Below are 89833 nucleotides of genomic sequence, written 5' to 3'. Positions count from 1 at the left end.
TCTTCGAACTCTCCGATTGGCAGTTGCATGAGATCGTCTGCAGTTGCCACACCGGCGCCACCATGCAGGCTGGCTGGGCCGCCGGACGTGTCCGCAGGGTCCTCAATGGGAGCAAGATATTGGCTTGGCTGAGAAAAGGATTCATGCCGCACTGAGACACAGCGCTTGCGCCTGAAGAAGCATGCAGGCTCCAGCAGAGATTGCGTCGGCTCCGCGAAGGCATGGCTGACCTCAATGGAGTAGGGCGGCCGAGTTGCTTGCGACTTCAGAAATGACGTTCACCATTCCTTAGTGGACCTCGTCAGGGTGATCGGCAATTTCGTGAATAGCGAGTACCAGCGCCAGTTTCGACCAACCGGTCGGCAGCGCCCTCGTGACCAAGCGGGGTTACTTATCCTCGGTGCGTCACATGTGCGCTTCGTCAGCGGTATAGCCTGCCAATCCCTCCACAGCCGTTTTGACGCTGCGAAAAGCTTGAGGCGTGAGGGGGCAATTTAACCCAGGAATCCCGAAAACGGCACTTCCGCTTTCGGCCCCGAAATTGAAATCCGAGGCACCCCGCCATCACCCCGGAAAGATCGTAAACCCGCCATCGACGCGGAGCACCTGCCCATTGATAAATCGTGCGCGGGGGCCGGCTAGAAAGGCCACCGCCTCGGCGATCTCCTCCGGCTCGGCATAGCGGTTCAGCGACTTCTTGCTGGAATCCATGCGCTCCGGATCGACCGTGCGGGTCGCCTGGAAGCGTGCCGTCTTCGTGGCGCCTGGGCTGACCGCGTTGATGCGCACGCCGTCGTCGATCAGTTCCTTGGCGAGACAGCGCGTGTAATGCACGACCGCGGCCTTCAAGGTGGAGTAAACGACCTCGGGCGAGCAGCCGAGATGTGCCGCCGCGGAGGCGATGTTGATGACGGAGCCGCCGCCGCGCTGCTTCATCGGCGGCACGAAGGCCTGGCAGACCAGCATCGTGCCGATCAGATTGTTCTCGGTGAGCACGCGGATGTCGTCCAGTTCGATGTCGAGGGCGTTGTTCGGGTTCGGCTTGCCGCCCTTGGCGCCGATGTCGCCGCCGGCACAATTGACCAGCACATGCACGTCACCGAGATCGGCCTCGATCCTGCGCTTCATCTCGGCCACCGCCTTCTGGTCGCCAATGTTGCCGGTCACCGACGTGACCTTCGTCCCATGCCGCTTCAGGCGCTCGACCACTTCGCCGAGATTGGCGAACTCGCCATATTTGGCCGGCGCTTCCTCGTTCATGTCGTGGATTGCGACATTGGCGCCGAGTTCGGCCAGGCGCTCGGCCATCACGCGGCCGAGGCCGCGGCCGGAGCCGGTGACGAAGGCGGTCAATCCATCGAGTTCACGTGCCGTCATCAGATCTTCTCCATCAAACCAAATTTGCGCATGTTGGCGGCGCTGCGCCGGATCATGTCGAGCTCATAGGAAACCAGTGAGACGTCGGCTTCGCGCTCCCAAGGCGTGCGGTAGTCGGCATCGTCGGGCAGCCGGTTGCGCTGCGCGGCCGCCAGGCAGGCGGCAAATTCGCGTGCCGTCTTCTGCGGATAGCCGCGCCACCAGTCGTCGCTGAGATAGCGGACATGCCGGGCCTCCAAGGCGCCCGGTTCGAGAACGGCGGTCATGCGATCGTGGTGTTGGCCAAGAATGGCGAACAGCTCGGCAAACGGCACCGCACCATCGCCGATGGCACAACGGATCAGCCGATAGCCTTCGGTCGTGAACTGCACGCGGTAATCCTTGAGGTGGACATGGCGGACATAGGGGGCGATCACCTTCGTAAAATCGAGCGGCGCTTCGCCGACCGGGAACGTGTTGCCGGTGTCGAAGGTGACGCCCACACTGTCACCACCGAGGGCGCAGAAATCGACGAGTTCCCGGCTGGTGAAGTCCTGGTGGTTTTCGATCGCAAGGACATACCCTTCGGCATTCGCGCGGGGACCCCATTCCACCAATCGCTCTCGAATGATGCCGACGTACTCGCTCCATTTTTCGCGGGCGGCGTTGCGGTCTCCGCAGAGAATGGGCGTCAGCGCCGTCCGGATGATTTTGGCCTTGAGCAGGCGCGCGGCCCGAAACGTATCGTCGAGCGGTTCGCCCACCAGCAGGCCGCCGCTGACGACCGGCGTGATGCCAAGGCCGGCGAGCCGTTCGCGCAGCGCGATCACCGCGTCGTCGGAAAGCTCGCTCAGCCATGGCACCCAGATCTCCAGCACGCGCGCGCCGAGTTCGGTCGCGAGCGCGATGAAACCTTCGAGCCCCGCTGGCTGCGGATTGGCGCGTGGCGTGCCGCGGCCCTGGAGGCCGAGATGATAGGTCAGGCCGTAGGGGTTCAGGCCGACCTCGAGCATGAAGCGATCCTTTGAGTCAGGTGTGGTCATCGCAGGCCGGCATCCACGGTGATCGACTGCTTGGTGATCATGCGGCTGTCGTCGGCGGCGAGGAACAGCACCGTGCGCGCGATCTCCTCGCCGAGCAGAACCTTGCGGATCACCTGGCGCTGCACGACCTGGTCGACCGAACCTTCGGTCTTGTACCAAAGCTCCCGCTGCCGGTCGGTGATGACGGCGCCCGGCTCGATGGCGTTGACGCGGATGTTGTCGGGGCCAAACGCCCGCGCCAGCGCGAAGGTCAGCCCGACCACCGCAGCCTTGGCCGCCGCATAGGGGGCCATCTCTGACGCGCCGAAACGCCAGGCGATCGAGGAAAAATTGACGATCGAACCAAAGCCCACTTCCTTCATGTGCGGATGCACGGCCTGAGCGGCAAAGAAGTGGTGCCTGAGGTTCACATCCTGGGCATGGTCCCATGTCGCCTGGGTCACGTCGGCGACCGGCTGGCGATTGTCATCGGCGGCGTTGTTGACCAGCACCGCGACAGGCCCTAGGCGGTCGCGCACCGTGCCGATCGCGGCCTGGAGGGCGGGGATATCGGTCACATCGCAGCGCAGGAACAGGGGCGCGTGCGCTGCCGCGGCGGCGAGTTCCCGCGCGAGCGCCTCGCCGGCCTCCTGCTGCAGATCAAGAAACGCCACTCGTGCGCCATTGGCGGCGAAGGCGCGGACCGTGTCGGCGCCGATGCCCGACGCACCGCCGGTGATCAGCACGACACGCTCGGACAGGCTCGGATAGGTGGCGAAGGACAAGGCGGAACTCTTTTCAGATCAAGCTTCGGTCAGATCGGGTCAGATCAGATCAGGCGTTGGGTCGTCGGGTCGAACAGGCAGGCACGCGCCATGTCGATGCCGAGCGTCACCGTCTCGCCCATAAGCGGCGTGCCGTCGGGGTCGAAACGGCCGGTGATCTCCTTGCCGCCCAGGCGCAGGACGGCCATGGTCTCCGCGCCTGTCGGCTCGACCAGTTCGACCACTGCATTGATCTGCGCGATGCCCGGCTTGCGGCGCGCAAGGTCGGGATCGAAGCGGTAGATGTGCTCGGGACGGATGCCGAGCACGAGCTGTCGCGGCGTGTCGGATGGGAGCGCCTGGACGATCGGCAGGCTGGCCGTCTTGCCGTCGGCGGTCTGCAGGACAACAGTGCGGCGACCGCCTTCCTGGCTCAGTTCGGCGGCCAAAAAATTCATCGCCGGCGACCCCATGAAGCCGGCGACGAACATGTTGGCCGGACGATTGTAGATCGTGGCGGGATCGTCGAATTGCTGGACCTCGCCCTGATGCATCACGGCGATGCGCGACGCCAGCGTCATCGCCTCGACCTGGTCGTGGGTGACGTAGACGGTGGTCTTGCCGACGCGGTGATGCAGCTTCTTGATTTCGGTGCGCATGTCGACGCGCAGCTTGGCATCGAGATTGGAGAGCGGCTCGTCGAACAGGAACAGTTTGGGATCGCGCACCAGCGCCCGGCCCATGGCGACGCGCTGGCGCTGGCCGCCCGAAAGCTGTCCGGGCTTGCGCCCTAGCAGCGGTTCGATCTGCAGGAAGGCGGCAACCCGCTTGACGGCCTCGTCCTGCTGCGGCTTCGGGACGCGGCGGCTTTCCATGCCGAAGGTGATGTTCTCGCGCACCGTCATCGTCGGGTACAGGGCATAGGACTGGAACACCATGGCGATGTCGCGGTCCTTCGGCGCCACCGAATTGACCAGCCGCCCGTCGATGCGGATCTCGCCGGAGGTAACGGATTCGAGCCCGGCGATCATCGCCAGCAGAGTGGACTTGCCGCAGCCGGACGGTCCGACCAGCGCGATGAACTCGCCGTTCCGCGCTTCGAGATCGATGCCCTTCAGCACCTCGACCGCGCCGAAGTTCTTGCGCAGCGATCGGATGATCAATGTCGACATGCAGTGCCCTTCACTTGATCGCGCCTCATTTGATGGCACCTTGCGTCAGGCCTCGCACAAAATACTTGCCGCCGAAGAGATAGATCAGCAGCGGCGGCAGCGCGCCGATCAGCACGGCGGCGCTCATGACATCGTAGGCGCGCACATTGGTGCCGCTTGCCGTCAGCGCGACGAGCGCTGCCGTGATCGGCTGTTGCTGCCCGGAGGTGAAGACGACGCCGAACAGATATTCGTTCCAGATGCCGGTGAACTGCCAGATCACCGTGACGATCAGGATCGGTGAGGAGAGCGGCAGAATGATCTTGCGGAAGATGCGCCAGAAGCCGGCGCCGTCGATGCGCGCCGCCTTGATCAGGTCGTCGGGGATGCTGACGTAGTAGTTGCGGCAAAACAAAGTGGTGAACGAAATGCCCTGGATAACGTGGATGAGGACGAGCCCGTAGACCGAATTGCTGAGGCCGAGATTGCCGAGGATGAACGCCCACGGCATCAACGAAATCTGGCCCGGAATGAAGACGCCGAGCAGCATGCAGGTGAACAAAGCTTCCGAACCTCTGAAGCGCCATTTCGACAGGATGTAACCGTTCATCGCGCCGACCGCCGTCGAGATGATCGTGGCCGGGATCGTCATCTTCAGGGAGTTGTAGAAGTTGCGCTGCATGCCCTCGCAGGTGCCGCCGATGCAATAGGTGCTCCAGGCCTGGCCCCAGGCATCGAGGCGGAAGCTGCGCGGCAGCGAGATCAACCCGTTGCGCGCGATCTCCTGCTGGTCGCGGAATGAATTCAGCACCACCACCAGCAACGGGACCAGGTAGATCGCCGCGAAGACGACCAGCAGCCCATAGATGGCGAAGCGGGTGAGAAAATGCCGGCGCGACGCGACTGCGGCAGCGCGACGGTCGAGCGACTGGTCCAGGGAGACGTCAGCCATGGCCGGCTTCCTTGCGCCGGCGCCAGACCACCCAGAATGAATAGGGCACCAGCACCACGGCAACAGCGGCAAGCATCATGATGGCGGCGGCCGCACCTTCGCCGATCTGGCCGCGTTGGAACATCAGGTCATAGACGTAGATGGCGGGGAAGGTGGTCGAGATCCCCGGGCCGCCTTTGGTGAGGGCCGCCACGAGGTCGAAGGTCTTGATGGCGAACTGGATCTGGATGACGGCGACCGCCAGGAAGATCGGCGCAATGGTTGGCAGAAGCACCTTGCGATAGATGCGGAACGTCGATGCGCCGTCGATCTGCGCGGCCTTGACGAGGTCCTGATCCACCGAGCGCAGGCCGGCCAGGAACAGCGCCATGGCAAAGCCCGAGGCCTGCCAGACGCCGGTGATGATCACCGCGTAGATCGCATAGTGCCGGTCGCTGGCCAGTGCGAAACTGAAGCTCGTCCAGCCGAAACCGCGCACCATGGCCTGGATGCCGTCGGTCGGATTGTAGAGCCAGCTCCAGACCGTGCCGGTGACGATGAAGGAGACGGCCAGCGGATAGAGGAAGATCGTGCGCCATGCCGCTTCGCCGCGCACGCGCTGGTCGATCAGGATCGCCAGCAGTAGTCCCACGGCCATCGAGCCGACGATGTAGAAAGCGCTGAAGAAAAACAGGTTGTTGTAGGCGATGTTCCAGCGCCGGTTCGCCCACAGCGACGCGTAGTTGTCCAGGCCGACGAAGCCGTAGGTCGGCAGCAGCGAGGAGTTGGACAGCGAGATATAGAGCGTCCAGCCGGTGAACACGAAGACGTAGACGAAGCTCGCCACAAGTGAGGGGCCGAGCACGAGCAAGGGCATCGCGGAGCCCAGCCGCTCGCGCCAGGGGCGGGCGGGCGTCGGTACCGACAGGATCAGGTCGTGATTTGACATTCAGAGTACAGCATTGGCAGAGCACGGGACTGAAAGGGAGGACGGCCGGGCGGATAGGCATCGCGCCCGGCCATTCCCGTCTATTTCTGTGCTTCCGCCGCGTCGGCCATTGCATTGGCGCCATCCTCGGGCGACATGTCCGGCGTGGCCACGAACTCGGTAATGGAGTCCATGATCGCGCCGCGCATCTTCTGCGGGATGGTCATGTTGTGCGCCATCGAGCGGACCAGCGTGCCCTCCTTGATCGAAGCCTGCAGATCCTTCTGCGAGAGCTGCTGGCACGGATTGAAGCCCTTCGACAGATCGATATCCAGGCGTGCGGGGATCGAGCCCTTGGCCTGGTTGAAGACCGTCTGGAAGTCGGGCGACAGGATCAGGCTGGCCAGCAGCTTCTGGCCGTCGATATAATCCTGGTCCTTCTGCTTGAAGAACACGACCGAGTCCGAGTTGAGGATGAAGCCGGGTTTGCCCCAATCGGTCGGCGCCTGGGCGCAGACATAGTCGGTGCCTTCCTTGAAGCTAGCGGCGGTCAAAAGGCCGATCGTCCAGTCGCCCATGATGTGGAACGCCGCGTCGCCCTTGCCGACGAGCGCCGACATCGAATCCCAGTCGCGGCCGACCATGCCCGGATCCATGTACTTGCTCGTCATTAGGCGCATCTGCGTGAAGGCCTTGACCATCCCCGGGCTGCGCATGGACTCGACATCGCCTTCGACGAAGGCCTTGCGGTAGAGATCGATGTCCTGGCCGTAGAGCACGACCTCGAACACCGTCGAATCCGTCCAGTCGGCGGTCGAATGCGAGATGCAGATCTTGCCTGTGGCGACGATCTTGTCGCAGGCCGCATTGAACTCGGCCCAGGTCTTCGGCATTTCCGCCACGCCGGCCGCCTTCATGACCTTGGGCGAGGCCCAGAGCCAGTTGATGCGGTGGATGTTCATGGGCGCGGCGACCCATTTGCCGGTCGGCTTCATCACCGGAAGCAATTCCGGCGCCACCACTTTCTCCCACCCTTCCGAGGCCGCCAACTCGTCGAGATCGGCGGTCATGCCGGTCTCGTTCCATTCGGCGATCTCAGGGCCTTTGAGCTGCACGGCAGGCGGGGCGTTGCCGGCGATCACGTCGGCGCGCAGCTTGGCCAGCGTATTGGCGGTGTGGCCGGCAATCGAGGTCTGTTCCCATTTGCCGCCCTTGGCCGTGAACATCTCGCCGAGCTTGGCGATCGCCTGGGCGTCCGATCCGGTCGCCCATTGGTGCAAAAGGTTGGTCTTGGGCTCGGCGAAGGCTGTTCCGGCGAAAAATGTGCACGCAGCAGCGGCCGCAAACGCGGTCATGACGGACTTCATCGTTTCACTCCCATATCGTGTTGCACGGTTCGTCTCGACCGCTTATGGCCGCGGTTTGAAGCCGCCGCCGGCGAGATGCGTCAATCTCGAGTTCTTTCCAAGATGACATATTGGAGCTATCAGTCAACGATGTTTATGTTGAGCCATGACAAAACCTTCGCTTAGAACCTGGCTGATCGACAGACCCTCCGCGTCGCCGGAGAGCATGATCGTGCGCTGCCTGAGCGAGCGCGGCGCACTCTCGGCGTTGCAGATCGCACGCGCCACCGGTCTGGCGCGCTCGACGGTGTCAACCGCGCTTAACGGCTTGAAAAAGTCTGGAATGGTGATCGAAGCCCCGACCAGCCGCGACGGCATCAGAGGCATCGGCAGGCCAGCCGCGGCGGTGACGCTCAATCCGACAGCGGGCACCTGCGTCGGCATTCACCTGGCTCTTCAGCAGATACGGCTCATCGTCGCCGATGTCTCGCATTCCGTCATTGCCGAACAAAATATTCCAATGGCGCTGGACTACCAGCCGCAACAGGCGGCCCAGGCGGTCAAATCGGCGATTGCCCAATCCTACAGGGAAAATGGTCTGCCGATGGCGGGGCTCCTGGGGGTTGGTGTCTCCGTCTCCGGCCCTGTCAGCCGCGATGGAGTGGTGCTGCGCGCAAGCATGGTTCCAACATGGGCCGGCGTCAACATACGAGATGTGTTCGGACCCGTCCTGGAACAGCCGATCTTCGCCGACAATGAGAGCAACTGCGCGGCCATTGCCGAGCTGATGTGGGGTGCGGCCGTCGGCCAGGACGATTTCGTGCTGTTCAAGATCGATCTGGGTGTCGGCGGCGCCATTGTCCAGCATGGCCGGCTGGTGACGGGCGTCGCCGGCGGCGCCGGCGAATTCGGGCACATCAGCATCGATCCCGGCGGCGACCTTTGCCGCTGCGGCAATCGCGGATGCCTGGAGCTCTACGCGAGTTTTACCCGGCCGCTGGAACAGATTTCGCGTGTCGTTGGGCGGCAAGTCACCATGGACGATGTCATCGCCATGGCCGAGCAGGGCGACGTCAGGGCGTTGCGGATGATCGAGGATACCGCCGAGATCGCCGGCCGGGGTCTCGGCCTGATCGGCTCGGTGCTCAATCCGCCGCTTATCATCATCGGCGGCCACATGGCTTTGGCAGGGGACATTCTGTTGACGCCGCTGATCGCGTCCTATGAACGCCATACGCTGATCAAGTCCCGCGATATCGCTCCCGCCCTGCGCACGCGCATCATCGTTGGCAAGCACACCGAGAACGATGCCTTGCTGGGCGCGGTCGGCCTCGTTTTGAGACACCAGACGAAGGAACTGTCGCTGGGGTGATCGTCAGGACCTGCCTGTGCTTGTTCAAGTCAATTGCACGTGTCAGCAGCCTTGAGCGCTTCGGCGCGGGACGATTTGGGCAAATCCGCGATCCGCCGGACAGAAGCGTAAAACCTTGGATAGTTGCCCGAACACAGGTCGAACAAGCGAAGAAAGGCCGGAACCTGTTCACCGTAGACAGAAGTTGCCGCGAGCTTGGCGTTGTTTATCGGGGCAGCGAACCAGGCGTCGTATCCCCGGTATCCCGCCCAGTGCCTGTCGCGCATCTGCCGGTAGCGCGCCCGCATCCTCTCGATCGCGGCTTTCTTTGCAGTCGCCATCTTTTCCGGGGTGCGGGGACTACCATAGACCTGCCTTAGCTCGTCGCGCGTCTTCGCCACCAGTCCAAGAAAATCGGCGCTGCGCTTGCGATCGGCTTCGTAGCGGCGCAATCCGGCCCGGTCGCCGGCGGCGCGGAGCCATTTCCTGACGCCGCTGGTTTCGACGGCAACGGCGAACGCCTCGTTGAATGCGGAATCGCCATCCACATAGAGGCGCTGATGCGCCAGCTCATGAAAAACAAGGCTGGCGAGATAGGTGTCGTCCTGACGCAGCATGGTGCTCAGTAGCGGGTCACTCGACCAGCCAAGCGTGGAATAGGCGGTGACGCCCGAGACATAGACGTCCAGCCCCTGTCTTTGAAGTTCGACTGCGTTCTCAGTCGCGGATTTCCGGGAGAAATAACCCCGGTATGGAACGCAGCCGAAGACCGGAAAGCACCATGTTCGTGGCGCAAGCGAGAATTGCGGCGCGGCAAAAACGGCCCAGGTCACGGCATCGCGATGGATGTCGACATAGCTGCGGTAGCTGTTGTTTTCGGGCAGTGCCAGCTCATCTGCCCCAAACCGTCTTATGGCGCTGGCCGACGTCAATTTGGCGCGCAATGCTTCAGGCGTCGAAGGATCACGGATGAGTTTTGCAATATTTTTGCGGGCGGCCATGATCTGCGCGTGACCCTGCAACGACTGCGCGTAGTAGGAAATGCTCGTGCAGCCGGTCGCCCCGGACGCGATGATCGCCGCGGCAAGCATCCGAAGAACGCGCTTCACTGTTTGCCCACCCTTGCCCATCTCCCCATGCAGCAAACGTCCTGGTCACCCTCAAACAGGAGGCACCGGTTTCCGTCAAGAGCTGCAGGGGTAGGGGGCGACACCGACCTGGGCAGGGCGATGCGGCCATTCGCCTACGATTGACGAAAGTCCGCCGCAGGGCGGAGCGAGCGAGATACGGACCGTCCGTCGAGGCGCGGTTCCCCCAAGCTGCCGCGCGCTACTGGTCCGAAAACCTCACGCTCACGCCGCGCTGGCGAAAATAAGCCTGCATCAACTTACGGCCCGAGCGGTTGTTCTGCGCCAATTTTGCCGGATCGAACACCGCCTGTTTTGCGCCCTCTCGTGTCAGCGCTGCCTTGAGCGTCGCGATATGGGCGTCGATGTCGGCATTGTCCGCCCGCAGCGAGGCATAGATACTTTCGGTCGCTTCGGCCACAGTCGGTTCGCTCACAGATGTCGTCCTTTGGTTAGTTGGGCGGCGGCTTTACCACAGATTTGCGGCTCCGACGATATCGACTGAACCGTCGGAGCACAGCGCCCAGGGCGCAAAACCGCAAAACGTATGTATTCGGCCCTGCTAAACATTGCCCGGCAGGCGAATGGGTCTAACTATCGCTAGGAAACGGGGGGAATCACGTGGCTGCCAATCGTCGAAACGACATCTCATCGTCCGAGCGGGGGCTAGGACGGATTCTTGCGGCAGGCAATGCCCATTCGCGCACAGCTCTGCCTACCGTGGCAACCATCGTCACGACAGTAGCTGCGCTGTATTTCGGTCGTGAGGTGTTCCTTCCCATTGCCATCGCGCTGCTTTTGACCTTTGCTCTGGTGCCGATGGTCTCCGCACTGAAGCGTGTCGGCTTGCCTCGGCTGCCCGCAGTGCTTCTGAGCGTGATTGGCGCATTCGCGGCCCTGGGCCTGTTCAGCTTCATTGTTGCGACCCAGGTAAGCGAGCTTGCTCAGAACATTTCCGTCTACCAGACAAACATTCTGACCAAGGTACGTTCCCTCAAGGAGACGGGCGTTGGTGGCGGCATAATTGCCAGGCTGAGCGGGGTGATCGAGCGTGTCGGTCAGGAGATCGACAAGCAGGATGTGGCGCCGCCTGCGGCCGACAAGCCCCGGCGCGAGCCTGTTCCCGTCGAGATCGTCGCCCGCGAGAGACCTCTGGAGGTATTGCAGAACATCATCGGACCGTTGATCAGCCCGCTGGCATCAGCTGGCCTGATCATCATCGTCGTCATCTTCATGTTGCTTGAGCGCGAGGATCTGCGCGACCGGTTTATCCGCCTCGTCGGCTATGGCGACCTCCATCGCACAACGCAGGCATTGCAGGATGCCGGCAAACGGGTTGGCCGTTATCTGATCATGCAATTGGTGGTCAACATCGTCTACGCGATACCAATCGCAATTGGCCTTTGGGTGCTCGGCATTCCCAACGCGCTGCTGTGGGGGTTGCTGGCACTGGCGCTGCGCTTCGTTCCCTATATCGGCCCTGTTATCGGCATGCTGCTGCCCTTGTTTCTGGCCTTGGCGGTTGCGCCCGGCTGGTCGCTGGTGCTGTGGACCGCCGCACTGTTTGTCGTCATGGAATTGGTAACCGGCAACGTCATCGAACCGTGGCTCTACGGCTCGCGCACGGGACTTTCTCCTTTGGCAATCATCGTTGCGGCAATTTTCTGGACATGGTTGTGGGGGCCGCTCGGCCTGGTCCTTTCGACGCCGCTGACAGTTTGCCTCGTCGTCCTCGGGCGACATGTTCCGCAGTTCGAATTTCTCGACGTCCTGTTTGGCAACGAGCCCGTCCTTGAATCTCACGCCCGGCTCTATCAACGGCTCCTGGCCGGCGATCCCGACGAGGCCACTGACCATGCCGAGGAGATCCTCGAGGAGAAGTACCTGATCGATTTCTACGACACTGTCGCCATTCCTGCTCTCCTGTTGGGCGAGCAGGACCGCATGCGTGGCGTGATGGGCGATCAACAGCGAAGGCAGGTGGCGGCGAGCGCCCAAATTCTTGTGGCAAATCTTGCCGACGATGCACAGGAAGAGGCAAGCGAGGAAGATGCGCCGACAACCACCGCGGAAGGGAGCGCGAGCAGGGAAACAGATGGCGTCGAAGAGGAAGAGATCGAGCTGCCCGACGGCAAGGACATGTCGGTGCTTTGTGCCGGCGGTCGCGGCGAACTCGACGATGCCGCTGCCGCCATGCTCGCTCAGGTGCTGGAGGTGCAAGGTGCTACGGTGGCGAAGGCCAGTTTTGCCGATATGGAGCCGGCAGGTATTCGTCGTCTCGAACTAGAGGCGATCGACACCGTCGTGGTCGGTTTCCTGAACCGGGATTCGCTCAAGCATGCCCGCTTTCTGGTCCGGAGACTGAAGCGCGCCAAGGCAGGTTTGAGAATTGGGATTGTGTTCTGGTCAGACGCGGAGCAGGGCGATGTCGGGCAAGAAAGGCAAGCTTTGGCCGCCGACATCAGTGCCGATTTCGTAGCCCACGGCATGGTCAACGCTGTGCTTGGCGCACTTTCTCCAGCGCCGGCCGTTCCCCTCAAAGTCGTTTCGAAACGCCGCGATCGACGCCGTCCGGCCCCTCGAAAACGGATCCCGGCCCAGGCAACGGCCGCAACAGCCTAGCCGCACCGCCATGTCTCAGATTGCCGCGCCGGCGCTGGAATGCCTGGTGAGACGGCAAGATCGTCCCCCACTCGCAAGCCATGGAACAATCTCGCGGCCTTGCGGTTCCTAACGTCGAAGGAGACCCCCCATGCTTAGATTCCTTATCCGCCTTGGCGCGATCTATGCAGCGTTCCAGATCGGCAGAGAGTTCGGCCGCAAGGAGACCGAAATCATGCTCCTGCCGCCGCCCGTTGACTACGAGCGGCAACCGACGTCAAGAAACGAAACCGATTTCGGAGAGGCATAGGACCGGTCAATCTGTCTGGTCGATCTGGCCCATGCTGGCGCCGTCCCTGCGCGGGCGCTTTATCGTACGAACGGACCCGGCCACTTGGCTGTTGCCAGGATCGTTTCTGGCAACGCAATAATTGAGCCGCTATCTCTGTCGCTCAAACGCGGCACAGCGAGGTTGACCGTGCGTCGAAGAATGAGTCTCAGATCCTGGCGTTGAGCCGATGGAGAAGGCATGATCAGCACGGGCAAGGACGAGCACAACCCTAAGAAAGTGGAAGGGAATGAAGCACTGGTGCTGTCAACTGCCAAAGAGACCGGCATCACCGAGGATCAAGCGCGCGACCTTGTTCGCCTGATCGGCACCGGCCGCAATTCGCTGCTCCGTGAGGCACGGCAGCTGCTCCGGCAGCGCCTGGCTAGTTTAGACCGAAGGTGCTCAGAGCACGGCTATCCCGTCGCCTTCTGCTGCCCGGCGGTCATCGCTTTGAGAGCCCGGACCACCTCTGCAGGTCCGGCGGGTTTCATCACTCTTACGCCGGACGAGAACGCTTCGGGGGTTTCCTCGAGCCCCAGGCCGGAATAGACGATGAAAGGAACCGCCCGCCCTGCCAAGGTTTTTGCCGCGTCAACAGCCTCGCCGTCCGACAGCCTTACGTCCAGGATCGCTGCGGCGGGGGTATGGTCCGCAAGAAAACGTTTCGCCTGGGAACATGTCGCCGCCAATGCCACGGCAAAGCCCGCCTCCGAAAGAGTGGACTCCATATCCAGTGCTATCAAGGCTTCGTCGTCGACGACAAGGACCAAGGGTTTGCCCATGCGCGGATGATCGCACGTTTGTAGATGGAAGACGAGTCGAGGCTACGACCCTTTTAGGGTCCGGTTCCCGTACGCAGCGGGTCGAGACCGCGAGCAATGGGAACCAACTGATCCAAGCCGCATTATATTTGGTTGGACTGGACAAGGTGTTTGGGATGCATGAAGCAACACAGGCGAATGTTGTCGCCTTCGAAAACCCGGGGGTGTCCAGCAATGACGGTCTGGATTTCGATTACAAGGATTTCTTCGAAAACGGCGCCGTTGCCCTCCATCTGGTGAACGCAGACGGCGTAATCGTGCATGCCAACCAGGCTGAGCTCGACCTTCTCGGCTATCCCGCAGAGGACTACCTCGGTTGCCACATCGCCGAGTTCTATCCCGACCGGGACGTCATAGAGGACATTTTGGGTCGCCTTGCCAATGGCGAGAAGATCGTAAGATATCCGGCGCGATTGAGGGCCAGCGATGGATCGATCAAGCACGTCGAAGTCACCTCAAGCGGACATTTCCGGGACGGCAAGCTGATCAACACCCGGTGCTTCACGGTCGATGTAACCGACTTGGTGCACACCCGCTCGGAGCTCAGGCAGCATGACAGTACCTATCACCAGATACTCGACGGCCTACCCGTCGCCATCTACACGACCGATCAGGATGGGACGATCACCTACTACAACCGCGCCGCGGCCGATCTGGCAGGCAGGGAGCCTGAGGTCGGCAAGGATAAATGGTGTGTGACGTTCAAGCTGTTCAGTGCCGACGGCAAGGAATTGCCGCACGATGAATGCCCGATGGCCATCGCGCTCAAGGAGAACAGGCCGGTCCGCAATCAGCAAGCTGTTGCGCAGCGTCCCGATGGATCGTTTTTTCCGTTCCTGCCCTACCCGACACCGCTGCGGGACGAGCACGGCGCTCTGATTGGCGCCGTCAACATGCTGCTGGACCTGACGGACCGCCAGCGTGCCGAAGAAACCAGGCAGCACCTGTCAGCGATCGTGGAATCCTCATTTGACGCTATCGTCAGCAAGGATCTCAACACCATCATAAAAAGCTGGAACCACGGCGCCGAACGGCTTTTCGGCTATACCGCCGACGAAGCGATTGGCCGGTCGGTGACCATGCTGATCCCCGAAGACCATCAGGACGAGGAACCCCGCATCCTCCAACGCATTCGCCGCGGCGAGCGCGTCGAACCATTCGAAACGACCCGCCTGCGCAAGGATGGCAGCCTGGTTCCGGTTTCGCTGACGATATCGCCCGTGCGTAACGCAACCGGGCAGATCACCGGCGCATCGAAGATAGCGCGAGACATCACGTCGGCGAAGGAGAATGAATACCGCATCCGCATGCTGATGCGCGAGGTCAACCACCGGGTGAAAAACCAGTATTCGGTCATCCTGTCGATGATCCGGGAGACCAACAAGCGATCGGAGACGCCAAAACACTTTGAAACCCAGGTGCGCGAGCGCATCATGGCGTTGTCGCGATCTCACGACCTGCTTGTTTCGGCGGATTGGAAGGGTGCCACGATCAGCGACCTCTTGGCGGCCCAGGTCGAGCCTTTCCCGCGGGGGGATGTGATCGAAATGTCGGGCCCATCATTGGTGCTCAGTCCCAACGCAGTTCAGTATCTCGGGATTGCCTTCCACGAACTGGCGACCAACTCGGCCAAATACGGCGTGCTCTCAGGGGACAAGGGCCGGATTTCGGTCACATGGGGCATCACCGGTTCCGGTGCTTCGAGGCTCTTTCACCTCACCTGGGCCGAATCCGATGGTCCGCAGGTCCAGACTGTCGGACAAGGTGGCTTTGGAACCGTTGTGCTGAAGCGGGTTGCGCCCGCAGCGGTCAGTGGGCAGGGAATTCTCGAACACGGTCCGCATGGCATAACATGGAGCCTGGAAGCGCCTTTGGTTTCCGTGGCAGCTTCTGCCGACCATGAAGCTTAGAAGCAGGAAGCAGCCCTGCAACGAGCATTCGTCAATTGGAAGCCCTTGATGCGGCCTTTGCCGAGCGAAAACCCCGTTTCCGCTAAAGATCGCCAGAGCCATTGCTAAAGTCGGCAGAGCAAATCACCGGCAGAGGGCGCATTTCGTTGCACGGAACGGGACAGGACCGGCGTAGCCAGAGGCGAGGTAACTATGGACATCGACGAGTTCCGTGCGACCCTTCAGGGTGTAGAGCCCCCGGCGAATCTTGGGATGGCGCTCCACGCTCTATGGTGGGATAGACAGGGCGATTGGGAGCGGGCGCATGAGTGTGTGCAGGCCAGCGAATCTGATCCGGCCTCTGTATGGGTTCATGCCTATCTGCACCGCAAAGAAGGCGACCTTTCTAATGCAGCCTACTGGTACCGCCGCGCCGGGCAGCCTGTGGCAACTGGCAAGCTAGACGCAGAGTGGGAGTCGATTACAGAATCACTTCTTGCAGGATAGTGAGGGTCGCCCAAGGGGCAGCCTAGCGCCTCATCGCCCCGTAGAGGCGAAACTCACCTCCGCCCGATGGGATCGGCTGGGCCCAGGAGGTCCGAACGTTTCCGCATAAATTCATGCAGCGAGATTGTTCTCGCGATTCCGTAAGGTCTCTGTTTAATAAGCTATATCTAATATTGACTATTTTCTGTCGCTCAAAAGTCGCAGACTTCATTTTACTGATCACCGTTAGCTTCTTGGTAGCTCTCACGACTATAAACTTCTTGCGGGCGAATAGCTTTCATGCTGCCTTCGCGCACTCAGGAATCAGGGAGCTTAGGCATGGCGGAGCGGATTGCGCGTGATGGGTTTTGGGTTTTGCATCTCGCGCGCTTGCCGCAAGTCGTGTCGCTTCGCTCCGGCACTTCCGCCTTGACGATCCTAACTGTTGCCCTTGCGCTGAGCGCCGCGCCGGCTCGGGCCGATGGCGGCAATGGTAGCAGCGCAGGCGCTGGACAAGGTGGCGTTGACGGCGCGCTCGCGAGTGCCACGGGTCAGAATGCCGCCAATGGCGCGACCGCTGGTGGCGGTGGTGGCGGCATTGACCTCACGACGGGTGACGGGGCGCCAGGAGGATCGGGAGCGGTAAGTGGGACAGCCAACAACCCAAATGGCGTTGCCGGTGCCACTGGTGCTACGGGTCTGGTCATCTCGACAGACGGGACCATTGCAACCAGCATCAGCGGCGGGGCCGGCGCTTTGGGCTCCCCTGGCACGAATGGCGTCGTCAGGAGCGGCGGCGGTGGCGGTGGCGGTGTGGGCGTCAGTGCCACGGCCGACGTTACAGTCACTGGCACAGGATCGGTGAGTGGTGGCACTGGCGGCCGAGGTGGGACCAATGGCAACAGCGGCAGCGGTGGTGGCGGCGTCGGCATATTCTCGTCCGCAAACGTGTTTGTAGAGGCGGGCGGCAGCGTTACCGGCGGCACGAGTCTTTCCACAATTGGGGTCCAAGCAGGTGGTGGCGGCGGCGCAGCTGCCATCGTCCTGATGGGCGGCGGGACAATCCAGAACAGCGGGAATCTGCTCGGGGGTGCCGGTGGAAGAACAGTTCTCGGCGGCGGTGGGGACGGTGGCGCCGCTGTTCTGCTGCTTTCAGGTGGAACCGTCATCAACAAGCTAGGTGCGACGATCGTTGGCGGCAGTGGCGGTCAGGGCTCCTTGGCAGGCGGCGATGGCGCCGCAGGGATCAAGGGCGCCAACATCGCGGTCATCAATGCGGGTACGATCAGCGGCGGTGCCGTCGGCACCGGTGGCGGAACGCCGGCAGCCGGCAAAGCCATCCAGTTCACCGGCGGCGTCAATTCGCTGGAGATTCAGGCCGGCTCCACCATCACAGGCAATGTGGTCGCTTTCAGCGCCGCGGATACATTCAAGCTGGGTGGCGATATCAGCGCCAGTTTCGGTGTGTCGCAGATCGGCGCTGGCGCCAAATATGACGGGTTTGGGTTCTACGAGAAAACCGGAAACAGCACCTGGACCCTAACGGGGACGACAACTGCCGTCACGCCTTGGACCTTGTCCGGCGGGACCCTGCAAATTTCGAGTGACAACAATCTGGGCGCCCTCTCGGGCGGCTTGACCTTCGACGGCGGCACGTTGCGCACGACCACCAGCTTCGCCACCAATCGCAATGTCCTGATCAATTCGACCGGCGGGTTCGACACGGTGGCAGGCACGCAGTTGGACGTGTCAGGCCAGGTGACCGGCACCGGCACACTGGTCAAGAGCGGCGCCGGCACGCTCAACGTCAGCAATTTGTCCAACAGCTATACGGGTGGCAACATCGTCAATGCAGGAACGCTTGCCGGCAACACCGTGGCGATCCGTGGCGACATCCTGGACAACGGCGCTGTCTCGTTTCTCGACCTCGGCCCCCACACCTTCGGCGGAAATATCTCCGGCTCGGGCAGCGTCGACATCGAAGGCTTCGGCACGCTGACGCTGACCGGTGCCAACACCCACAGCGGCGGCACCAAGGTCGGGACCGGCAAAAGCATCTCGGTCGCGTCGGACCAGAATCTGGGTGCCGCTACGGGCCTGCTGACACTCGACGGCGGCGAACTCGGCACGACAGCAAGCTTCGCCATGAGCCGCGATGTCAAGCTCACTTCCGCCTATGGCTACTTCCGCGCGGCGGCGGGTACGACGCTGACCGCGAATGGCGAGCTGAGCGGCGTGGGCGGCGTCTACAAGGAGGGCGCCGGCACCCTGGTGCTCAACGGCGACAGCACCTATTCCGGCCGCACCACGGTCGACGGGGGCAAGCTCGTCGTCGAAGGTTCGCTTGGGAATACCGAAACGACGGTCAACAGCGGCGGCACGCTGGGCGGCTCCGGCTCGATAGGCGGCGCGGTGATCGTCGCCGATGGCGGCGTGCTGGCCCCCGGCTCCAGTCCGGGTACGCTTACGGTCGGATCGCTCAGCCTGAGCTCCGGTTCTATGCTCGACTACGAGCTCGGCCAGGCAGGAATTGTCGGCGGCGGTGTCAACGACCTGATCGAGGTGACCGGAGCGCTGACGCTGGACGGCAGCCTCAACATCACCGATGTCGGCGGCTTCGGGCCTGGCGTCTACCGGCTAATCAATTATGGCGGCGCACTCACCGACAATGGTCTCGAGCTCGGCAATCTGCCGGCCGGTGTCACGGCCGCCGACCTGACGGTGCAGACCTCCGTCGCCAACCAGGTCAATCTCGTCAGCAGCGTCGGCACCGACTTGCTCTTCTGGGATGGTGACGCGGCCGGCAATGCCAACAATGATCTGGTCGACGGCGGCAACGGCACGTGGACGGCGACAAGCCTGAACTGGACGACGAGCACCGGCCTGGTAACTGGCGCGATGAAGCCGCAGCCCGGCTTCGCCATCTTCCAGACGCTCGGCGGCACCGTCATCGCCGCCGGCAGCGCCGGCGCGCTTGCGATTACGGGCATGCAATTCGCCGCCGATGGCTACCGCATCGAAGGCGAAGCCATCACGCTTGATGGCGCTGGCGGCGAGAGCATCATTCGGGTCGGCGACGGCACGGTGGCCGGAGCAGGTTACACCGCCACCATCGCCTCCGTGCTAACCGGGACCAGCAGCCTGACCAAGACCGATGCGGGCACGCTGGTGCTGTCCGGCGCCAACACCTACACGGGCGGCACCACCGTCCTGGGCGGCGTGCTATCTGTTTCAGCCGACAACAATCTCGGCGTTGCCGCTGGCGGCCTGACGCTCTCCGGCGGGACGCTGCGCAACACAGCGGCGTTCAGCTCGGCGCGCGACGTCACGCTTTCGTCGGCCGGCGGCACCTTCGACACTGTGGCCGACCTGACCTTGTCCGGTGCGATCTCTGGCGCCGGCAGTCTTGCCAAGGCCGGCGCCGGCACGCTGACGCTTACGGGAACGAACAGCTATGGCGGCAACACGTTGGTCAGCGCTGGCACGCTGGTCGGCGATGCAACCTCGATTCGTGGCGACATCGGCAATTCCGGCACTGTCGTGTTCGACCAGGCGGCGGACGCCAGCTTCGCCGGCGATATCTCCGGCACCGGCGCAATGATGAAGGATGGCGCCGGCGTGCTGACGCTGTCAGGCACGTCGCTGCTGGACTGGACCGTCAATCAAGGCGGCCTCGTCTCGGCAGCCGAGCGCTTCGGTGGCGATGTCGCGATCGGCGCCGGCGCCTCCTTCACATTCGACCAAGTCGCCTCCGCCAGCTATGCCGGCGTGCTCTCGGGCGCCGGTACGTTCATCAAGGACGGCCAAGGCACGCTGCTGCTTGCGTTGGACAACTCAGGCTTTACCGGCGCCACTACGGTCAGCGGCGGCACGCTTGCCGCGGGCGCTGCGAACGCGTTCAGTTCCTCCTCGCAGTTTTCCGTCGCCTCGGGCGCCACGCTCGATCTTGCCGGCACGTCCCAGACGATTGCGGGGCTGAGCAACGCCGGAACGGTGCGCATCGCGGGTGGCGTCCCAGGCGACACACTTACCGTAAGCGGCGACTATGTCGGCAATAGCGGCGCCGTCGTTCTCAACGCTGCGCTCGGTGGTGACGGTTCGCCGACAGACATGCTGGTGATCGCCGGCAACACGTCAGGGACGGGTACCCTTCAGGTCGTCAATTTCGGCGGGTCGGGCGCCCAAACGGTCGGAGGCATCAAGATCGTCGACGTCGGCGGCGTCTCGAACGGCAGCTTCTCGCTCGACGGCAATTATACCTTCGAAGGCGATGCAGCGGTCGTCGCGGGCGCCTACGCATACAGGCTCTACAAGAACGGCGTCAGCACGCCGGCCGACGGCGACTGGTATCTGCGTTCGGCCCTGATCAACGGCGATCCCGATCCGCAGCCGCTCTATTCGCCTGGCGTGCCGCTGTACGAGGCCTATGAAGGGGTGCTGCAGGCCTTCAATGAACTGGGCACCATGCAGCAACGCATTGGCAATCGGTCGTGGGGCGAGGGTGCTACGCCGCAAGGTGCGGACCTGCCAGGCCAGGGCTCGGTCGACGGCAAGGCGATATGGGCGCGCATCGAAGCTGCCCATGCCGAGATCAAGCCGGAGACGTCGACCTCCGGCACGAACTATGACGTGACCACCTGGAAGCTGCAGGCCGGCGTCGATGGCCTGCTGCACGAAAGCGACGCCGGTACCCTGATCGGAGGGATTACGGCCCACTACGGAACCGCGTCGTCGGACGTCTCCTCGATCTTCGGGGCAGGGTCGATCGCTGCCACCGGCTACGGCGTCGGCAGCACGCTCACCTGGTTCGGCAGCGGTGGCTTCTACGTCGACGCGCAGGCTGAGGCGACATGGTATGACAGTGACATCCGGTCGGCCACGCTGGGCACCACGCTTGCGGACGGCAACAACGGTTTCGGCTACGGACTGAGCGTGGAGGCCGGACAGAAGATCGCCCTCAACGGCAACTGGTCGCTGACGCCGCAGGCCCAGCTTGCCTATTCCTCGGTCGACTTCGACACGTTCACCGACCCGTTTGGCGCCGTCGTGTCGCCCGGCAGCAGCAACAGCCTCGTCGGTCGCCTCGGCCTCTCCGCGGACTATGAAGACCAGTGGGTGGACGATGCGGGGCAAGTCAGCCGCACGCACATTTACGGGCTCGGCAACCTTTACTACGACTTCCTCGACGGAAATGATGTCGATGTGTCTGGCACGAAACTGGTCAGCGAAAATCAGGCGCTGTGGGGCGGTGTCGGCCTTGGTGGCTCGCTGAGCTGGGCGGACGGTCGCTACGCCGTCTTCGGAGAAGGAACAGCGCGGACAAGCCTCAAGGATTTTGGCGATAGCCACGCCCTGGGCGCCAAGCTCGGGTTCGCTATGAAATGGTAGCGGCGATCGAGATGGACATGTCGACCTTGGCTTGAGCGTCGTGTCCGGCACGGTTATGGATCCGGACTTGCGGGCCACCCGGCTCGTCGGCCCTCGGACGTTTCCTTACCGGCTGCCGGCATCAAGTACCAGGCTCGAATCCGAAGCACCCTGGCGGTCGATCACAGGGATGCCAGCGCGCTGGACATGCGCTCCAGCCCTTGGCGCAACAGGGGACGCGGGCAGCCGACATTCAGGCGAATGAAGCCTTCGCCGCCAGGCCCATAGACGCGGCCGTCATAGAGATTAACCCCGGCCCGATCGACAAAGAATTTCTGAATTCCACCCACTCGGCGATCGAGCGCGCACGCATCCAACCACACCAGAAACGATGCGTCGGGCCGCATGGGCGTGATGCCTGGAAGGTGTTCACCGGCGAACTCGCAAACCAGATCGATGTTGCCGGCGATGTAGTGCGTGAGTTGGTCGAGCCACGGCGCGCCGCTGCTGTAAGCAACCTCCAAAGCCAGGCGGCCGAAAAAGTTCGCATTCACCATGAATGACGCCTGCATTGCGGCAAGAAGCGCCTCGCGGCGCTTTTTGCTGGCTACCGAAATCGTTGCCGAAGGAACCCCGGCAAGATTGAAAGTCTTCGTTGGAGCGGTGCAGATGAACGATTTCTCCGCAGCATCTTCCGAGATGGAGGAGAAGACGATGTGAGGACGATCCGACAACCTTATGTCGCAGTGAATGTCGTCCGATATGACCAGGATCCCATGGCGCTCGCAGACGTCGTTGAGCGCCGCCAATTCTTCGCGTGTCCAGGCCATTCCGGCAGGGTTGTGAGGATTGCACAGCAGGAATGCCTTGGCACCGCCGGCCGCCAGTTTCTCGAAATCCTCCAGATCAAGTTCATATCTGTTGTTCTGCAGCCTCAGCCGGTTCGTAAGCAGAACCCGCCCGTTTCCCTGAACAACTTCGAAATAGGGCGAGTACACGGGCGACTGCACAATGACGCCGTCACCGGGCTTGGTGAAGGTTCGCAGTATCGCAGCCACGGACGGCATGATCGCCGGCGCGGGAAGCAAGGTCTCCAGTTTCGGCGACCAGTTGTGCCGGTGCGCGAACCACGATTGCACGATCTCATAGTGGCGCGGATCGCGGCGTGTGTAGCCGTAAATGCCATGCTCCGCGGCCTCGCGCAGTCGCGCGATGACGGTTTCCGGAGCGCGGAAGTCCATATCCGCCGTCCACAGCGACAGCAGGTCCTGGCCCTCGACCTGGGGAGAGAACTCGTCCCACTGGTTGGCCCATTTGACGGATCCGAACTGCTGACGGTCGTGGATCTGGTCGAAATCTATTCCCGCGATATGTCGCTGCCCATGCGCCGATGCGGGCGTGTCTGCACAAGCCATTTGATAGTCACCTTGCCGCGGGCATTGCTTGTGGCATCATCATCGCCTCCTAGGATTTGTGGCCACGCGCCAATTGGCGCTCCATAGATTGCGAGTAACGCGACATGCCGAAGCAAAAGCTCCAGTAGACTAACCCCGCAAAGAGGTAGCCGGTTGATGAGATCGTCGGGCCTGCCCAGTTCGGATCGACGCGCGCCGTTTCGACGGCCTTCAGGAAATCCGCGATGCCGACGATGGCGACCAGAGTCGTGTCTTTGAACAGACCGATGAAGGTCGAGACGATGCTCGGTATGACGATCGTCAACGCCTGAGGGAGGACGATCAGGCGCATCATGTCGAAGTAGCCGATCCCGAGCGCCTTGGCCGCTTCGTATTGGCCCTTCGGGATCGCCTGAAGGCCGGCTCTCACGACCTCGGCCATATAGGCGGACGAGAACAACGCTATCGCGATGAGCGGGCGCAACAGACGATCAGGCGTCAGATAATCCGGGACGAAGAGCGGCATCATGAAGTTCGCCATGAACAACACTGTGATAAACGGCACGCCGCGGACGACTTCGATGAACGTGACGCAAACCGTCTTGACGAAAGGGAGTTCCGACCTGCGTCCAAGCGCCAGGATAACCCCGATCGGAAGCGAGAAGACGATACCCACGATCGACATCAGCAACGTGATCAAGAGACCGCCCCAGAGCGTCGTATCGATGACAGGCAAATGAAGCCAGGCAACGCCGCGCACGAGAACGAACGCGGCCACGGGGTAGACGAGGAAGAACAGCAACGCCGCCACTTTGCGCCGCGGAGCCTTCGTCCACAGGAGCCAAACGATGAGGATGGCGCCGATCGCCTGCGCAAGGTCCACCCGCCACCGCTCGGAAACCGGATACGCGCCGTATCGCAGGTAGTCGAACTTCTCGGCGATGAAAGGCCAGCAAGCCCCCTGGCTGTTCGCACGGCAAGCTTCGTGGCCGCCGCTCCAGACCGCGTTGAAGATCGCAAAGCTCAGGAAGTGATGCAGCAGCCACGCGGCGAGGAGGACAAAGCATATTGTCAGCGCGCCTGAAGACGGCGTCGAAAACAGGTTCTTTTTCATCCAGCTCACTGGACCCGGTCGAACGTCCGCGGGAGGCGCCATGGCTGGTATGAGCGCGCTGATGACAAGTGGCGAACGCATGGACTGATCGCTCATCCCGTCACCTTTCAACGATTGCAAAATGTCGGTTGCACGCGTTCATGACCAACGACGTGGCAAGGGAGATAACGAGATAGACCGACAGGGTAATCGCCATGACCTGGAGGGCGGCTCCGGTCTGGTTGAGCACCGTGCCCGCAAAGATCTGAACGAGGTCGGGATAGCCGATGAACACGGCAAGCGACGAGTTTTTGATGAGATTCAGATACTGGCTTGTCAAAGGGGGTATGATGATGCGCAGCGCCTGGGGAACGACGACCAGACGAAGCGTCTTGCCCGGCGCCAGCCCCAGCGCATGCGCAGCCTCGGTCTGGCCCTTTGGCACTGCCTGGATTCCACCTCGCACGATCTCGGCGATGTATGAACCGGTGTAGACCGACAGACCGATCAGGAGAGCGGCAAACTCCGGATAGAGCTGATGCCCGCCTTGAAAATTGAAACCCCGCAGCTGCGGGGCGACGAACGAGACCGGCTCGCCAGCCGCCAGGAAAAGGACCAACGGAAATCCTATCAAGGTCGCCAGACTGACCAGAAGCACCGGCAGCTGCCTGCCCGTCCGCCTCTGGACGCTCCTGGCGCGAAACCAGAACGCAACGCAGCAGGAAATGGCCGCAACGAATGCCAGGCCCACCAGACCCGCTCCCGGATGCAAATGAATCTCCGGAACGATGAGGCCGCGATTGTTGAGGTAGATGCCGCCGGGAATGGCGATGGAAGCCTTCGGCGAGGGCAACGGCTTGAGGACGGCGTTGTACCAGAACAGCAGCTGCAGCAATAACGGAACATTGCGCACAAGCTCGACATAGGCGGTCGCCACCTTCGAAACGATCCAGTTCGGCGACAGGCGGGCAACGCCGATGACGAAGCCAAGCAAGGTCGCGAACAGGATTGCGAGGAGACTGACGTAGAGGGTGTTGACCACTCCCACCCAGAACGCCTGACCGTAGCTGGACAATGCATCGTACGGTATCAGGGTTTGATTGATGTCGAAGCCGGCAGACTCATTCCAAAAGTCGAATGAGAGCGGAATCCCCCGGACCCGCATATTCGATGCAGTCTGCATGCCGATGCCCAGGGCCAAGGCCAGCAGGCAGCCGGCGAGCAAGAGCTGGTAGAAGATGCCCCGCACCTTCGTATCGTGCAGCGACAACCTCCTGCGCGACGGCGCGGGAAGCGACAAATGGGACATGGGCTGTTCCTATCGGGTCCGTGCAAGGCGCTGACGGTAACACGCCAGCGCCTTGCAACCATGCCTTTGCCTAAAGCGCGTCGGGTTTGAACGGACTCAGGCGACGCGCTTTAGGGTCTTCGGTATGCATGTCGTTGTCTCAAAACCGGGGCCATTTTTGAGCGACATGCATTAGCGGATCGGCGGAGCGTACTGAACGCCGCCTTTGTTCCAGAGCGCGTTCATGCCGCGCTCCATTTTCAGCGGCGAATCCTTGCCGACATTGCGATCGAACACTTCGCCGTAATTGCCGACCTGTTTGATCGCCTCGACCGGCCAGTTATCGCCGAGCCCGATGTCCTTGCCTATGCTGCCTTCCACGCCAAGCAGGCGGCGGATGCTGGGATTGTCCGACGATTTCATGGCATCGACGTTCTTGGAGGTGACCCCGTATTCCTCCGCGGCCACCATGACGTAGAGCGTCCACTTCGCCACATTGAACCACTGGTCGTCACCCTGCCGCACCGCCGGGCCAAGCGGCTCCTTGGAGATCAGCTCGGGAAGAACAATGCTGTCGTCCGGCTTGGCCATGCGAAGCCTCGACGCGTTCAAGGTGGAGGTGTCTGCGGACAAGACGTCGCAACGCCCCTCCTCATAAGCCTTCACCACAGCTTCCTCGTCCGCGAAACCAACCGTCGTGTACTTGATCGACTGCGAGCGAAAATAGTCGGCAAGGTTCAACTCGGTCGTGGTGCCCTGGGTGACGCATATCGATGCGCCGTCGAGCCCTTTGGCCGACGTGATGTTGTCGGCCTTGCGCACCATGAACCCCTGGCCGTCATAGAAATACGTGCCGGCAAACAGTATGCCTAGCGACGTATCGCGGGACGATGTCCAGGTTGCGTTGTGCGCGAGAATGTCGATCTCTCCCGACTGCAAGGCGGTGAAGCGATCCTTTGGCGTCAATGGGATGAACTTGACCTTTTGCGCATCCCCGAGCACGGCAGCGGCCACGGCGCGACAATAATCGACGACAAATCCGGTCCATTTGCCTTCATTGTCGGGGAGGCTGAAGCCAGCCGTGGCCGAATTCGTGCCACAGGTCAGCACGCCATTTTTCTTGACATTGTCGAGGGTTGCGGACCACGCCGAGGAGGCGGTGCACGCGATGGCGAGGGCAAGTAGGCCCTTGAACGTTGATCTCATTTCGGCATTCCCCTGTTATTGTTGAAAGGGAATGTGCTCTCCAGGTAGACTATTCGTCAAATCGATTGTCCTCATGGTCAAAATGAGCGCCCCTCATAATTGCGCAGCACCCGCTCGCAGGTAAAAAGGCGCTCGAGTGTTGAAACAGACGACAGCGCGCGCGACCTATTTTACGGCCGACCCAGGTCTCCGACGGTCGACCCTTGGTCTCTTGGTCCGCGACTCGTTGTAGATGCCCACGATGATTTCCCGGAGCCACCTGGTTCCCGGGTCATTCGCCATCTGGCGGTGAACAATAAGCCAGGCATTCACATTCGATATCGGAATGGGTGGCGGGACCAACGTCACCTCACTCCTCTCGTCCAGCATTTGCAGGATGGCATCACCGCAATGGGTAATCAGTTCAGTGCCGCGAAGCGCCCAGGGCAGCACCGGATAGTTGGAGATGGTCGCAACGACATTGCGGCGAAGACCCATCTGTTTGAGGGCGGCATCCGCGAGGCCTTCCGCCAGGCCATCTGCGGAAATCTGGAGGTGAGAACTGGCCAAATAGGTTTCCAGCGTCATAGCGCTTCTGGCGATCTTGCTTCCACTCCACACCGCGCAAAACAATCGGTCCTGGCCAAGCTCCACCTTCAAGAGACCTGGGTCGTCGCGTATCGCTGCTCCCGTCAGCGCACAGTCAACTTGTCTCAAATAGACCGATGAACCGATTTCGGGTCCGTTTGCGGGAATGACGTTCAGCGTCGCGCCAGGAGCTTGCCTGGAAAATTCTCGAATGAGGCCCGGGATGAAAACCATGGCATGATAATCTGTAAGCCCAACTCGAAAGTTGCGTCGCGTCGTTGCTGGATTGAAGATCTGATGCCGGTCGATCGATGCGCGGATCGTCGCGAGTGCGGCGGAAATATTCGACAGCAGCTCAACTGCCCGGGGAGTTGGCCGCATCTCGCCGCCATCTCTGGTGAACAATTCATCCTGCAATAGATACCGAAGCTTCGACAGGGAGTGGCTTACAGCTGATTGTGTTCTGCCCAATTCGGTAGCCGCCCGCGTCACGCTCCTTTCCCGCATCATCACGTCAAAGACCCGCAATAGATTGAGGTCGATATCGTTATAATTCATGGAATTACCTCATCTGCGACCTGAGACCGCACCAGGCGGCACTACCGCGTTGGTTGCGACGGTGACAGATGGGGCACGAAGAGTGAAGACAGAGGTTCGGCGCTACGCCTTTGAAACTCTGGCGGACCAGGTGACGACGACCGCCGCATCGCTCCGCGGCATTTCTGCGCCTGGCTTGGCGAGCAAGCCGGCAATCCGCCATGAACCCAGGGCGAGCATGTGAAGTAAAGTCAGCCGCACCCGCTGGGATGGGAAATCGCGGCGGTTTCAATGGTTTGATAGTGGCGGAGAGAGCGACAGCCATATTGCTGTCTCATATCGTCTCAATCAATGCAAATCATAAGGTAATATCAATGGTTTAATCTAAAATGGCTGTCTCGCGCCGTTGCAATCCGCATCATCCAATGCCATTATTTTTGGCGGGTAAGATGATGGGATAGAGAAATGCCGAAGATCGCGAAGGAACTTTCAGCACTAGCCGTCAAGAACTTGAAACACCCCGGATCGACCACACCCGGCAACGCTGTATTTGCTGTCGGTGGTGTTGCCGGGCTCATGCTCCAAATCACGCCGGGCGGCGGCCGATCGTGGCTATTGCGCACAACAAACGTGAATGGCCGGCGTTGCGAAATGGGTCTTGGCGGGCATGACGTATCATTGGGCGAAGCCCGCGAGCGGGCGAGGGCAACCAAAGACAAAATCCGCAGCGGCATAAATCCGCTACAAGAGAAGCGCGACCGTCGCAAAGCCGCGATTGAAGCCGCAAAGCGCCATCTCACATTCCGCGATGCCGTTGACAAATTCCTTGCCGACACACTGGCGGAATTCAGAAACGAAAAGCATCGGAAGCAATGGCAATCCACGCTGGACACGTATGCAATGCCCGTCATCGGCAATCTTGCCGTTTCCGAAGTCACCAAACATCACATGGTCGAAATCCTTAAGCCGATCTGGACGACCAAGACGGAGACGGCCACGCGTTTGCGGCAACGTTGCGAACGCGTGCTTGATTGGGCAAAGGCACACGGACACCGCGAGGGCGACAATCCGGCAGAGTGGAAGGGCAATCTCAATGCCATGTTGTCCAAGCCAAGCAAGGTTGCGACAGTCGATAATCAGCCCGCCGTTCAGTTGAAGGACGCGCCCACGTGGTTCGCAGCATTGCGCAAACGCGAAGGCACGGGTGCACGGGCATTGGAATTCGCGACATTGACCGCTGCGCGATCGGGGGAAGTGCGCGGCATGGAATGGCCTGAAATCGATTGGCACGCCAAATTGTGGACGGTGCCGGCATCGCGAATGAAAATGAGGCGGCCGCACGTTGTGGCGCTATCCGATGCGGCAATGACAATCCTAACTGCGATGAGAGAAGCCGCGGCCGCCGACACAGAATATGTGTTTCCCGCGATCCGTGGCGGCATGCTGTCCGATATGACGTTGAGTGCTACCATGAAGCGCATGCACGAAAGCGAGATCGAGGCGGGCCGCACGGGCTGGCTGGACAAGAACTCAAAGCGCCCAGCCGTGCCCCATGGGCTGCGGTCAACGTTTTCTGATTGGGCAGGGGAGTTGTCCGACTATCCCCGAGACATGCGGGAATTTGCGCTTGCCCACGCCATCAACAGCGACGTTGAGGCCGCATACCGGCGCGAAACCATGATTGAGAAGCGCCGCGCCATGATGAGCGATTGGGCTAAGTTTTTGCGCGGTGGGAACTGACCAAAGCACTAAAACATGAGCCTCGGCAACGCTGGCCGAAGGCGATAAGCTCGCGAGCAAAACGGAACGCTAAGCTGTTCAGCAACATCGATCGCTGATCGCATCGGGCGAACCGGAATTATCAGCGGTGGCGCTGAGATGTTTCCGCTCAGTTCGACTGGCGCTGCATGACGCCACCTCTAATTTCGCCTGGCTAAGCGCACGCCGGGCCCACCACCATTCTCTGGAATGAATTCGATGCCAGCGTTCTCCAGGGCGCCCTGTACCGCCTGCAGTGTGTTGTCGAACAAAACCTCGCCGCGCTCCAATCGCGCGATAGTGTTGGGAGAGACCTTTGCGAGGGCAGCAAGCTCCCGAATGCCTAGATGGAGAGCTGCCCGCGCCATCCGACACTGGGCCGAAGTTATTGCCATCCGTAGTAACCCTGTTACTAAATTGTTGCATTTGCTCGCCATAGATAGTAACACTGATACTACCGTTGATGCCGACAAGCATCTTGAGCGGTTGGACAGGTGCGGTCACACCTGTCCAACCTAACCACAACCCCAGCTTTCATGGAGCTCGGATCATGGATGATTCCGACAATAGCATGAGTTTGTCTTTCGTCACCCGGCGGCGCCTGCTGGCGGGTACGGCCACGGCCGCCGTGGCATGGCCCTTCCAGGTAAAGTCGCGGGCTGCCGAACTGAAGGACGGCCGCAGCGCGGCCGATCCTGCTCTCTGTCTGTGTGGCAACTGGCAAAAGATCCATGATGAGACACTGGCGCTGTGCCGCGAACAGCAGCGGTTGGAGACACACCTCGCGAGGACGGTCGGCTTTCCCTGCGCCAAAGTGCGTCTTGCCGATGGTAGGGACGTGACGCTCCATTCCATCGAGAGCCTCAACGATGTCTACTCTCCGGAAGATGAAATCGAATGGGATAGGGCGTTTGCAGATTTCGCGGCACACCAGGCGCGTTGGGATGCTGCTGATGATGAGATCGGCTATTCGAGAACAGACGAACTGATCAGGCAATCGGAAACAGCCGAAAGCGCACTTCTGGATGATCTACCGCAGACACCGGCCACGTCCATCGAAGGCATTTTGGCCAAGCTCACGGTCATTCTGCGTGACGGTGAGCACTGGGAACATCCTGACGATTTCCCCTGGCCGCATATCCGATCTGTGCTGGATGACCTCGTCCGCCACCATAAACATCGATCCGGCGATGATCGCGATCGATCGGGCAATCGTTAGCCGACGGACCTTATAGGCGGTGAGGATGCAGCCTGCTTAGAAGAAAGCCGGATCGGAGGCAGCCCGTCACGGCCGCTTTGCTCCAAAGTTGCCTTGGCTGAGCAACCCATCTTGTTGGGCGCCAAGCCGACTATCGTTTCTGGTTTGCCGTGTTCGCTCGCCTCGCCGGCGCTCCTAATGGACATGGGCTCAAGCAACAGTTCCGCCGCCGTGACCGCTGCGTCTCGATGAAGGCCAGCTTTCTGCGCAGTGTGCATCACCCTCATCACAACTTGTCGCCCTCGTCTTGCGGACGCCACGAAACGGGATTGGTGATCCAGCGACTGATGTCGGATTCATGCCAGCCTGCACCGTGGATACTGATCTGGATCTGGCGTGGGAAGGTGCCTTCGGCGATCTTGCGATAGATCGTGGACCGAGACAAACCGGTCCGGAAAAGGACGGTTTTCAGGCGGATGATCCGGTCTGCTTCAGGCATGGTCGCGCTGCCTCTCGCTGGCTGGTTCTGACTGCTCCTGATCCAGAGAGGACAGACACTTACGGGCTCGCAAGAGGGTTTTCCGGGTCGTCGTGCCCCGGCGTAGAGACGGCGGCAAATCGGACGGGTCTAGAGTCCAATGCCCCGGCCTCGGCCGAGGTCGATGCCGTGATTGAAGGCGAGTTCCAACCCGAGACGACGGCCTGATTCGAAGGTGATGCCGAGATCCCCCTTGCGGTTGGCGAGGATGGATTCAAGCTGCGGATCGCGTTCGAGGCTTTTGGCCATGTCACCCATCGCCGATCGCGTGGCTTTGTAGCCGGACATGTCGCCCGCCTGATACTGGTGCTGGCTGGTCCGGTCCAGTTTGTGCCAGCGTTGTACGAAGCGGTCGGCACGGCGGCTCCGATCGGTGCGGATTTCGGTTTCAAGCTGCAGGGCGCGGATGGCGCGATTGACCTTGCCACCGCCGGCCTCGCGAGCAAGGCCCGCGTCCTTGATGTAAGCGGCCTCGGCATCGCGCCAGCCATTGGGCCGCACCTCCTGGAAGGCCTTGCGGGCGTCAGCCAGTTCGCGCAACAGCGCCGGGCTGGCCCTGCTACGGGCATCCGCGGCGCTGAATATGGCGTCCACAGCGCGGGCATGACGCACGAGCGCATCGGTTCGGGTTTTCCGCAACGCCGCTTGCCCGTCCTCGGCGATCTCTCTGGCGGGCGCGGCGGGTTCGAGGCGCACTTCCTCTCTTTCCGGCCTGCGCATGGCGTCGAAGTCGGGCGCGCCATCTGCCGAAGGGCGCCGGCCGTCGAACATGTTGCGTAGCCTTTCAGGCACGACCTTGCGTACGATCTCTGCGACACGCTCGCGAAAGCTAATCCCGCGCCGCTCGGCATAGCTCTGCGCCGGGTCGATCTGGTCGTAATCCGACGCCATATCCTTGGCGCGGTCGCGTGACAGCGTCCGGACGAGCCGTTCGCGCGTCGCGAAGTCATCACGACCGTAATGCAGGTCCATCCTGTCGCGATGCCGCGACAGGGCAACGTAGCTGCCATGGGCATCCATTCCTGGCGTCGCCAGCACATGCGTGCGGTCGACGGTCATGCCCTGGGCCTTGTGAATGGTCGCAGCATAGCCGTGGTCGATGTGGGCGTAGTCCTTGAAGTCAAAGCGCACAGACCTGCCATCGTCGGTTTGAACCGTCATGGTTTGCGCGCTGACCTCTTCGATCACGCCGAGCGTGCCGTTCTTGACGCCAAGCCCGCGCTCGTTGCGCAGAAACATGACCCGGTCACCGCTGGCGAAGTTCCTTGCACCGCGTTCGACATCCACCTGAACTTCGTCGCCTAGATCGCCGGCAGCACGCATGCGGTCGCGCGCTGCCTGGTTGAGCGCGCGCACCTCGTCGTTTGTGTGAGTGAGAATGATCCGGCTTGTGTCAGGCTCTGCCTGCCTGTCGTGATCCCAGCGCTCGACAAGATCGCTGCGCACCTCATCGCGTGAGGCAGCCTGGTGCACCATGCTTTTTACGTCATAGGCGCCGATCGCGGCGCCGATCCTGCCGGTTGCAAGATCGCGCGTTGCGTCACGCTGCCAATCCTCGCGCTGCCGGCGCACCTGGCCCATCTCGACGCCGCCGTGACGTTCGTGGATGGAACGGAATGCAGCACCCGCTTCGATCGCCTGCAGCTGCTGCGGATCGCCGACCAGCACGACTTTTGCGCCTACGCCCGCCGCATGGGAGAGCACGCGCTCCAACTGGCGAGTGCCGACCATGCCTGCCTCGTCGATCACCAAAACATCACGCGCGGTGAGCAGGTCGCGGCCCTGCCCCCAGCTACGTTCCATGCTGGCGATGGTTCGAGACGAGATGCCGGAACCGCTTTCAAGATTCTCGGCCGCAATGCCGGAGAGTGCAGCGCCTCGAACCTCGTAGCCGGCTGCTGCCCATGCCTGGCGCGCCACGCCAAGCATCGCGCTCTTGCCGGTGCCGGCAAAACCGACAACGACACCAAGATCGCGACCGTCCGTGATGTGATCCAGTGCATCGCTCTGCTCGCCTGACAGAACAAGGCCATGACGATTGGCATCCGCCAAAGCAGTCACACGATCCCGATCACTCACCGCATGACGTTCCTCTCCGGCCATGCGTTCCGCCGCGCGATGCAGCCGCTGTTCGGTCTCGATCATATTCTGGGTGGTGAACCGATCGTCTCCACGGCCGTCCTTGCCCAGTTCGACCAGATCGGGCGCGTTGCCGATCGCGCCCATCACCTGGTTGAACTGTTCGATGCCATCGCTGTGCCGATGCGCGAACTTCGCCATGTCCTTTCGAGTAAAAGTCGATTGCTGATGCGTGATGGCATCCAGCGCCACGGATGGATCGGCAATGATGCGCGCGCCATTGTTGCGCGCGATCTCACGATGCAGTTCGGCGCGATCTGCTTCAATGCCGTCAGCGTCGAGGCCACTGCCCTCAATGCGCTGAGCCGGCGCACCGATCTTGGTTTGCGGCTCCAACGAAATGCCCTGCGCTTCCAGACTGCGATGATCGATGCGGACGTCGATATCGAGTTCAGCTAGGCGTTCATTGGCAAGTTCCGCCCATCGCTCGCGCCAGCGCTCGACCATCTGGGTAGCATTCCAGTCTCGAACCTTCGCCCCGAAACCGTTCTCATCGACTGAGCGCATGGTGAGCATAACATGAGCATGCGGCTTGGGACTGCCATTCTCCGCCCTGTCCCAATGCACATTGAGGTCCGCGACCATGCCCTGGCTGACAAACTCGGCCTGCACGAAGTCGCGCGCCAGCTCGATGCCTTGTGCCTGGCTCAATTCACGCGGGAGGGCGAACTCCACCTCGCGGGCGAGCTGGGCATCCTTGCGTACCTCGAAAGCCTCGACATCGTTCCAGAGCCGTTCGCGGTCGTTCCAGGCTTCCGGCGCATTCTCCGGCAGCATCACCTCGGAATGGACGACACCGCGCTTGGCCGAGAAGTCATGGCTCCTATCAATCCGCTCATCGCGCAGCCGCGCAGCCGAGCGGTAGGCAGCCGATGCCACAGCACTCGAGCCAGCCTTGCGGCCAATGACCTTGACGTGAAGATGATAGATCGCCATCGCGACCAGATCATTTGCACGTCAAACCGCACGTCGGCACGACGTATAAGCGCGCCCTCCCTCGAAAAATTCTCGGGATGGACCAGCCCGTCCCGGGGTGTCTCGGCAACTCTGCAGCCTTCCGGCAGGCCATCCCCTATCATTGCCGCATCGACAATCAATGGAGACGGCCATGCGTAAGCCACGAGACTTCGACGCCGAACTGAAGGCGCTGGAAGACAAAGCGCGAGAGCTAAAAACGCGGAAGGTGCAGCAACTTGGCGAACTGGTGATCGCCACCGGCGCCGACCAGCTCAGTACCGATGAACTGGCCGGTGCATTGGTCGCAATCGCCGAAACGGTAGACACCTCAAATCGTGAGGCATGGGCCAAGCGTGGGGTGATGTTTTTCGAAAGCAGGTCCCGGCGAACTGCTCCGGCATCTCAGCGCAACCCTCGCGGCGCTCCAGCGCAACCGGGCAGCACACAATCGCCGGCAGGCGGCACAGGCTCGCAATGACATGCGCACGTGGCAGGTCGAGCGCCGCAAGCGTACCCGACATCTGATCGAACTCGGTGGCCTTGTCGTCAAGGCAGGCATCGTCGAGCTGACTGCCGATGATCGCGCTACCATCTACGGCGCGCTGATCTGGATTGCCGCCAAGCTGCAAAGCGATGAAGGCGAACATGCGCGAAACCTATGGACTGCGAAGGGTATGAAGGCGTTCGATGGTGAAGGACTTGATAGGCAGATGGGCCGGCGAACGTAGCGATGGTCGCCGAACAGGGCGAGCCGAAGCCGTCCACCTGGTCACAACTGTTCAGTGCGAAATTGGTCTTTCACATTGACGGGGACGTTCGGCACATGTGATCTCGCGCCGACGAGACAGCGCACCCTTCACACGGGTGGGGTTGTCGCAGGTTCAATCCCTGCATCGCCCACCATCCAACCCCTTCGAAAGGTTGGATGAAACGGCCTCAGCCAAAACCTCTGAAAACTACCACTGGGGCGTAACTGGCGCGTAACCCAATAATATCGGCTCCAAGTGCAGAATCTTGGCCGGATGAACTCGACGCTCCCAGGTCCGAGTGGGGGTGCGAAGCACGGGCGCGAATAGTATGTCTTAAGCTTGGCGAGCGCCAAATGAGGGGGACGATCAATGTCAGACATCGACCACGCGGTGGTTGCGGCAGCAGCAAAAAAGCGATTTGACACGGCTTATGACCGCACCAAAAAGCTTTCCGACTTCGTAGGCATGCTCACCCGCTTGGCCTTTCTAGTACTGTTGGGCACTTTCGTGGCGAGCGACCTAGGCACTGGCTTCAGCTTCTCAGTCGTGACCCGATGGTGCGCATTGCTGGCCATCAGCGGAATTTCTATCAAGCTGACGCTGATGGTGGGGGCTGTCATAGGAGCGAAGTTGACCGAGTATACAAACTCGCAGTTTGCGCGGGTCCCTGGTGGCGTGAAGCGTTGGCATCCAGCACGACTCGCCATCGAGTTATTCTGTTTACTGGCAGTTCTCGGGCTTAGCGGTTCTCTGATTTCATATGGGGCTAGGCTGGCTGAGCGGATGTCTGACCACACCCACATCCAGAGCCAGTGACGCGCTCCGAGTCTGTGGAGCTCTCGAACTCCTCCACCGTAAATGGTCAGGCCGCCTCCTTCTCGAAGCGCAACTTATCTGCTGGCGCGTCGTGTCCACTCGTGGTTTAGACGGGCAAGACTACGGCCTTCCCCGCACCTGAGCGACAACCTTCCATCCTGCGGCGGCCAGAGTCCCGCCTGTTTCGGTGGCTAAGGTATAGGTCACGAGCATGTCGGTAAACACCTGCAAGCGTCTAAAGAGGCTCGGATCAAGGAGTTGCGCTTCGGGATCAAGCCGTCACCAGCGGACAAGCCCCGCGTCGGCAACGGGAGGCCAAAGGGAGGCGGGTTGACCTTGCCCCTCTGATCTAATCCGGTTTGAAGTTCGTTCTGGCCCATCGAGAGGACCAGGACATGAAACGTAGCCGCTTCTCTGAAGAGCAGATCATCGGAATTTTGAAGGAACACGAGGCCGGAGTCTCGGTGGCCGATCTGTGCCGCAATCAGCGACGCCAGCATCTACAAATGGAAGGCGAAGTATCGCCCATCGCCTGCCCTTCGACCACGCTCCCTAAATTGGCACTGATATCGACGAGCGCAGTTTCGGCCAGCAAGATCTCGACTAGGCGCGACGCCAGCGTTCGCACGCAGCATGCGGCCGACCCGACGTCGTCGCCGGGACGGGTCAGCAGCAGCGCGTCGCGTAGCGCCGCTTCGTCCTCAACCTTGTCGAACAGCCACAGACTCGATATGGTCTTTCCGCCTCAGCAGAGTTCTCTCAAATGCCCATGACCCGAGAGGAACATATCGCTTGGTGCAAGCAGGACGCACTTGAGGTTCTCGCCGAAGGTGATGCCCTTGCCGCGATCGCGAGAATGATCAGCGACATGCGTCTCCATCCCGAGACGTCTGAACCGATCCCCGATGGACTAGTTCTCTTCGCACTCAAGTCCGCGGCAGTCGGAGACTTCCGATATGTGCGTCAGTTTATAGAAGGGTTCAACTAGGCACAATCGTCGATCGTGGATTATTAATTCGCTAGCGAGTTGGGGAAGATCATCATTCGATACTACTTGTCGATGCAAGCTCGGTATGCTAAAGCACTTTGCGTAGCAAAAGGAGGAGCAGGTGAAAGTCAAACTTGTGCCACTGTCGGTAAAAAAGTCCGGCAACGCCTCTAAAACGTGCATATTGCGGGCTAGCAAGTAACGCTAGGCCGTCAAGGGCTGGAGGCTCTTCGCGCGTCCAGCCCTAACAAAACGACGAAGGCGGGGTGCATAGCGTTAAAGCTTGTGCTGCCGATGACCGGGCAACACGCGATAGCTCCAGACCGTGTTTTGAGGCTGCAGCCAAGGCGGCGGGGGTAAGCTTCGCCTCTTCATGACCATTCCAGGGAGAGGGCTTGGTGCGCCGGACACTGTGTAGGAGTGTTGTTTGCGAACAAGCGGGCGAGTCCGTGCGCCTTCTTGATACCAGAACCCAGTTTCACGTTGAAATAGCGGGCATTGACGAGGTCTTGCAGCAGACCGCGCTTCTGCCGGAGGTTGTGGCCAATTTCGTTGAACCTCTCGGGTTCCTGGATGAAGACATTCCCCTTGGCAGTCTACGGGCCAAGCAGCGCCCTTGGCGCAAGCAGCTTGCGGACCTGCACAGGAACGCGGTTCTGTCAGCCTTTGTTCAGAGACTGCGGGAAAGTGTTCCTTACTATCGCGAGAATAGTCGCGAACTGGAGGCGAAATCAGGCTTCGTTGGACTGCCCCAAGCTCCTCGGCTGTCAAAAGCCGATCTCCGCGAGCATTGGGCTGACATGCTGGATCCCCAAGTCAGCATAGCAGGCGGGCTGACCGATGGATCGCTCGAAATCGCCCAGACGAGCGGCTCATCAGGCGAGCGGCTGCAGGTCATCGCCCAGCTCCGTTCCGACCACTTGCCGCCTTACCCGGAACAGGTCTGGGGTATTGCGCCGCTACCTGACGCCGTGCGGGCAGCAGTGATCACAAGCCCCAACTGCGTAGTCAGATATTGCGGCCTGGCATCGGCGGCGCGCGAGGATCGCCTGATCGAACGAACGACGCTTCATATTGCTGGAAATCATGACATTTTTCACGCGGACGACAGTCTCGTCCGACAGTTTGCAGAGGATCTTGAGAGTTTCCGCCCCGACATTCTGGTTGCGAATCCGGTCTATCTCAACTGGCTTACTGCCCGGGCAAGGGGACTTGGCTTGCATTTACCCTCGGTTTCCCTAGTACTCGTAACTTACCAGTACACTCCTACGCTGCAGCGCCGCGCGATCGAAGCAGCCTGGAAAGCTCCCGTTTATGACATTTATTCGGCCACTGAATGCGGCGGCCTGGAGGTGGCAGTCGGCTGCCGATGTGGGCACTGGCACGTGTTCGAAGACCACAGTTTCGTCGAGATAGAAGCCTGCAAGACTGCTGGCTTGCCGCCTGGGGTCGGCGATGTGCTGATAACCACTCACGCCAGTGAGGTCATGCCTCTCCTCAGATACGAGATCGGCGACCTGGCAGCCTGGTCTGAGGTCGATTGCGAATGCCCGCTCAGCGACTGGCGCACTTTGATCTTCCACGGACGCTCTCAGGAAACACTTCTAGCGGGCCGCCGCCGCGTCACGACGCGGCAGGTCGACAGTGCGGTCGCTGAGGTCGCCGGTATTGCGTTTGCGCAGGTGTATGCCCAAGATGGTGGATTTTGCGCAGACGTCATTCCGTCCGAATCTGGAGGCTTCAAGGCAAGCGAGCTGCGGGAGGCCTTTTTCGATAAGTTTGACATACGCTCCCTCAATGTCAGAGAAGTCCGCGCGCTGCGGCCGCTGCCCTCCTTAAAGTACCCGCTGGTGCGTCCGGCGGCGTAGAGAGGCGTTTCCCATCATGCCATCCGGCCTTCGATCTGACTTCCCGATGCTTGAACGCCGGGTGGCGGAGCGTCAGGTTATTTACCTGGATTCGGCGGCTACTGCGCTCAAGCCCCGCACGGTAATCGAGGCTGAGCGCAGGCACGCGACTGAGGTAACCGCCAATGTCCACAGAGGCAACCATGCTCTTTCGGAAGAAGCCTCGGAATTGCACGAGGCCGCCAGATGGACGATGGGAGAATTCCTCAACGTCGCCCCTGCCGATGTGATTTTCGTCCAGAATGCGACGGGTGCGATCAACGTGGTGGCGTCCGGGTTGGGTCTTGCAAGGTCGGACAGGATCCTGGTATTCAGCTCCGAACATCATTCCAACATCCTCCCCTGGATGCGGGCGGGGCAGGTCGTCTGGCTGGATGTACCACCCGACAAGGCGGTCGGCCTCGACTTGGTGGCAGACGCTTTGGCGAAGTATCGCCCCCGCCTGCTGGCGTTTGCACATGTCTCAAATGTCTTCGGCGTGGTGCAGCCTGCCAGGGAGATCTGCCAGCTTGCACGCGAAGCCGGCGCGCTTAGCTGCGTGGACGCGGCACAGGCGATCTCCCATTTCCCGGTGGACATCCAGGAGATCGGCTGTGATTTCTTGGTTTTCAGCGGCCACAAAATGCTGGGCCCTCCCGGCATTGGCGTCCTAACCGGAAGGCGCGATGCCCTCGAGATGATCGAAGCGACGGCTCTAGGCGGCGGCTGCGTCACCTCGGTGACCCGGCATTGTTACTCGCTGAAGGCTTTGCCCGGCCGCCTAGAGCCGGGCACTCCGAACATCAGCGGTGTACTGGGACTCGCCGCCGCCGCCGACTACATCGTCAAGATTGGCTGGGAACAGATCCAGAACCGCAACCGGACGCTCGCTGCGTGTCTGAAGGACGTGGTGAGCAAATTGCCTGCCTGCCGCGGACTTTATTGCCGGGACGAGTCGACAGTGCCGATCGTCAGCCTGTTTGCGCCCGACGCTGTCGTTCGGATCGAAACAATTGCATCCGCGCTCAGCGATGAGTTCGGGGTGATGGCCCGGGCAGGGTTCCACTGTGCTTATCCGCTCCATGAGGGTTTGGGCCTTTCGGGAGGCACCCTGCGGCTATCTGCACATTTCTATAACGAACCTGCCGAAATCGGCTGCGCTGGTGAGGCATTGAATGTGCTGCTGACGCGTTTCCAGCGGGCAGGGGAAGGATGATGGCCTGATGACAAACGAACTCCAGCTGTCCCCACGAATCTTCTGGTCACGCAACCTGCTTTGCCTGGTGAGCTGCCAGATGGCTTACACGGCCGCTGGCTCGGTTTGCTTAGTGGTGAGTGGCCTCGCAGGCTTTTATCTGGCCGATCACAAGATACTGGCCACATTGCCATTCGCCCTGATCCATGTAGCGACCGCCCTGGTCACCTTCCCCCTTTCGCTGCTGATGCATCGCCTGGGGAGAAAGACGTGCTTTATCTTCGGCTCGCTGGCAGGGGTGGCTGCCGCAATCCTCTGCATGACAGCGATTGTCGTGCAGTCATTTCCGCTCCTGTGCGCTGGAAGCGCCTTGTTTGGAGTGTTTCAAGCAACTTCGGAATACTATCGCTTCGCCGCCGCCGAATCGGTGGCCGAACGTGCAATTCGCCAGGCGGTCGCCTGGACGATCGGACTAAGTCTGGTCGGAGTGCTTGTCGGCCCGCAGCTTGGCGCGGTCCTCGATGCGGTCCTCGCGCCACCGATGTTCCTGGGCAGCTACGCCGCTGTCGCGGCGTTCTCGATCGCATCGGCCATCCTTGCATTCGGCATTGAGGACAGGCGGTCACGTGTTCCGGTGGCGCACGTCGGCCGGAGCCTGGGTGCGGCCCTTAGGCGGCCCGCCGTCGGATTGGCGCTGGTGGCCTCGGCGGTCGCGTTTGGCGTGATGGTAACGGCCATGACGGCATTGCCGGTCGCCGCTGTAGGTTGTGGCCTCAGTGTCGGGGCGACCGGAGGCATCATACAGCTGCATCTGATCGGCATGTTCATCCCGTCGATGTTTGCTTCCCGGCTCGTGACAAAGTTTTCGGCGCGTCAACTCTTGAGCGCTGGCGGCGTCATCATGATCGCCGGATTGGGAAGCCTGTTTGGCGCAAAGGCGTTCATCCCGTTCGCGATGGGACTATTCCTGGTCGGCGCGGGTTGGAACTTCGTGTATGTGAGCGCCACGGAGATTCTCGCCAGCATTCCGGATTCTGAGGAGCGGGCGACGGCGCAGGGGTTCAACGAACTGCTTGAGTTCGCGATCATTGGCGCTTGTGCGCTCGGCGCTGGCGCATTCTACGTGCTCTTCGGCTGGAACACCCTCATCATCACGCTTGCCACGACTTCGTTGTGCCTGCTGGGGGTCATTCTCGCCAGCACCGTAAAACTTCGCTTCGCACCGTGATCTCGGTGGCTGGGACACCAGCGGGCCGATGTCGATCCCGACGAAAAGCTCCCCGAATTTCTTGGAGAAAGGCGAACCGGAGGCGTTCTGGATGGCAGTTGAGTTCAATCTCAAATCAGGCCTCATCCGGATGGTTTTCTTCAGACGAGATCGCAGTGAACTCAGGCGCATCGAGGTCGGGACAAGAACTGTTCCCACCAACACGCTAAGGTCGAATGGAGCATGAACGTCATGCGGCGCCGAGATTTATTCCGAGAGGAACTCTTCGCGTTGGTCTGGGAAAGGCTGTCGCAAAGGAGCTCGGCGTTTCCGATGTGGCACTCGCGCGGTAGGCCCTTTGCCGTTGGCCGAAAGCCGCTCCGGGGAGCGCAGGGGAGCGCCGGCCAAGTTTGGGCCCTCGTGTGATCGGCCGATAACCGTTTAGACCCTAATGCGCGGAACTACGCGCTCTTCTCGAGAGCTCAGAGCATAGGCTGCTCGTTCCGACAGTGGCCTTCCCCATCCCAGGACAAAACGCTCCCACCGGTTTCGACGCCTAGTGCGGCCGATGGATCAAGGGAGCTTGTGCGCGTGCACATCTACTTGGCATAGCCGTGCCAGGTCGCGCCTATCCTCGTCCCGCTTGATCGGGAAAGCGCCTAGAAACCAGTCCAGGATGTCCTTAGGCGTCGGCGCGGCCGGTCCTGCCCAGGCTGCGGCAATGGACGTGTGCAATTGCATCAGCGCCGCACGAGCTTCGTCCGTCCTGCCTAGCTTGCGCAGGGCGGCCGTTTTCCAACCGGCAGTGTCGACGATTGCGTTCTTGGACCGATCGGCCGCCGCGATTGCGGCTTCGAAATCTCCGGCAAAATAGCGGATTACCGCGATGTGTGACCACTGATAGTCCAAAAACATCGATGTCAGATCCATCGCACGCCCCAGCAGACGCGACGCAGAATCGACGCGGCCCATGAACGCCATGCCCAAAGCAGCCGACACCAGTGTCTTGGGACTGTTGGGGTTGAGTTCGGCGGCCAGTTCGTAGTGCACTTCCGACTGTTCGAAGTGTCGGGCCATGGCTGTCGACCAGGCGACGACCAAATGATTGCGTGCATCCAGGGGATCGAGCGCCACGGCGCGTTGGGCGAGCTCGGCAGCCCTCTCCGTTATCGAAGGATCGGCAGCAATTCCCGGCCGGATAAATTGTCGCGAATTGTGGATGCTGGCCAAACTGGCGTAGGCAGGAGCGAAGTTCGGGTCGGCAGCGATCGCGCCTTCGAACAGCCGTTCGGCCTCGTCTTCGGCATCTGGCGTCCAGCGAGTCAGCAAGTCCTCGCCGCGCAACCAGGCATCATAGATATTGAGATTTTGCGGGAGGCCCCTGACCTGGCGCGACAGCCTGTCATGCGAAAGGTAAACCTCCAAAGTGGAAGCAATCCTTCCGACCAGCTGCCTCTGCAAGGCGAGCCAGCTTCCAAGCGAAAATCTAAACGAATCGCTCCAAATGACCTGGTTCGTGCCGGGATCGCTTACCGAGACGATCAACTGCATGTCGTCTTGGTTGTCCACGCAATGGGCCGTCAGCAGATAGTCCGTGCCGGGACTTTCGGTTGCGGCATCTTTCAACTCGATGACTGTGAACTCGCGAAATTTGGATAGATTGGCGATTAATTCGGAGCGGAATCCCCAGACCAAAAGAGAAATTTTCTTTGTTCGAGCCTCAAACTTTGCGACCGCGAGCGTTGGCGCGGGTCCGCTCGGCCGCAGTGATTTCTTTTTGTTGAACAATAGGGGCTCCGGACCCTTAAGCGCCTCGGCCAAAGCCGTCGTTTCCATGCTAGGCAGCAATTGATATCGTTCGCTCAGAAGGTCGCGCAGATTTTCGTAGACGCGCATTGCGGCGGCGACATTCTGCAGTTCCGCATGGTGACGGATGAGACAGCGCGCAGCGCGCTCATGGCTGGGCTCAAGCACCAGGAGGGCATTAGCTGCCCTGCGCATTGCAGGTTCGGATATCTCGAACCGTTCCAGCATGGCCTCCAAGGCCTCCAATGCGTGGTCACGCCAGTTGTGTCTGGTCACGCTCAGCCACGCGCTGAACAGGTCGCTGGTGTCTTCCAGGCCGAATAGGATCGCGTCGGACCAATCCGATCGTCTGAGCAGCAGGTCGTCAATCTTGCCCTCTCCAAGATCCTTCAATATGCGAACGACATCGACGGTGATGCGCGAAGGGCTCAACCCGATAATATTCCCGCGCCTGAGAATTCCTGCCGCCGAGTTGCCCGCAATTGATCTTTCGGCGATCTGCAGGCAGTTCGCCATTGCACGCCGAGCAGCTACCGGGCTTCGTTCTGGCCAGATCAAGGTAGCCACCCGGTCATGCACGTCCTGAAAATTACTGGAAAGTGCGAGATATCCGATCAGGGCCTGCGCTTTCAGGGAACGCAGTGCGATTGCTTCGCCATCTTCCCTGTAAAGGCCAAGCCCATCGATGACCGAAATCAGTTGCTGATGCCCGTTATCCGGGACATCAGCGACATTGGAGGCAACCACGTTGTAGAGCGTCAGCGGCTCAGGCATGTTTTTTAATGCGGGCCGCCCGGCGAACCGAAAACGCCACCGCCCGGTGTTGCGGGCCGCCCAATAGACGTCTTGGGTCACACACACACCGCCTGGCTCAGCCATAGCCTGCACTCGGGCAGCCACGTTTATCGCATGCCCGAATACGTCGCCGTCACGGCGATGAACCTCTCCAATATGCAATCCGATCCGGAACCGACTGAAAAACGCTCTCCTGTCCAGGAGCTCAGCCAGGCTATCCTGCATGAAAATGGCGTAGTCGATGGCGTTCGATACACCCTCGAACAGTATCAGGACCCCGTCGCCTGTCGTCTTGATGAACTCGGCGCCGAATTCCTCGCAATGGGTTTGGAAGAGTTGGAAACACTGCGAAACGAGATCCAGGGTCCCAAGTTCGTCGGCCGCGGTTAGCCGGCTATACTGAGCCAGGTCCGCAAACAGGATCGACTTGAGGGTCGCTCGCTCCAATCTCGCTCCCATGGTCGCCGCCCAATGCCCCGTCGATTATGTTATTGTGCTCCCCAACACAGGTTTAGTCGACGGTACAACGATCTGATGCCAAATGCTTTCATGGACGGTTTTAGCGACCTTATCAGGGTCGGCGAATTGTTCGACGTGATTGACCTGCCGGTGATGGATGTTCCGGCTCATTTCGCTGTCGCAATCCCTAGCGATGCTCTGTTGCGGATGCCGTCAGCGCCGCGCGCAGCAATGCCCGAAACGGGGAGGCTGGCGAGCGGCCGAGGATTGAGCATCAACGATTGCCGAGCGAGTTGCCTTGGCGAGGCAGCCGAGCTCTTCAGTTGCTGCTCGTGGGGTGACGAGCCGTTGGTCACCGCTACGGTCGACGAGATCGGATCGGCGGCAATCTCTCCTGAAAGCTTGAACGGCTTCAGTCCCGATCAACTCGCCGCCCGCGCCGTGTGGAACAAGGAAAACACCGGCTTCGATTGGCGACCGCCGATCAGGGATGAATCAGCCGCGCTGAACTGGCTGAGGGTTGAAGATGCATTTGGAGGGGATGCCGCGTTCATACCGGCAGACTTCGCTTTTATAGGACGTCGAGAGGCTTGCGATGAGGACGCGATCGCCATCGGCGATAGCAGTGGTTGCGCAGCAGGGACTACCGCAGACGCTGCGAAGCTTGCGGCTATCTTGGAACTAGTCGAGAGGGATGCGACCGGCAGGTGGTGGTATGGCAGAAGGCAGCGCCAAACTATTGATTTGTCCTGCCTTTTGGGCATCGAAACGCTTGTGGACTGGCTGTTGGATCGCGAACGTCGAACTTGGCTCTTCAATATTACCTCAGATATCGATATCCCGGTGGTGGCTGCCGCTTCAGCAGAACCGGACGGCAAGGATGTCACGCTAGGCTTTGCCGCGGGCACAAGCCTGCAGTCCGCCGCGACAGCCGCCTTGACCGAGATGCTTCAAATGGAGATTTCGCTCGGGGCTTCCCCAGCGCTTGGAGACAAAGCTGGCACTTGGTCACGATGGCGAGAGAAAGTCTCAATGGAAACCCGGCCGCTGGATATGGCGCCGGTCCAACACGTCGCGCCAAGTCTACCTCATCGCGCGATTGAAAGCGACCTGCCGGACGTGCTCGACGCCTTGGCGCACAGGGGAATCGATTTGTGGTTTGCCGAAATGACCCGCCCGGAAATCGGCATTCCGGTGTTTCGCGCTTTATCGACCCGCCTTTGTCACTACAAACCACGGTTCGCAAGAGCCCGTCTCCTTGCTCCCGATGGCCGCGATTTAAGCTACGACGCCGGTTCGCCAGCGGACCAGCCGCTGCTTTTGATTTAGTGTCTCAGCGGCATGAGCTGATCGTGCTGTTCCCACAGATTTTCATCAACACGCGTGTTGACGAGAGGGCGCTGCCCATGATGGCGATACTAAGTTCCAGGGGCATCCGCCCAAGTCGCCCGCGAAGAGCGGTTCCTGACTGACCAGGGGGACAGATTTACATAGAAGTTCTCGCAGCGGACCAGGGCAGCGGCATACTTATCGAAGGTTAAGTGGTCGACCGCAAAGCCTGTGGTCCTGGCGTCTTGTAAGCGCTGGTGCGGTCTCGGGCGAACGTGGGGGAGCGGCAGCGCTTTTTCGGCGGCGATGGCGCTCCCCGCGTTCAAAAAAACTCTGGGCAGCGTTAGCGCGACTGTCCAGACAGGTTTGCCTCTAAGGCGCTCGCATTGAGCCTGTTTCGGCGATTGGCCGGTACCGGCATGATCGCGCCAGGCGCATGGTGGTCGGCAACCAGGGTTGCGCAGTCATCCGGGGCTGGAGCCCAGCCTGCCAAGGGCGGTCCGGCCGGTCCGGCCCTTTCTTATTTCTAAGTGAGCGGACCAAAGACGTCGAAGGCTGGCAAGCGAGAGGTAGTAGTGGAAAGATTGTCGCGACCCGGATCGGCCGGACCGATCGGTTCATCATGCATCCCGGTGGAGAGCTTGCTTGGTGCAGCGTCGAATGGCGGGGTTTGGGCCGTGAGCGGTCGGTCCGCTATCAGAACGCGTTTAGCGGATAGCTGCCCATCGAGCGTATCGTTTTTTAGGTCCTCGAGGTCCAGCCAAAGGGGTTCACTCCACATCGTCTCACTTGCGAGATCCGTTGATCGGGCGCATAGAATGAGAGGCTAAGCTGGGAGGCACGTTTATGGCACGGCTATACATTAAGGACAACGATGATCCAACGCGCCCGAGCAAAGATGGATATTCCAATTTCGCCCTGAAGGCGATCTTAAACAATGGCAATTTTAAGGCGTTCGTCGGCGCTCAAGACGATGACCGGGCTGATCTGGTGCAACAACATGCGGGCAACGATTCGAAGGGGTTAAAATGCGTTGTTACTCACCTTTTGATTGGTGGAGGCGAGGAACCTATCGACCATGACAATTGTCTGGTTGAGATAGTGGAAGACTTACAGAAGAAGGGTTCAAAGTCCAAGCACAACATCTCGCTGCCTAAGCAATGGACAAGCGGGGTTGAGATCCCAAACATTGCCTATCTGGATAAATACGTCACCGCGATTGTTGAGATCGTCAAGGACGAGAAAGATCCGGTCAAGGCAAGAAACTTCCTCTTCGGGTTAATGCTTCTCACACGTTGCAGATAGCACGTGCGCCAGCGCCGCAAGCGGCACGCTGGTGCAACTTCCGCCGTTGTGGAGCCTTTGACCTGGTCATCGAAGGTGGGGCGATGAGAAGGCGGAGCAGTATTGCCGGCGCATTGGTCGCGCTTTTGGTTGGTAGTCTCTCTTCTGAAACGGTTGCTCGCGCAAGACAATGCCCTGCGAGCTTAGATCAGATCGTCATAACACAATCCTTGATCGTGACATTGCTCGATTGGCCAAACTTATTCTCGAAGACCGATTTTAGTTTCGCCCACACCATCGATTCCATTCTGGCGAGCCTCAAAGTTGACCCAGATGCCAATCGCATCGGCTTCGTGCAAACTCTCCTCGACACTTACGACATTGACCAGCAGAACAACCCCGACAGTATGCTGCCCATGGCGATCGAAAAGCAGCGCAATAACGATATCCCGAGCGCTGATATGCTCTTGGATGCCAGTTCCGGGCTACAACCCGTCGCTCTGGTCAATCGCTTCGACCGCGCCCCGCGCGACGGGGCGAACTGCGGCGAATACCGGATCGTATACGCGATGAAGTACCGGTTGCGGACAGGAGGGTTGGGGCGCTTCTTCCTCAACTTTGAGGCAGTGCTACCCAATCCTGAACGCGAGCGCGGGATTGCCGGCTGCATGCCGGTTGCCGAATTCTGGAGCGGTCTGTCTGGGAAATCCGAAGAGCAAATGGCGGCCGATCTTGAAAAATTTTACTACGAAGGTTTAGGATCCGGCTTTGTCGCGGCGGTGCTGGCCAAGAACTACGGCATACCGGACGGGCAAGTTCGCGGCAATGCTAACCTTAACGGCGCAGAGCACTGGCAGTTGCGTGAATGGAAGATTGTGCCTCCTTCCAAGACCTCCGGCTCGGCCTTCCGAATCGAAACCGTGAAGAACAATGCCTTGGCAGAGTTTTACCGCGATGACAGTAAAGGCGCGATAAACGAGAAAGCGCAGGAGCAGCAACGCATAGACTATCAGCGGGCCTTTGTTGATCAGAACCTGCATCAACTCTTCAGTCCCGAGCTAACATCATCGCCCGCGCCGGGCGACGATCCGGCGATAACGGCCTACATGCTTGGTCTGTTGAACGATTTTGGTGCCGCCATCGACAACCGGTTCAACGAATTTCAAAGCATATCCTCGAACTCCGAGGACGATCCTGAGTTGGAAGCCTCAGGGCTCAAGCCGAGAATTGACGCGGCACTTTCCCAGTTGGGCCTTTCATCGAAAGGCGTCTCATCAGACGAGGCCCTGGCAAGGGCGGGAGCGATTACGTGCGGGGGTTGCCACGCGTTTTCGAATGGCAAGACGGTGGGACACGTCGCCGGTAGGGAGATTAGATGGCCCAACAGCCTCGGTTTCGTTCATATCGACGAAAATGGGAACACCTCTCCGGCGCTCCGGGAATGGAACCTGCCATGGAGGCGGCAAAAGCTATATGAAATGCTTTGCACTGAGCCAAAGTTGCCGGAGCCCGGTTTCGAGGAGGAGCTTGTCTTGCGGAATGAGTTGGCAGAGTTGCTCACCGCGCTGATCGAGAAGAAAACGTCCCTAGACGGCCAAAAAACGGATAACCGATTCCGTTCGTTGGTCGATAGGTTGACAAGTATTGATCTCGAAAAAGGGGGTTACTTCGTCCGTTACCGCCGCACGCACTAGCAGTGGATAAGGTCGGCGCCAACCCCGCTATCACGCGGCTTAGCCAAGATGCCCAGGGCCGCTTCTCTCAAGGCACGGCATGGAATTTATCCGGCGCGATCAGGCAGTCAAGAGCGGTACATACCTAGGCTATGAAGCCGCAACCCTACGGTCACGAAGTCCAGATCGCCGTGTCCTAAGGGATCGTGTCGTAGGTGAAGTTGTAGTCTCGCAACACGTCGGTCGGTTGGTACTCGTCCCCTTTGCCATCTATGCGTCCCCGTTCGGAGATAAGATGGAGGTTCTTGCGAGCGCGCGAACTGACTACATACAGTAGCTTCTTGGCGCTATCCTCACCGTTCGGGTCTGCGAAGTGGGGCACCATGCCCTCAAGCAGCGCATAGGCGATTACTGAATCATACTCAGCGCCCTTCACGCCATGGATCGTTGAAACAGTGATCCCAAACCTGTTCTCGAATACCTTGCGAAACGAGCCTATGTCGCCGATGAATTCGGCTCCCTCCTTCGCAAGCTTGTCGATACGCTCCTTCGAGTGACCTTGCCCGGATCTAATCCGGTTTGAAGTTCGTTCTGGCCCATCGAGAGGACTAGGACATGAAACGTAGCCGCTTCTCTGAAGAGCAGATCATCGGGATTTTGAAGGAACATGAGGCCGGGGTATCGGTTGCCGATCTGTGCCGCAAGCACGGGGTTAGCGACGCCTCGATCTACAACTGGAAGGCCCGCTTCGGCGGGATGGATATCTCCGAGGCTCGGCGACTGAAGGCGCTGGAGGACGAGAACACGCGGCTAAAGCGGCTTTTGGCCGACGCCATGCTCGACAATGCCGCGTTGAAGGATCTTGTGGGAAAGAAATGGTGACGCCCGCGGCCAAGCGGAAAGCTGTCGCTTGCCTGAAGGAAGGCTTCGGGATGAGCGAACGGCGGGCGTGTAAAGCCATCGGCTGTTGCCGCATGACGGTTCGCTACGAGACCAGCAGGCCGGACGACCGCGAGGTTCGCGAGCGGATGAAGGCGATCGCGCAGGAACGTCGTCGGTTCGGCTACCGGCGTCTTCTCGTGATGCTGAGGCGGGAGGGCCTGATCGTGAACCACAAGAAGCTGTTCCGGCTCTATCGGGAGGAGAAGCTCGCCGTTCGCCGCCGTGGCGGCCGCAAACGGGCGATCGGGACAAGGGCGCCGATGCTGGTGCCGCTGAGGCCCGACGAGCGCTGGTCGCTCGACTTCGTATCGGACCAGCTCACCGACGGGCGCCGCTTCCGCATCATGGCCGTCGTCGACGACTGTACGAGAGAGTGCCTGGCACTCATCGTTGATACGTCTCTTTCGGGCATGCGGGTTGCCCGCGAATTGGACCGGCTCATTACCGAGCGCGGCCGGCCGAGGATGATCGTCAGCGACAATGGCAGCGAGTTCACCTCGAACGCCATCCTTTCCTGGGCGGATCAGAGCCGCGTCGAATGGCATTACATTGCGCCCGGCAAGCCGATGCAGAATGGCTTCATCGAGAGCTTCAACGGCCGACTGCGCGATGAACTGCTCAACGAGACGCTGTTTACCTCGCTGGCTCAGGCGCGCGTAGCCATCGCCCTGTGGCGCGCCGACTACAACACCGCGCGGCCGCACTCCCAAATCGCCTGGCAGACACCGGCCGAGTTCGCCGGCACCTTCAATCCGCGACGGTCGCTCGCGCTGCGCTATGCCAAAGGCTCCGCGCCAGCGCCCGTCCCTTCACCCGCCCAGCAGGGCACAACCCACGCCGGAAACGAACTCAAAACTGGATAGAAACTGGGGGCAAGGTCAGGGTCGCTAATTCAGAATGGACGCGCCGCCAGCGGTGGAATTGAAGGTGGCGTCAGGACGCGCGCCAAGCCCGCGGTGAAATACAAGGACGACAAGGGCGACAAGGGCGACACCTGGACGGGTCGGGGCGCTACACCGAAGTGGCTCGCAGCATACGAAGCTGAAGGCAAAAGCCGCGAGCAATTCCTGATTAAATAGGACAAGGCAGTTCAGGTGGCCGGTAGCACCTCGACAGCCGACGCCTTATTGCGTGACTTCCACTCAGTCGCATACATCAAAAAATTCGTGCCCCGCTCTGTCAATTTGTAGCTGGTGATCGATTTAGCCTCGCCGTTTAAGTAGGATCTCGTGCTCAGCAGCCCGTTCTTTACGTATTCATTCATCACGGTTTCCATCTCGTAGTCTTCGAGCTGGTAATTCTCAAAGTCGCGAAAATGCTCAAGGAGGTCTTCCGTGTCGGGATCTCTTACCCAAACCGAGTCCAGATCTAAAAACAGATCCAGGAGAGACCTAACTTCGTTATCGGTCTCGCCCCAGGAAAGGGCGTTTTCGATGCTGTTCTCCTCCAGGCGACGGATGCGCCAGACATAGTCGCTGGGAATATGCAGCTTGTCGTCCGCTGTTAGCTGATCCACCTGCTCCTGCAGCGAGCGCCGCTCCTCGGAAAGCTTGGCCAACTCATCCAGGACGCTGCCGGAGGGTACCTTATCGGCGCGCACCCAGCCTGTCCGGGGTTTGGTGCGAAAAAGCTCATTAAGGGCCAGCTGAACTTTGGCGCCAAGGTCATCGGCACCCCGCCAGTATTTGACCGTCTTTTTCTGACAAAGCCTGCGGAATTTCTCGACCTTGTCCTTTTTCTCGAATTCCACCTTATCGGATGGCCAGGTCTTGCGGGTATTGGTGTCAAGAAGCAGCCCAGCAACCGGCACTTTCTGTTTCACGGCATACTCATATTCCATTTGAGTGTAGCTCTTGCCGCGAAGCTCTGACCCGTACCTCTCGGCAACCACCACCAGGTAGTAATCACTCTCGTCAATCCGGCGCGTGATGTAGTCCCATTGGCTGTCGTCGCTGGCTTGGAACGCTTCCATCCCAACGGGAATATGACCCATGTTTAAAATCGCCTCGATAACTGACCTGCGTTCCTCCTTGAGGTCTTCAAAGGTCGAGCTAACAAAGATCTGATACTTGATGTCCATCGAAGCCTCCGGCGCCGGACTTTAGTGTACCCGATTCGGCCATTTATATAGTTCTCCGGGGCGGCGCATAAAAATTGCCCGCCACCTGGCTGAACCGAGAGGGCTGGAACGATGTGGTGCCCGGCGACGCACCCACGATGTCCGCGGCCGATATGGCGGCGGCGCAGAACGTAGCGACGAAGCCAAGGCGGCGCATGAAGCGCAGATGGCGGCGCTCGCCCGGAAGGGGAGCGACGAGCTGCTGGGGGTGGGCAAGTGACCCGAACCTACCGCCAGAACAGGTACCTAGGCAGAAAGCTCGCCCGTACCTATAGTCGTGCTGGCAAGAGCGCGGGCGGGTGCTTTGAAACGTTATATCTGGAGGAAATCTACGGCAGTTTACCAAAGTTTCCGTGTCCGCGATGCAGTAGCGGCGGCTTAAAGCTGGTCAAGGATAGCATGCAGAGCCGCGAGACGGGCTACTCGGCTACGGAGGTCAGAGAAGCGGTGGCTTACGCGCACTTGGGACGGAGCGTTTCGTCTGTCTGCTGGCCTGCGATTTCGGGTTCTGTGGCGAAGTCGTTTCCGTGGGAGGCGATATCGTCCGCACGGATGAGGCGGCCTACAACTTGGATCTCGAAGAAGAATTCGATATTGAAGTGGTCGCCTACTGGCCACGTGCCATCTTGCCAGCGCCGCCGGTGTTTCCAATCTCGAAGAACCTGTCCCAGGACTGCGCATTGCACCTCAGGAAGGCTTTCGAATTGCTTTGGGTTGACCCTGCTTCCAGCGCCAATCGCATTCGCATCTTTGTGGAATTTCTGCTCGACCAATTCGGCATCTCTCGAACAGGAACCAACAAGAAGGGGGCGAGCTACGACCTTGCTCTTGCCGACCGGATCATTCTCATGGAGACATCTAAACCTGGCCACAAGTCCGTGTTCACCGCCATGCGGAAAGTCGGCAACTATGGAAGCCATGCCGGCAAGGCGAAGTTCGAAACCCTCATCGACTGCTTCGAGCTGCTGGAAGCGGTGTTGATCGACCTGGTGGATGGCCGGCGAGAACGGTTGGACAAACTGACCGCAGGGCTGCTGGATGAAAACGCCAAATTCTAGGCCTTGACCGGCAGAACAAAGAAGGAACATATTCCTACCCTGAAACCTTGATTGGCGGCCATGAGACACCGACGCGGCATTGATCTGGTCGCACCCTTCCCTCCCGTTCGCCACCATGAGTATGAGGCGTCAACGGGCGTCTACAGTACGGTGCGCAGTTTGAGGGAGTGGGAGGTGCTGGGCGCCAAATGTGTCAAATGCGGGCATATTGGCTGGTTGGATACGGCGAAGGTGATGCGCGAGTACGGCAACGAGTACCAGCACAACATGAGTGGGAAGATGGTCTGCCGGTGGCGGAAACAAGACCGGCAACAAGGTGCTGGTCGGCGTCCTCGGGCGCAACTGAGACCCTACCAGAAATCCTTGATACCGGCCTTGCGGGATTCTTTCAGCACGTCCACCTGGTCCACAACCCCTCGGAAGTGCATGATGTTGTACGGCGGACTGGTGAACCGCTCGCAATAAACGATCCGCTCATACGGCTGTTTGTGGATGCCGGCGAAATAGCAATAAATCTGCGGGTAGTTGTAATATTTGTCCCCATCCCAATCTACCTGCTCGATGAACTCGTATGGCACGTATCCGATGCAATCGAGGTATTGGCCACCTTCCTCGCCCTTGGCGCGGTCGAGGAACCGCCATTTGTCGGTCTTCACGTCGTGGAATAGATTCCTTCCCGTCAGTGCGGCCATGAAACCGCGCTCATAGGTATCGACAAGGCCGAACCGGAACCATGGCGAAATCCCCGGAGCTTTGTCATCAATATCGGGATATTCGTCCAGCCTGCGGATATCCCGCATGATGGCATCCAACCGCAGCTTCTCGCGCTGGCTGTTAAAAATGTAGTCCTCGAAAGGCTTTTTCCATCTTTGGCGAAGCTCCAGCTTTTGTTGCGCGGTCAGCTTGCGCTTGTTGCGATTCCAGAACCTCCAGCCAGACTTGAAGCCATCAACGGCGAGGCGGAATCCGGCAATCGATAAGTATTCAAGCATAGGTCAAGCCAGCGCCGCCGCCGTCCTCTCCTCCCACAGGATGAAGGCCACTGCTCGCGACTGAGCGTTCCAGGCACCGCCATATGCGACCAGGAACTTGCCAATGGTAATAAGCCCCCTGCACTCCATCTGCACGTCGATCTCACCCAGCTCGGCGCCCGACCTCAAATCGATGGCGACCACGCGCCCACTGGTTTCGCTCACCGCTATGAGGTTTTCCTGCAGCACAACCACTGCATTGTATGAGGAATGGACCGGCGACGGGATGAGCCTCACGGGCATGCCGTGAATGTCCACTACCGCCACGACGCCGTCGCCAACAACGACGACCTCAGAATTGTTGAGGCGGCACATGGCGTTGATAGCCTGATTGAAGGGAACGTCCCTCTCCCGGTCCAGGTCACCATCCACCAAAACAACGCCATGGTCGCGGGCAACCACGATGCGTTCGCCCATAGTGACCAGGCCCACCACCCGACCATCACGATTGCGAGGCCCTGCTCCTGGCACTGTGGGGCCTTGGTCCCCGAAAATGTCAGGCCGGCCGCCTGGGAACCACCAACGATCAAGGTCGCCATACGCATTAGCTGCCACCACGGTTTCAGTATTCTTGTGGAATTGGTATGTGGCGGCCACAAACTTCGTTCGAAGTCGCGAATGCTCGGTCCCGCCGCCTTGGAACCGGGGGGTCCAAGCCGACATGCCTTCGTTGGTCGCCAGCGCCAACCTGCCATCCTCAAGCTCGGCAACGTCGTTGACGATGCCGGCACGGTCGGCCACGTCGTTTGTGAGCTGGCCAGTCTGGCTTACCATATAGATGACACCGTTCCGGCTACAGAGCACCCCTCCGCCGTTCTTTAACGTGTAGCCAGCAGTGATCGCCCTAGCGTTGTTGGCATTGCGCAGGCTGAGCCTGACCTCTTTTACATCGCTGGCATCGCCCAGCGCATCCTGGATGAGCGTACCAACCAGTCGGACAAACTTGGTGCCGGATTGGATGACCTTTTCCAGCGACTGGACAATGGCCTCGGCCGATCCGAGCGACTCCTTCAGTGAGGCAGCCATGCCCTTCAGATCCTCAAGAACGCGGTCGGCGGTGGACGAAAGGAACTGAACGGTTCCCTCGAACATCACCTTGGCGTCGATCCTCACATTGACCGCGAAAGCGCTTGCGCTGAGGCGGCGGATTTGAACCCGGAGGTTTCGAAGCACGTCGACTTTCAAGCCGCTCAGGATCGAGATGTTGATTTGGTTGTTGGTGACGTGGACGTTGTTGATGACTTCCGTCGACGCTTTGACGATGGTCTGGCCAATCGGGCCTTCTGGGTTAATCGGAATCTGGCGGGTGTGCTGCTGGGCATCCAGGGCTTTTTGGGCGATCTCCTGAATGGCCGTTTTGGCATGCATATAGGCCTGGGCGTTGACGTAAATCCGGTTCAGCGTGTTCAGCATCTGCTCGACGGAATGCTTGCCGTCAGCGTCCAGATCGTTGATTTGCTCGACCAGGGCGTAGAGACGCCCATGCGCCATCAGGATGCGGGTCATGTCGTCGGCGGTGAAGGCTTCGGGATCAATGCCAAAGGTGTCCCGGAGCCCCTCCAGCTCAACCAGGTCCAGGTGGTCCTCGATGGGGTAATTGCTCTTGGCCACCAGCTGGCGGCCGAGATCTTCGGCGCTGTCTTGCAACCGCCTCAGCAGCTTGTCTTCATCAGCCATCGCAAATCCCCGCCCAAGAAAATCCCGCTGAAAACATAGTCAGCTTTGGCCGCAGTAAAAGGACTCGACGCAGTCGTTCCCAATTTTATTGTTGACGGCTGCTCTGGGCTGTCCCCCAATGAGTACATGTACAACAGTCTGCGCGGATAATCGGTCGGCCGTACGTCCTCGGAATCGACCTCGGCACCAAGATGGGTGTAGCTCGACTATATGCCGACGGCACCTTTGAAACCCACACCGTCAAGCATGAAGCGGATCTGTCCGCCCGGGAGCGGGGCGTTGCCGGCGTCATCAAGCGCCATGCCGAACCGGCCTGCCTGGGCGTCTGCATCGAGGATGCCGTTCTCCGGGCAATTCTCCAGCGTGAAGGACCTCCTGCCGATGTTGGGCGCTACTGTGCTCCAGTGCGAAGAGAGCGGCCTGCCCTACTACATCATCCACTCACCAAGCTGAAGGTCCACGCCACCGGCAAGGGGAACGCGAAAAAGCCCGAGATGCAGGCTGCTGCTCGGGCTAGATGGGAAAAGGACTTGTCGGAAGATGAGGCGGACGCAGCTTGGGCGACAGCTTATGCCATGAACAGCAACTTGTTCGTCTAGGAAGCGCCAGGCTCCCTGGAGCGAAAGCCAGTGACGACCCAAGCTCCTATAAACCAAAGCAGGAGGAGGGCCAGCGGGCCGGTGACACCGGCTAGAACCCCGAACCCGATAGAGCGCCACGGATGCGTGTTATCGAAGACCAGGTTCTCGTTGAAGATTTGCTCGTCCGATTTCCCGGAGTCTTCGGGATGTGCCTTCCGATAGCCTGCTAACGAGTAGCTGCACCAATCGGTCTTGGTCCCGGTTTGCTCGCTTAGGACCTGCCCGAACCTGTCGTCTTTAACGTAGTCAACACCGAGCTGCCCAACGGCCTGTGGACAAGGAAGCCCGATAGAGTAGCCAGCCTTCACATCATTTAAGGTGTTGTGCAGCCTCATTTGTCGCTGGAACTCGCCGTAGGTCACGACACCCACGAAAATCAGCCAGCAGATGCTGGCTACAGTCCATATGCGGAACATCCCGCGCCTGAAATTCATCCCCACCCCCGCCTTTAGTGGGCAGATCCCGTCTTGATGGGTGCTGCCGGCGGCGCCAAATTAGCATCCAATTGCTTCAGCGCCAGCCGGACAATATCAACCGAATTGGCCATGCTTGTCTTATGGTGCAGTCGCGCCAGGACAGCCTGGATCTCGGGCGAGCGCGCGAATTCAAGCAGGACCCGCTTCTTTGTAGGGTCGTTCCAGAGCTTTCTGGTTTTCCCTGATTTAGTGTCCATTCTCAGTGTCTTTCATTTTTTCGTTTTCGTAGGCCTTTACAAAGGCTGCTCTTCTCCTGTCGGCCTTCTCGCGCAAAGCCTTTGCCGCCAGGTGCATGTCTAACCATGCCTGCTCGGCGGCAATCCATTCGGCTTTGGCTTGTTCAAAATCCACGTTAGAACGGGATCTCGTCGTCGCACGGCGCCGGTGCTGGAAAACGCCCTGGTGACCGTCGCAGTCAGCCCCGACGAGGCCGATGATGGGGCGCCTCTGAGGACCGCTTCTGATGGGGCTAATCATCCTCGCCGTCTGCGGTGGCCTGACTTATGCCGACTATGCGACCGGCGGCGCCATCTTCGGCCCCATGGGGCCGAGCAAGTAGTGACGCTGGAGGGGGCGGTCTATAGCCTCGCTGCCCTGCTGGCTTTCATCATCGTGGGTGGCGTGCTGTGGCTGACGAGGACTAGACGCACCGATGACCGGCACCTCTAGTTGAAATTATGCTGTTGGAACGCCGAGTTCTGCTCTTGGGGAGGTGGCACGTTGACCAGACAGGTTGTAAAGCCGTTGTAATGTACTGAGCGGCGATAATGGAGGGCTACAAATGGCAGACGCTGTCCTGACGATCTTTTTCGAAAACGAACGACCCCTGCCTGTTGGGGAAATAGGCAAACTTCTTGAAGACATGGCTGGAGACTACCATCGGGCCACCGGAAGCCATCTCGTACTGTCAAATCTTGAAACAGGTTCGACGTGGATAATCCTGAAAGACATACTCAGTGCGGTGGTCGACGGTTCGGGAGCAGTTGCCTCTGCGGTGAGGGCTGCCGACAACCTGTATTCGTTTGCCAAGAAAATAAGGGACGGTCTTAAATCAGCCAAGACACCACCTACCGCTGTCGACGGCTATGCACGGCCATCGCCGGTGTTGAAGACCCTTGAAAGGTTGTCCAAAATCTCGATAGAGCAGGAATCCCCCTTTGGCGCGAAGTACCATCGCAATGAGAAAGGAGCGGAGACTGTCGAATTCACCTACCAGCCCTCAGAATCCGCGGAGATACGCAAAAACCTGAAACTGGAGAGAGAGATCCGCAAGGAAACGATGCAAGCCTCACGCGCAATCATTCATCGCGCACCCGATCTGCTTGAGCCTCCAACATCTGATGACGCACAGACGGCAAGATCCTTCCGGGTGCCGGCGCTAGGTGCTGATCAGAGTGAAAGCGCAGTCTTGGGTTGGATCAACATTCTGAAGGGCCTTGGCTACGAAGGCATCCTCCCGTCGATAGCGGCGGACTTTGAAGGACAGGGAAACTTTGAGGTGGCCAGGATTATCCGTACGCAAATCCGGACAGATGATCGGGGCACGGAACGTGTAACCGAATAATCCGGTCGAGTGCTGTCGCTGCGGGATTCACATCAGGTAGCCAAGGTGTAGAATCACCTCCTTTTAGGAGGCGCCATGACCCGCGACGAAGCCAAGGCAGCACTCATCCGGCAGGCGGAGAGCCCGCCAAACTCGCCATCCTGCGAGACATTTGACCCGCTATTGGCGGCTCTGGAAGAGGAGGCGGAAAGCGACGAGGACTACGTGTCGAACGCTGCCCACAAGCATGCCATCGGCGCGGGTTTTTGCCGCGTTTTTCATGTCATAGGATTTTGGCTTGGCCACCTCGAATTATAGGCGCGACCGGAATCCGCTGTCTCATGCCGTCGCATGCTGCCCAAATCGATAGCATGCTGCATGATGGGCTATTTGGCGGGTAACTTCCGAAACTCACAATAAGTTGTTGATTTTGTTGATGGTTTGGCGGAGAGAGCGGGATTCGAACCCGCGTTACGGTCTCCCGTAAACACACTTTCCAGGCGTGCGCCTTCAACCACTCGGCCACCTCTCCGTCCTTGCATTCGCGCCGGCCGGTTTTGCCACGCGGGTTGGGGAGATGCATCCCTTTGGGATTTGCGGGAAGACCCGCTTGATGGACACCGCCAACCAGCGGATGCCCTTCCCGGCGCCCGTCAATCAAACAGGCGCGGGGCTCATCTAGTCGATCCGGCGCCGAATGCCAAGCCATAACGGCAGTCTATTCGCTTTGCCGTCCACGCATCGTTTCACGGGGCGTTGAACGCCTCCGCTTCTAAGGCGCTTCGGTTCTGAATGGTGTGCACGGGCAAGGCGGCAGGGCCGGCCGTGCTTGACTTCGCCCCTCGCCACCTGTCGAGTGCGGCGGAGGCTTTGCGGGGGCAACGTCCAGACATGACATCGAGCAATGAACAGCCGGCCAGCGGAACGCCGGCCGGAGGCATGCCAGGCGGGCTGACGCCCGCAGGGCGTCCGGACAGCGGGCTGTCCTTCGTGCCCGTGGTCTGGCTCCTCTTCGTCATGGCATGGTCGGTCTACTGGCTGGTCTCGGCGCGGTGGCTGTTCGAGAGTTCCGGCCTGCCGGACAGGGTCTTCTATTTCGTGCTTGGCGGACTGGCCTTCGACATCGTCACCATCGTGTGGGGGCTTTATCTGCTCGGCCTCGCCTTAAGCCGTTCCGCGCGCTTTCCGCGTCATTTCACCATCTGGCAGATCACCACCATCGCCTGGCGGCTGGCCGAGCAGGTCTATGCCCTGACCGTGCCCGATTTCACCGTCTCCGCCAGGGAGCTTGCGATCGCCGCCACCGAAATCGTCATCGGCCTTTTTTGCATTTACTTGCTGCGCCGCCGCGACGAGGCCAAGGCTTTTTATGCAAGGCCGGAAGCGCAGGCACCGTCAGCCTTTAGTTCGATCGTCGCCGCCCTGGCCGGCATCATCCTCGGCGCCGTCGTCGGCACTGTCGCCGGCTTCGCGCTCGGCGCGGGGATCGCCGAAGCCACCGACATCAGCTGTTTCGAAGGCGGCTGCGGCTACTTCGCGGTGTTCATCGGCCTTGCCGGGCTGGTGGTCGGGGCCATTGGCGGCGGCGTCCTCGGCGTCTGGCTCGTCCATCGGCGGAGCCGAAAAGTGGCCATAGGCGGGCGATAGGCTTCAAATTCGCGTATGGCGATTGCACGCCGGGCGTGCGCATTCTATTCCTTGCCTTTGACCGGAAGGTCCTCGGGAGGAACTTGAGGACCGGGGAAGATTTCGATGCTGCGTTTTTTGTTTCGCCTCGCGGCCATGGTCGCACTCTCGGTCGCCGTCATCATGGCCGTGCTCGACGCGACGCGCTCGGTGGCGGCTTCCGCATTGGTCATGACGCCGCTGAATTCGAGCTGGCTGGCGGTTTCGCCCGACACCCGCGCGGGCTTCGAGACCTTCGTGCGCGCCAAGGTCAATCCGATGATATGGGATGGCGGCATCGCCTGGGTGCTTGCCCAGCCCGGGTTTGCCGTGTTCGCGGTGCTTGCCTTCATCCTCTATGCGATCGGCTACCGGCGCCGGCGGCGCGGCGGAGAATTCGCGCCGGGCTGATGGGTTGTCCCAGCGGACTTGAGACGACAATGTGGCAATCGCCCACAGCTGTCACCGTCTTGGGCATGTTTTTCCAACGGGGGGCATGCTTTTCCAAAAGGTCAAAATTCCGCGTGAATTTTGTTTCGGGCCGTGCCAGATTGCCTTGAGCGGGAGGGGAGTACACTCCTGGCTGATGCCGCATGCCTGCCGGAGAACCGGGCAGGCGGACGGCGCGTAACGGAAAAAAATAACCGACAGGGTGTGGATCACATGAAACGTATCGTTCTCGGCCTCCTGGCCGCAACCGCAATGGTTCTTCCGGCTTTCGCCGCGGATGTCCAGCCGGCCATCCTCTACGATCTCGGCGGCAAATTCGACAAATCCTTCAACGAGGCTGCCTATCACGGCGCCGAAAAGTTCAAGACCGAGACCGGCACCGCCTATGTCGAGTTCGAAGTGTCGAACGCCTCGCAACGCGAGCAGGCGCTGCGCCGCTTCGCCGAGGACGGCCGCAACCCGATCGTCATGGCCGGCTTTGCCTGGGAGGATGCGCTGAAGGTGGTCGCGAAGGAATATCCCGATCTCAACTTCGCCATCATCGACGATGCCGTCGATATGCCCAATGTCCGTTCGCTTGTGTTCAAGGAAAACGAAGGCTCCTATCTCGTCGGCATCCTGGCGGCGATGGCCTCGAAGTCCAAGAAGGTCTCCTTCATCGGCGGCATGGACATTCCGCTGATCCGCAAGTTCGAATGCGGCTATGTCGGCGGCGCCAAGGCGGCCGGTGCGACCGATGTCATCCAGAACATGACCGGTGACACGCCCGCGGCGTGGAACGATCCGGCCAAGGGCGGCGAGATCGCCAAGACACAGATCGACCAGGGCTCCGACGTGGTCTATGCCGCGGCCGGCGGCACCGGTGTCGGCGTGCTGCAGGCGGCGGCGGATGCCGGCAAGCTCGGCATCGGCGTCGATTCCAACCAGAACGGCCTGCAGCCCGGCAAGGTGCTGACCTCGATGCTGAAGCGCGTCGACGTGGCCGTCTACACCGCCTTCATGGACGGCAAGAACGGCACCTTCAAAGGCGGCCTGCAAAATCTCGGCCTCAAGGAAGGCGGTGTCGACTACGCCATGGACGACAACAACAAGGCGCTGGTCACCGACGAGATGAAGGCTGCCGTCGAAAAGGCCAAGGCCGACATCATCGCCGGCACGATCCAGGTGCACGACTATACCGCCGACAACGCCTGCCCGTATTGATCTCTATCCATTAGAGTTGAAACCGCCGGGCGAGAGTCCGGCGGTTTTGTTTTTGGGTTTTGACGGGGGCCGCAACTTGAGAGGCGAGAGTGAAGCCGACCATCGGACCGATGACCGAACGCGATGTTGATGCAGTGGCGCGACTGCGCATCGCCGCCTTTTTCGAGGGCAGCGCAAGAACGCTGAATGAGGACGTCGCCGGGCTTCGCGAGTTGCTCAATGGAGATGGCTTCGAGGCGGCGCTTGTGGCGCGGATAGGGGAGGTCCCGGTCGGGACCTGCCTGCTGGTTCGCCACGAAATTGAACCCGCGCATGAGCTGACGCCTTGGCTGGCGGGATTGGTCGTCGATAGCGACCACCGCGGCAAAGGGATCGGCCGCGCGCTGGTTGCAGCCATCGAAGCGCATGCAACCGCGATCGGTGTGGAGAGGACCTACCTCTATACGTGGGTGGCGCGAGACTTCTATGCCGGGCTCGGTTGGGCAGTGGTCGAGTCGTTTGAGCAGGACGGCTACCCGATGCTGCTGATGTCGCGCGAACTCGGCCTATAGCTGTCCGACGAGATAACCCAGCGCAAACACTACCATCAGCGCGATGGCGATGACGGCGCCGCGTCGGCCACCGAGCGAATGCACGCCGACGCCATAGGGCTTCCGCTCCAGTCTGCCGAGCACCGGCTTCGCTTCGTCCTGGCCAATCACACGCATCTGCGGCAGTTCGGCGATGCGTTGCGAGATCAGCCGCCAGCGATCGCTGCCGCCCGATGGCGCACCACGGTCGAGGACATGCATGCGCTCGGCCAGCCGCATCACCGTGTCGCGGAAGGCGGGATCGATCTCCAGGTCGCGCTCGGCACGTTCGCGGTCGCGATCGTTCATCAGGCCAAGCACATAATCGCCCGCCCGCGCAATGCGATCGCTTTCACTGGCCATAGGCTTCTCCTTGCTACCAGTGCGGCGGTTTGGTTATCGGCACGTCGGGTACCGATTGTTCCTCCAGCGCCATGAAGCGCCCGGTCAGCGCATCCAGCTTGCGCTGCATGCGTTCGATCGCCGTCCACTGCTCGACGATCTGGCCCGACAGTTCCTCGATGGTCTTTTCCTGTTCAGCGGCGCGGATTTCCAGCGTCGTCAGCCGGTCGACAGGCATGATCATTCAAAACTCCTCAGGTCTTGGTGCACGCGGTTGCAGCATGATGCGACTGTTGAGCCTTGCATATTAGTGAATGTGAAGGTCTGCGGCCACGTTCGAAATTGACAAGCGCACCGGGATTTGTCGAGAGTGGCCACTGCGCCGCCAATTGGCACGGGTGGGGCATCATGCTAGGCGTTTTGACCAAGCGATAAAAAAATAAGAGTGGGACAGGCTGCATGGCGCAAGCCGCAATCGAACTGATCGGCATCAACAAGAGTTTTGGCGCCGTTCGCGCCAATCGCGACATCAATCTGGAGATCGCACGCGGCACCATCCACGGCATCGTCGGCGAGAACGGCGCCGGCAAGTCGACGCTGATGTCGATCCTCTACGGCTTCTACCAGGCCGACAGCGGCGAGATCCGTGTCGGCGGCAAGCCGGCGTCGATCAAGACTTCCAACGACGCCATCGCGCTCGGCATCGGCATGGTGCACCAGCACTTCATGCTGGTCGACAATTTCACCGTGCTGGAAAACATCATCCTCGGCGCCGAAAGCGATGCGCTGTTGAAAAAGAGCATCGCCAAGGCGCGCTCCGAACTGGAGCGGCTCGAGCGCGAATACGGGCTGGAAGTCGATCCCGACGCCATCATCGAGGAATTGCCGGTCGGCCTGCAGCAGCGTGTCGAAATCCTGAAGGCGCTTTATCGCGGCGCCGAAATCCTGATTCTCGACGAGCCGACGGGCGTGTTGACGCCGGCCGAGGCCGACCATCTGTTCCGCATCCTCAGGCAATTGAAGGACCAGGGCAAAACGGTGGTGCTGATCACCCACAAGCTGCGCGAGATCATGGCCATCACCGACAATGTCTCGGTCATGCGCCAGGGCACGATGGTGGCGACGCGCGAGACCAGCAAGACGACAGTCGGCGAACTGGCCGAACTGATGGTCGGGCGGCGCGTGCTGCTGCGGGTCGAAAAGGGCGAGACGGAGGCCGGCGCGGTCAAGCTCGCGGTCAAGAACCTGACGGTGAAAGACCAGCGCGGCGTCACCATGGTCGACGACATCTCCTTCGATATCCGCGCCGGCGAGATCGTCGGCATTGCCGGTGTCGCCGGCAACGGCCAGTCCGAACTGATCGAGGCGATTTCCGGCATCAGGCGCGCGGTTTCCGGCTCGGTGATGCTCGATGGCAAGCCGATCGACCTGACCGGGGCCGCCGATCCCGGCGAGTTGCGCGACCGTGGGCTCGCCCATGTGCCGGAGGACCGCCATCATGTCGGCCTGGTGCTGGCCTTCGAGGAGAACGAGAATTCGATCCTCGGCTACCATGACGACCCGCGCTACCTCAAAGGGCCGTTCCTCAACATCGACGCCATCATGACCGATGCCAAGGACAAGATCGAGAAGTACGATATCCGTCCCGGCAATCCGCGTCTGAAGACGGCGAATTTCTCCGGCGGCAACCAGCAGAAGATCGTGCTGGCGCGAGAAATGGAGCAGGATCCCGGTGTTCTGATCGTCGGCCAGCCGACGCGCGGCGTCGATGTCGGCGCCATCGAATTCATCCACAAGCGGCTGATCGCAATGCGCGACCAGGGCAAGGCGGTGCTGGTGGTGTCGGTCGAGCTCGACGAGATCCGTTCGCTGTCGGACCGCATCCTGGTGATGTTTGCCGGGCGCATCGTCGGCGAACGTGGCCCCGAGGCGACCGAAGGCGAGCTTGGCCTGCTGATGGCAGGTGTCGATCGCCAGGAGGCGGCAGAGTGAGCACGCCTTACGCCAAACTGCCGGCCTGGGCCGATTATGGGCTGATCCCGCTGATCAATCTGTCAGTGGCTTTCATCGTTGCCGGTTTCGTCGTCATGCTGGTCGGCGAAAACCCGTTTCGTGCCGCCGTCATCCTGGTCGAGGGCGCTTTCGGCAAGGGAACCGGCATTGCCTTCACGCTGTTCTATGCCACCACCTTCATCTTCACCGGCCTGTCGGTGGCGGTGGCCGCGCATTGCGGCCTGTTCAACATCGGGACCGAGGGCCAGGCCTATATTGCCGGCCTTGGCGTGGGCGTGGTCTGCCTCGCCTTCGACACTGTGCTGCCGTGGTGGCTGACCTTTCCGCTGGCGATCGTCGCCGGAGCCGCCGTCGGTGCGCTGTGGGCGCTGATCCCGGCCTATCTGCAGGCCAAGCGCGGGTCGCACATCGTCATCACCACCATCATGTTCAACTTCATCGCGGCCTCGATCATGGTCTACCTCCTGGTCGGGCCGTTGAAGCCGGCGGCGTCGCAGGCGCCGCAGACGCGCAACTTCCTCGCCGGCGCCGAACTGCCCAAACTCAACTGGATCATCGAACTGTTCGGCGCCAAGATCCGCTCGGCGCCGTTCAACATCTGCTTCCTGCTGGCGCTGCTCATGGCATTCCTGGTCTGGCTGCTGATCTGGCGCACCAAGCTCGGCTACGAGATGCGCACCTATGGCCACAGCCCGAAAGCGGCGCGCTATGCCGGCATTTCGGAGACCCGCATCATCATTATCGCGATGATGATTTCGGGCGCGCTGGCCGGCATGATGACGCTGAACCCGGTGATGGGCGACCAGCACAATGTGGCGATCGATTTCGTCTCCGGCGCCGGCTTCGTCGGCATTGCCGTGGCGCTGATGGGCCGTCTGCATCCGGTCGGCATCGTGCTGGCGGCGATCCTGTTTGGCATGCTCTACCAGGGCGGCGCCGAACTTGCCTTCGAAATGCCGGCGATTTCCCGCGACATGATCGTCATCATCCAAGGCCTGGTCATCCTGTTTGCCGGTGCGCTGGAGCACATGTTCCGGCCCTACGTCCAGGCGCTGTTCGCCTCGTTCAGTCCAAGGTCGGTCGGCATCGAAGCGGTCAAAGGGAAGGGCGCCTGAGATGGACGTCTTCATCGCCATCGTGCAGATCCTGGACTCGACCATACGCCTGTCGGTGCCGCTGCTGCTCGCTTGCCTCGCCGGCCTCTATTCGGAACGCGCCGGCGTTTTCGACATCGGGCTGGAAGGCAAGATGCTGGTCGGCGCCTTTGCAGGTGCGGCCGCCGCTTCGGTCTTCCATTCGGCCTTCCTCGGTCTCGGCATGGCGATCGTGATGTCGGTCGCCTTTGCCCTGGTGCACGGCTTCGCCTCGATCACCCATCGCGGCAACCAGATCGTCTCCGGTGTGGCCATCAACTTCGTCGCCGCCGGCTCGACCATCATTCTGGGCCAAGCCTGGTTCCAGCAGGGCGGGCGAACGCCGGCGCTGCAGCCGGGCGAGCGTTTCGAGGCCATCACTCTGCCTGGTGCTGCCGCGATCCACGACGTGCCGATCATAGGGCCGATCTATTCCGAGCTGCTCTCTGGCCATTCGATCCTGGTCTATCTCGCTTTCGCCATGGTGCCGTTCACCTGGTGGGTGTTGTTTCGCACCCGCTTCGGCCTGCGCCTACGCGCCGTCGGCGAGAACCCGGCCGCCGTCGACACCGCCGGCATCTCGGTCGCTTGGCTGCGCTACCGGGCCCTGATCTGCACCGGTGTGCTGACCGGCATTGCCGGCGCCTACCTCTCGATGGTGCAGAATGGCGGCTTCGTGAAGGACATGACCGCGGGCAAGGGCTACATCGCACTGGCGGCGCTGATCTTTGCCAAATGGCGGCCGGTCAACGCTATGTTCGCCTGTCTTCTGTTCGGCTTCCTCGACGCGGCGGCGATCCGCCTGCAGGGTTCGCCGCTGCCGTTGATCGGCAAGGTGCCGGTGCAGTTCATGCAGGCGCTGCCCTATGTGCTGACCGTGATCCTGCTTGCCGGCTTCATCGGCAAGGCGATCCCGCCGCGCGCCGGCGGCGTGCCGTATGTCAAGGAACGTTGATCCGGGCACGCTAGTGTCTGAGACCGTTGAGCCGAACATGCGGCTCGGTGCTCGAAAGGCGCCAGGAAACGCAAATGGCCGGGTTTTGAACACGATCGTCGGAGAGAACGTCTAGATGTCGCATGATCTGTTCGAAGCCGCGCAGGAGGCCATGGCCAAGGCCTACGCGCCCTATTCGAAGTTTCCGGTGGGTGCGGCGTTGCGCACCGAAGACGGCCGTGTCTTCACCGGCGCCAACATCGAGGTCGCGTCCTATCCGGAAGGCTGGTGCGCCGAGACCACGGCGCTCGGCCATTACATCATGGGCGGTGGCGGCAAAATTGTGGAAATCGCCGTCATTGCCTCGCGCATGGCCAAATGCTCGCCCTGTGGCGGCTGCCGGCAAAGGCTGGCGGAATTCTGCCGGCCGGACACAAAGCTCTATCTTTGCGACAACACCGGCGTGGTCGAGACCGTGACCATGGGCGACATGCTGCCCTACGGGTTTCGTGGCGACATTTTGAAGTGAGAGTTGGCTGATATGAAGGAAGCTCTGGACCACCTCGTCGAAAGGCTGGACGGGTTAGCGCCGACAACGGCGATGGTGCTGGGGTCGGGCCTTGGCGGGCTTGTCGACCAGGTCGAGAATGCCGTGCGCATCTCTTATGCCGACCTGCCGGGTTTCCCCCGCAGCGGGGTGACTGGCCATGCCGGCGAGGTGGTCGCGGGGCTTTTCGCCGGCACGCCGGTGCTGATGCTGTCCGGCCGCGCCCATTACTACGAGCACGGCGTTGCTGCTGCAATGCGGCCGGCGCTGGAGGTGCTTGCCGGCATCGGCATCACCAAGCTGATCCTTACCAATGCCGCCGGCTCGGTCGATCCCGACATGCTGCCAGGATCGGTGATGCTGATCACCGATCACATCAATTTCTCCGGCTCCAACCCGCTGATCGGCGAGCCGAGCGACCGCCGCTTCGTCGGCCTGACCGAAGCCTATGATGCCGGCTTGCGCGCGGCGATCGAACGGTCGGCGAAGGCGACAGGGACGGCGCTGCACAAGGGCGTCTATATGTGGTTTTCCGGTCCGTGTTTCGAAACCCCTGCTGAAATCCGCATGGCGCGCATCATGGGCGCCAATGCGGTAGGGATGTCGACCGTGCCGGAGGTCATTCTCGCCCGCTTCCTTGGGCTTCGCGTAGCCGCCTGTTCGGTGATCACCAATCTCGCCGCCGGGATGACCGGGGCGGAACTGTCGCACCAGGAGACCAAGGACATGGCGCCGATCGGCGGCGCACGGTTGGCGACGATCCTTGCGCATGTGTTCCAGGATGGGTTGCCGGAGCCGAAGGGCGACGCCTGATGCTTCCCCAGGAAATCATCCGCCGCAAGCGCGACGGCCAGAAACTGTCGGCGCAGGAGATTTCGGCCTTTGTCGCCGGCGTAACTTCGGGCAGCGTCTCGGACGGTCAGGTCGGCGCCTTTGCCATGGCGGTGTTCTTCAACGGCATGAACCGCGACGAGGCGGTGGCGCTGACGCTCGCCATGCGCGATTCCGGCGATGTGCTCGACTGGTCGGATCTGCCGGGTCCGGTCACCGACAAACATTCGACCGGCGGCGTCGGCGACAATGTCTCGCTGATGCTGGCGCCGATCGTCGCCGCTTGCGGCGCCTATGTGCCGATGATCTCCGGCAGGGGCCTTGGGCATACCGGCGGCACGCTGGACAAGATGGATGCCATCCCAGGCTATATCAGCCAGCCGGATATCGCGCGCTTCCGCAAGACGGTGCTCGAGACCGGCTGTGCCATCATCGGACAGACCGCCGATCTCGCGCCCGCCGACCGTCGCCTCTATGCGATCCGTGATGTGACCGGAACGGTGGAATCGGTGCCGCTGATCACTGCCTCTATCCTGTCGAAGAAACTCGCGGCCGGCCTGCGGTCGCTGGTGCTCGACGTCAAGGTCGGCAATGGCGCCTTCATGGAGAAGTCGCGCGACGCGACAGCACTGGCCAACAGCCTGGTCGAGATCGCCAACGGCGCCGGCCTGAAGGCCTCGGCGCTGGTCACCGGTATGAACGAGCCGCTGGCGTCGGCGGCCGGCAACGCGGTCGAGGTGCGCAACGCCGTCGATTTCCTCACCGGAAGGTTCCGCGACAAGCGACTGGAGGATGTGACGCTGGCGCTGGCCGCCGAGATGCTGCAATCGGCAGGGCTGGCGTCGTCCAATCAGGACGGTCTCAGGCGCGCGGCCGAGACGCTGGCCGGCGGCCGCGCGGCGGCCGCCTTCGCGCGTATGGTCGCAGCCCTTGGCGGTCCCGCCGATTTCGTCGAGAAGCCGGAAAAATACCTGCCGAAAGCGGCGGTGGAGTTTGCGGTCAAGGCGACAGGCAACGGTTTTGCCACCGCTATTGCCACCCGCGATATCGGCCTTGCTGTGGTCGGGCTCGGTGGCGGGCGCACGCGGCCGGACGACAGGATCGACCATGCGGTCGGCATCACCAGGCAGCTGCCGCTCGGCGCCGAGGTGCGGGCCGGCGAGCCGCTGGCGCTGGTCCACGCCCGCACGCAAGTGGAGGCCGAAGCGGCCGCAGCCGCCGTGCTTTCGGCCTATACGATCGGGGCGTCGAAACCAGCCGCCGACAAGACTGTCATCCGGCGCGTGCTGCCGCGCGGGTAGCGGAACGCGCTACTGCACCAGTAACAGTGTGCCGTTTTCGACCTGGTATTTTGCCAGCCGCTGCAAAAAGCTCATGCCAATGAGGTTGGTGCGCAGAGCCTTGTCGTCGAGCACTACCGCCTGGACGTTGTCGACGCTGATCTTGCCGATCTGCAGGCGATCGATGTTGACCACGGCGGCCCTGATCGCGCCATTGGCGGTGTTGACCTGCTGGTTGAAGTCCGACGGGTTGAGCGAGATGCCGATGCGGCGCGCCGTCGAGGTGTTGATGGCGACCAAAGTGGCGCCGGTGTCGATCATGCCGTCGACCTGGCGGCCGTTGAGCTTGAAGGCGGAGGTGAAATGGCCGCGCTCGTCAGCCGCCACCAATACTTTGCGCCCAGTGGGCAGCGGTGCGGCCGGCTTGCCGGGAACCGAGGCCATGTTCAGTTCGGGCTGAGGCTGCGCGGACGGCTTGCCGGCGACGGTCGACTTCAACAGGTTGTCGAGAATCTGCGGATTCGACTGATAGACGATCGGGATCGATGCCGACGTTCCGGCGAACACGCCCAGAATGACAAGCTTGCGCAGCATGAATGGACCTTTGTGAAGGCCCATTCTTGCCCACGTATGGTGTGTGCCGCTTTAACGCCAACCCGAAACCGCGGCTTTGCGTAAACGGGCGGTAAACGACTGGATGTCAGCTGGCCTTGCCAGCCGCCGTCATTTGGTTCCGTACATGCGGTCGCCGGCATCGCCGAGGCCGGGCATGATGTAGCCCTTCTCGTTGAGCTGGCGGTCGATGGAAGCGGTAAAGACCGGGACATCCGGATGCGCCTTGGTGAAGCGCTCGATGCCTTCTGGCGCCGCCAGCAGGCAAAGGAAACGGATGTTGGTGGCTCCGCGCTCCTTCAGCTTGTCGATGGCCGCGATGGCCGAGTTCGCGGTCGCCAGCATCGGATCGACGACGATCACCAGCCGGTCGGCGAGATCGCTCGGCGCCTTGAAGAAATATTCCACCGCCTCCAGCGTTTCGTGATCGCGGTAGAGGCCGACATGCGCGACGCGGGCCGCCGGGACCAGGTCGAGCAGGCCTTCGAGCAGGCCATTGCCGGCGCGCAGCACCGAGGCGAAGACCAGCTTCTTGCCCTCCAGCGTCGGCGCTTCCATGGTTTCCATCGGCGTTTCGATGGTCGTCGTCGTCAGTTCGAGGTTGCGGGTGACCTCGTAGCCGAGCAGGAGCGAGATCTCGCGCAGCAGCCGCCGGAAACCAGCGGTCGACGTCTCCTTCTTGCGCATGATGGTGAGCTTGTGCTGGACAAGCGGGTGGTCGACGACGGTGACGCCCTGCATGGGTTGCTCCAGTGAATGGTGAATAGTGAATAGTGAATAGTGAGCAGGTTTGCGAGTCCCGATGGATCGATCATTGCCGTTGACAGGCCGAAGCGCCGGCAAACCAATCACCAATCACCAATCACCAATCACCAGTCACCTCTTCGCATCGAGCCGGGCAAGCAGCGCGCTTTTCGTCTTCCTGTCGACGAAAGCCGCCTCGATCGCGGTTCGGGTGATGGCGGCCAGCGCCTTTTCGTTCATGGCGAAATGCTCGGCGGCGATGTCGTATTCGCGCTTCAGCGAAGTCCAGAAATAGGGCGGGTCGTCAGAATTCAGCGTCACCTTGCAGCCGGCTGCCTGCAGCGCAGGGAAAGGGTGATCGGCGAAACTGTCGTAGACCTTGAGCGCGATGTTGGAGCCGGGGCAGCATTCCAGCACGATGCCCTCATCGGCGATGCGCCGCACCAGATCGGGGTTTTCGATGGCGCGCACGCCATGGCCGATGCGCGACGGGCGGATATGGTCGAGTGCGGCCTGCACCGTCTCCCATCCGGTCAGCTCGCCGGCATGGATGGTGATGCCGAGGCCGGCTTCGCGGGCGATCTCGAAGGCCCTGACATAATCCTCCATCTCGCCCATGCGCTCGTCGCCGGCGACGCCGAAGCCGGTGACCAGCGGATTTCCGCAGCGCGCCGCAAAGCGCGCCGCCTGCTCGATCGACTCGACGCCGACATGGCGTACGCCGGTGACGATCATGCGGCCCTCGATGCCGGTCTTGGCTTTGGCGCGCAGCATGCCTTCGCCGAGCGCATCGGTATAGGCCTTGGGCGACAGGCCGGCCCTGACGGCATGGTCGGGCGAGGTGAAGACCTCGGAATAGATGGCGCCGTCGCGGGCAAGGCTGGTCAGATAATGGTCGGCGAGGCGGGCATAATCCTCCTCGGTGCGGAACAGGTCGGCGGAAAAATCATAAGCCGCCAGGAACGAGGTGAAATCATGCCAGACGAAGGAGCCGTTCTGGATATAAAGCGAGGTGTCCTTGCCGTATTTCTGCGCCTGACGGATGACGAGTTCGGGCGCCGCTGCCCCCTCGATGTGGCAGTGCAGTTCTGCTTTCAAAGGCATGCAGTTATCCCGTCTCATCAGTCCAGGCCGTAAAGCCCACCACCTGGAAGCGCGGCCGAACACCGCGCCTTAAACAATAGCGCCCGCACCATCGATCGGCTATGGTCCCGCCGGTTTTATGACGGATCAAAATAATGTCAGTTGAGAGAACCACGGCCGCGGGCGGCATGGAAACCTCCTATGGTTTCAAGAAGGTAGGGCCAGGCGACAAGCAGCCTCTGGTCAATGAGGTTTTCCACAAGGTGGCGAACCGCTACGACCTGATGAACGACCTGATGTCGGCCGGGCTGCACCGGCTGTGGAAGGATGCCATGGTGACATGGCTCAATCCGGCGAAACGTCCGGGCTGGAAAGTGCTCGACGTGGCCGGCGGCACCGGCGACATCGCCTTCCGCATTGTAGACGCCAGCCATGGCAACACGCATGCCACGGTGCTCGACATCAACGGCTCGATGCTTAGCGTCGGCCGTGACCGTGCGGAGAAAAAGGGCCTGTCCGGCAACGCCGATTTCGTCGAGGCCAATGCCGAGGAACTGCCTTTCACCGATAGCACCTTTGACGCCTACACCATCGCATTCGGCATCCGAAACGTGCCGCGCATCGATGTCGCGCTGACGGAAGCCTTTCGCGTGCTGAAGCCCGGCGGACGGTTCCTGTGCCTGGAGTTTTCCGAGGTCGAGATGCCGCTGCTGGACAAGGTCTACGAAGCCTGGTCGTTCAACGCCATTCCGCAGATCGGCAAGATGGTGACGGGCGAGGGCGAACCCTATTCCTACCTGGTCGAATCGATCCGCAAATTTCCCAATCAGCAGAACTTTGCTGCCATGATCACCCGCGCGGGCTTCGAGCGCGTGTCGTTCCGCAACTATTCCGGCGGCATTGCCGCCCTGCATTCGGGCTGGAAGCTTTGAGGCACCACAGTTTGCAGCAGCAGGGTAGGCGATGAGCAGCGTCGGCGCCGCCTTTCGGCTCGCACGGGCCGGCTGGGTGCTGGTTCGCGAAGGCGTGATCGCAGCATTGCCGGGCGACGAACTCGGCGGCCTGCCGAAATTCGGCTGGCGCATGGCCCGGCTCTTCACCCGCCGCCGCGCACTCGCTTATGAGCGCAGCGACCGGCTGGCCAAGGCGGTGGTCCGGCTCGGACCCTCCTACGTCAAGCTCGGCCAGTTCCTGGCGACGCGGCCCGATGTCGTCGGCAACGACATGGCGCTCGACCTCGCCATGCTGCAGGACAAGATGCACACTTTTTCGCAGGCGGAAGCGGTGGCGGCGATCGAGGGCTCGCTCGGGCGCAAGATCGGCGAACTCTATACGCAGTTCGGCGGGCCGGTCGCGGCGGCCTCCATCGCCCAGGTCCATCCCGCGCAGGCCATGCATGACGGTGTCGATACCAAGGTGGCGGTGAAGGTGATCCGGCCTGGCGTGCGCCGCCGCTTCTTTCAGGATCTCGAAAGCTATTTCCTCGCCGCCCGGCTGCAGGAGAAATACATCCCGTCGTCGCGCCGGCTGCGGCCCGTCGAGGTGACCGAGACGCTGGCGCAGACCACCAAGATCGAGATGGATCTGAGGCTCGAGGCGGCAGCGCTTTCGGAACTTGGTGAAAACACCAAGGATGACCCGGGCTTTCGCGTGCCGTCGGTCGACTGGGAGCGCACCGGGCGCGATGTGCTGACCATGGAATGGGTCGACGGCGTCAAGATGAACGACATCGCCGGCCTCGCTGCGGCGGGCCACGATCTGAAGGCGATCGCCACCAACCTGATCCAGTCGTTCCTGCGTCACACGCTGCGCGACGGCTTCTTCCATGCCGACATGCATCCAGGCAATCTGTTCGTCGAGGCCAATGGCAATATTGTCGCCGTCGATCTCGGCATTGCCGGACGGCTCGGCAAGAAGGAGCGCCGGTTCCTCGCCGAAATCCTCTACGGCTTCATCACGCGCGACTATCTGCGCGTCGCCGAGGTGCATTTCGAGGCCGGCTACGTGCCGCGCCAGCACAATGTCGCGGCTTTCGCGCAGGCCATTCGCGCCATCGGCGAGCCGATCCATGGCCAGCCGGCTGAAACCATCTCGATGGCGAAGCTTCTCACGCTGCTGTTCGAGGTCACCGAACTGTTCGATATGGCCACGCGGTCGGAACTGATCCTGTTGCAGAAGACCATGGTGGTGGTCGAAGGCGTCGCACGCACGCTCGACCCGGCCTTCAACATGTGGAAGACGGCCGAGCCGGTGGTCGGCCAGTGGATCGCCGGCAATCTCGGGCCGAGCGGCCTGCTGATGGACGCGCGCGACGGCGCCAAGGCGCTGCTGGCGCTGGCCCGCCAGGCGCCCGATCTTGCCGCCCGCACCGAGCGGCTGTCGCGCGAGATCGATTTTATGGCGGAGCACGGCCTCCGCTTCGACGAGGCGACATCGCGCGCCATCGGCAAGGCCGAAGCCCGTTACACCCGCTCGGGCCGGCTGGCGCTGTGGGTGATCGCGCTGACGCTGGTTTACATCGCGTGGAAGCTGCTCTGATCGCTTGCAACGCTAGCAACGGTGGTGCTAGCGTTGCAGTCGCGCTATTGATGTCGCGGAGCAAGTCATGGGCACCATTACTGTCCGCAATCTAGCTGACGACGTGAAGCAGAAATTGCGTGAGCGCGCTGCGGCGCGCGGGGTGTCGATGGAGGAAGAGGCGCGTGATGCGCTTGCCAAAAGCGTGCTGTCGGCGGAAGCCGGCATGCCCGCGAGCGAAACCCTCTATGCAACAATCCGCCGCTTGGTTGAGCCTCATGGAGGTTTTGACATCGATCTGCCCCAGCGAGGTCAATCCACAAAAACGCACAAAACCCTCGACGGCAAGCGCATCCTGCTGATCATCGGCGGCGGCATCGCCGCCTACAAGGCGCTCGACCTGATCCGCCGGCTGCGCGAGCGCGGTGCTGGCGTGCGCGTGGTGATGACATCGGCCGCGCAGGAATTCGTCACCACGCTTTCGGTCGGCGCGCTTTCGGCCGACCATGTCTTCACCGAACTGTTCGACCGCAATGACGAGCACGATGTCGGCCATATCCGCCTGTCGCGCGAGGCCGACCTCTTGGTGGTGGCGCCGGCCACCGCCGACCTGATGGCCAAGCTCGCCAACGGCCATGCCAACGATCTGGCCTCGACGGTGCTGCTCGCCACCGACAAGAAGGTGCTGATGGCGCCGGCGATGAACCCGAAAATGTGGTCGCATGCCGCGACGAGCCGCAACCGGGCGACGCTCGCCAAGGATGGCATCGCCTTCGTCGGCCCGGCCAAGGGCGAGATGGCGGAAAGCAACGAGGCGGGCGAGGGCCGCATGGCCGAGCCGCTGGAGATCGTGGCAGTGATCGAGGCACTGCTCGACAGCAGGCCGAAGCCGCTGGCCGGCCGCAGGATCATCGTCACCTCGGGGCCGACGCATGAGCCGATCGACCCGGTGCGCTACATCGCCAACCGCTCTTCGGGCAAGCAGGGCCATGCGATTGCGGCAGCGCTGGCAAGACTGGGCGCGGATGTACGCCTGATCTCCGGTCCGGTCAGCATTGCCGATCCGGCCGGCGTTGTGACGACACATGTCGAGACCGCGGCCGAGATGAAGGCGGCCGTCGAACAGTTGTTGCCGGCGGACGCCGCGGTCTTCGTAGCTGCCGTCGCCGACTGGCGCACCGCTGGCACGGCCGGCGAGAAGATCAAGAAGGTGGCGGGCCAGGGCCCACCGGCGCTGCAAATGGTCGAAAACCCCGACATTCTCGCCAGTGTCGGTCATCACGGGCAACGGCCGGGGCTGGTTGTCGGCTTCGCCGCCGAGACGCAGGACCTGATTGCGAATGCCGAGGCCAAGCTGAAGAAGAAGGGCGCCGATTTCATTGTCGCCAACGATGTCTCGCATGAAAGCGGCGTCGGCCCCACCGGCGTCATGGGCGGCGACCGCAATAAGGTGCGCATCGTCTCGAAGGACGGTGTCGAGGAATGGCCTGAGATGGGCAAGGGCGAGGTGGCGGCGCGGCTCGCCGCGCTCATCGCCGAGCGTTTGCAAGCCTGAGCGGCCGCCGGTTCCGCAATCGGGCAGGCCATGGTCTTGCAAGCAGCCTTGTGGCCGAGGGCATTTGACGCCGACAGCGCCGGCGGAATGCTGTCGCCAAATTCTCGATCGGCCGTGCCCTCAGCCTGGCGCCAGTTGCGGCCGGCGTGCCGCCAAAGCCATCTTCAACGCCGCCAGGCAACCGACAATGCCGAGTGGCACGAAGGCCAGGTACAGCCAGCCGGCGACGTGCGCTGCTGCCTCGCGGTTCAGTCCGTCCGAAAAGCCGCTGGCATTGGCGATGATGCCGGCCATGGCGGCGCCCACGGCGTAGCCGATGCGCTGCATGGTCGGCACGGCGGCCGAGGCGATCGTCTGCTCGCCGTCGCGGGCCGAGGCGACGATGATGCGGGTCAGGAAGGGCCATGACACGCCGAAGCCACCGCCTTGCAACAAAGCGCAGAGCAGGATCAGCGGGATCGAGCCGGCGGGGATGGCATAGGCGAAACCCGCGAGGCCGGCTGCAATCATCAGCGCGCCGATGACGAGGATCTGCCGTTCGCGCTGCAGCGGCGCATTGGCGACGGCGATCGACAGGATCGACCAGGCGATCGATTCGGCGGCGATGATGTAGCCTGTGGTCAGGATCGGGATGCCGTGCAGCGTGGTAAGCAGAAGCGGCCCGTAGATGGAAAAAGAGACTGTCGCCACCGAGAAGGCGGCAACCATGGTCATGCCGCTGCCGACCGGCGAGCGCCATGAGAACAGGCCCGACGGGAACAGTCGCGATTGCGGCTTCATGGCGTCGACGAAAACGAACAGCGCCAGGCCGGCGAGGCCGAGGGCCAGCAGCAGCGACGAGCGCAGCAAGGCGACGTCGACGCCTGCGGTGGCGATCAGCACGACGGCGATGGCGAGGCAGCCAAGTGCTGCATAGGGGAAGGGCGGCGATGTGCCGGCGGCGGCCTGCGGCTTCGCCGCTTCCGGCGTGTTCAGGACGATGAAGCTTGCCGATGCCATGGCAATGCCACCCAGCACGAAGACGCCGAAGGCCCAGCGCCAGGACAGGAGCTCGACCATGATCGCGCCGAGCATCGGGCCGCTGAATGCGGCGACGCCCCAGATCGCCGACATTATGCCGAACAGCTGTGGCCAGATGCTGCGGTTAAACAGCCGCTCGACCGAGACGAAGGCCAGCGACACCAGCGCACCGCCGCCGAGACCCTCGACCAGACGGCCGCCAAGAAACACCGGCATGGACGGCGCGGTGGCGCAGATCAGTGCGCCCACGGCATAGAGCAGGGCGGCGACCGTGACGTTGGAGCGTAGAGCGACATAGCTGACCAGCCGCCCGGCCGCTGCGCCGGCGACAATGGCGCCGAGCTCGTAGACGGCCAGCGACCAGCCGACGAACTGCACACCGGCGAGGTCCCCGACCATGGCCGGCATGACCGTCGCCACCATCGTCTCGTTGGTGGCGTGCAGCAGGATGCCGAGGCTGATGAAGCAGAAGCGCGCGAGGTCGCCGCTTGCCCACAATGCCCGCCAGTCGACCTTGTTGCTGGTGATTCCAGTCATTCTTTTACCCTGCCTTTGCATATCTCGATGCCGGCGCATGGCGCCAGAAGCCAGTCGGGCTTTCCGGCGGGGCCATGCGCGCTGTTTCAGTCAGGCGAGTTGTAAAACCTCAAGCGCAGTTGAGCTCAAGTGGCTTTTTATCGAAGTGCAAACGGTCGAGATTGGCCGGAAGCCTCTCCGCTTGATGCGCCGGTCAGTTCTCAATGCTGCGCAGCTGAAACTGGCTGACGCCGATCGCAATGTTGATACCGGTCTGCGTCTGCAGGCTGAGCGGCTGCAGGGTGAAGGCCTGCGAGGAGCCGCCGACCAGGAGATTGGCGCCGGCGCCGACCGCCGCGGTCACTTCGGCGCTGGCGCCGATATAGTCGCCGGCCAACGCGCCGGGCGCATAGATGTTCCTCAGCGGCGTCAGCACCAGCCATTGCATGACGGTCTGCTTGGTGGTGCCGATGTCGAGCCCGTATTTGTTGACGGCGCCGAAATAGGCTTCCGGCGAAAAGCTCTTGTCGGCCGGCGTGAAGGTGCAGCTCAGATCCTTGCTGGAGCCGAAGATGAAGCCGGTGCCGCCGCCGATGGCGCAATCGAGCACACCGAGTTCGATACCCTGGCCTTGCGCTTGGGCCTGGGCGGTACAGATGATGGTGATAGCGGCGGCGATGGCTGGTTTCAGCACGGCGGATCCCCCAAAAAGCATGCGGCGCGAAACAGTAACCTGTTCCGCGCCGCGCGTAGAGGGATCAGTCGATCCTTATTTGCCCATGCTTATTTGAACGAGTGGATCAGCTCCAGGGAGGTCACGGCGACCGCTACATTGACGCCGGTCTGCGCCTGGACGCTGAGCGGCTCCAGCACAAAGGCGCCGTCCAGCCCGCCGACCAGCAGATTGGCGCCGCCGCCGGTCACCACGCTCGCCTCGGCGTTGACGCCGTAATAATGGCCGGCAAGGTCGCCCTCGTCATGGCCGCGGGTGGCGGCCAGAACCGCCCACACCAGCTGGCCCTGATGCGTCTGGCCGAGATCGACGCCGAGCTTGGAGATCATCCCCGTGTATTTCTCGGACGGCCCATGGTGATAAGGGCGGAACGTGCAGTCGACGCCCTTGTTCGACGTGATGACGTAACCGACGCCGCCGTCGATGGTGCAATCGAGCGTGCCGAGCTGAAGCTTGCCGGCGCTGGCGGGAACGGCAAGCAGCGTCGTGGCAAGTGCCGCGGCACAGATGATTTTCTTGATCATGGGTCAGTCCTTTCGAAAATGCCTTCAACAACGGTTGAATGGCCCGGAGCGTTCCGCTGAAAACTTGGCGCGATCAAGGCAGGGGTTAACGCTTTGCCCCTGGTGGTTAAGATTGGGTGATAGTGGGGTTTTCTGGATACGCAATCCCTAGGGGAAGGGCTCTGCGCTTTCCCTTGGGAGAAACCGCTCACGCGGCGCACTGCATCAGGAATGGAACGTTGTATAAAAGGCCGCCGATGGCGGCGCGCCGGCCGCATCTCAGCCGGCCGTGGCGCCCGATGTGCGAGACAGGCCGTCCTTGGCCGGCTGGTAGGTCGGGTCGAGATGGACGGCTTCGCGGTAGGCCTTCGAGGCCTTGACCTTGTCGCCGCGGCGCTCGTAGATCAGCGCCTGGTTGGACCAGGCTTCGGCGTTCTTGCCGTCGAGCTTGATGGCCATGTTGAAGTCGGAGAAGGCGTTGTCCTCGTCATTCATGGCGAGATAGGAGAGGCCGCGGCCGTTGTAGGGTTCGGCGGCGTCCGGCGCCAGCGAGATGGCGGTCGAGAAATCCTCGATGGCAAACTTGTGCTGGCCTTGGCTCTGATAGATCAGGCCGCGATTGTGATAGGCGCGGGCATCCGTGGTGTCGAGCTGGATCGCCTTCTGGAAATCGTTGAAGGCCTGCTGGGTCTGGCCGGCCTTGCGATAGAGGTTGCCGCGGCCGATATAGGCGGCGTCATAATTTGCATTGATCTGGATCGAGCGGTTGTAGTCGGCAAGGGCGGCCGCCTGGTTGCCGAGGAAGCGCTGGATCAGTGCCCGGTTCGAATAGGCCTGGTAGAAATTCGGGTTGAGCTGGATGGCGGTGTCGAAATCCTTCAGCGCCGCCTGGTACTGGCCGCCACGGCCATAGGCCGAGCCGCGCACATTGTAGCCTTCCGGATCCTGCGGATTGCGCTGGATCACCGCCGACAGCGAGGAGATGTTCTCGGTTGAGCCTTGCGCCTTGTCGATGTTGTTGAATTCGCCGGTCGGAACGCTCTGGCAACTGGCAAGCACCAGGCCGGACATCAGGGCTGCCGCCAGGGCCAAACCGCGCATTGTGGTTTTGCGCTCTACGCCGATTGCGTTCATGTCTGCCCTGTCCTCACTTCAGCCGCGCGGTCCAGGTCCCCCTCCGGGCCGGGTCACAGATTGTCGTAACAAAATCTAGAACGCCGTTTGCGCGTTCAAGGGAACGGCCTCCAACAGAATGGCGGCGCTCCAAACAAAAAGGTGGCGGCGATTCCGCATCGCGCCACCTCAGAGTATCCTTCGAAAAGGACGAAAAATTGGCGTCAGAACCGCGGCGGACGCGGAGCACCACCAGGACCACCGGCGGCGCCGGCAGCAACCGGGCGCGGCGTCATCGGCAGCAGGCCTTCGCGCTGGGCGCGCTTGCGGGCCAGCTTGCGGGCGCGGCGAACGGCTTCGGCCTTTTCACGGGCGCGCTTCTCGGAAGGCTTCTCGTAATGGCCGCGCATCTTCATTTCGCGGAAAATGCCTTCGCGCTGCATCTTCTTTTTGAGAGCGCGAAGCGCCTGATCAACGTTATTGTCGCGGACGAGTACCTGCACGGGCAATCCTGTCTTTCGGGTTTGATATCAACAGGCAAGTGACCATAGCCACATGCCTCCGCGGCGCTTTACACCACGAATTGTGGCGGCTGATAGCAGAATCAGGCCGCGCTGTCCACACTGGAAATGAAGGACAACCGCCAATTTGCCACGGCAGCCCCGAGATAGGGCGCCAACTAGGCGCTGGCCAGATGGAGCCGTGCGAAATCCTCGAAGAATTCGCCGTAATCGCAGGTAATTTCCTCGCCGGCTGATATATCTCGAGTGGCGGTGGCGCCGCCATATTGCGAAAAATCCGTGTTCGGCCGCTCGGCGTGGTTCATGAAGCGGCCATTATCGACTTCATAGACCATGAAGCCGGGACGGTCGGGGCTCGGATAGGCATAGCGGTCGAGCAATTCCTTGAGGTGCGGCGGCGCCGCCTCGTATTTGTCCGTCGGGATCAGCCGGTCGAAATCCGGATCGAGCCGCCAGATCGAGGCGCCCTTCCTGATCGGCTCGGCGGCGAACACGCCGACGCCTTCGATTGCGCTCTGGGCGACATAGGTCCTGATCAGCAGCATGTCCGTCCTCCTCACCCGAAACCGAATCGCCAAATCGCGAGGAAAAAGCAAGTCCGGTTTCGGGTTCTATGGCTGATCGGCGCGGGCGATGACCCGCGAAATGCTTCACGTCCGGGTGATCGAGACGCCGCCATCGGCAAACAGCGCCGATCCTGTGGTGAAGCTCGACGCATCCGATGCCAGGAAGAGCGCAGCGCGGGCGATCTCTTCAGGCACAGCGACACGTTTCAAGGCATGCAGGTTTTCCACGAAAGCGCGTGATTCCGGCGTCTTGAATGTTGCCGACGGGGTGTCGGTGCCACCCGGCATCAGCGCGTTGACCCGCACGCCCCTGGGGCCGTATTCGGCGGCCAGCACCTGCGTCAGGCCGATCAGTCCGGCCTTGCTGGCGGCATAGCTGGTCATGCCCGGCATGCCGACTGTGTGACCGACGAAGGTCGAGGTGAAGATCAGCGATCCGCCGCCGCGTTCGACCATCGCCGGCACCTGGTATTTCGCGCCGAGAAAGGCGCTGGTCAGATTGGCGTCGAGCGTCTCGCGCCATCCGTCCAGCGACAGTTCCGAAATCGGACCCATCGTTCCGACGGAGCCGACATTGTTGAAGGCGATATCGAGCCCGCCGAATTTTTCGACGGCGAGATCGACGAGGGCTTTTGCATAGGCTTCGTCGCGGACATCGCCGGCAAGCGCGACTGCCGTGCCGTCGGCGTCCTCGATTTCGACGACCAGCGCATCGAGTTCGGCCTGGCGGCGGGCGGCGATGACGACCCTGGCGCCTTCTTCGGCGAAGAGTTTTGCGGTGGCGCGGCCGATGCCGGAACTGGCGCCGGTGACGATCGCTATTTTATTGGTGAGTGCGAACATTTTTTGCATCCTTTCATCGCGCCGGCTGTGCCGGCACCCGGGATGTTGATCGCAGTTCGGGACGGTGCTAGCCACCCGATACGTGCTCGACTTGCTGAATGGCTTCGCAGCGGCACAAGCGCCGCGCGCCGGACTATTGCTTCAGCAGCCAGCCGAGGCGATCGAGCGAAAATGCGTAGCTGATGGCGATGAGCAGCGTGATGACAACGCCCGTGGTTGTGTGACCGGCGGCATAGAATCCGGCTGCACCGCCAAACAGGATGGCCAGTTCAAGCACCAGCCTGACTGCGCCTGGTACAGGAACCGGCGCGCGTCCGGACCGGCTCGGATCGCCGCGCACCGCGAAGGTTCCCCACAGCGCAGCTGCAATGAACGGCAAGGCCAAGGCGAAGAGCCAGCGCCACCATCCGCCGGAGAGGCTCCAGCCGGCAAAGCCGAGGCCAAGCAAGGCGGCAAGTTCCAGCAGGAAACGCAAGGTTAGATTCCACCAGGCGTTGCCCATATCCGTCCTCCAGAGTCTCGCGATCGCCAGTGTGTCCGAACGCAGCCATGCCTGCCAGCCCGGGCAGGTCTTTTCCACCGCGGCGCAAAACGGCAAGCGCCGTCGCAAACAGCGCAAGGGTGGAAGCGCCGTTTCGCTAGTGATACACCTCGCGCGCCGGGGCTGCGTAAAATACCCCATCGCCATTTGCGAGGCTGGAACGTTGAAAAAATATTCGGTATTCGCCATCGCCCGCGAGGCCATGCGCGGCCACAAGGGCTGGGAGGAACAATGGTCCTCGCCGGAGCCGAAGAAGGAATATGACGTCATCATCGTCGGCGCCGGCGGTCATGGCCTGGCCACCGCCTACTATCTCGCCACCGTGCACGGCATCACCAATGTCGCGGTGCTGGAAAAGGGCTGGCTAGGCGGCGGCAACACCGGGCGCAACACCACCATCATCCGCTCCAACTACCTTTACGACGAGAGCGCCGGCATTTACGACCATGCGCTGAAGCTGTGGGATGGGCTCTCCCAGGAACTCAACTACAACGTCATGTATTCGGCGCGCGGCGTCATGATGCTGGCGCACAATGTGCACGACATCCAGGTGCTGAAGCGCCATGTCCATGCCAACCGTCTCAACGGCATCGACAATGAATGGCTGACGCCTGAGCAGGCGAAGGAATTCTGCCCGCCGCTCAACATTTCCAGGCAGGCGCGCTATCCCGTCGTCGGCGCCGCCTTGCAGCGGCGAGGCGGCACGGCGCGTCACGACGCGGTTGCCTGGGGTTATGCGCGCGGCGCTTCGGCGCGCGGCGTGCACATCATCCAGAATTGCGAGGTCACCGGCGTCAAGCGGGCGGCCAATGGCGCGGTCATGGGCGTCGACACGACGCGCGGCTTCATCGGCGCCAAGAAGGTCGGCGTGGTGGCTGCAGGCCACTCCTCGGTGATCATGAACATGGCCGGCGTGCGCATGCCGCTGGAAAGCTATCCGCTGCAGGCGCTGGTGTCGGAGCCGGTCAAGCCGGTGGTGCCTTGCGTGGTGATGTCGAACACGGTGCACGCCTACATCTCGCAGTCCGACAAGGGCGAGCTGGTGATCGGCGCCGGCACCGACCAGTATGTCTCCTATTCGCAGACCGGCGGCCTGCATATCCTGCAGCACACGCTCGACGCCATCTGCGAGATGTTCCCGATCTTCACCCGCATGAAGATGCTGCGCTCGTGGGGCGGCATCGTCGACGTGACGCCCGACCGTTCGCCGATCCTGGCCAAGACGCCGGTATCAGGCCTCTACGTCAATTGCGGCTGGGGCACGGGCGGCTTCAAGGCAACGCCCGGCTCAGGCCATGTCTTTGCCCACACGATTGCCAAGGACGATCCGCATCCTATCAACGCGCCCTTCACCATCGAGCGCTTCCGTACCGGCCGCCTCATCGACGAGGCAGCGGCGGCGGCGGTGGCGCACTGATGATGGTGGAGTTGGCTGTAGCGGTGCCGCTGGTGCTGGCGGGGGAGCAGGACCTGTTCCATTTTCCGTCACCGGACGAGGTGCGGACGCAGCCGATCAGCCGCGCCGGCAACGAAGCCAATTGGCCGTTTTCGATCGACGCCGGCATTCTGGCATGCGTGTGGAGTGGTGGCCAGAAGGTGGTCATCTTCATGGAGAACAGGCCCTCCGATCTCGGCGAGGACGACACATTCGAGCCGCGCAGCGTCATCGTGACGACCGATCCGTTTCAGCTCACGATCGGCAACATGGCGTATCGCGAGCTGTTTCGCCCCGCCGCAAGCGTGGAGGAGCGCATTCGGCTCGTCGCGCCTTTTGCGGCGATGGGCCAGAGGCTTTGCAACCAACCGGCCGGCGCGCATGTCGGCCACGGCGAATTGTAGGAACGAACGATAATGCTTCTCATCCGCTGCCCCTATTGCGAGGAAGAGCGCCCGGAGCTCGAGTTCCGTAACGCCGGCGAGGCGCATATTGCGCGTTCGGCCAACATGGCGGGCGAGAGCGACGACGACTTCGAAAAGTTCTTCTTCATCCGCTCGAACCCCAAGGGCATCATCTATGAGCGCTGGCGCCACATCCATGGCTGCGCACGCTTCTTCAATGCGGTGCGCGACACCGTCACCGACAAGTTCGTCATGACTTACAAAGCCGTCGAGCCGAAACCGTCCAAGCTGCCCAAAAACTCCAACGAAATGGCTTCCAAATGAGCGGCGCGTTCCGCATTCCGAGCGCCGGCCGGCTCAGCCAGGCCAAGACCGCGCGCTTCAGCTTCGACGGCCAGGCCTACACCGGGATCGAAGGCGACACGCTGGCCTCGGCGCTGCTTGCCAATGGCGTGCATCTGGTGGGACGTTCGTTCAAGTATCACCGTCCGCGCGGCTTCCTGTCGGCCGGAGCGGAAGAGCCCAACGCGCTGGTCGAGGTCAAGCGCGACGCGGCACGCAAGGCGCCCAACATCCGCGCCACGGTGCAGGAGCTCTATGACGGGCTGGTCGCGCAGTCGCAGAACCGCTGGCCTTCGCTGGCCTTCGATGTCGGCGCGGTCAACGACATTGCATCGCCGCTGTTTTCGGCCGGCTTCTACTACAAGACCTTCATGTGGCCGAAGGCAGCCTGGAAGAGCCTCTACGAGCCGAAGATCCGCGCCGCGGCGGGTCTCGGCGTTTCGCCCGACAAGCCAGATCCCGACCATTATTCCTCGCGCTATGCGCATTGCGACGTGCTGGTGCTGGGCGGCGGTGCGGCCGGCATCGCGGCAGCGCTTGCCGCTGCCGAAACCGGCGCGCGTGTCATCCTCGCCGATGAACAGGCCAGCTTCGGCGGCAGCCTGCGCTTCGAGAGCGGGGCGAAGATCGACGGCCAGGACGGTTATGCCTGGGCGCAAGGCGCGGTGGCCAAGCTCACCGCCCTGGACAATGTCCGCGTTTTGTCGCGGACGACGGCGTTCGGCTACTACGCGCAGAACTTCGTCGGCCTGGTCGAGCGGGTCAGCGACCATCTGCAAAACCCCGGCCACGATTTGCCGCGCGAGCGCCTATGGCAGGTACGCGCCAAGCGCGTGGTGCTGGCGACCGGCGCCATCGAACGCCATATGGTGTTTGCCGACAATGACCGGCCCGGCATCATGCTGGCCTCGGCGGCGCGGACTTATCTCAACCAGTACGGTGTCGCGGTCGGCAAAAATGTCGGCGTCTACACCGCAAATGACTCGGCCTACTCCGCCGCGATCGACCTGAAGAAGGCCGGCGTCAACGTGGCGGCGATCGTCGACCTGCGCGACCATCCGACCGGACCTGTGATCGACGAGGCGAGGGCGCTCGGGATCGAGGTCAATTTCGGCCGCGCGGTGATCCGCGCCGGCGGCAAGTTGCGCGTGACCTCGATGACGGTGCAGCCGAAGAATGGGGGCGGCGAGCGCACCATTCCGGTCGACGCCATCCTGATGTCGGCCGGCTGGACGCCGTCGGTGCATCTGTTCTCGCAGTCGCGCGGCAAGGTCGCCTTCAATGACGAGACCAAGCGCTTCGTGCCGGGCATCTATGCGCAGGACTGCGTTTCGGTCGGCGCCTGCAACGGTACGGATGGGCTCTCGGCGTCGATCGATGAGGCCTATGCGGCCGGCGCAAAGGCGGCGAAGGATGCGGGCGGCAAAGTGGCCAAGGGCGTAAAGCCGAAGGTCGACGCGTCGGAAAGCTGGTCGCGCGGCATGCTGGGCGCGGCGCCCGGCGCCGGGCCGGACAAGACGGTCAAGGCCTTCGTCGATTTCCAGAACGACGTCACCGCCAAGGACATCCGCCAGGCGGTGCATGAAGGCATGCGCTCGATCGAGCACGTCAAGCGCTTCACCACCAACGGCATGGCGACCGACCAGGGCAAGACCTCCAACATGCACGGCCTGGCGATTGCCGCCGAGACGCTTGGCAAGCCGATCCCCGAGGTCGGGCTGACCACGTTCCGCGCACCCTATACGCCTGTTACTTTCGGCGCGATCGTCAGCCATTCGCGCGGTCCGCTGTTCGACCCGACACGCAAGACCGCGATCCATCCCTGGGCGGAAGCTCAAGGCGCGGTGTTCGAGGATGTCGGGCAGTGGAAGCGCGCCTGGTATTTCCCCAAACCCGGCGAGGACATGCACAAGGCGGTCGACCGCGAATGCGTCGTGGTGCGCAGCAATGCCGGCCTGTTCGACGCCTCGACGCTGGGCAAGATCGAAGTGGTCGGGCCGGATGCGGCCAGGTTCATGGAACTGCTCTACACCAATCCGTGGGAGAAGCTTGAGCCCGGCCGCTGCCGCTATGGCATCATGCTGCGCGAGGATGGTTTCATCTATGATGACGGCGTCGTCGGCAGGCTGGCGCCGGACCGTTTTCATGTGACGACCACGACGGGTGGCGCGCCGCGCGTCATGAACCATATGGAGGACTATCTCCAGACCGAGTTCTCGCATCTGAATGTCTGGCTGACCTCGATAACCGAGCAATGGGCGGTCATCGCCGTGCAGGGGCCGAAGTCGCGAGACATCATTGCACCGCTGGTCGAAGGCATCGACATGTCGGACGAGGCGCTGCCGCATATGTCGGTGCGCGAAGGCAAGATCTGCGGCGTGCCGACCAGGCTGTTTCGCATGTCGTTCACCGGCGAGCGCGGTTTTGAAGTCAACGTGCCGGCTGATCACGGCCAGGCGGTCTGGGAAGCGCTGTGGGCCGAAGGCCAGAAGCATGGCGCTACTGCCTACGGCACCGAGGCCATGCACGTGCTGCGCGCCGAAAAGGGCTACATCATCGTTGGCCAGGACACGGATGGTACGGTGACGCCGAACGATGCCGGGCTCGACTGGGCGGTCGGCAAGAAGAAGACCGATTTCGTCGGCATCCGCGGCCTGACGCGGCCCGACCTTGTCGCCAAGGGCCGCAAGCAGCTGGTCGGCTTGAAGACCAAGGACCCGAAAGTGGTGCTTGAGGAGGGCGCGCAGATCGTCGCTGACCCGAAGCAGGCGATCCCGATGAAGATGATCGGTCACGTCACATCCAGCTACTGGTCGGAAAATTGCGGTCGCTCGATCGCGCTGGCGCTGGTTGCCGGCGGCCGCGACCGGATGGGCGCCACGCTCTATGTGCCGATGCCGAACGGCGTGATCGAAGTGGAGGTTACCGGCATGGTGTTCTTCGACGAGACGGGAGGGCGCCTCAATGGCTAAGGCTGCTGCAAAGAAGACGGCCCCAGCTGCAGCGCCGTCCGTCGAGCGCCGCCCGGCCCTGGCTGGACGCGTCGTTTCCGCAACGGATGTCAAGGTCGAGGTGCTGCCGCCGGCGGAGCGCATGTCGCTGCGCGCGCCGGAGGCTTCCGTCGCGGCGCTGTCGAAGGCGCTCGGCCTGACCTTGCCGAAGCAGCCGAAAACTTCGGCGTCGAAGACAGGGCGCACGGCGCTGTGGCTTGGCCCTGACGAGTGGCTGGTCATCGATGAGGCTGGCAAGGATCCGCTGGCCGATCGTGCTGGGGTTGCCGCATTGCATTCGGCGGTCGGCATCTCGCACCGCAACGTCGCCTTCGCCGTCACCGGCCCGGCGGCTGCCGCCGCGATCAATGCAGGCTGCCCGCAGGATTTGTCGCTCGAGGCTTTTCCGGTGGGCGCGGCGTCGCGCACCATTCTCGGCAAGTGCGAAATCCTGCTGTTGCGCACGGCAGCCGACGCTTTCCGGGTCGAGTGCTGGCGTTCCTTCTCGGACTATGTCTTTACTTTCCTGTCGGAAGCAGCCAGCGACGCGGCGGCGTAGGAACGTTTGACGGGTCAAGCCGTTCTGCTTCCCCCATCAGGGAGAACATACGATGCCGTCGAAAGCGCCGCCGAAGTCAGCTGGCAAGACGTCCGCCGTGCGCTCACTCGAACATGAGCAGCATCACGAGGTGACTGCCGAAGAGGAACTCGAGGAAGGCCTCGAGGACACGTTTCCGGCCAGCGATCCGGTGTCGATCACCTCGACCGCCATCCCAGGCGCGCCGGCAAGACCCGGCAAGGCTAAGACGGTGCCGGGTCGCAAACCGCGCAAGAAATAACCCGTTCGGCTACGCCAGGTTTGAACTCAGGAAAAGCCGGCTTGCGCTGAGGAAAAAACGGGCGGCCGGGATTATCCTGCCGCCCTTAAATTAGTCGTTGTGCTGTGGTCGAGCCCGATCAACTTAGAACGTGCTCGGCACGATCCATGGGTTGATCTCGATGCCGAGACGCGGGCTCTTGGCCTTGACGTCGGACTTTTCGACCGAGCCGGTCACGGCGCAATCGAGCTTGGCATTGGTCGTGGTGTCGACGCAGGTGGCGGCGGGGGCCTGCTTGGTCGAGTGTGTGTTGTTGGCGGCGAAAGCCGAGCCGGAGAGAGCCAGCACGGTGGCGAGGGCGAGAAGGGTCTTGTTCATGTCAGTCTCCATCGGTTAAACTTTTTCGTACATGTACGATACAACGTACACATACGTCCACCGAGATGGGTTTTCAAGTCGAAAAACGTACGCGTACGACAAATTTTTTTTATGCCGAAAATTGCGGCGCACTGACACAGCCGAAGCTGTCAGGCCGGACGTTGATTGGAGGGGCGGGGATGCTCAGCAGTCGACCGGGGTCTCGGTCAGCGGCGGCACATTCTGAGTGCTGAGCGTGGCGAGTGTGAAATCGCACATCCGCGTCACGAAAGCCTGTGGATCGCCGAAGGGGTAGAACGGGAACGTGATCAAAAGCGAGATGGTGCCGTGGCCGACTGCCCAAAGCATGGTGGCGATGGCGCGCGGATCGCCCTGCAGCTTGCCTGCGGCAACGCAGGCCTCGACCCTGGATATCAGCGCTTTCATCGCCGGGTTGGCCTCTTCCATGTCCTCATAGCTTCTGCCTTCCGGCAGCTTGGTCTTTTCGGTCATGAACACGGTGCGGTATTCGTTGGGATTGCCGAGCCCGAAGGCAGCATATTCGGTCATCACCGCACGCAAGGCCTCGATCGGATCGTCGGAAGGATGCTCCTCGATGCGGCGGGCAAGTGTTTCGAAGGCATCCTCGGCCAGCGCAAACAGGATGTCTTGCTTGTCGGCGAAGTAGGAATAGACCGACATCGGAGCATAGCCGACCCGCTTGGCCAACTTGCGGATGGTCAGGCCTTCATAGCCCTCTTCCTTGACGAGCTTGTGGGCTGCGTCGAGCAGTTCGGAACGCAGTTCGGCCTTTTGTTTCTCGCGGCGTTTCTGGACGCTCAGTGGCAAGATCCGGTGCCTTTGGTTGGTTGTGCATGACTAAATATATACGCTGTACGGAAACGGGCAAGGGCGCTTCAGGGACATCAAAAAGCGACCTCAAGCTTTCTCTCGAATAGTCGTGCCCGTTCTGGTCCATTTCGCCAGCATCTATGTCACAGCATGTGTAACCTGGGCGCACGCAGGCAACATCGGACTGTTACAAACAAAGCCTATTTGGCGGCTCTGCAAGAAATTTCGGTTTTGGGGGCCTCTATGGCTGCGATAGAGCTTTCGTCCGGGCTGCCGGGCGCACATCCACTTTCTCATGGCGCAAGGCTGGCGCTCAGGCGAGTCGTGATAGTCGCATGGCTGGCGATCGCAATCGGCTTCGCCATGGAAGCGCTTATTCTGACTGCCGGATTTGCGGCAGGTTCGCACCCGGCCCCGACCCAGGTTCTGATAGACTTGGCGCAAGGCGTGACCTGGTCATTCTTCGTCTGCGCCGGTGTCAGCCTCGGCACGGCGATCACCAAGGTGCGAGCCTCGCTTGGCGGCCTTATCGCCATGATCTCGGGGCCGCTGGCCATGGGCATCGCCAAAGGTACGCAAAAGGTGATGGTGAGCGCGCTTGATGTATCGGCAAAGCCCGTGATCCTGTCGCTCACCACGCTCGGTATGTTGCGGGCGATCGAGTATGGCTTGCTGGGCTGGATGCTGGCTTCGCTGGCATCCAAGGAAGAACCTCGCTCGCTGCATTTCATGCTGGCGGGTGCCTTGGCCGGCGCGGTGTTCGGCGGCGGGATCACGGCGCTGACGATCGAGACCGCCGCAGCCAAGGACATCGCGCTGGCATTGCCGCAGGCTGTCGCCACCGGCCTCATTGAGATCGTGTTTCCGATCGGATGCTCGCTGGTCGTCTACATCGCCCTGCAAGTCAGCCGGCACATGAAGTTCATTTCCAGCGATGCGCGCTAGAGCAGGATGATTTCAGGTCGAATTGACCTGAAATCT

The 89833-nt window shown here is 61.4% G+C and carries 84 protein-coding genes, 1 tRNA gene and 1 pseudogene; 44 read left to right on the top strand and 42 right to left on the bottom strand.

Annotated elements, in window-relative coordinates; all coding sequences use genetic code 11:
• Positions 1-564 precede the first annotated feature (564 nt).
• From NKJ64_RS18370 to NKJ64_RS18340, 7 genes are all read right to left on the bottom strand, one after another.
• Positions 565-1377 (bottom strand): SDR family NAD(P)-dependent oxidoreductase, encoded by an 813-nt coding sequence (locus tag NKJ64_RS18370; protein ID WP_023828266.1) that lies wholly within the window; start codon positions 1375-1377, stop codon positions 565-567.
• Entirely contained in the window at positions 1377-2369 is a 993-nt protein-coding gene (locus NKJ64_RS18365; protein ID WP_352463102.1) for a sugar phosphate isomerase/epimerase family protein, read from the bottom strand. Before NKJ64_RS18365 ends, NKJ64_RS18370 begins: the two co-directional genes overlap by 1 nt.
• Before the next feature lie 26 nt (positions 2370-2395).
• Positions 2396-3163, bottom strand: a complete 768-nt coding sequence (locus tag NKJ64_RS18360) for an SDR family NAD(P)-dependent oxidoreductase (RefSeq protein ID WP_023710876.1) — start codon at positions 3161-3163, stop codon at positions 2396-2398.
• Positions 3164-3207: 44 nt separating this feature from the next.
• Positions 3208-4314: an ABC transporter ATP-binding protein gene (locus tag NKJ64_RS18355; protein ID WP_352463101.1), complete on the bottom strand. Its 1107-nt coding sequence runs from the start codon at positions 4312-4314 to the stop codon at positions 3208-3210.
• A 25-nt stretch (positions 4315-4339) separates the two neighbouring features.
• Positions 4340-5245: a carbohydrate ABC transporter permease gene (locus NKJ64_RS18350; protein WP_023671100.1), complete on the bottom strand. Its 906-nt coding sequence runs from the start codon at positions 5243-5245 to the stop codon at positions 4340-4342.
• A complete protein-coding gene (locus NKJ64_RS18345) occupies positions 5238-6173 on the bottom strand; it encodes a carbohydrate ABC transporter permease (protein ID WP_023704068.1) in 936 nt (311 codons plus the stop codon). The genes NKJ64_RS18350 and NKJ64_RS18345 overlap by 8 nt, the downstream gene beginning before the upstream one ends.
• 80 nt (positions 6174-6253) lie before the next feature.
• A complete protein-coding gene (locus NKJ64_RS18340) occupies positions 6254-7519 on the bottom strand; it encodes an ABC transporter substrate-binding protein (protein WP_352463100.1) in 1266 nt (421 codons plus the stop codon).
• A 145-nt stretch (positions 7520-7664) separates the two neighbouring features.
• Between NKJ64_RS18340 and NKJ64_RS18335 the strand changes: the two genes are divergently transcribed.
• A complete protein-coding gene (locus NKJ64_RS18335; protein ID WP_023683166.1) occupies positions 7665-8870 on the top strand; it encodes an ROK family transcriptional regulator in 1206 nt (401 codons plus the stop codon).
• Positions 8871-8899: 29 nt separating this feature from the next.
• On the opposite strand, the gene NKJ64_RS18330 is transcribed toward NKJ64_RS18335, so the two are convergent.
• Together NKJ64_RS18330 and NKJ64_RS18325 are read right to left on the bottom strand one after the other, a co-directional pair.
• Complete coding sequence (locus tag NKJ64_RS18330; protein ID WP_502902876.1) at positions 8900-9940, bottom strand: aminopeptidase; 1041 nt, start codon at positions 9938-9940, stop codon at positions 8900-8902.
• A gap of 238 nt (positions 9941-10178) precedes the next feature.
• Positions 10179-10412: a hypothetical protein gene (locus NKJ64_RS18325; protein ID WP_023671105.1), complete on the bottom strand. Its 234-nt coding sequence runs from the start codon at positions 10410-10412 to the stop codon at positions 10179-10181.
• A 185-nt stretch (positions 10413-10597) separates the two neighbouring features.
• Between NKJ64_RS18325 and NKJ64_RS18320 the strand changes: the two genes are divergently transcribed.
• Both NKJ64_RS18320 and NKJ64_RS18315 read left to right on the top strand, forming a co-directional pair.
• Positions 10598-12598, top strand: a complete 2001-nt coding sequence (locus tag NKJ64_RS18320; RefSeq protein ID WP_352463098.1) for an AI-2E family transporter — start codon at positions 10598-10600, stop codon at positions 12596-12598.
• Positions 12599-12728: 130 nt separating this feature from the next.
• The gene (locus NKJ64_RS18315) at positions 12729-12887 is read left to right on the top strand and encodes a hypothetical protein (RefSeq protein ID WP_023671107.1); all 159 of its coding nucleotides are present in this window, start codon (positions 12729-12731) and stop codon (positions 12885-12887) included.
• 434 nt (positions 12888-13321) lie between these two features.
• Here NKJ64_RS18315 and NKJ64_RS18310 read toward each other — a convergent pair whose 3' ends face one another.
• Positions 13322-13690, bottom strand: coding sequence for a response regulator (locus NKJ64_RS18310; protein WP_023671108.1), 369 nt, complete (start codon positions 13688-13690; stop codon positions 13322-13324).
• Positions 13691-13845: 155 nt separating this feature from the next.
• Here NKJ64_RS18310 and NKJ64_RS18305 point away from each other — a divergent pair, with 155 nt between their 5' ends.
• From NKJ64_RS18305 to NKJ64_RS18295, 3 genes are all read left to right on the top strand, one after another.
• Positions 13846-15639, top strand: a complete 1794-nt coding sequence (locus NKJ64_RS18305) for a PAS domain S-box protein (protein WP_023683170.1) — start codon at positions 13846-13848, stop codon at positions 15637-15639.
• Between the two features lie 192 nt (positions 15640-15831).
• Entirely contained in the window at positions 15832-16125 is a 294-nt protein-coding gene (locus NKJ64_RS18300) for a hypothetical protein (RefSeq protein ID WP_352463097.1), read from the top strand.
• 408 nt (positions 16126-16533) lie between these two features.
• Entirely contained in the window at positions 16534-21492 is a 4959-nt protein-coding gene (locus tag NKJ64_RS18295) for an autotransporter outer membrane beta-barrel domain-containing protein (protein ID WP_352463096.1), read from the top strand.
• Positions 21493-21653: 161 nt separating this feature from the next.
• Here the strand turns inward: NKJ64_RS18295 and NKJ64_RS18290 are convergent, their stop codons facing one another.
• The 5 genes from NKJ64_RS18290 to NKJ64_RS18270 all read right to left on the bottom strand — a co-directional run bounded on the left by NKJ64_RS18290 (position 21654) and on the right by NKJ64_RS18270 (position 27577).
• Positions 21654-22886: a MalY/PatB family protein gene (locus NKJ64_RS18290; RefSeq protein ID WP_352463095.1), complete on the bottom strand. Its 1233-nt coding sequence runs from the start codon at positions 22884-22886 to the stop codon at positions 21654-21656.
• A 49-nt stretch (positions 22887-22935) separates the two neighbouring features.
• Complete coding sequence (locus NKJ64_RS18285; RefSeq protein WP_352463094.1) at positions 22936-24075, bottom strand: amino acid ABC transporter permease; 1140 nt, start codon at positions 24073-24075, stop codon at positions 22936-22938.
• Between the two features lie 4 nt (positions 24076-24079).
• Positions 24080-25267 carry an amino acid ABC transporter permease gene (locus NKJ64_RS18280; RefSeq protein WP_352463093.1) on the bottom strand — a complete coding sequence of 396 codons (1188 nt, stop codon included), beginning with the start codon at positions 25265-25267 and terminating at the stop codon, positions 24080-24082.
• Positions 25268-25438: 171 nt separating this feature from the next.
• Positions 25439-26452, bottom strand: coding sequence for an amino acid ABC transporter substrate-binding protein (locus tag NKJ64_RS18275; protein WP_352463092.1), 1014 nt, complete (start codon positions 26450-26452; stop codon positions 25439-25441).
• Between the two features lie 165 nt (positions 26453-26617).
• Entirely contained in the window at positions 26618-27577 is a 960-nt protein-coding gene (locus NKJ64_RS18270) for a LysR family transcriptional regulator (protein ID WP_023671116.1), read from the bottom strand.
• Between the two features lie 444 nt (positions 27578-28021).
• Between NKJ64_RS18270 and NKJ64_RS18265 the strand changes: the two genes are divergently transcribed.
• The gene (locus NKJ64_RS18265; RefSeq protein WP_352463091.1) at positions 28022-29296 is read left to right on the top strand and encodes a tyrosine-type recombinase/integrase; all 1275 of its coding nucleotides are present in this window, start codon (positions 28022-28024) and stop codon (positions 29294-29296) included.
• Between the two features lie 179 nt (positions 29297-29475).
• Here the strand turns inward: NKJ64_RS18265 and NKJ64_RS18260 are convergent, their stop codons facing one another.
• A complete protein-coding gene (locus tag NKJ64_RS18260; RefSeq protein WP_023825501.1) occupies positions 29476-29682 on the bottom strand; it encodes a helix-turn-helix domain-containing protein in 207 nt (68 codons plus the stop codon).
• A 182-nt stretch (positions 29683-29864) separates the two neighbouring features.
• Between NKJ64_RS18260 and NKJ64_RS18255 the strand changes: the two genes are divergently transcribed.
• Positions 29865-30533, top strand: a complete 669-nt coding sequence (locus tag NKJ64_RS18255; protein WP_352463090.1) for a hypothetical protein — start codon at positions 29865-29867, stop codon at positions 30531-30533.
• 265 nt (positions 30534-30798) lie between these two features.
• On the opposite strand, the gene NKJ64_RS18250 is transcribed toward NKJ64_RS18255, so the two are convergent.
• Positions 30799-31011: a helix-turn-helix transcriptional regulator gene (locus NKJ64_RS18250; protein WP_352463089.1), complete on the bottom strand. Its 213-nt coding sequence runs from the start codon at positions 31009-31011 to the stop codon at positions 30799-30801.
• Positions 31012-31140: 129 nt separating this feature from the next.
• A complete protein-coding gene (gene traA / locus NKJ64_RS18245) occupies positions 31141-34125 on the bottom strand; it encodes a Ti-type conjugative transfer relaxase TraA (protein ID WP_352463088.1) in 2985 nt (994 codons plus the stop codon).
• Between the two features lie 172 nt (positions 34126-34297).
• On the opposite strand from traA, the gene NKJ64_RS18240 reads away from it, so the two are divergent.
• The 7 genes and pseudogenes from NKJ64_RS18240 to NKJ64_RS18210 all read left to right on the top strand — a co-directional run bounded on the left by NKJ64_RS18240 (position 34298) and on the right by NKJ64_RS18210 (position 41008).
• Positions 34298-34624, top strand: coding sequence for a conjugal transfer protein TraD (locus tag NKJ64_RS18240; protein WP_352463087.1), 327 nt, complete (start codon positions 34298-34300; stop codon positions 34622-34624).
• Position 34625: 1 nt separating this feature from the next.
• Positions 34626-34874, top strand: coding sequence for a conjugal transfer protein TraD (locus tag NKJ64_RS18235; protein WP_352463086.1), 249 nt, complete (start codon positions 34626-34628; stop codon positions 34872-34874).
• Between the two features lie 390 nt (positions 34875-35264).
• On the top strand, positions 35265-35711 hold the full coding sequence (locus NKJ64_RS18230) for a hypothetical protein (protein WP_352463085.1): 447 nt from the start codon (positions 35265-35267) through the stop codon (positions 35709-35711).
• A gap of 395 nt (positions 35712-36106) precedes the next feature.
• Positions 36107-36233 (top strand): annotated as a pseudogene (locus tag NKJ64_RS18225) (transposase); the annotation flags it as partial.
• 915 nt (positions 36234-37148) lie between these two features.
• Positions 37149-38567, top strand: coding sequence for a phenylacetate--CoA ligase family protein (locus NKJ64_RS18220; protein ID WP_352463084.1), 1419 nt, complete (start codon positions 37149-37151; stop codon positions 38565-38567).
• 16 nt (positions 38568-38583) lie between these two features.
• Positions 38584-39801 carry an aminotransferase class V-fold PLP-dependent enzyme gene (locus NKJ64_RS18215; protein WP_352463083.1) on the top strand — a complete coding sequence of 406 codons (1218 nt, stop codon included), beginning with the start codon at positions 38584-38586 and terminating at the stop codon, positions 39799-39801.
• A gap of 7 nt (positions 39802-39808) precedes the next feature.
• Positions 39809-41008, top strand: coding sequence for an MFS transporter (locus NKJ64_RS18210; RefSeq protein WP_352463082.1), 1200 nt, complete (start codon positions 39809-39811; stop codon positions 41006-41008).
• 552 nt (positions 41009-41560) lie between these two features.
• Here NKJ64_RS18210 and NKJ64_RS18205 read toward each other — a convergent pair.
• Positions 41561-44035, bottom strand: coding sequence for an adenylate/guanylate cyclase domain-containing protein (locus NKJ64_RS18205; RefSeq protein WP_352463081.1), 2475 nt, complete (start codon positions 44033-44035; stop codon positions 41561-41563).
• An 87-nt stretch (positions 44036-44122) separates the two neighbouring features.
• Here NKJ64_RS18205 and NKJ64_RS18200 point away from each other — a divergent pair, with 87 nt between their 5' ends.
• From NKJ64_RS18200 to NKJ64_RS18190, 3 genes are all read left to right on the top strand, one after another.
• Positions 44123-45376: a YcaO-like family protein gene (locus NKJ64_RS18200; protein WP_352463080.1), complete on the top strand. Its 1254-nt coding sequence runs from the start codon at positions 44123-44125 to the stop codon at positions 45374-45376.
• A gap of 846 nt (positions 45377-46222) precedes the next feature.
• Positions 46223-46681 carry a hypothetical protein gene (locus tag NKJ64_RS18195; protein ID WP_352463079.1) on the top strand — a complete coding sequence of 153 codons (459 nt, stop codon included), beginning with the start codon at positions 46223-46225 and terminating at the stop codon, positions 46679-46681.
• 83 nt (positions 46682-46764) lie between these two features.
• Complete coding sequence (locus NKJ64_RS18190; RefSeq protein WP_352463078.1) at positions 46765-48354, top strand: hypothetical protein; 1590 nt, start codon at positions 46765-46767, stop codon at positions 48352-48354.
• Between the two features lie 175 nt (positions 48355-48529).
• Here the strand turns inward: NKJ64_RS18190 and NKJ64_RS18185 are convergent, their stop codons facing one another.
• A complete protein-coding gene (locus NKJ64_RS18185; RefSeq protein WP_352463106.1) occupies positions 48530-48793 on the bottom strand; it encodes a 3'-5' exonuclease in 264 nt (87 codons plus the stop codon).
• A 155-nt stretch (positions 48794-48948) separates the two neighbouring features.
• Here NKJ64_RS18185 and NKJ64_RS18180 point away from each other — a divergent pair.
• Positions 48949-50138 (top strand): IS3 family transposase gene (locus NKJ64_RS18180; protein WP_352463077.1). Its coding sequence is split into 2 segments (ribosomal slippage): positions 48949-49198 and positions 49198-50138, totalling 1191 coding nucleotides; the frame shifts between segments, so codons are not numbered across the junction.
• A 93-nt stretch (positions 50139-50231) separates the two neighbouring features.
• On the top strand, positions 50232-50354 hold the full coding sequence (locus NKJ64_RS30520; protein ID WP_502902875.1) for an H-NS family nucleoid-associated regulatory protein: 123 nt from the start codon (positions 50232-50234) through the stop codon (positions 50352-50354).
• 11 nt (positions 50355-50365) lie between these two features.
• Here the strand turns inward: NKJ64_RS30520 and NKJ64_RS18170 are convergent, their stop codons facing one another.
• The gene (locus tag NKJ64_RS18170) at positions 50366-51355 is read right to left on the bottom strand and encodes a DUF4062 domain-containing protein (RefSeq protein WP_352463076.1); all 990 of its coding nucleotides are present in this window, start codon (positions 51353-51355) and stop codon (positions 50366-50368) included.
• A gap of 566 nt (positions 51356-51921) precedes the next feature.
• Here NKJ64_RS18170 and NKJ64_RS18165 point away from each other — a divergent pair.
• Complete coding sequence (locus NKJ64_RS18165; RefSeq protein ID WP_352463075.1) at positions 51922-52452, top strand: DUF4145 domain-containing protein; 531 nt, start codon at positions 51922-51924, stop codon at positions 52450-52452.
• A 350-nt stretch (positions 52453-52802) separates the two neighbouring features.
• Here NKJ64_RS18165 and NKJ64_RS18160 read toward each other — a convergent pair whose 3' ends face one another.
• Both NKJ64_RS18160 and NKJ64_RS18155 read right to left on the bottom strand, forming a co-directional pair.
• Positions 52803-53444, bottom strand: coding sequence for a hypothetical protein (locus tag NKJ64_RS18160; RefSeq protein ID WP_352463074.1), 642 nt, complete (start codon positions 53442-53444; stop codon positions 52803-52805).
• 3 nt (positions 53445-53447) lie between these two features.
• Positions 53448-55160 (bottom strand): hypothetical protein, encoded by a 1713-nt coding sequence (locus NKJ64_RS18155; RefSeq protein ID WP_352463073.1) that lies wholly within the window; start codon positions 55158-55160, stop codon positions 53448-53450.
• A 191-nt stretch (positions 55161-55351) separates the two neighbouring features.
• Between NKJ64_RS18155 and NKJ64_RS18150 the strand changes: the two genes are divergently transcribed.
• Positions 55352-55759, top strand: coding sequence for a hypothetical protein (locus tag NKJ64_RS18150; RefSeq protein WP_352463072.1), 408 nt, complete (start codon positions 55352-55354; stop codon positions 55757-55759).
• Here NKJ64_RS18150 and NKJ64_RS18145 read toward each other — a convergent pair.
• Genes NKJ64_RS18145 through NKJ64_RS18135 form a run of 3 tightly spaced genes read right to left on the bottom strand, consistent with a single transcriptional unit; the run spans position 55756 to position 56628 of the window.
• A complete protein-coding gene (locus NKJ64_RS18145) occupies positions 55756-56235 on the bottom strand; it encodes a hypothetical protein (RefSeq protein WP_352463071.1) in 480 nt (159 codons plus the stop codon). The two genes, NKJ64_RS18150 and NKJ64_RS18145, sit on opposite strands and share 4 nt — an antisense overlap.
• Positions 56236-56249: 14 nt before the next feature.
• Entirely contained in the window at positions 56250-56474 is a 225-nt protein-coding gene (locus NKJ64_RS18140) for a hypothetical protein (RefSeq protein WP_352463070.1), read from the bottom strand.
• On the bottom strand, positions 56464-56628 hold the full coding sequence (locus NKJ64_RS18135) for a hypothetical protein (protein ID WP_352463069.1): 165 nt from the start codon (positions 56626-56628) through the stop codon (positions 56464-56466). The genes NKJ64_RS18140 and NKJ64_RS18135 overlap by 11 nt, the downstream gene beginning before the upstream one ends.
• Before the next feature lie 430 nt (positions 56629-57058).
• On the opposite strand from NKJ64_RS18135, the gene NKJ64_RS18130 reads away from it, so the two are divergent.
• Positions 57059-57841, top strand: coding sequence for a hypothetical protein (locus NKJ64_RS18130; RefSeq protein ID WP_352463068.1), 783 nt, complete (start codon positions 57059-57061; stop codon positions 57839-57841).
• A gap of 75 nt (positions 57842-57916) precedes the next feature.
• Positions 57917-58138 carry a hypothetical protein gene (locus tag NKJ64_RS18125; protein WP_352463067.1) on the top strand — a complete coding sequence of 74 codons (222 nt, stop codon included), beginning with the start codon at positions 57917-57919 and terminating at the stop codon, positions 58136-58138.
• Positions 58139-58262: 124 nt separating this feature from the next.
• On the opposite strand, the gene NKJ64_RS18120 is transcribed toward NKJ64_RS18125, so the two are convergent.
• Positions 58263-58352: transfer RNA gene (locus NKJ64_RS18120), tRNA-Ser, on the bottom strand.
• Positions 58353-58711: 359 nt separating this feature from the next.
• On the opposite strand from NKJ64_RS18120, the gene NKJ64_RS18115 reads away from it, so the two are divergent.
• From NKJ64_RS18115 to NKJ64_RS18100, 4 genes are all read left to right on the top strand, one after another.
• Complete coding sequence (locus NKJ64_RS18115; RefSeq protein ID WP_023831745.1) at positions 58712-59467, top strand: hypothetical protein; 756 nt, start codon at positions 58712-58714, stop codon at positions 59465-59467.
• Between the two features lie 105 nt (positions 59468-59572).
• Positions 59573-59896 carry a hypothetical protein gene (locus NKJ64_RS18110; protein WP_023825163.1) on the top strand — a complete coding sequence of 108 codons (324 nt, stop codon included), beginning with the start codon at positions 59573-59575 and terminating at the stop codon, positions 59894-59896.
• 252 nt (positions 59897-60148) lie between these two features.
• Positions 60149-61138, top strand: a complete 990-nt coding sequence (locus NKJ64_RS18105; protein ID WP_023683177.1) for a BMP family lipoprotein — start codon at positions 60149-60151, stop codon at positions 61136-61138.
• Between the two features lie 89 nt (positions 61139-61227).
• Entirely contained in the window at positions 61228-61689 is a 462-nt protein-coding gene (locus NKJ64_RS18100; RefSeq protein WP_023700985.1) for a GNAT family N-acetyltransferase, read from the top strand.
• Here NKJ64_RS18100 and NKJ64_RS18095 read toward each other — a convergent pair.
• Positions 61684-62070, bottom strand: coding sequence for a hypothetical protein (locus NKJ64_RS18095; RefSeq protein ID WP_352463066.1), 387 nt, complete (start codon positions 62068-62070; stop codon positions 61684-61686). The genes NKJ64_RS18100 and NKJ64_RS18095 overlap by 6 nt on opposite strands.
• A 13-nt stretch (positions 62071-62083) precedes the next feature.
• Positions 62084-62293, bottom strand: a complete 210-nt coding sequence (locus NKJ64_RS18090) for a SlyX family protein (RefSeq protein ID WP_031209371.1) — start codon at positions 62291-62293, stop codon at positions 62084-62086.
• 215 nt (positions 62294-62508) lie between these two features.
• On the opposite strand from NKJ64_RS18090, the gene NKJ64_RS18085 reads away from it, so the two are divergent.
• From NKJ64_RS18085 to deoA, 6 genes are all read left to right on the top strand, one after another.
• Positions 62509-64041, top strand: coding sequence for an ABC transporter ATP-binding protein (locus tag NKJ64_RS18085; RefSeq protein WP_023700988.1), 1533 nt, complete (start codon positions 62509-62511; stop codon positions 64039-64041).
• On the top strand, positions 64038-65177 hold the full coding sequence (locus tag NKJ64_RS18080) for an ABC transporter permease (protein ID WP_023686470.1): 1140 nt from the start codon (positions 64038-64040) through the stop codon (positions 65175-65177). The genes NKJ64_RS18085 and NKJ64_RS18080 overlap by 4 nt, the downstream gene beginning before the upstream one ends.
• A gap of 1 nt (position 65178) precedes the next feature.
• Positions 65179-66150: an ABC transporter permease gene (locus NKJ64_RS18075; protein ID WP_023683182.1), complete on the top strand. Its 972-nt coding sequence runs from the start codon at positions 65179-65181 to the stop codon at positions 66148-66150.
• 115 nt (positions 66151-66265) lie between these two features.
• The gene (gene cdd, locus NKJ64_RS18070) at positions 66266-66658 is read left to right on the top strand and encodes a cytidine deaminase (RefSeq protein WP_023683183.1); all 393 of its coding nucleotides are present in this window, start codon (positions 66266-66268) and stop codon (positions 66656-66658) included.
• A 12-nt stretch (positions 66659-66670) separates the two neighbouring features.
• A complete protein-coding gene (locus tag NKJ64_RS18065; protein WP_023698753.1) occupies positions 66671-67489 on the top strand; it encodes a purine-nucleoside phosphorylase in 819 nt (272 codons plus the stop codon).
• Positions 67489-68808 carry a thymidine phosphorylase gene (gene deoA, locus NKJ64_RS18060; RefSeq protein ID WP_352463065.1) on the top strand — a complete coding sequence of 440 codons (1320 nt, stop codon included), beginning with the start codon at positions 67489-67491 and terminating at the stop codon, positions 68806-68808. Before NKJ64_RS18065 ends, deoA begins: the two co-directional genes overlap by 1 nt.
• 9 nt (positions 68809-68817) lie before the next feature.
• Here deoA and NKJ64_RS18055 read toward each other — a convergent pair whose 3' ends face one another.
• The 3 genes from NKJ64_RS18055 to NKJ64_RS18045 all read right to left on the bottom strand — a co-directional run bounded on the left by NKJ64_RS18055 (position 68818) and on the right by NKJ64_RS18045 (position 71247).
• Positions 68818-69381: a TIGR02281 family clan AA aspartic protease gene (locus tag NKJ64_RS18055; RefSeq protein WP_023695614.1), complete on the bottom strand. Its 564-nt coding sequence runs from the start codon at positions 69379-69381 to the stop codon at positions 68818-68820.
• Positions 69382-69510: 129 nt separating this feature from the next.
• A complete protein-coding gene (gene upp / locus NKJ64_RS18050; RefSeq protein ID WP_023671129.1) occupies positions 69511-70140 on the bottom strand; it encodes a uracil phosphoribosyltransferase in 630 nt (209 codons plus the stop codon).
• A 135-nt stretch (positions 70141-70275) separates the two neighbouring features.
• A complete protein-coding gene (locus NKJ64_RS18045; RefSeq protein ID WP_023695615.1) occupies positions 70276-71247 on the bottom strand; it encodes an adenosine deaminase in 972 nt (323 codons plus the stop codon).
• 134 nt (positions 71248-71381) lie between these two features.
• On the opposite strand from NKJ64_RS18045, the gene ubiE reads away from it, so the two are divergent.
• From ubiE to coaBC, 3 genes are all read left to right on the top strand, one after another.
• A complete protein-coding gene (gene ubiE, locus NKJ64_RS18040; protein ID WP_352463064.1) occupies positions 71382-72158 on the top strand; it encodes a bifunctional demethylmenaquinone methyltransferase/2-methoxy-6-polyprenyl-1,4-benzoquinol methylase UbiE in 777 nt (258 codons plus the stop codon).
• A gap of 31 nt (positions 72159-72189) precedes the next feature.
• Positions 72190-73764, top strand: a complete 1575-nt coding sequence (ubiB, locus tag NKJ64_RS18035; RefSeq protein ID WP_023671132.1) for a 2-polyprenylphenol 6-hydroxylase — start codon at positions 72190-72192, stop codon at positions 73762-73764.
• 67 nt (positions 73765-73831) lie between these two features.
• Positions 73832-75298, top strand: coding sequence for a bifunctional phosphopantothenoylcysteine decarboxylase/phosphopantothenate--cysteine ligase CoaBC (gene coaBC / locus NKJ64_RS18030; RefSeq protein ID WP_023695617.1), 1467 nt, complete (start codon positions 73832-73834; stop codon positions 75296-75298).
• A 120-nt stretch (positions 75299-75418) separates the two neighbouring features.
• Here the strand turns inward: coaBC and NKJ64_RS18025 are convergent, their stop codons facing one another.
• The 8 genes from NKJ64_RS18025 to NKJ64_RS17990 all read right to left on the bottom strand — a co-directional run bounded on the left by NKJ64_RS18025 (position 75419) and on the right by NKJ64_RS17990 (position 81615).
• A complete protein-coding gene (locus NKJ64_RS18025) occupies positions 75419-76855 on the bottom strand; it encodes an MFS transporter (protein WP_023686463.1) in 1437 nt (478 codons plus the stop codon).
• 193 nt (positions 76856-77048) lie between these two features.
• The gene (locus tag NKJ64_RS18020) at positions 77049-77528 is read right to left on the bottom strand and encodes a DUF992 domain-containing protein (RefSeq protein ID WP_023671135.1); all 480 of its coding nucleotides are present in this window, start codon (positions 77526-77528) and stop codon (positions 77049-77051) included.
• A gap of 89 nt (positions 77529-77617) precedes the next feature.
• Entirely contained in the window at positions 77618-78091 is a 474-nt protein-coding gene (locus NKJ64_RS18015; protein ID WP_023671136.1) for a DUF992 domain-containing protein, read from the bottom strand.
• Positions 78092-78349: 258 nt separating this feature from the next.
• The gene (locus tag NKJ64_RS18010; protein WP_023825476.1) at positions 78350-79204 is read right to left on the bottom strand and encodes a tetratricopeptide repeat protein; all 855 of its coding nucleotides are present in this window, start codon (positions 79202-79204) and stop codon (positions 78350-78352) included.
• A gap of 203 nt (positions 79205-79407) precedes the next feature.
• Positions 79408-79686, bottom strand: coding sequence for a 30S ribosomal protein S21 (gene rpsU, locus NKJ64_RS18005; protein ID WP_023671138.1), 279 nt, complete (start codon positions 79684-79686; stop codon positions 79408-79410).
• A 176-nt stretch (positions 79687-79862) separates the two neighbouring features.
• Positions 79863-80249, bottom strand: coding sequence for an SET domain-containing protein (locus NKJ64_RS18000; RefSeq protein ID WP_023686461.1), 387 nt, complete (start codon positions 80247-80249; stop codon positions 79863-79865).
• Between the two features lie 105 nt (positions 80250-80354).
• Complete coding sequence (locus tag NKJ64_RS17995; protein ID WP_023671140.1) at positions 80355-81113, bottom strand: SDR family oxidoreductase; 759 nt, start codon at positions 81111-81113, stop codon at positions 80355-80357.
• A gap of 133 nt (positions 81114-81246) precedes the next feature.
• Positions 81247-81615 carry a YrdB family protein gene (locus NKJ64_RS17990; protein ID WP_023671141.1) on the bottom strand — a complete coding sequence of 123 codons (369 nt, stop codon included), beginning with the start codon at positions 81613-81615 and terminating at the stop codon, positions 81247-81249.
• Positions 81616-81817: 202 nt separating this feature from the next.
• On the opposite strand from NKJ64_RS17990, the gene NKJ64_RS17985 reads away from it, so the two are divergent.
• Genes NKJ64_RS17985 through NKJ64_RS17960 form a run of 6 tightly spaced genes read left to right on the top strand, consistent with a single transcriptional unit; the run spans position 81818 to position 87664 of the window.
• A complete protein-coding gene (locus NKJ64_RS17985) occupies positions 81818-83071 on the top strand; it encodes a sarcosine oxidase subunit beta (protein WP_023686460.1) in 1254 nt (417 codons plus the stop codon).
• Positions 83071-83493, top strand: coding sequence for a hypothetical protein (locus tag NKJ64_RS17980; protein WP_023710913.1), 423 nt, complete (start codon positions 83071-83073; stop codon positions 83491-83493). Before NKJ64_RS17985 ends, NKJ64_RS17980 begins: the two co-directional genes overlap by 1 nt.
• Before the next feature lie 12 nt (positions 83494-83505).
• Positions 83506-83817, top strand: a complete 312-nt coding sequence (locus tag NKJ64_RS17975) for a sarcosine oxidase subunit delta (protein ID WP_023671144.1) — start codon at positions 83506-83508, stop codon at positions 83815-83817.
• Positions 83814-86807, top strand: coding sequence for a sarcosine oxidase subunit alpha (locus NKJ64_RS17970; RefSeq protein ID WP_023828254.1), 2994 nt, complete (start codon positions 83814-83816; stop codon positions 86805-86807). The genes NKJ64_RS17975 and NKJ64_RS17970 overlap by 4 nt, the downstream gene beginning before the upstream one ends.
• The gene (locus NKJ64_RS17965; RefSeq protein WP_023683198.1) at positions 86800-87384 is read left to right on the top strand and encodes a sarcosine oxidase subunit gamma; all 585 of its coding nucleotides are present in this window, start codon (positions 86800-86802) and stop codon (positions 87382-87384) included. The genes NKJ64_RS17970 and NKJ64_RS17965 overlap by 8 nt, the downstream gene beginning before the upstream one ends.
• Positions 87385-87436: 52 nt before the next feature.
• Positions 87437-87664 (top strand): hypothetical protein, encoded by a 228-nt coding sequence (locus NKJ64_RS17960; protein WP_023671147.1) that lies wholly within the window; start codon positions 87437-87439, stop codon positions 87662-87664.
• 123 nt (positions 87665-87787) lie between these two features.
• On the opposite strand, the gene NKJ64_RS17955 is transcribed toward NKJ64_RS17960, so the two are convergent.
• Both NKJ64_RS17955 and NKJ64_RS17950 read right to left on the bottom strand, forming a co-directional pair.
• The gene (locus tag NKJ64_RS17955; RefSeq protein WP_023671148.1) at positions 87788-88021 is read right to left on the bottom strand and encodes a DUF680 domain-containing protein; all 234 of its coding nucleotides are present in this window, start codon (positions 88019-88021) and stop codon (positions 87788-87790) included.
• 183 nt (positions 88022-88204) lie between these two features.
• A complete protein-coding gene (locus NKJ64_RS17950) occupies positions 88205-88849 on the bottom strand; it encodes a TetR/AcrR family transcriptional regulator (RefSeq protein ID WP_023671149.1) in 645 nt (214 codons plus the stop codon).
• Between the two features lie 153 nt (positions 88850-89002).
• Here NKJ64_RS17950 and NKJ64_RS17945 point away from each other — a divergent pair, with 153 nt between their 5' ends.
• Positions 89003-89797, top strand: coding sequence for a hypothetical protein (locus NKJ64_RS17945; RefSeq protein WP_155923735.1), 795 nt, complete (start codon positions 89003-89005; stop codon positions 89795-89797).
• Positions 89798-89833: the final 36 nt, after the last annotated feature.

The sequence above is a fragment of the Mesorhizobium sp. M0062 genome (assembly GCF_040323125.1).
In the GTDB taxonomy this organism is placed as follows: Bacteria; Pseudomonadota; Alphaproteobacteria; order Rhizobiales; family Rhizobiaceae; genus Mesorhizobium.
This window is presented reverse-complemented; position numbering and strand designations above follow the sequence as displayed.

Bases quoted from the DNA above. Each gene is read 5' to 3' on its own strand.
- NKJ64_RS18370 (WP_023828266.1), bottom strand. From the start codon at position 1,377: ATGACGGCACGTGAACTCGATGGATTGACCGCCTTCGTCACCGGCTCC.
- NKJ64_RS18365 (WP_352463102.1), bottom strand. From the start codon at position 2,369: ATGCTCGAGGTCGGCCTGAACCCCTACGGCCTGACCTATCATCTCGGC.
- NKJ64_RS18355 (WP_352463101.1), bottom strand. From the start codon at position 4,314: ATGTCGACATTGATCATCCGATCGCTGCGCAAGAACTTCGGCGCGGTC.
- NKJ64_RS18350 (WP_023671100.1), bottom strand. From the start codon at position 5,245: ATGGCTGACGTCTCCCTGGACCAGTCGCTCGACCGTCGCGCTGCCGCA.
- NKJ64_RS18345 (WP_023704068.1), bottom strand. From the start codon at position 6,173: ATGTCAAATCACGACCTGATCCTGTCGGTACCGACGCCCGCCCGCCCC.
- NKJ64_RS18340 (WP_352463100.1), bottom strand. From the start codon at position 7,519: ATGAAGTCCGTCATGACCGCGTTTGCGGCCGCTGCTGCGTGCACATTT.
- NKJ64_RS18335 (WP_023683166.1), top strand. From the start codon at position 7,665: ATGACAAAACCTTCGCTTAGAACCTGGCTGATCGACAGACCCTCCGCG.
- NKJ64_RS18330 (WP_502902876.1), bottom strand. From the start codon at position 9,940: ATGCTTGCCGCGGCGATCATCGCGTCCGGGGCGACCGGCTGCACGAGC.
- NKJ64_RS18315 (WP_023671107.1), top strand. From the start codon at position 12,729: ATGCTTAGATTCCTTATCCGCCTTGGCGCGATCTATGCAGCGTTCCAG.
- NKJ64_RS18310 (WP_023671108.1), bottom strand. From the start codon at position 13,690: ATGGGCAAACCCTTGGTCCTTGTCGTCGACGACGAAGCCTTGATAGCA.
- NKJ64_RS18305 (WP_023683170.1), top strand. From the start codon at position 13,846: ATGCATGAAGCAACACAGGCGAATGTTGTCGCCTTCGAAAACCCGGGG.
- NKJ64_RS18300 (WP_352463097.1), top strand. From the start codon at position 15,832: ATGGACATCGACGAGTTCCGTGCGACCCTTCAGGGTGTAGAGCCCCCG.
- NKJ64_RS18290 (WP_352463095.1), bottom strand. From the start codon at position 22,886: ATGGCTTGTGCAGACACGCCCGCATCGGCGCATGGGCAGCGACATATC.
- NKJ64_RS18285 (WP_352463094.1), bottom strand. From the start codon at position 24,075: ATGAGCGATCAGTCCATGCGTTCGCCACTTGTCATCAGCGCGCTCATA.
- NKJ64_RS18280 (WP_352463093.1), bottom strand. From the start codon at position 25,267: ATGTCCCATTTGTCGCTTCCCGCGCCGTCGCGCAGGAGGTTGTCGCTG.
- NKJ64_RS18275 (WP_352463092.1), bottom strand. From the start codon at position 26,452: ATGAGATCAACGTTCAAGGGCCTACTTGCCCTCGCCATCGCGTGCACC.
- NKJ64_RS18270 (WP_023671116.1), bottom strand. From the start codon at position 27,577: ATGAATTATAACGATATCGACCTCAATCTATTGCGGGTCTTTGACGTG.
- NKJ64_RS18265 (WP_352463091.1), top strand. From the start codon at position 28,022: ATGCCGAAGATCGCGAAGGAACTTTCAGCACTAGCCGTCAAGAACTTG.
- NKJ64_RS18260 (WP_023825501.1), bottom strand. From the start codon at position 29,682: ATGGCGCGGGCAGCTCTCCATCTAGGCATTCGGGAGCTTGCTGCCCTC.
- NKJ64_RS18255 (WP_352463090.1), top strand. From the start codon at position 29,865: ATGGATGATTCCGACAATAGCATGAGTTTGTCTTTCGTCACCCGGCGG.
- NKJ64_RS18250 (WP_352463089.1), bottom strand. From the start codon at position 31,011: ATGCCTGAAGCAGACCGGATCATCCGCCTGAAAACCGTCCTTTTCCGG.
- traA (WP_352463088.1), bottom strand. From the start codon at position 34,125: ATGGCGATCTATCATCTTCACGTCAAGGTCATTGGCCGCAAGGCTGGC.
- NKJ64_RS18240 (WP_352463087.1), top strand. From the start codon at position 34,298: ATGCGTAAGCCACGAGACTTCGACGCCGAACTGAAGGCGCTGGAAGAC.
- NKJ64_RS18235 (WP_352463086.1), top strand. From the start codon at position 34,626: ATGCGCACGTGGCAGGTCGAGCGCCGCAAGCGTACCCGACATCTGATC.
- NKJ64_RS18230 (WP_352463085.1), top strand. From the start codon at position 35,265: ATGTCAGACATCGACCACGCGGTGGTTGCGGCAGCAGCAAAAAAGCGA.
- NKJ64_RS18215 (WP_352463083.1), top strand. From the start codon at position 38,584: ATGCCATCCGGCCTTCGATCTGACTTCCCGATGCTTGAACGCCGGGTG.
- NKJ64_RS18210 (WP_352463082.1), top strand. From the start codon at position 39,809: ATGACAAACGAACTCCAGCTGTCCCCACGAATCTTCTGGTCACGCAAC.
- NKJ64_RS18200 (WP_352463080.1), top strand. From the start codon at position 44,123: ATGCCAAATGCTTTCATGGACGGTTTTAGCGACCTTATCAGGGTCGGC.
- NKJ64_RS18195 (WP_352463079.1), top strand. From the start codon at position 46,223: ATGGCACGGCTATACATTAAGGACAACGATGATCCAACGCGCCCGAGC.
- NKJ64_RS18190 (WP_352463078.1), top strand. From the start codon at position 46,765: ATGAGAAGGCGGAGCAGTATTGCCGGCGCATTGGTCGCGCTTTTGGTT.
- NKJ64_RS18170 (WP_352463076.1), bottom strand. From the start codon at position 51,355: ATGGACATCAAGTATCAGATCTTTGTTAGCTCGACCTTTGAAGACCTC.
- NKJ64_RS18160 (WP_352463074.1), bottom strand. From the start codon at position 53,444: ATGCTTGAATACTTATCGATTGCCGGATTCCGCCTCGCCGTTGATGGC.
- NKJ64_RS18155 (WP_352463073.1), bottom strand. From the start codon at position 55,160: ATGGCTGATGAAGACAAGCTGCTGAGGCGGTTGCAAGACAGCGCCGAA.
- NKJ64_RS18150 (WP_352463072.1), top strand. From the start codon at position 55,352: ATGGGTGTAGCTCGACTATATGCCGACGGCACCTTTGAAACCCACACC.
- NKJ64_RS18145 (WP_352463071.1), bottom strand. From the start codon at position 56,235: ATGAATTTCAGGCGCGGGATGTTCCGCATATGGACTGTAGCCAGCATC.
- NKJ64_RS18140 (WP_352463070.1), bottom strand. From the start codon at position 56,474: ATGGACACTAAATCAGGGAAAACCAGAAAGCTCTGGAACGACCCTACA.
- NKJ64_RS18130 (WP_352463068.1), top strand. From the start codon at position 57,059: ATGGCAGACGCTGTCCTGACGATCTTTTTCGAAAACGAACGACCCCTG.
- NKJ64_RS18125 (WP_352463067.1), top strand. From the start codon at position 57,917: ATGACCCGCGACGAAGCCAAGGCAGCACTCATCCGGCAGGCGGAGAGC.
- NKJ64_RS18115 (WP_023831745.1), top strand. From the start codon at position 58,712: ATGACATCGAGCAATGAACAGCCGGCCAGCGGAACGCCGGCCGGAGGC.
- NKJ64_RS18110 (WP_023825163.1), top strand. From the start codon at position 59,573: ATGCTGCGTTTTTTGTTTCGCCTCGCGGCCATGGTCGCACTCTCGGTC.
- NKJ64_RS18105 (WP_023683177.1), top strand. From the start codon at position 60,149: ATGAAACGTATCGTTCTCGGCCTCCTGGCCGCAACCGCAATGGTTCTT.
- NKJ64_RS18095 (WP_352463066.1), bottom strand. From the start codon at position 62,070: ATGGCCAGTGAAAGCGATCGCATTGCGCGGGCGGGCGATTATGTGCTT.
- NKJ64_RS18090 (WP_031209371.1), bottom strand. From the start codon at position 62,293: ATGATCATGCCTGTCGACCGGCTGACGACGCTGGAAATCCGCGCCGCT.
- NKJ64_RS18085 (WP_023700988.1), top strand. From the start codon at position 62,509: ATGGCGCAAGCCGCAATCGAACTGATCGGCATCAACAAGAGTTTTGGC.
- NKJ64_RS18075 (WP_023683182.1), top strand. From the start codon at position 65,179: ATGGACGTCTTCATCGCCATCGTGCAGATCCTGGACTCGACCATACGC.
- cdd (WP_023683183.1), top strand. From the start codon at position 66,266: ATGTCGCATGATCTGTTCGAAGCCGCGCAGGAGGCCATGGCCAAGGCC.
- NKJ64_RS18065 (WP_023698753.1), top strand. From the start codon at position 66,671: ATGAAGGAAGCTCTGGACCACCTCGTCGAAAGGCTGGACGGGTTAGCG.
- deoA (WP_352463065.1), top strand. From the start codon at position 67,489: ATGCTTCCCCAGGAAATCATCCGCCGCAAGCGCGACGGCCAGAAACTG.
- NKJ64_RS18055 (WP_023695614.1), bottom strand. From the start codon at position 69,381: ATGCTGCGCAAGCTTGTCATTCTGGGCGTGTTCGCCGGAACGTCGGCA.
- upp (WP_023671129.1), bottom strand. From the start codon at position 70,140: ATGCAGGGCGTCACCGTCGTCGACCACCCGCTTGTCCAGCACAAGCTC.
- NKJ64_RS18045 (WP_023695615.1), bottom strand. From the start codon at position 71,247: ATGCCTTTGAAAGCAGAACTGCACTGCCACATCGAGGGGGCAGCGGCG.
- ubiE (WP_352463064.1), top strand. From the start codon at position 71,382: ATGTCAGTTGAGAGAACCACGGCCGCGGGCGGCATGGAAACCTCCTAT.
- ubiB (WP_023671132.1), top strand. From the start codon at position 72,190: ATGAGCAGCGTCGGCGCCGCCTTTCGGCTCGCACGGGCCGGCTGGGTG.
- coaBC (WP_023695617.1), top strand. From the start codon at position 73,832: ATGGGCACCATTACTGTCCGCAATCTAGCTGACGACGTGAAGCAGAAA.
- NKJ64_RS18025 (WP_023686463.1), bottom strand. From the start codon at position 76,855: ATGACTGGAATCACCAGCAACAAGGTCGACTGGCGGGCATTGTGGGCA.
- NKJ64_RS18015 (WP_023671136.1), bottom strand. From the start codon at position 78,091: ATGATCAAGAAAATCATCTGTGCCGCGGCACTTGCCACGACGCTGCTT.
- NKJ64_RS18010 (WP_023825476.1), bottom strand. From the start codon at position 79,204: ATGAACGCAATCGGCGTAGAGCGCAAAACCACAATGCGCGGTTTGGCC.
- NKJ64_RS18000 (WP_023686461.1), bottom strand. From the start codon at position 80,249: ATGCTGCTGATCAGGACCTATGTCGCCCAGAGCGCAATCGAAGGCGTC.
- NKJ64_RS17995 (WP_023671140.1), bottom strand. From the start codon at position 81,113: ATGTTCGCACTCACCAATAAAATAGCGATCGTCACCGGCGCCAGTTCC.
- NKJ64_RS17990 (WP_023671141.1), bottom strand. From the start codon at position 81,615: ATGGGCAACGCCTGGTGGAATCTAACCTTGCGTTTCCTGCTGGAACTT.
- NKJ64_RS17980 (WP_023710913.1), top strand. From the start codon at position 83,071: ATGATGGTGGAGTTGGCTGTAGCGGTGCCGCTGGTGCTGGCGGGGGAG.
- NKJ64_RS17975 (WP_023671144.1), top strand. From the start codon at position 83,506: ATGCTTCTCATCCGCTGCCCCTATTGCGAGGAAGAGCGCCCGGAGCTC.
- NKJ64_RS17970 (WP_023828254.1), top strand. From the start codon at position 83,814: ATGAGCGGCGCGTTCCGCATTCCGAGCGCCGGCCGGCTCAGCCAGGCC.
- NKJ64_RS17965 (WP_023683198.1), top strand. From the start codon at position 86,800: ATGGCTAAGGCTGCTGCAAAGAAGACGGCCCCAGCTGCAGCGCCGTCC.
- NKJ64_RS17960 (WP_023671147.1), top strand. From the start codon at position 87,437: ATGCCGTCGAAAGCGCCGCCGAAGTCAGCTGGCAAGACGTCCGCCGTG.
- NKJ64_RS17955 (WP_023671148.1), bottom strand. From the start codon at position 88,021: ATGAACAAGACCCTTCTCGCCCTCGCCACCGTGCTGGCTCTCTCCGGC.
- NKJ64_RS17945 (WP_155923735.1), top strand. From the start codon at position 89,003: ATGTGTAACCTGGGCGCACGCAGGCAACATCGGACTGTTACAAACAAA.